This window comes from Bacillus sp. PPSBB_2 (genome assembly GCF_045291115.1).
Classification (GTDB): Bacteria; Bacillota; Bacilli; order Bacillales; family Bacillaceae_G; genus Bacillus_A; species Bacillus_A cereus.
Window position 1 is genome coordinate 4,904,756 of record NZ_CP147983.1, and the last position, 115,343, is coordinate 5,020,098.

Genomic DNA, 115,343 nt, shown 5'->3' on the forward strand with positions numbered 1-115,343 from the left:
GTCTAGTGGTAATAAGTCAAGAGTAAAACAAGACTGATTTTTTCTAGGTGCGATTTTTTCAGCATACGGAAATAGACCCGACCAAAAATGAAATTTTTTCGGGCCGTTTCCAAGATTGCGTCAATAACAAAGTGTTATTTTTCTATCACGCTCCTTGGTGGCGTGTAGAGTTGATGGTTACGTAGTAGCGTATCCACCAGACGCACAAATTTTCTTGCGGTTAAGACGATGGCTCTTTTGTGTTGATGTTTGGGTGTTTCTTTGTATTTCTTTTGATAAAATGCTTGATATTCAGGCAAATATCTTCTTACTGAATTGGCAGCCTCAACTAAGTAATAGCGAAGATAACGATTGCCTTGTTTGGTTAAGGGCGTATTTTCAGACTGATAATTTCCAGATTGCTTGATTTTCCAGCTTAATCCGGCATATTTAGCTAGTTTCGTTTGGTCTTCAAATCGTTGGATTTGTCCGATCTCAGCTAGTAATCCAGCAGCATACACTTTTCCAACACCAGGAATACTCGTCAAGCATTGGTATTCTGGTAGGACCATTACGAGCTGTTCAATTGCCTTATCAAGGTCTTTGATACTGGCTTCGAGTGCACGAATTTCGCGAGCAAGAATACTCAGGATAATATTGATGGATTCTTGAGCGACTTCTCCTAAACGATAAGACATAGTAATGGCTCGTTGAATCGTTTTCGCTAATCCTTCTGGATTTTTAAACCGGCCGTTACCTTTTTCTTGAAGCAAAGAGGCGAAATCTGTTAAAGGCATTTGAGCTAATTCTTCTAACCCATAATCTTCTGTCATTAAAGCGATTAAGGTAGCTCCAAATACAGAAGAAGGAGTTTCGCTATTCTTTAACTCACGCGTGAGCGTGTTGCATTTGTAAGTTAAATTTTCGAGAAAATGTTGTTTCGTTTCTACAAGTTGTCCAATTAATTGGTAACGTGTGCGAGTTAAACGTTGAAGAGCCATATATTTCTCTTCTTTAATGGGAGACGTAGTGAATCTTTGGATTCTTAAAAAGTCAGCGATTCGCATCGCATCATTTTTATCTGTTTTATCTTCATCAAATATTCGACTGAATTGCTTGATGCGAAAAGGATTTTCGATGGTAACGACGGTATTTATACGCTTTAATTCTCGATCCTCATTAAAAAATGTAGCAGGATGAAAGCTGTACATAGAAGTTGACTCCATGCCTATGACGATTTGAGAAAACGAGTACACATTTTGAAATTCTAAAATTTTTTGTTTAATTTGATGAGCGCCTTTCACGTCATTTCCGAGACTCGCTTCAAGAAGAATTGTCAATTGGTTATCGTCTGATAAAAAGCACACATCTAGTTTCTCAGAGCTGACATCTAATCCGACAAATAAGTTCATTTGGAAGGACCTCCTTTCATTGGTTATTTGGAATATGCTTCGATACTATGGGATTTCCCAGAAGCTCATTGCGTAACCACAACCTCGCCTACGAGAATACAATGACAACTTTTGGGGGCTACCTTTTGAACTACTATCCAAAAGCCCAATCAGTTATCGAAACAGCTAGTGTGTTGGTAGTGATAGCAATGGCTCGGGTAACAGACTTTTTATCGTAGACAGAGCTACAGGGGAAATGAGCAAATTCCCGATGGATCCTTTCCATACATCCATTGTATCTGGGAAATTCAATAATATCGAAACAAATTCCGTAAGGAATCTTGTTATCTATTTTTTTTAAAATCAGGGTAATTAGAAAGCAGAAATACTGATCTAAACTATATTCTACGAGGGGAAAGATACTCTTGAACAAAAAACAAATGCTACTCGGATCCTTTCTATGCTTACTCGCCGTCACTGCCTGGGGATTTATGTTTCCTGTAATGGCAAGTGCTCTGCAATTTATCGATCCATTCTTCTTCACAACGCTTCGCTATGGATCAGCAGCTATTATTTTTCTTATTTTGCTATTAATTACTGAAGGAAAGACTTCACTCCGCTTAGAAAAAAGAACACTTTCTCTATTCTTTTACGGGACAGTCGGTTTCGCGGGGTATGGTTTTCTCGTTTTCTACGGACAGCAACTTGCCGGACCTTCCGGAGCAATCCATGCAGCTATGATTCAATCCCTTATGCCACTGATTGCCTTATCACTGCAATGGATAACCCAAAATCGCCGCCCACAAAACTATACATTCCTTTGTATGTTCGTTGCATTACTTGGTGTTATGCTTGTCATTTCAAAAGGAAATATTGAATTACTATTTGGAGCTGCAAGCCACTTATCAACAAATATATTGATGCTATGCGGCGTTACTTGCTGGGTCATTTATACAAACGGGGCTGCTCGTTTTCAATCTTGGTCACCACTTAGGTACACGACATTAACTTGTTTATTTGGCTCCATTTCACTCATCGTTATTGTTACTTTCTTAACGTACACAAATATAGTTACTATGCCGTCACTGCGTACAGTTGTGAGCGTTCGTTTTGAGCTCTTTTATATGTCGATTATCGCAGGCGTTATCGCTGTATTTTGCTGGAATATGGGAAATCGCTATATTTCATCTATTAACGGCATATTATTTATGAATTTAGTTCCTATCCTTGCACTCATTGGTTCTATCTTTCGAGGTTATACAGTCGATAAAATTGAAATCGCTGGAGCTGCATTAACAATTATCGCGCTATTATGTAACAATTTATGGCAAAGAAAAGTAAACATAAAAATCCCCACCTCAGTTCGTTAGGTGGGGATTCTTCACATATGAACAGCTCTTGGCCATTCATGGTACATATTCGCTTTACATAATGCTTGTTCCATCCATTGCTCAATCTCTTTCGTATACATTTCTATGAAAAATGTCTCAGACGGGAAAGAATGGAGTACTTCTGATATATATTGTGGATATAAAAACGGCATACTTATCATACCTTTTAATTGCGTCACAAACATTGTAAATGATACTTTCTGAAATTCTTGTTTCATTTGTCCTTGTCTAATCATTTGTTCTATATAATATCTTTCTTTAGAAAAATAAACGGTCATCACTTCACGAATTAATGTCGTATCAAGCGAAAGCTCTCGGTAGAAGAAACGTGTTAGTTCTCTATTTTCAAATTGATATCGTAAAATCCCGCGCACCATTTGCACCACTACATCTTTAGCCGACAAATACTCTCTCTGTTCAAACGACATTTCAATCACATGAATATATCCTTCTAAAAAATCAGTAATAAGCTGTTCTAATAAACCTTGCTTCCCAGCAAAATAATATGAAATATTCGCTACATTCACATCCGCTCGCTTTGCAATGTCTCGCACCGACGTTCCATCATAACCTTTCGTATTAAACAACGATATTGCCGCATCAATTACTTTTTGTTTCGTCTGCTTCATGCGCTCACTTCCCCTCACTGAACAGCTATAGTTTAAATTTCTTGACTTTTAAGACAAATTCCTTTAATTTTCTATCGACAAAGTCATGTGAAATACATCGTATTTTGCTAATATTTTACACATCTCGATAAAAAAGGAGCTGTTTCCATGTTTACTAAAGAAAGTTATGCAGGATCTCGTGTGCAGCAATATGAGACAGTAATTAAACAACTGGATGCGTTATTAACTGGCGAATCAAACGTAGTCGCAAACTTATCAAATGCTTCCGCATTATTAAACCAATTTTTAGATCGCGTTAATTGGGTTGGCTTTTACGTAACAGAAGGAAATCAGCTTGTCCTTGGACCGTTCCAAGGAATGCCTGCTTGCGTACGCATTCCATTTGGACGAGGCGTTTGCGGCGTAGCAGCTGAAACGAAAACAACACAGCTTGTAGCAGACGTTCACCAATTCCCAGGTCACATCGCTTGCGATAGTGCTTCTAATTCAGAAATCGTTGTACCAATTGTGAAAGAAGGAGCTGTCATTGGTGTACTTGACATTGATAGTCCCGAAAAGAATCGTTTCGATGAAGTAGATCAGCGCTATTTAGAAAAGTTTGTGGAAACACTCCTAAAACATATGTAAAAAGAAAAGAGCGAGTTATCGATTTAGTACGTCCTGTACAAAACCGATAGCTCACTCTTTTTTTATTGATTAACAGTAGATATTTTCTTTAATGCCTGCTCTAAATCAGAAACGATATCCTCCCACGATTCTAAACCGACTGATAAGCGTATTAAATTATCGAAAATGCCCATTTCTTTTCTTAGTTCAGCTGGAATCGCAGCGTGCGTCATCGTTGCTGGATGCTGAATTAACGTTTCTGTATCTCCTAAACTCACCGCAATTGTAATAAAGTGAAGATCATTAATAAACGCTTGCGTCTCTTCTTTTCCGCCTTTTACTGAAAAAGAAATAACACCGCCCCCGCGTTTCATTTGACGAGATGCTAACTCTCCTTCTGGATACCAAACATCTTCTACCGCATCATGTTTTCTTAAGAACGATACAATTTTTTCTGCATTATCACAATGACGATCCATTCTTACTGCTAACGTCTTTAACCCGCGTAATAATAACCATGCATCAAACGGTGCCATAATACCGCCGATATCCTTTCGCATCGGGCGAATCTTTTCAGCTAATGCTTTCGTTTTACAAATCGTTACACCCGCCACAACGTCGCCATGACCACCAATATATTTTGTCGCACTATGCACAACAGCATCACAGCCAAGCTCAAGCGGTCTTTGTAAATAAGGTGAACAAAATGTATTATCAACAATAACAAGTAAACCTTTTCGCTTCGCAACCCGAATCACTTGTTTTAAATCAATTAATTTCATTGTCGGATTAATTGGTGTTTCAACGAAAATAAGCTTTGTATTTGGGCGAATTTTATTTTCAATATCAACCTCTGTCTCCATATCACAAAACGAATGCGTAATCATAAATTTTTCTTCTAACACTTCTAAAAAACCGTACGTGCATCCGTATAATCCATTTGAACAAATAATATGATCTCCAGCCTTTAAAAAACCGATTAAAGTCGCTGAAATAGCTGCCATACCAGATCCGAAGGCAAGTGCCTCTTCTCCTCCTTCTAACACCGCCATACGTTCTTCAAATAATTTCACAGTTGGATTTCCAAGCCGTGAGTAAATATAAGATGGATCCACTCCCGCAAAACTCGCCTCTCCTTGCTGCGCAGTCTCAAATGTAAATGTAGAAGTTTGAAATAAAGGTGGTGTTAAACTTCCTTTATGTTCCTCAGGTGTATAACCGTGATGAATTAACGCTGTCTCCATATGCTTCTTTTTCATAAAAACATCCCCCTTATGTTTTTATTGCCGCATATTCATCCATAAAAATTTGATGAACGTTTTCCTTCATTTTATGTAAGCGTTTTATTTGCGTTTCTATCTCTTCTTCTATATTGTTTTAAATTCCTTCTTATATTAATTTCCAAAATTTTTATGCATAAAACAAAAACGTACTCGCTTGACGAAACTCTGGGTAAAAGATATAATAGCGTTTGTGTAAAATAAAAAGGCAGCCTTGTAATGTGAGTTTATCGTTTGTATTTTGTTCCTCTACGGAGGTGTATCTCGTAACTCCCTGCTGCTGGAGCGAAGGTACATGAAAACAAAATGCCCGTAAATATCGATTACGTCTGTTTTTATTTTACGTAAATAAAAACATTTTTAAAGGAGGAGTCAACTATGGCTCGTTATACAGGTCCAGCTTGGAAACTGTCTCGTCGTCTTGGAATCTCTCTAAGCGGCACAGGAAAAGAATTAGAAAAACGCCCTTACGCACCAGGTCCTCACGGTCCTAACCAACGTAAGAAACTTTCAGAATACGGTTTACAATTACAAGAGAAACAAAAACTTCGTCACATGTACGGCATGACTGAGCGTCAATTCCGTCGCACATTTGACCAAGCAGGTAAAATGCCTGGTAAGCACGGCGAAAACTTCATGATCCTTCTTGAAGCTCGTCTTGACAACTTAGTTTACCGTATGGGCTTAGCTCGCACTCGTCGTGCAGCTCGCCAATTAGTAAACCACGGTCACATCATGGTTGATGGCGCTCGCGTAGATATCCCATCTTACCGTGTAAAACCTGGTCAAACTATCAGCGTTCGCGAAAAATCTAACAGCCTTGTTGTTGTTAAAGAAGCGATCGAAGTTAACAACTTCGTACCAGAATACTTAACTTTCGATGCTGACAAATTAGAAGCTACTTACACTCGTCACGCTGAGCGTTCTGAGTTACCAGCTGAAATCAACGAAGCATTAATCGTAGAGTTCTACTCTCGTTAATCTCGGTACTCTGCAAAGAGTATTATTAAAAGCCTTAGGAACCTTGTTTATCAAGGGGCCTGGGCTTTTTTTATTGAATATAGCCGATTATATGTATAGAAACAGACTAATGTAATAAAATAAAAAAGAACTGCAAGTCTATAGTTAATAAAACTTAACCCTCTCTCTAGAATTTCATTTGTTTTTTATCCACATTAATAAAAACCTCTCCCTTCTTCTAACACTTAAAAACACTACATTCTATCCCATAACTCATTTTTCTTTGCTGTACTCTCCTTTTGTTAACATGATTTTTACAACGTATTTATTTGTACATAATCTATACCTTCCCTTTTTCTATTTACATTCAACTTAAAAACCTCTTCATCACCCGAGCATCTGAATAAGATTAAAAAAACTTAATGAACAATTATCTCTTTAACTGCCGAATTATTAGAATATTCCATTTACAACCCCTTCCTTAAATTGGTATTATTTTTTTTGTAAGGGGGAGGGAAAGTTCATGTCTTTAAATATGTATCTCGGTGAAGTACAAGCTCAAACAGAAAGTATGAACTCTTTCTGTACCACTACTATTCAAGGTATGGAACAAATTATTCATTCTATTGACGCTTTTGCATTGGATACTGTTCTACAAGGACAAACATATAGCAGTGCAAAAGCATATTTCTTACAAACCTTTCGTCCGTTAGCACAAGGAATCATTTACTTATGCGAAGAATTAATCCGTCAAAATGATGCTTTTCCAAGAGACTTTCAATCACAGGTAGCTTCAACAGATGTTATCGAACAGGAGATATTAGAACAAATTCGAGAAATTGACCGAATGATAGCAAGTACAGAAGCCCTCCATCAAACTATGCCAATTTCGGGCATGGACGCTATGGTAAATCTTTTCATTGCCATGAGGCGCAAACTTTAAGAAAAGTTAGATCATTTGTATCAGTTCAACCAAACATCTAGTAATAACTATAATACAGCAATTCAATTAGCCGCTAGCATTGCGACGGGGCTTGCTGAAGTTCAAAGTGGGAAAGGTTTTAGTCCAGCAAGTGGTACATTTAGTACACAAGGATTAAATATGGAGTGGGCGACTTCAATTCAAGCGATTGCAGAAGATAGGAATCGTCAGGCTGATAATTCAATCGAAGAAGGTGCAATGTGTGGCAAAATCCCACCACAATCAGAACAATCCTTTTGGGATAGAAATAAAAAGGATTTGAGCGATGCCTGGACTGGTATTTCCACTGGTGTAGTAGATGGCGTTGTAGACGCATGGGACGGATTTGTCGCTTTGGGAGATAAAGAGACCTGGTTAAACATGAAAGATGCAATCGTAAATTATAAAGAAACCCTACCTGCGGCATGGAATGCCCTGTCCGATTCATTCATGAACGAATTATGGAATGGGGATATGGAAAGTAGGGAACATTATGCAGCTTATGTAGTCACCTCGCTACTCACAGGGTTTATTGGTAGCAAAGGTCTAGATAAAATTGGACAAGTAGGTAAAGCATCTGCTATGACAAGTCTTATTAAAGGGAAATCCCTTATAACTAATTCCCCTGCATACAGAAATGCATTGCATATATTAAACAACTATGAATTAAAACCTGGAAATTCTTTCTCATATGCAGGAGTTGGAAGTATCCAACAGTATTTGCAGAAAGCAGCTCCATATACTTATGAAGGTCCAAATGGCCCTAAGACAACAAGATTAAGAAAAGGTGAGTTGGCAGGAGACAAACACCCTGTTACAGGGTATTCCGTATGATGCAGATGGGTTCCCTATTTTTAAATCTAAGGGTGAGGTAATCCTAAAAGAGGCAGACTTAAAAAAATCTAGAACAACACATTTTAGAAAATGTAGTAAAGCATTATACGAACAAATAATAAAAGACCCTGATTTAGCTTCAAGATTTACGAAAGAAGAAATTCAAATGTTTAAACAAGGTGAAACACCAAAGCATTACACATGGCATCACCATCAAGATACTGGTAGAATGCAACTTGTAGATTATCAGATACATCACGATACTGGCCATACAGGTGGCTATAGAATTTGGGGAAAAGATAGCGATAAATAAGGAGTGGCAAAAATGAACAATATTACATGGTCCTTTATGAGTAAAACACCAGTTACAGACGAAGAAATCCAAAAGGCAGAACAATATTTTAATATTAAATTACCCAACGATTTTGTTGCGTGCGTGAAGAAATATGACGGGGGATACCCTAACCCAAAAGTATTTGATGTACCAGGACAAGATGAAAATGTATTCAGTGACCTCTTAACTCTTCATATAGAAGATAAATATTCGATTGTCCAAAACTATGAAGGTATAAAAGATAGATTAGTTGATAAAGTATACCCTTTTGCTAGAGACCCGTTTGGTAACCTTCTATGCTTTGATTACCGAAATAACCCCGAAGCCCCAACCGTTGTATTTTGGGATCATGAGGAAGAAGAGATGGAAGAAGCAATTTACCCTGTTTGTTCATCTTTTACAGAATTGCTAGATAGCTTACGCGATTTTGAAGACGACGAATAAAACAAAAAAAGAAGAACGCCTTGTAGTGAGAATAAACGTTCTTCTTTTTATTGATTTATGTAATTATTCATCAAAAACGTAATATTTAAGCGCGAGGATTGATATTAATGGCAGTAGGATTTAAAGTAGATATATTTTTCTATGAAACAGGACACCCTGATTTTTTACATAGCTTTTTTTCAACCATGTCTTATCATACAGAGTCTGAAGGTTGGGGCACTAAGTACCCACTATTAATGAAGAATTTATATTTCGACAAGTTACGTTGGGAGGACACAGAAGAAGCACTTCAAAATGTAGAAGAGATAAGAAAAATTTTAAGTGAATTACCTCCTACAGAAGTTATCTGGGATATTGAGCACATGGAAAAACAGCCACCTTGGGGAAATAAAATTCCTAATAAAACAACTAGTTTAGCCAATTATCACGCTACTCCAACAGGTACAACTTTTTTAGATTTACTAAGCAACGCTTTAAACACTGCAAAAAGAAACAAAATTGATATAACAATTTCAAATCTAGGAAAATAAATCCTGCTAGATATCTTATGGTTTCATTTGAGTTTTCATCACTTTACGCTTCGAGGCTGAATAAAAACATTTAAGTCACACTCATATGATTTGTGGCTTTTATTATGTAATAATTTATAGATTTTCGTAGACATTTCACCCCCTTTATTTTTAAAAATGTTGTCTAACGATAGAAATGCCCCTACGCTACCTATCCTCCCCAGAGGACAAATTTCATTAAAAGTAATACATGAATAACAAAAAAGATATCTCCAAAGGGTCATTTTAAAGACCTTCTGGGATACCCTCTTTTTTCGTATATATAAAATAAAGTTATTTATTTTCCTCTTTTTGAACATATACATAAGCATCTTTCTGCTCTTTATGTATATCAACTTTCGAATTCTCTGCAAGTTGACCCGCGTTTAGCAAAGAAAAAATAATCAACGCTTCTAGTGACATTTCGTTTTACCACTCCTTTCTAATTGTTATACGTTTATCATACCGCTTACATGTGATTTCCGTATGAACTCGAAAAGGAGATTAAAACAAAAAAGCTTTGAGGAAATTCCTCAAAGCTTTTTATTTATTAGTAACGAATTAAGAAATATTTCTTCTTACCGCGGCGAATGATTGTGAATTTACCTTCGATGCGGTCGTTTTCTGTTACAACGTAGTCTAATGCTTGTGTACGCTCACCGTTCACGTAGATTGCGCCGTTCGTTACATCTTCACGTGCTTGACGTTTTGATGGAGAGATTTTGCTTTCTACAAGTAAGTCGATTAATACTGTATCTTCTGCAGTACGTTCTACAGATGGTACGTCTTTGAATCCTTGCTCGATTTCGCTTGCAGTCAGTTCTGCTACAGAACCGCTGAATAATGCAGCTGAAATTTTAATCGCTTGCTCTAATGCTTCTTCGCCGTGAACAAGTTTTGTCATTTCAGAACCTAATGCTTTTTGTGCTGCACGTTTTTCTGGCGCTTCAGCTACTTGCTTTTCAAGCTCAAGAATTTCTTCATGAGATAAGAATGTGAAGTATTTTAAGTATTTAACAACGTCGCGGTCATCTGTGTTAATCCAGAATTGGTAGAACTCGTAAGGAGTTGTTTTCTCTGGGTCTAACCAAATTGCGCCGCCTTCGGTTTTACCAAACTTCGTACCGTCAGATTTAGTAACTAGTGGAATTGTTAAACCGAATGCTTTCGCATCTTCTTCTGATTTACGGATTAATTCAAGACCAGCTGTAATGTTACCCCATTGGTCACTACCACCGATTTGTAGACGGCAATTATGTTGCTGATATAAGTTTAAGAAGTCGTATGATTGTAAAATCATGTAACTAAACTCAGTGAATGAAATACCAGTTTCTAAACGAGATGCTACTGTATCTTTTGCTAACATATAGTTTAAACCGAAGTTTTTACCGATATCGCGTAAGAATGAAATTACATCTAAGCTACCAAGCCAGTCGTAGTTGTTAGCCATCGTTGCTGGGTTGTCCACGTTTTCAAACTCTAAGAAGTTTGAAAGTTGGTTTTTAATGCTTTCTGTGTAGTAAGCAACTGTATCTTTCGTATTTAATGTACGTTCTGCTTTTTTACCACTCGGGTCACCGATCATACCAGTACCACCACCAACAAGTGCGATTGGTTGGTGACCAGCTAATTGGAAACGACGTAACATTAATACTGGTAACATATGACCAATGTGTAAGCTATCCGCTGTCGGGTCGAAACCACAGTATAATTTAACGCTTTCTTTTTCTAATAATTGCTCAAGGCCCTCAGCATCTGTTTGCTGATTAATTAGACCGCGAAATTCAAGATCTTGTAAAATACCCATATCCTACATACTCTCCTTTAAGTTCATTACTGGCGTGAAGGTTGAAAACATAAAAAAATCGCCCCTTCAAATAAGGGACGATTTTGATTATCGCGTTACCACCCTAGTTGCAGGCAAAAAAGCCTACCACCTTATTTACATAACGGCTTAGCACCGTCTTTTCCCTTTTGAATAAAATTCAATCGAAAAAAGATGCTCTAGGGGCGTAATTCGCGATCATCTATGTGCTGATTTTCACCGGCCATCAGCTCTCTAAAACAGGGAAATGATCACTACTTCTCCCTTTCCACGCTCAATTATTCATATACTTTTCTTTATACCATCATTTATATAGGCATGTCAAATAGAGGTCAGGTTTCCCTTCTTGTCAATCCTTTACAACACCATAAAGAGTATCGTAATAAGAGAAAGAATTGGAACCCCAACTAATAACGATACATGAAACACAATCGATAAATCATTCCCAATGGTCGCCTCCACAGGATCTTTCGCTGGGGAACCAAGAAACCCGATTAATCGATCGAATCGACTTACCGTTTTTGGAAAGTCTGGTATTTCTACATGATCACTATCTAAATGTTGCTTTAACTTATATTCACTCTTAAAGGGATTTTCGCTCAATTTCGTCCACCTCCAGCAATTGTTTCAATTTCTTTATCCCGTTATGAAGTCTCGATTTCACCGTTCCAATCGGAATGTTTAATATCTCTGCAATTTCTTTTTGCTGCATGTCATGATAATAAGAAAGGATTAGGACCGCTCTTTGCTCTTCTGGAACTTTCAAAATTGCTTCTCTTACTGTGAGCCGATCTTCGTGAGAAAATTCTTTTTCCGGAATCGGCACTAAAAATGGCAAAAGCGTACGCCACTTTTTTCTCCTATTTAATTTATTAATCATAAGACGATAACCAATTTGAAATAAATACGTTTTTATTTTACCTTTTTCAAGTTCATACATATGTTTCTTACGCTCTAGCGTCAAAAACGTATCTTGCACAAGATCGATACTTAATTGTTCATCTCGGTTAAATCGATATAAAAATGTGTATAGCGCTGGTTTGATTAAAACATATAGTCTTTCTCCCGCTTGTTTATCTCCACTTTGATACGCAAGCATGAGCTCCTCCTCAATCCCAATCTGCGCCATGATTTTTGATCTCCTTTATTCCTTTTAACGTTAATGAAATACGGGAAATTAAATATGCAATCGCAATAAAAATCCACAATTGTGATTGATTTGTAAAAAATTGCACATATGGGTTTTGAATCGTAAATCCCATTGTAACTAAAGTATTTAACGCTTGCACACATATGCATGCATACAACGCAAGGCAGATAGAAATAGTGTCAAATACATTCCAGCGAAAATACACTTTTGTTTTTGTAAAATCAATTTTATATCCATTTTTCCGTACTATATGTTTTCTATCAAATGGAATAATGATTGAAAACATAACACCCATTATAACTCCAGCTGTAAGCATTGATACTCTATATCCAATTGGTATCGGTAAGAAAAGACCACAAGAAAATACAACTATAATTCCAATTACAGCAAAAGTAAGAAGTAATTTATTAGACATATAAAAGCCTCCCTCATCTATTCTTTCATAAATGTATACAGACGAGGAAGGCACTTCGTTCAAATATTATTTTAGTTTTTTTATAATCTTTGCAGGATTCCCGCCAACTACTACATTATTAGGCACATCTTTCGTTACGACAGCACCAGATGCGATTACCGCATTGTCTCCAATTGTTACACCTGGATTAATAATTGCTCTTCCGCCAATCCATACGTTATCGCCAATTGTAACTGGTTTTCCGTATTCTGATCCGCTTATGCGCTCTACTGGATCAAGCGGATGTGTTGCTGTATAAATGTGAACACCTGGAGCTAACATACAGTTCACTCCGATTGTTACCGGGCATACGTCTAAAATCGTACAGTCAAAGTTCGCGTAAAAATTTTCACCGACATGAATGTTATAGCCGTAATCACACCTAAAAGAAGATTCAAGATGAATATTATCTCCTGTCGTTCCGAATAATTCTTTTACGATTTCGCTACGCTCTTTTAATTGCTCTTCTGGCGTATCATTTAATTTTCTCGTTAATATACGTGCTTGCTCTCTTTCTTGTACTAAAACTGGATCAGCCGGTATGTACATTTCTCCTAGTATCATCTTTTCCTTTTCTGTTTTCATCATACTATCCCCTTCAACTTATATATACAAGTTCATGATATCATAAAAAAGAAAGGCCTGAACATTTTTCGTTCAGACCTTTCCCTCTTAATCTTCCATCGTTGATAAGTCACCTGTTGGTAAATTCAGCTCCCACGCTTTTAATACGCGGCGCATAATTTTACCACTTCTCGTTTTCGGTAATTTATCTCTAAATTCAATTTGTCGTGGCGCTGCATGAGCTGCTAGGCCTTTCTTTACAAATTGACGAATTTCTTCTTTTAATTCATCAGATGGTTCGTATCCTGCTCGAAGTGCGATAAATGCTTTAATAATTTCGCCGCGCACCGGATCAGGAATACCAATTACACCAGCTTCTGCAACAGCAGCATGCTCGATTAATTTACTTTCTACTTCAAACGGACCAACGCGCTCACCTGACGTCATAATTACATCGTCGATACGTCCTTGGAACCAGAAGTATCCATCTTCATCCATATAGGCAGAGTCACCTGATACGTACCAATCTCCCGGCATGAAATAAGATTCATATTTTTGCTGGTTATTCCAGATCCCGCGCATCATAGATGGCCAACCTTTCGCAATTGCTAAGTTACCCATTGTGTAAGGAGGCACTTCATTTCCTTCATTATCAACAATCGCTGCTTTCACACCTGGAATTGGTTTACCCATTGAACCTGGACGGATTTCCATACAAGGGTAGTTACAAATTACTTGTCCACCTGTTTCTGTCATCCACCACGTATCATGAATACGAAGTCCAAATGCATTCATACCCCAGCAAATTACTTCTGGATTTAACGGCTCACCAACGCTTAATACGTGACGAACTTGTGATAAGTCATATTTTTTAATTGCGTCTTGTCCAGCTCCCATTAACATACGGAATGCTGTTGGTGCGCTGTACCAAACCGTCACACCGTAAGCTTGCAGTGCTTCATACCAAGCTTCTGGACTAAAGCGTCCACCTAAAATAACATTTGACGCTCCAACTAACCACGGTGCGAAAATACCGTAAGCTGTTCCAGTTACCCAGCCCGGGTCAGCAGTACACCAATATACATCGTCTTCTTTTAAATCTAATACCCACTTCGCCGTTTGATAGTGCTGAACCATTGCGTTTTGCGCATGAAGCACACCTTTTGGCTTACCAGTAGAACCAGACGTGTAATGTAGAATCAAACCGTCTTCACGGCCTAACCATTCAATATGTAATTCTTTTGAAGCTTGTTCAAATAACGGATTGAACGCTACCGTTTTACCGCCTTCTTCTACATTATCTCCAACAAGGAAAACTGTTTTTAAAGCCGGTAAATCATTTAATGGTACGCGCTCTAATAATTCAGGCGTTGTAATTAACACCTTTGCTTCGCTATCTTCTAAGCGATCGCGAACTGCGCCTTCCATAAATGCTTCAAATAGCGGTCCAACAATTGCTCCTAATTTCACTGCACCTAAAAGTGCGAAATATAACTCTGGAGAACGTGGCATAAAAATAAAAACGCGATCGCCTTTTTCTACATCGCCATAATTCTTAAGGACGTTTCCTGCTTTATTAGAAAAATCCTTCATTTCCTTAAATGTATATTTCTCTTTTCGCGATCCATCTTGATAATAAAGAGCTACTTTATTCTTTCGATCGGATTTCGCATGCTTATCAATTGCCTCATACGCCATATTTACTCGGCCTGTTTCATTCCAAGTAAAGTTTTTATTAACCTCTTCCCAGTTAAAATTCGCGTATGCCTCATCATAATTCGGCAAATTATTTTCTCCTTTAATGACAGGAAGCGTTTCTACTTTCATACTTTACATCCCCCTCCTATGTATTCTATTATCTATTATAATGACATTATTTAAAATTTTCAGTATATTTGTTGATTTTTAGACAAATTTTTAATGACAAATTTCGATTCACATCGCATATATTATAAAGTACGATATTAATAGATTCACAAACCCTCAAGGTGGTGAGCAATACATTGATTCATAAAAAAATATATAATGCTAGAAACTTAAAAACAGCGAAAGGCACTTTAATTATTGAAGGTCCTGTCTCTACACATAACTTAGAAATGTATGAGTTTCATCCAGACTTAATTGCGTTTCGTCCTGCCGAGCAACAATATAAAGCAATTGTCGAAATTTCTAAATTACCAGAAGCTCGTCTCATTATTGCTAGACATGACCAAACAATTGTTGGATATGTTACATACTTGTATCCTGATCCACTTGAACGATGGTCAGAAGGAAAAATGGAAAACTTAATTGAGCTTGGGGCAATTGAAGTAGTCCCAGCCTTCCGCGGGAGTTCTGTCGGAAAGAACTTACTAGAGGTTTCTATGATGGACGATTATATGGAAGATTACATTATATTGACGACTGAATATTATTGGCACTGGGATTTGAAACAAACAGGTTTGAATGTGTGGGAATACCGAAAAGTAATGGAGAAGATGATGAATGCCGGCGGGTTACAATGGATGGCTACAGACGATCCTGAAATTTGTTCACATCCTGCCAACTGTTTAATGGTCCGCATCGGTAAACGCGTTGATACGGATTCTATTCAAGCTTTTGATCGTCTACGTTTTCACAATCGTTTTATGTATTAATAAAGGGGGCAACTGGAATGATTGTAGAAGAAATTATGAATCAAAATGTAGTTACATTACATCCAAACGATACAATCGAAACAGCAATCCGAACGATACGCACGAAAGGCATTCGGCACATTCCAATTGTCGATCAAAATAATCACGTCGTAGGCATTATTTCTGATCGGGATGTAAGAGATGCAAGTCCGTCTATTCTAGATGAACAAGTTTCACTCGATATGCTACAGCAACCTCTCGAACTTATTATGAAACATCCTGTTATGACTTGCCATCCTCTCGATTTCGTTGAGGAAATTGCTACTTTATTTTTTGAAAATAAAATTGGCTGTCTTCCTGTTACAAAGGCCGGGAAGTTAGTTGGAATCATTTCTGAATCTACAGTATTACACACGTTAGTAAAATTAACAGGAGCACATCAACCAAGTTCGCAAATTGAAATTCAAGTAAAAAACGAACCTGGTATTCTTGGAAAAGTCGTTGCTATTTTTAGTGATTTACAAATAAATATCGTGAGTGTTCTCGTCTACCCAGCAAAAGACGAGAATGATAAAGTACTCGTTTTCCGCATTCAAACGATGAATCCTCTAAAAGTGATTGATGCACTTGAAGCAGAAGGCTACCGCGTATTATGGCCAAACATCATGGGGATGCAAGCATGAGTAGCGCGTTTATTTATTCGGATGACTTTCGGGGCTATTCATTTAGCCCTGATCATCCTTTTAACCAACTGCGCGTCACACTTACGTATGATTTATTACAAAAGGGCGGTTTCATCTCTCCCTCTCAAATCATCTCACCACGGATGGCTACAGATGAAGAGATCGCCTACGTTCATACAGAGGAGTACATAAATGCGGTAAAACGTGCTGGAGAAGGAAAGTTAGAAAAATCAATTGCGATGACATATGGACTCGGAACAGAAGATACACCGATGTTCCCAAATATGCACGAAGCAAGCGCATTGCTCGTTGGTGGTACGTTAACAGCTGTCGATGCTGTTCTTTCCGGAAAAGTAAAACACGCACTTAATTTGGGCGGCGGCTTACATCACGGCTTTCGCGGCAAAGCATCTGGCTTTTGTATTTATAACGACAGTTCTATCGCAATGAAATATATTCAAAAGAAATACGGTTTACGCGTCTTATATATTGATACAGATGCTCATCACGGTGATGGCGTACAGTGGTCGTTTTATGATGACCCTAACGTATGCACAATTTCATTACATGAAACTGGTCGCTATTTATTTCCTGGAACTGGCGCTGTAAATGAACGCGGACAAGGTAATGGCTATAGTTATTCTTTTAACGTTCCACTCGATGCTTTTACAGAAGATGAATCGTTCTTAAAATCATATCGAACTGTTGTAAAAGAAGTTGCAGCGTACTTTAAACCGGATATTATTTTAACGCAAAATGGTGCTGACGCACATTATTATGACCCACTTACACATCTTTGTGCGACAATGAATATTTACCGTGAAATACCGAAGCTCGCTCGTGAAATTGCAAATGAATATTGCGACGGTCGCTGGATCGCTGTCGGTGGCGGTGGCTATGATCACTGGCGCGTCGTTCCAAGAGCTTGGGCACTCATTTGGCTCGAAATGAACAACATCCAAAACATCTCAGGTTATCTCCCTCCAGAATGGATTGAAGCTTGGAAAGGACAAGCAGAAACAGAACTTCCCCTCACATGGGAAGATCCAGACAACATGTATAAACCTATCCCCCGTAAACCAGAAATTGAAGAAAAAAACGCATTAACTGTAGCGAAATCCCTTGAAATTATTCGGAATAATATGACAAAATCTTTGTACTAAACGAAAAGGAGGCTCGTTTTTGAATAGCCTCCTTTTATTTATTGTCGGTTTCTGTCGGTAAGTCGATATATTTTAATAATCGCTGATATATTTCGAAATGCGCCGATATATTCTAATAATCGCTGATATATTTTTATGTACTAATGGATTTTATGAGGAAAGGTCGTGATATTATGTGGATACAACAAATGATCCACACGAAACGTGGCACATTTGAGCTTTTTACTAAAGGCAGTGGCGAACCGCTTTGTATTACACATCACTATTCACAATTCAATGAAACTGGTGACTACTTTGCGGATGTTTTTACTGCTACGCATCGTGTATTTCTCATTAATTTACGAGACGCTGGTAACTCGTTAAAAGCCAATTCAGAAAAAGAATTAAGTATGATTGAAACGATTCACGATTTAGAAGCTATACGAGAAGCTTTACAACTTCCAACATGGCATTTCGCTGGCCATTCAACAGGTGGTATGCTTGGACTTTTATATGCAATTACATATCCACATTCCTTACAATCATTAGTCGTGGTCGGAACCGCAGCAAGTAACTACACCGAAACACCCTTTTGCATTTATCACCCAGCACATCCACAGTTTCATTATATGCAAAAACTCATCGAAAACTTAAAAAACCCTCACCTTACAGATGAAGAACGGAAAGAACTATCTACTAAGAGAACAAAATTATCATTGTATAAACCAGAAAACTACAACTCTTATTTTTGTAAACCAATTAATAAAACAATGTCCGTTAGCCGGATGAATGCTTTCGCCAATGAATATCCTTCATTTGATTTAAGAGAGAATTTACCTTCCATCCAAACAAAGACCCTCATTACATGTGGAAGCCATGATGTACAGTGCCCGATTCAGTATTCTATCGAGATACATGATGGAATACGTAATTCTATCTTCATTCCATTCGAAAATAGCAACCATTATCCTTTTTTAGAAGAAGCTGCTCAGTTTACTTCTACTACTCAAACATTTTATAAATCGTTAGTACCATTATTATTAAGAAAACCTAAACACTGATAAAAAGCTCATAGCCTCTATACGACTATGAGCTTTTTTCAAAAGAAATATTTCACACTAAAAACAACTAAAAAAACAAAAGAAATAACCACTAAACCCACATCAAGTAATACCGACTTTTTATCTCTATCTTTTAAACTTACCTTAGAGCTAGAAATGCTTTTAATTACCCAAAAGATTGCAAAAAAGAACCAACCGAAATGATCATTCGTAGAATCTTCATCATAAAACATTTGTATTGCACCAATAATCAATAAGATAAGTACGATATTAGTTCCAATCTTTAAAGTCTTATTTGATTTATTATCTTTTAATATATCCCCCAACATATAGCTCGCTCCCTATGCTCTCCTCTGTTTTGTTTCTCTTTACATTTTAACACAAATTACCTATTTCTTCCTTTCCATTCGAATAACATACAAAAAACCTGCCAATTACTCGGCAGGTATATTACACGTTAAAACGATAACCAGCTCCCCATACTGTTTCAATATATTGCGGGTGAGCAGGATCTCTTTCAATTTTTTCACGTAGCTTTCTAATGTGGACGACAACAGTGGCTAAATCACCAGCGGAATCTAATCCCCAAATGCGTTCAAATAACTGTTCTTTATTTAATACTTGGTTTGGATGTGTGACAAAGAATGTTAATAAATCAAATTCCTTCGTTGTAAATGCCACTTCTTCATTGTTTATAAAAACTTTCCTCGCTCGTTGATCGATAGAAATTCCGTGAATATATAACGTATCGCGTTGCTTACTTACATTTCCTAATAATCTTTCATAACGAGAAATATGTGCTTTTACTCTTGCGACTAATTCACTCGGGCTAAACGGCTTCGTTATATAATCATCCGCTCCTAATCCGAGTCCGCGAATTTTATCTATATCTTCTTTTTTTGCTGAAACAAGTAGAATCGGAATATCTTTTACAGCACGTATTTGTTTACAAATTTCGAATCCGTTCATTTTCGGAAGCATAATATCTAAAATAATTAAATCATAGTCTTCTTGCAAGGCTGTTTGTAAACCTATTTCTCCTGAATGCTCTACATCAACTTGGAAATCATTAATTTCTAAATAATCTCGCTGTAATTCTGCAATACTTACTTCATCTTCTATTAATAAAATTCTTTTCAATTTACTCACCACATTCCTCTACTTTTTCCAATGAGAAGAAAATGCTTGTGCCTTTACCAAGCTCGCTTTCCGCCCAAATTTCCCCGCCATGTTCTTCAACAATTTGCTTCGCTATTGCTAAACCAAGTCCACTTCCACCTGTGCTAGAATTCCGCGATTGTTCTGCACGATAAAAACGTTCAAAGATATAAGGTAGCGTATCAGATTCTATACCTGATCCATTGTCCATCACTTTCACAATAACTTTATTATTATCACTCGATACTATTACAGTAATTTTCTTCTCTTCTTTATCCATGTATTTCACACTATTATGAATTAAATTTGATATAACTCTATTGATTTTTTCGCAATCAGCCGTTACATATAGTGGTGATGCATGTAATTGTAAGTTAACTTCTATACCTTCTTTACTTAAATCCATTTGCATCTCTTCGATTAACTCTTGCATAAACGTATTCAATTCAACCGTTTCAAACTGAAAGGGAACTCGATTCAAATCGAGCTTTGAAAATAAAAATAATTCATCAATAAGTGTATCCATATGTCTTGCTTTCGTATGGATAGTTGTTAAATACTTATCCATTTTTTCTGGCGTATTTGCTACCCCGTCCTTTATTCCTTCTACATATCCGATAATTGATGTAATCGGTGTTTTTAAGTCATGAGAGATGTTTGAAATAAGCTCTTTTCTATTTTCTTCATACTGTGTTTGCATCTCTATCGATTCTTTTAATCTCTTCCTCATTTCCTCAAATCCTTGATTTAATTGCCCTATTTCATCGTGTGATGTAACTGGTATTTGAAAATCTAAATTTCCTTCTTTAATTTTCTCCGTTGCGCCTTTCAATACAAAAATTGGTTTTATTACACTTCTTGAAACGAGGTAACTTAATAATCCAATGAGTAAAATGGCTAGTAGTAAGAGAGATACAAATAAGATTGGAAATAATTTTTGTGTAAGATCTACAAATGAACTTTGCTTTTTTAATACAAATATACTTCCCTCTTCTTCCTGAGGAAAATAAAAATCAAACTTTACATATCGATAAAATGTATCGCCTAGTTCCGTTGTACCACGACTATTAATATTTGCTGATTCAAATTTCGGAAGGGCTTCTTTTAAAGATACACTTTCAAATACGTTTGAAGCATATGAAAGTGTTTCTCCTTTTCTTACTACTATTTTCACACCCTCTTTTTCTATTGCTGAGACAAACGACTCATCTAACAATTGAGATTGATGCTGTTTAGCTGCTGACTTCAACTCAAGATAGGCATTCTCTTCTTCTGGTGTAAGCGGCTTTTGAATGTAAGAACTTTTATAGAAATTTTTCACTGCTTCCAAGTCACCTGTTATCGAAAAAACGATTAAAAATCCCGCGACTAATATAAGCGTAATAGAAACGAGGATAACAGCAATATAAGAAAATAAAAACCTTGTTTTAATAGACATATCTTAAATCCTCACTTTATCAAACCTTATTATTTATAAGCATAAAAATATATGTTCAATTACTCAAGCGATTTTATAGTAATTTTAGCGCCAGTTTATAAAAATTTAATGTTCCTATTTTACAGTTGAAATTAGGAGGTTGAAATTCCATGTTCAAAAAAACATTCAGTATGATATGTTGCGTAATTTTTTTACAAGGATGCTCGCAAGAACAAGAAGTAAAAAAGGAGATGACAAACATGGAGACTGCACTACTAGCAGCTACTGAAAAAAATGAAACGAATACTGTTATATCTTTACTAAAAAAAGGCGCAAATATAAATGCGACGGATAGTCAAGGACGCACTCCGCTTATGATTGCTACATACAAAAATGATGTAAAAACCGCAAAAGCGCTTATCGAAGCTGGTGCTGACGTAAATATCCAAGATGACATGAAAAACAATCCCTTTCTATACGCCGGTGCGGAAGGTTACTTAGACATTTTAAAGCTAACAATTGATGCTGGTGCAGATCCTACGATTACAAATCGTTACGGCGGAACAGCTCTTATCCCAGCCTCAGAACATGGCTATATTGACGTTATAAAAGAACTCCTCACTCGAACAAATATTGATGTAAATCATGTAAATAACCTGGGATGGACAGCTTTAATGGAAGCCATCGTACTAAGTAACGGAAACGAAACACAGCAACAAGTCATTCGCCTTCTTATTGAGCACGGTGCAGATGTAAATATTCCAGACAATGATGGTGTTACCCCGTTAGAGCATGCTCGCGCTCATCACTTTGAAGAGATAGAGAAGATTTTGTTAGAAGGCCGTAAGTAAAAAGCTAATTTTTGCCTTCCTCCCCCACCCTATGCTACATTTAAGCCGTTACATTAATATTAATAGGGTGGGAATAAAATGAACAAACCTAAAATTGGGATGATTGGACTTGGAAGTATTGCGCAAAAGGCCTATCTTCCAACACTTACAAAAGAAACTGATTGGAATTTTGTAGGGGCGTTTACACCTAACGCAGAGAAAAGAAAACAAGTTTGCCAGCAATACCGAATTCAAGACTTTCATTCTATTGAAATGTTAGCTTCGGAATGCGATGCAATCTTCGTTCATAGTTCAACTGCATCGCATTATGAAATCGTTTCTGAACTTCTAAAAAAAGGGATCGACGTTTATGTTGATAAACCGCTAGCAGCTACAGTGGAACAAGCTGAGCAACTAGTCGAGTTAAGCGAGAAGTATAACCGAAAATTAATGGTCGGATTTAATCGCAGATTCGTTCCTATGTATGTTGCTGCCAAAGAACAGGCTAATGATATTTCATGGATTCGAATTGAAAAGCATCGCACAAATAAAGTCGGGCCATATACGTACGACTTTACTATGTTAGATGATTATTTACACATTGTAGATACTGCTCGCTGGTTAGCTAATGATGACCTTAACGTCGTTCACAATATGATGCAAATCAATGAAAAGAATGAACTTCTTTACGGACATCATACATATACAACTCCAAGTGGACTGTTACTTTCTACTGCAATGCATCGCCATGCCGGTACAAATTTAGAACAAATTGAACTTGTAATGCCAGGGAAAATCATTCGCGTAAGAAATATGAATACATTTGAAATTGAACAGGAAAACTCAGTTTCACAAAGTGGTTCCCCATCATGGGATACGACGTTAAAACAACGTGGTTTTGAAGATGCTGTTCATCATTTTATTGAGTGTGTACAAGGCGATACAAAGCCTGTTGTAGATGGATTAGAAGGATTAAAAACGCAGCAAATGCTACAATCTTTACTAGATGATGTAAACAAAAATTAAAACGGATACATTTTTCAGAATTTACTTTCATTCCCATTCCCTCTTTATTTCTCTCGTAAATTTCTATAGAATATGTTGATAGGAATTATAAATTTCATAATGAATCGTGGAAAGGATGGGATTAACACATGTGGAACGAGTTTAAAAAATTCGCTTTCAAAGGGAATGTCGTTGATTTAGCTGTCGGGGTTGTAATCGGTGCTGCATTCGGTAAAATCGTTAGTTCTTTAGTAAAAGATATCATCACACCATTACTTGGTATGGTATTAGGTGGCGTTGACTTTACAAGTTTACACTTTGGATACGGTAAATCTGCTGTTATGTATGGTAACTTCATCCAAACAATTTTTGACTTCTTAATTATCGCAGCTTCTATCTTTATGTTTGTTAAAGTTTTCAACAAACTAACATCTAAAAAAGAAGAAGAAAAAGAGGAAGAAATTCCAGAGCCAACAAAAGAAGAAGAACTTCTTGGCGAAATTCGTGATTTACTAAAACAGCAAAACTCTTCTAAAGATAGAGCATAATTGAACGGATAAAAAGGCATGTCCCCTTGGGACATGCCTTTTCTATATGCTATAACGTTTCCGAATTCATATGAATAAATAAAATAATACCAGCAACCATAAGTACCATAATGCTACCTGCAAATAGTGTAATACCAATAAACATTAAACTTGTGCTCATATCTACTGATACACTTTCAATAAAAATAGAAATTACATACGTGATAAGGGCAATTCCTGCAAGAATACTTCCTGGAACAAATCGCTTTAAACCATTTTGTTTTAACGTCATATATGCAAAAATAGCAGTCATACAAAGCGTAATTATCCAAAGAACGATCATCTCTTTTCCCCCCTCACAAGCCTTTTCTTTCTATTATACATGACATTGCCCTATAATAGTTAAATTTGCACTTATGTGACATATAACAAGGAATAGTCCCATCTATAGCGAAGGCATTATAACATACACTTATACAATAAGGAGGCTTTCATTTGGAATATACTACTACATGTAAATTAGAGCTATCCGAACGATTCGATTATGTTACGATTGACTTAGACAAACAGTTTTTTTACATCGAAGTTGTAAATTTACAAAGTAATATAACTGTATTAAAAATATCAATTAACTTGCAAAAAGACGAAACGATGGTAGAGGGAAATACAATTCATTATGATACTTTTCACGTAGATGCATTATTACAAGGATTGAAATATGTTGCTCGAACATGTATTGATCATAATTTAAAAAACCAAAAGGAACTGTTCGCATTTCTAGAAGAAAATTAGCTCCAATAAAAAAATGGTTATTTTTTCTTTTTATTGATATAATTGTTATATAGAAATATTCTTTGTAAGGGAGTGTTCATAATGATTTGGATTTCACTAATTGTATTAGCTTATTTCATCATTCTCGTCCCAATACAGTACAACTACATTAAAATGCTCAAAGAAAAACAGAAAAAAATGAGTGTCTCACAAAACGAACTATATGACAACATGTCTTATGAAGAATCCCAAGTACATTACCATTATCAAAGTAACGTATTTACAATACCTGCTTCGCTTGTCGCAAGTATTATTTATAAAGTGAAACATGCTGCATAATATGTACGCTGTAAAATTATTATTTGAGTCCGTTCATTCTGATGAGCCTGATTCTACGAAAATTGATGAGCATTATGAAGAGAATCACGATACACTTTTTGAAGAAAGTATTATTCTTGTTAAAGCAAACAGTTTGGAAGAAGCTCATGCACTAGGTGAACAAATCGCTATACAGTCTGAGCATACGTACGATAATAAGTACGGCCAGCAAATAACATGGACGTTTCGAAAACTATTGCATGTGTTTGAATTAGACGATACCCCATTTGAAACCGGAAAAGAATTGTATGCAAGATTTTTACACGTTAAGAAAGACGAAATGGTAAATGCAGTCGTACAAAAATACTATCCTGAATACGAATAAAAGCTCACAGCAATCGCTGTGAGCTTTTTTATACTTACTTCGTTGAATCTCTAAATTGGATACGGTGAGGTAAGATAACAGTGTGATCTTCCACTTTTTCTTTGTTCATATACTTTGTTAATAGACGCATTGCTACTGCACCGATATCATACATCGGTTGAACAACTGTTGAAAGCTGCGGACGAACCATTAATGCAAGGCGTGTATTATCGAAACCAAGTACTTCTACGTCAGTTGGTACGTTTAATCCAGCGTCTTGTGCTGCATGGATTACACCTAGTGCCATTTCATCAGAAGATACGAAGATTGCTGTTGGCTTTTCATCATTGCTCCAAAGCTTTTCGAATGCTTCGATACCTGAGTCATATGTGTAATCTCCATCGATTACAAGATTTTCATCATATGAAATACCTGCTTCTTCTAAAGCTTTTTTGTAACCTTGTAACTTCTTCGCGCTTCCCGCTTTATCAATGAAAGGACCAGAGACGAAACCGATACGTTTATGTCCTTGCTCGATAAAGTGCTTCATTGCATCATAAGCTGCTTGTGTATAATCAATATTTACTGATGGCGTTTCATTTTGCTCATCAAATGATGCTGCTAATACAATTGGTACTGGAGATTTTTTAAATTCTTCAATGTGAATGTCTGTAATATCTTCACCCATGAAAACAATTCCGTCCACTTGTTTTCCAAGCATCGTATTTAATAAATGGAACTCTTTCTCTTTATTTTGGTCAGAGTTACTTAAAATGATGTTATATTTGTACATTGTTGCGATATCTTCAATTCCACGAGCTAGTTCTGCATAAAACGTATTTGAGATATCAGGAATAATAACACCTACTGTAGTTGTCTTCTTACTTGCTAGTCCACGTGCTACCGCATTTGGGCGGTATCCTAAACGATCAATGGCTTCTAATACTTTCTTTCTTGTTGTAGGCTTTACATTTGGGTTACCGTTCACAACGCGTGATACGGTAGCCATTGAAACGTTCGCTTCACGCGCTACATCATATATTGTTACGTTCATCTCATTGCACACTCCTTCTATTTTTGTTATCTATTTTTATGTATCGGTTACTTGAATGAAAAAAAGACATCAACTCTATTTGCAGATGCCACCAATCGTCCCGAGTTCTTCCTTTTACTAATGATACGATAAAAACGCAGGCTCATACAATATTTTCCCGCAAAAGTTTCGAAAAAATTCGCTTCTTTTCTCGTATTTTCGTATTTTTTATGAAAAAAGGGCATTTTTTGTAAAAAAATAGATGTTTCCTTAGTAGAAATCTTATTTTAAGCAGTACGATAGTAAATGAAATTTATATCGGCGATTTTTCGAATATATCGACTGTAACTCGAAATATATCAGCGATTTTCCAAATATATCGACCGCAACTCTAATTATATCAGCGATTTTTTAAATATATCAACTTACCAACAAAAATCGACAATGACAGTCGCTATACAATAGGAGAAAGCTGTTCCAAAATGCCTTTTTGGAACAGCTCATTAAAAGTTTTTATAATTTACTTCCAAATGATTTTAATTCATTCATAAAATCATTGAACTGCGGTATATTCATTTGTTGCGCTGCATCAGATAAAGCTACAGCTGGATCTGGATGTACTTCAGCCATAATTGCGTCTGCACCAATTGCCATCGCTGCTTTTGCAGTTGGTAAGAGAAGGTCACGTCGCCCTGTAGAATGCGTTACATCGACAACGACAGGTAAATGTGTTTCTTTCTTTAAAATCGGCACAGCGGAAATATCAAGCGTATTACGCGTCGCTCTTTCATACGTGCGAATACCTCGTTCACATAAAATAATGTTCCCATTTCCCTTTGCCATAATATATTCTGCCGCATTAATGAATTCTTCAATCGTTGCTGATAGACCACGTTTTAATAATACTGGTTTATTTACAGCACCAGCTGCCCTTAGCAAATCAAAGTTTTGCATATTGCGAGCACCAATTTGAATAACATCAACGTAATCTAATGACATCTCAATATCATTCGGATTTAAAATTTCACTAATAACAGCCAAATCATATTCATCTGCTACCTGGCGCAAAATTTGTAATCCCTCTAATCCAAGACCTTGAAAATCATACGGTGAAGTACGTGGTTTGAACGCACCACCACGCATTAATTTCAGACCTTGCCCTTTCATTGCTTCAGCAACTTGACGTACTTGTTCATAACTTTCCACTGCACACGGTCCCATAATAAAATGCTGATTTCCGTCACCAATTTTTTCACCATTAATTTCAACAATCGTATCTTCTGTTTTTTTCTTACGAGAAACAAGTAATGCTTTACGATGATCGTCTTCTTGTAATTCTAAACCAGCTTGAAAAATTTGTTTGAAAATATGTTGTAAAGTCGAAGTTTCAAATGGACCATTATTATTCTCTGCAATTAAATCCAGCATATTTCTTTCACGTACAGGATCAAAACGTTTCACACCTTGCACTTCTTTTAAATTACCAACTTCTTGTACGAGACGACCTCTTTTGTTTAGTAACTCTAATATTTGTAAATTAAGTTGATCAATTTCAGAACGTAAACGACCTAATTGTTGTGATGCCATAAGAAAGCCACCTCTTTCAAATTCCTATATGTTACTTTTTTAAGATAATTTATTATAGCTGATACATATACGATTGTCACACGATATACAGCAAGGAATTACTATCAAAAAACATTATATATTTTCATTTAAAATAAAAAAAAGACAGTTTACATACTGTCTTTTTTTACAAGAAGGAAACAAACGGTTTATCGCTGTTTTTCTCTTTTATAATAACGGCCTCAATTTTACTCTCAGACTTGATCTGTAATTGTACTTTCGCATCTTTAGGCAATTTGTCTAACATGCCTTGAGCAGCCAATTGGGTAAGAGCCATTAATTCTGTTTTACCGTTATATTTAATAACAATATTCATATTTAATGTATCCATTTGATTTTTCTTATAAGAAACTTTAGCGTTGACTGGAATAAAATCTCCATTAGAAAAACCTTTTATTTCCTTAGCAAAGTTATTTATTTTTGTATTATCTTCTCCATGTGCTTGTGTAAATTCATCAGAAGGATATGAATACGACTTTTCATCAATTGTACTCCAATTTCCAAGGTTCGTATCATTCTTTTGAACAGTAGCACTAGCAATATACGTACCATTTTTTAAAGAACTAGTACTTTCTTGCTTAAAGATAGCAAACGTAATTGGAGATTTGTTATACTTATCATTTTTGTTAATAGCTTCAATAAGTTGTTTAGCAACTTCAGTCCCTTTAGACATAGCCTCTTCATTCGATACACTTGAAGACATAGCTAAGCCAATCATAACACCAGATAAACTTAATTCATTTGAATTCTGTTTTCCGAAATAGTCTTGTTCTATAATATTCGTCAAAACTGGCGCTTCTACTTTCGCAACTAGTTCATCAATTAGTTTCTCTGGAATATACTGGTTTAATTGCAGCACGTGACTCTCTGTATCAAATTGCTGCGTTGCAATATTTATTAAACCATTTTCATACTCTGCTAAATCTAATTTAGAATTTGTTTTTATATTAGCTGTATTAATAACCTTTTGTTCTTTTAAAGGAATAACAGTTCTATAATAATCTTTAGAAACAGCAGTTCTCGGAATCATACTTTTTTCTTTTGTATCTTTTTGTATAACTTCATCCTTCTTACTAATCGTATTACTATTGTTACTACAAGCTCCCAGTAATAAACTTACGACTGCGAAGGATAATGCCATTTTCTTCATTACTTAAAACCTACTTTCAACAATCTAGTTATTTAGTTTGAACTATTAATAGTGTACCACTAAATATATTTCAACAAAAACAAAAAAAAGAAGCAAGCACCTTTAGCTTGCTTCTTTTTACTTTATATTCTCTTCTAAAGCATCTTTTTTAATATTCCAATGAGATGTATTCCATACTACCATCCCATCTTTTATGTATAACACTTGCGGTGATTCATGTCTAATACTGTATTGTTCTGCAACACGATTTGACACATCTCTCGCATCTTGTACGTATAAGTAATACGCTGGTACTTCTCTTTCTTCGCTGCAATACGCTTGAAATTCTGTGTATGCACCGTGACTAATTGGGCATGTCGTACTGTGTTTAAAAAGAACATACGGCTCGTTCTTTTCTACTAAGACTTCAAGCTCTTCAATTGTTTCAAGTTTTGTCATATTCATCACGATTCACCTCTCATACGAAATCTAGAGCGTTTCTCTTTCTTTTCAGCTTTTTTCTCAATTCTTTCTAATTTACGCTCTTCTTTTTCAACCTTCTTCTCTTGTCTCGACGCACGGTAATGATTGTATACTTCAATCGCCGCACTGCTCCACTGTACAACTTGCGCTACTTTATCAGCGTTATTTTCAATTTCGTCCGTTACAGAGTCTGATACATTACGAAGCTTCGTATTTAAAGATTGGATTGTCGTTCCAATCCCATCTACACCCGCTACCACTTTATTTAATGACTGTGACTTCTGTTGAATATCATCAGCTAACGCATTCGTTTTATGTAATAATTGCTCTGTCTCTACGCTAATTCCTTGCATTTGTTTTTCTAAACCTTCTAACGTGCTTGCAACGTTTTCTAACGTCTTCTGAACCGATAACAACGTTCTGCATACATACACTACTAATACTGCGAAAGCAACCGCGATAATAGCCGCACTTACATATAAAAGAACTTGCATTTCATCACTTCCTTTATCTTTTTCATACTTTCCCCTATTATACAATCATTTTCCGTTTCATTCTAATCCCTATCTCATCATTAGAATTTTCATACTTATTCGTTAACTGTAACATAAATCATTCAACAAATTCCACTAAGTAGGTTACAATAGGAGAGGATACATAATTAGTAGGGAGGCTTTACATATGAAAGATCCACGTATTGAAAAGTTAGCATACAATTTAATTAACTACTCTATCCGCTTACAAAAAGGTGAAAAAGTATTAATTGAAAACTTTGGCTTACAAAAAGAACTTGTAACTGCACTTGTAAAAGAAGCATATGCAGCTGGTGGTTTCCCATTCGTCTCTTTAAAAGATCATCAAGTAGATCGCTCTTTATTAATGGGTGCTACTGAAGAACATTTCGAACAAATCGCTGCATATGAAGCAAGCGTAATGAAAGACATGGACGCTTATATCGGCCTTCGCTCTGGCGATAATATTAATGAACAAGCTGACGTTCCAAGTGAGCGTATGAAAGTTCATGGCCAAACAGTTGGTAAAAAAGTTCATAGAGACATTCGCGTTCCAAAAACACGCTGGGTTGTTCTTCGCTACCCAAATGCTTCTATGGCACAGCTTGCTAAAATGAGTACAGAAGCTTTCGAAGACTTCTACTTTGAAGTATGTAACTTAGACTACGGTAAAATGGATAAGGCGATGGACAGCCTTGTTACATTAATGAATAAAACAGATAAAGTTCGTTTAACTGGTCCTGGAACTGACTTAACATTCTCTATTAAAGACATTCCAGCAATTAAATGCTCAGGTCATTTAAACATTCCAGACGGTGAAGTATACTCTGCACCAGTTCGTGATTCTGTTAACGGTACAGTTTCTTACAACACACCATCTCCTTACAACGGTTATACATTTGAAAATGTACAACTTAAGTTCGAGAACGGCCAAATCGTTGAAGCAACTGCAAACGATTCAGAACGCATTAACAAAATCTTCGATACAGACGAAGGCGCACGCTACGTTGGTGAGTTCGCAATCGGCGTAAACCCATACATCTTACATCCAATGGGAGACATCCTATTCGATGAAAAAATCGATGGCAGCTTCCACTTCACTCCTGGACAAGCTTACGACGATGCATGGAACGGTAACAACTCGAACATCCATTGGGACTTAGTATGTATCCAACGCCCTGAATACGGCGGCGGCGAAATTTACTTTGACGACGTACTAATCCGTAAAGACGGGCGCTTCGTTGTACCTGAATTAGAAGCTTTAAACCCAGAGAACTTAAAATAATGAAAAACGCTCGGAATTTTCGCCGAGCGTTTTTTTATTATCCTCACTCTATATCGAGCTACTGTTCTTACTTTTTGTTTGCTGAAAATGAAAATAATATAAAAGTGCCACTGCGATAGTACCTATTAATATGGGTACATATAAAGGCAGGTTCCATTTCATATTTACCCTAGTGCAGATAGCAAACACCAGCATAATTTCCAAGCAAAAAAAGGTTTTATATATTTCATTTCTTACCTGCCATTTCTATTTTCACATGTGGATTTTCTTTCTCTATAAGCGCCAAGAATTCATCCATATTTTGCGGCATCGCAACCATATGTACTTTATATGCATTCGTCGTAATTTCAAGAGACTTTCCGACCTGACGTATAATTCTCACATCTTTTAATACAATATCATCATTTAAAATACCGTACTTTAATACGCCATTTTCTACTTTATGTTTTTTAATAAATACTTCCCAAACGAGTGGTACATTTACAATGAAGCATAAACCCATCCCGATCAACGCTGACATCCAATGCGCTTTATTAGTGAAAAGCATGACAATTGGATATATAAACATAAAAACTAACGTAAGACAAAAGAAAATGACTACTGACTTACTTCTTTGAATTGGAAAGTTCATACCTACACCCCCTAATCCAAATTATACCACTATTTCCATTTTGGTTCATAGAAAAAGGCCATTTCTAAATGACCTTTTACACAATGTACCTATAAAATTTCTTATCTACCTGTAGCACCGGAAAGTTTTTCGGCAACTCGTCTATACTCACACTTTGAAAACCATTCTTTTCATAAAAACGATGTGCCGCTAAAAATTTTAATGTTGTTCCTAAGTAAATATCTTTCAATTTTTTATCCTCAGCCCATGAAATTGCTGTTTGAAGCAACATATGTGATGCGCCCCATTCTTTTCCGCGAAACTCTTTTTGTACGAACATTTTTCTTAGCGCTACTTGATGATTCTCAATATCTAATAAAGCTACTGTTCCAACTACTTTACCATCATAAATTGCTACCCAAAAGTTTCCGTGACCCTTTTGATAGAATGTTTCTATTTCAAGTAAATCAGGTTGCTCTTCTTTCGTAATTGAAACATTATACTCTTTTTGCTGAATATGAACGATAAGATCTACTACTTCCTCTTGAAACGTACCTTCATATGGAACAATACGAATCTTCTCGTTCATCGAATCTCTTTCCATTCTGAAGCTAGTAAACTATATACAGCGATATCATGAAAATGATCATATAGCCATTCTTCATCTCGTAAAATACCATCTAACTTAAATCCTAAACGTTCTGGAATTGCTCGGCTTTTCGCATTTCCAACACCGCACCGAATTTCAATTTTATTCAGCTTTAAATTTTCAAATGCATAGTGAAGTACAGCCTTTACGCTACGCGTCATAATACCTTTCCCGCCAGCATCTTCTGCAAGATAATACCCAAGACTCGTCGCTTTCTTCCCCCAACTCACTGGATGAATGCCTACCATCCCAACGAGCTTTCCTTTGTAACGTATACCACTTTCAAAACCGTCTCCCTCTGCAAACTTCTTTAACCACATCGGAAAAATTTCATCATAAGCATCAGCAGATTTTGTCCCATCTACCCAAGGGAGCCATTTTCGTAAATGATTACGGTTTTGATCTAATAATTGATATAATTCCTCTTTATGATGTTTTTCTAGTAATTGTAGTTCGATTTCGTCATCTACTCGGAGTGTGAACATGTTTTTTAGTCCCCTTTTTAGTTTTCTTATTATTCTAACATTTATATTTCAAAACACGTACCAATATATCAACGATTTTTGAAATATATCGAACACAACTCCATATATATCGACGTTTCAACATTAATGCACAACCACGACAACATAAAAAAGACGCACAGCCAAGCTATGCGTCTTTTCTATTATTTCTCTGCAACTTGAACTTCTTTTACGTAAGCCGCTTCGAATTTTTGGATGTCACCTGCGCCCATGAAAATTAGAACGCCGTTTTTATGTTTCTTTAATACATCCGTTGTTGTATCTGTAATTAATTCTGCACCGTCAATACGCTTTTGCAGATCTTCGATTGTTAATTCACCTTTGTTTTCACGTGCTGATCCGAAAATATCACATAAGTATACTTGGTCAGCCTTGCTTAGGCTTTCTGCGAACTCATCTAAGAACTTTTCTGTACGTGAGAATGTATGTGGCTGGAATACAGCGACAATTTCACGCTCTGGATGTTTTTGACGAGCAGCTTCAATCGTTGCATTAATCTCTGTCGGATGGTGTGCGTAGTCATCGATGATTACTTGCTCTCCCATCGGCTTTTCATTAAAGCGACGTTTTACGCCTTCAAAAGTTGTTAATTGATGTTTTACTGCTTCTACATCAACATTTTCATAATGGCAAAGCGCGATTACTGCTAACGCATTTAATACGCTGTGATTGCCGTATCCTGTAATTTTGAACGTATCATAGTACGTGTTACGAACGAATACATCAAATATTGTACCATCTGTTCTCTTTTGAATGTTGCGTGCTTGGAAATCATTATCTTCTCCAAATCCATAGAAAATAACAGGTACTTTCGCTTGAATTTTTTGAAGTTCTTCATCATCTCCACATGCAATAATGCCTTTTTTCACTTGCAATGCCATCTCTTGGAATGCACTGAATACATCATTGATGTCTGCAAAATAATCTGGATGATCAAAATCAATATTCGTCATAATTGCATAGTCTGGATTATAAGACAAGAAATGACGACGATACTCACAAGCTTCAAATACAAAATACTTACTATTTTCTACCCCATGCCCTGTTCCATCTCCAATAAGGTAAGATGTTGGGTGTGCACCTTGCATTACATGGGCTAACAAACCTGTTGTTGATGTTTTTCCGTGTGCACCAGTTACAGCAACACTTGTGTATTGGCTCATCAGGTCACCTAAGAAATGATGGTAACGATGGACTGGGATGTTTAATTCTTTTGCTGCTACGATTTCTTCATGCGTATCAGGAAATGCATTTCCTGCAATAATCACTTGTCCTTCTTCTACATTATTCTTATCAAAAGGAAGGATCGAGATACTACGCTTTTCCAACGCTGTTTGTGTAAAGAAACGCTTTTCATAATCAGACCCTTGAACAGTATGCTTCATATCATGAAGAATTTGCGCTAATGAACTCATTCCTGTTCCTTTAATTCCTACAAAATGGTAAACTGTCATCTTAAAGAACCTCCAACATTTCGAACTAATACAACGGCCTATCTATAAGACAGTATATGAATCTTTTCTTATTTTGGTAATCATCATACATTTTTGATGTAGTGAAGTTATTCTTTCCCTTCACTTATCAGGATAAACTCGTACGTACTTCTTTATATGTCCATAATAAGTCCATTATAGCAAAAAAGAAGCCGCTATACTATGATAACAGAAAAACTGATAGGGTCAATCACCTATCAGTTTTTCTCTCTTTTACATCTCTTCTCTTTTTTCTAATTGAACACGCTCTAAACGTGGGTTTGGACGATATTTACGACCAGCTTTTGCTTCTGGTTTCCCATTTAGTTCTACATTATCACCAGTAAAGCCAATATTCATTTTTAATAAGCTACTTCCTACCCCGTATATGTCAACAGGTACGTTTTGAGCTTCAAATTCACGAATACGCTTCTCATCAAATCCACCAGTTACAACGATGTCTACATGCTGGAATCCTTCTTCATCAAGTGCTTTACGAAGTGCGAATACAAGCGATGGGTTTACACCACGTGGATCGAATGTTCCAAGTACTTCTGGGTGGCGAATAAAGTATTGATCAATCATCGTGCGGGACGTATCTACACGTACACCCTTTAATGTTGATCCAAATTCACGCGCTACGCGAAGTGCATCTGTAATGACATCATTGTTGTAATCAATTAATACAACTAATTCATCTTCTGGGAATTTCTTATGATATGCTTTTGCCGCTTCCACAACATCACCATTAAACATTTGAATTAATGCGTGAGGCATCGTCCCCATACCACTTTTGCCCCACCATTCATTCATCGCATGCGTCGCTTGTGCGCTCATACCTCCGATGTATGCTGCATAACCGTCACCAGCTTGTTGTGTATAATGATCATCACGGTCTCCCATGAAAATAACTGGTTTTTCTTTATCTACGCTACGCGCAGCTTGGACAACGTTATATACGTTTGTCGCAACCGATGTACGACGAGCTAAAATCCCATCAATGACACCTTCTAAAAATCCGAAATTTTCATAAGGACCATGAATTGTTAACACTGTTTCAAATGGACTAATTTTATCGCCATCTTTTAAAGAGTTAATCTCAAGTTCCTCAGGATTTTTAGCGAATGTTTGTAGCAATGCAATTACTTCATCCGTTCCGCAAAGAACTGCATTTTCCTTTTGGAAAAATTGCATCGTTACAACACTTTTCGGGCGAAATTCTTCGATGATTTCTCTAGTCTTTAAAAAGTAAACGGCAGAGAACCAACCTTCTCCAACACGTTCGTCAAATTTAAATGTTTTATTTGTTAGTCTATTTATTTCACCTTTTAATTTTAATTCAATTTCTTTCATGTCGCTTTACTCCCTACTTTACTATCCAACATTTTCTCTTAGTATACAGCAAAACCGTTTACTATACATTTGTTTCCTGCATAGCGGCAAATTCATCCTCAGAAATAAGGACATCTCTCGGTTTCGTTCCTCTACCTTCAGAAATAATTCCTTGCGATTCCATCTCTTCAATGAGACGTGCCGCGCGATTATAACCGATGCGGAATTTTCGCTGTACAGAAGATGTGGACGCTCCCCCTTGTTCTACAACAAATTGACATGCATCAAGGAACAATTCGTCTTCCGACTCAGCTTGTTCTGTTTTCGCTAATAAATCCTCTTGCTTAAATAAGTAATTCGGCTTCATTTGCTTTTTCACATGATCAACTGTTTTTTCAATCTCATCATCCGATACATATACACCTTGTACACGAACTGGTTTAGATGTACCGTTCCCTAAGAATAACATATCACCACGGCCAAGTAATTTCTCCGCGCCCCCAATATCAATAATCGTACGCGAATCAACTTGAGATGATACAGTAAACGCAATACGCGTTGGAATGTTTGACTTAATTAAACCTGTAATAACATCTACAGATGGACGCTGCGTCGCTACTAATAAATGAATACCACAAGCACGTGCTTTTTGCGCAATACGACAAATCGCTTCCTCAACATCACCAGGTGCTACCATCATTAAATCGGCTAACTCGTCAATGACAATAACGATATAAGGTAATGTCTCTCCTGGAATTTCTCGCTCACTTACAATCGTATTGTAGCGAGTTAAATCACGAGCACCAGCATGCGCAAACAATTCATAACGGCGTTCCATTTCCTCAACTGCCCATTTTAATGCAGCTGTCGCTGCTTTTACATCCGTAATAACAGGTGCTACAAGATGCGGAACAGAATTGTATGGTGCAAGCTCAACCATCTTCGGATCAATTAACATTAACTTCACTTCATGTGGTTTCGCTTTATATAAAATACTCGTTAAAATGGCGTTAATACACACACTTTTACCTGAACCCGTTGCACCCGCAATAAGTCCGTGCGGCATTTTTCGAATATCCGTTACAATTGGATCCCCTGAAATATCAAGTCCAAGCGCAACAGTAAGCGGTGATTCACTCTTTGTGAATACAGGACTTCTTAAAATTTCGCGAAGAAATACTGGCTTACTTTCTTTATTTGGAACTTCAATTCCAATTGCACTCTTCCCTGGAATCGGCGCTTCAATACGAATATCTTTCGCAGCTAAACTTAACTTAATATCATCACTTAAATTTGTAATTTTATTTACTTTCACACCTGGGTCTGGCTGTACTTCAAAACGAGTTACTGCTGGACCTTGTGATACATTAATAACATGTGCTCCAACATGAAAATTATTAAACGTTGTATCTAATAATTCTTTCTGCTCCTCTAACCATTCTGTATTATCTAACGCTGATTGCTGTGGAATCGACAACAGCGCTAATGGTGGAACAGTATATGTCGGTGGTGTATGCAATACATTTCGCATATCGTTCTCTCTTTGATTTACAACATATGCTTTCTCTTGTACTTCCGTACTTGAAATTGGCTTTTGTACTTGCTCTACCACTACTTGCTGCATTGGTTGCTCTTCCACTTGTGGTTCTGCTACTACTTGCTGCACTGGGCGTTCTTCCACTTGTGGTTCTGCTACTTGCTGCACTGGGCGCTCTTCCACTTGTGGTTCTACTACCACCTGCTGCACTGGGCGCTCTTCCACTTGTGGTTCTACTACCACCTGCTGCACTGGACGTTCTTCCACTTGTGGTTCTACTACCACCTGCTGCATTGGGTTTTCTTCCACTTGTGGTTCTGCTACCTCTTGTTGTACTGGCTTATTCTCTACTCGTACATTAGCAGAAGGCTGCATTGCATTTGCTCTAGCTGCATGTCTTTCCATTAATCGTGTTCTATCTTGTTTCAACATAACAACATTAAATGGTACATGGCGCTTTTTCTCACGTTTTGGTTCTTCTTTTTGTACAACTGGTTGCTCTTCTGCGATTGGTGTTTCTTCTACAACTCGTTGCTCTTCTGCGACCTGTGCTTCTTCTACAACTCGTCTATTTTCCTCTGTTTCTGCAATTAAAACATTCGCAAAGCTTTGAACATCTTTCTTCGTTTGTTCATCAGCCTCAGCAACATGTATGAATTCACTCTTTTGTTCAATTGCTTCATCTTCTTGCTGAATTTCCTCAAGTGCTACAAATGTCTCTACTACAGGCGCTTTTGTTTCTGCAATCACTTCTGTTTCTTCTGCTTCCGCAATTACTTCCACTTCTTCTAGCTCTTTCGCTTCCGCAATTACTTCCACCTCTTCTGACTCTTTCGCTTCCGCAATTACTTCCACTTCTTCTGTTTCCATAACTACTTCTTCTGGCTCTTTCGTTTCTGCAATTACTTCCACTTCTTCTGACCCTTCTGCTTCCACTTCTTCAGGTGCCTCTGTTTCCATAACTACTTCTTCAAGCTCTTCCGTTTCTGCAATTACTTCTACTTCTTCCGTTTCCGCAATTACTTCCACTTCTTCTGACCCTTCTGCTTCCACTTCTTCAGGTGCCTCTGTTTCCATAACTACTTCTTCAAGCTCTTCCGTTTCTGCAATTACTTCTACTTTTGACACTTCTTCTGGTATTTCCACAATGATTGTTTCTTCAAGTTTTTCTTCTGCTTTGACAATCACTGATTCTTCTGGAGCTTGCTTTTCTACTTCAATAGTAGGTTGTTTTATTTCTGTGTTACGTTTAATTTCTTCTGATAATATTGTATCCTCGTGCTCTACTTTAGAAGCTACTAATTCTTCTTGTAGATTGTTTTCGTTTAACACCACTACATCTTTTTCTAGCTTAGCACTTTCCATCTGCTCAGCTACTGTTTTATGAAGTAATTCATCCGCTGAAACTTCCTGCGGTGTACTCATTTCTTGAATCACTTCTTTTTCTTCTACTAAAGGCACTTGGCGTTCGATTTCATAACCGTTTTTCTCTAGCCATTGATCAACTACTGACTTTTCTTCCTTTTTATTCTCTTCATATTGTTGCTCTCCTTGCTGGTTAGCAGCTCTATGACTAGAAGAAGTTGGTGCTTGTCCTTCTGAGAAATCAGATAATTTATATCCTTTTTTCTCTAACCATGCATCAACGACTGATTTACCCTCTACAGATATTTCAAGGTCTTCTCTTTCCTTTACTTCCTCCTGCTTTTCTTCCTTTTTCTCTACTGAAGGACGATTATATCCATAAATTGGCGAAATCATTTCTGTTGGACGAAATGGTCTACGGTTACTCTCTTGCGAAGGTGCAGATGCCTTTTTAACGACAGACTCCCGCACCGGTTCATATTGCACTTCCGGCTCTTCATATGTAGAAACTACCTTTTCCACATACGATCGTCTGCTTCTTTCCACCTTTATTCCTCTTTGGGCAGTAGGTTCTTCATATGTTACTCCTTGAACAGGTTGTTCTTCGAAGCGATTTACTTCGCTTTCATCCTCTTCATCGAACCCATTATCCGGTACTAAAGGAAAACGGCATTTACCTGCATTCCTACTTGCCATTTGTGCTTCTCTTGCTTCAGTGTAGTGGTTTACACGAGGAATTTTCGGCTGACTTTCAATTTGCTTTGGTACTTCTTTATTCATCGCTGTTTGTTCTTCCTCTTTGTTAAACAGCTTTTTCATCCAATCTAACATGCTTACCACTCTTTCTACTAAATAGTAACATCCTTTATTGTATCAGCATTCGGCAAAAAGTGCAGGTAAAATTAAGCATGTCATATTTATCCACAATATTCTAATTTACGAGTGTTTCATATGAAAAAACGCAGCCTTTCATATAAGACTGCGCTTAAGCTTTACTCTTCTGATATGCATCTATGCTATCCGTTACACTTTGCAATAAAGAATTTACATATTGCGGGTCAGATAATTTTTTATCTTCTTCATGGTTTGACATAAACCCAAGTTCTAATAACACACCAGGAACCTTTGCCCAATTAAATCCAGAAAGATCATCCCGAAATTTAATTCCATTTACTTTTACTTGTTGATTCTCCCTCATTTTATTTACAATCATTTGAGAGATTTGAAGACTTTCCGCATAAATCTCTTTCGTATACGGACTTCCTTCTGCCGGCGTCAATACAGCAAATCCATTTTCGTTTGGATTTTCAGAACCATCTGCATGAAGACGTAAAAATAAATTCGCCTTATGATTATTTGCGAATGTTGCCCGTTCTTTATTACTTATATCAACGTCTTGTGATGTTCTCGTCATTAATACTTGTATCCCTTTTGCTTCAAGCTTTTCTTTTAATAAAAAAGCCATTTCTAATACAAGTACAGCCTCTCTCTTTTTCGTCACAACACCTGTTGTACCGTCTGTCACTTTATATTTTTGCGTTGTTGCCCCTGGTCCAATTGGCTCTAAATTTAAATTCGCTTTTTGTTGATGCCCTGGATCAATAACGACGAGAAACTTCTCTTGTTTTTCATTACTCTCTACTTTTTGTTCATTATTTTGCACTGGTTGCTCAATTGGCTGCACTGGCGTAGTTTCTTCTTTCTTTTCCTCAGATGATACTTCCTCTTGCTTATGTTCTACTTGCTCATTCGTTTGAATTGCTTGCAATTCTTCGTTTTTTTCTTGTTCTTGCTGTTTTTCTACCGGTGCGTCTTCTTTGGTATCTTTGTTTTTCTCTTGTATAGAAGATGTAGTTTCTTTTTTCGGCTGCTCTTGTGAACAACCGGCCATATATATTCCAATGAATGCAATCATGCTCATTATTTTTATATACTTCATACTTCTCTCCCATCACTTTGCACCAGATTCAAAGTTTTTCTTATAATTGCCCTATAATCTCATCCATATTTCCAATATAAACTGGCTGCCATTTTTCTGTACCACGTTCTGCAGTATAAACCGGATAAGCGTCATCATCTATATTTACGAAAACTGGATCGCCCATATCCGTTTCATATCCAATTGTAATCCATCCTTCTTGCCACTTTCCGTTTCCTTCACTTATTAATGAATTTTTATGTTTATCGTATCGGTAACCGATTTGTCCTTTTTCTAATTCACTTTCACTAAACACATATATTTCATAAGTACCTAGCTCAATATCTTGCTGTTTTGAAGTTTCAATTCGTTTTAGAAGTTCTGCGATTTTTATTTGTTGTTTCATACGTCTATCCCCTTCTATTTTTCTAAATTTTAACTAGTTTGTTTATAAAATACAATATAGATTTTAAGAAAAAAGGTGACATCCTTATAATATGAATGATTTTTTGAATATATCTGTCAAAACTCTCAATATATCAACAATTTTTCAAATATATCTATCGTAACTCTACATATATCAACGATTTTTCAAATATATCTATCGTAACTCTACATATATCAACGATTTTTCAAATATATCTATCGTAACTCTACATATATCAACGATTTTTCAAATATATCTATCGTAACTCTACATATATCAACGATTTTTCAAATATATCTATCGTAACTCTACATATATCAACGATTTTTCAAATATATCTATCGTAACTCTACACATATCAACGATTCGACACGGAATATCGACTTACCAACAAAAAATGACAAAACAAAAAGAGAGACTGTCCAAAAGGACAACCTCTCTCTTCTTATATCAATTAAAATTTAAACTCTTGTCCAACTTCAAAGCTATCTTCTAATACAAGAATACCTTTTTCTTGTGGAGCATCTGGAAGCTCTAATTCACGTGCAGAGCAGATCATTCCAGAAGAAGGAACACCGCGAAGTTCTGCTGGTTTAATTAACATACCACTTGGCATTACAGCACCAATTTTTGCAACGACAACTTTTTGTCCTGCATCAACGTTTGGTGCACCACATACGATTTGTAATGTTTCTGTACCGATTTCTACTTTACAGATGTTTAGCTTGTCAGCATTTGGATGCTTTTCTTTTTCAGCTACATAGCCTACAACAAATTTCGGAGAAAGATCTGCTTCTACTGTTTCTTCAAAGCCATTCTTCGCTAAAATTCCGTTGATTTTCTCTACAAGCTCTTTCGTTAATGTAAGGTTGCCTGTTTCTTTTACTTCTAAGTAAGAAGATGCATTAAAGATGTTGAATCCTGCTGTTACATTGCTTTCACGATCGTATACGCGTGCAACATCTCCTTTGCGATCAAAAGTACGGTTCTCTAAAGTAATATCTTGTAAGGCAACAATTAAAGTGTCACCAATTCCTTCAAGGTTGTAAAAAACGTTCACTTCGTTCATCCTTTCTCTTTTCCATCTGTCTTCTTCCGATTTTTCGCTAAAATAAAGATTGGTTCAAATTCTCCATCTTCATATACGAATGAAAGTGATGTAATCGGAACATGCCCTTCGGCAAAAAATTTCATTGTCATTTGTGCAATAATATCATAACCGATTTCGTTGACGATATCAGCAATAATTAATACATCTTGGTGAGGAACAGCAACAACCATGTCACCAGAAATCTTTTCACGCATCGATTGTAGTAACGATTCGTTTAAAATACGAGTCGCGTCATACCCATCATTTGTGTTTAAAAAGTAGAATGTATTACCCGCTACTGTGTCTTGTTTAAATTCATAACCTAATGAGCGTGCGTTGAATAATGCCATTTCACGCACTTGCTGTTCTGTAAGTTCTAATTTTTGTAATAGACGCTCATCAATTAGTCGATACGTTTTATTCGAATCTAGCGCGTAGTAAATACGTGTTTCCGCCGTATGATCCGTCATAATAAACGGATTTCCTTCTTCTGCTTGTTTCGGGAAAGAAGTAGAGCGAATAACAGGTAAAATTTTCGCTCCGCTATTTTCTTCTTTATGCATCGCAATTAGCGCTTCTTGTACGTAATAAGCAACTTCTTCAATTGCCTTTTCCTTGTTCACTTCCCATTTTGCCACAACTCCTGGAAGCGATACGTTAATACCTTTTTTGGAGTCTTTTTGTTCAATACGTAAAACTTCTTTCTCACTATCATACTGAAAGTCCCATTCTGGGCGAGATAATTTCTTTATTAACTCATCTTTCATCTTTTTACTTGTCATCTTCATCTCTTTTTTCCTCCCTTCCAAAAAAATAACCTCCCCCGCGAAGGTAGAGGTTGTTTTACAATTCAATTGGCAAATTGCCTTATTTTAAACCTTCAATGAACTCTTCGATTTGTTCTTGTGTTTTACGATCTTTGTTTACATAGCGACCAGTTTCTTCACCTTTATTGTACGCTACAAAGCTCGGAATGCCAAATACGTCTAATTTTACACATAGATCAATAAACTCATCACGATCTACATAGTAAAATGAGAAATCACTATATTTCTCTTCTACTTCTGGCATAAATGGATCTACAAAGCGGCAGTCTGGGCACCATTCTGCTGAGAACATAAAGACTACATTCTCTTCATTTTTTAACTGTTGGAATTGCTCCATGCTTTCTAATGACTTCATCTATATTTCCTCCTCTAACGGGTGCATTTTTCATGTTATAATCTTTCTTTTATACTACCATACATCGCGCACGGTGCAAGGTTTATGCTTGCTTTTTGTCATACTTATATTGCCCAACTAACAACTTAACAACGTGTACAAATAATTCCGTGCGGTCGACATAATCATCTGTAAAAATACCGATAGCACCTTCGTGACTACGAATATCTTTTCGCTGCACAAACTCTTCCATCACTTCGCTTAATTCCTTACCATCTTCAAGAGGTGCTAAAAAATCGTCTGGTAACGTAATACGCGCTCCTCCGGCCACAAATACTTTCCCATCCATTGTTGCTAGCGCGCCCCAGTTACACATAAATAAACCGTGCTCCGTTTTCATTACGCCGCCTTCTAGCCCAATACCAATTGGAGCTTCTCCTTCCTCTAGCGCTCGCTTCGCTCTATTAATCGCTCCTTGCATCGTCTCTTCATCTGAGAAAGGCTGAGCTGATACTCCTGACGGAACAGAAAGAGATGTAATTTCAGCATCTTTCCAAACCTTCTCCACAGCGCCAACCTTCGTTTTATTCTTTGATCCTACTACTACTTTCATTTCGTTCACCTCTATAAAAATTCATCATTCTATTCTAATATCCCTATCAGATACGAATTAAGCATCAACCACTACCACATATCACCAAGTCATCTATTCAGCCTAAAAAAGAAGGTTTTTCTAGCAACATTACCGTCTTCAAAAACAAAAACAGCCTTCCTCTCACTTCCTACTTGGGGTCTTCATACATCATTCGAACACCAATTAAGCACTGACCACTCCCACTCATGGATGGGTCATCTATTCAATCTAAAAAAAGAAGGTTTTTTCTAACAACATTACCGTCTTCAAAAACAAAAACAGCCTTCCTCTCACTTCCTACTTGGAGTCTTCATACATCATTCGAACACCAATTAAGCACTGACCGCTCCCACTCATCGCTGGGTCATCTATTCAATCTAAAAAAGAAGGTTTTTTCTAACAACATTACCGTCTTCAAAAACAAAAACAGCCTTCCTCTCTTTTCCTATCCAGGGTCTTAATACACCATTCGAGCACCAATTAGGCACTGACCATTCCCACTCATGGATGGGTCATCTATTCAATCTAAAAAAGAAAGGCTCTTCAGCCCTTCTTCCTCTCTACGCGTTATTCTTAATTGTCTCTAACGTCGTTTTATCTGTTATTCTTACAAGCTTCGTAATTAATTCTTTCGCCGCTGCATAATCATCAACATGTAAAATTGAAGCATGTGTATGAACGTAGCGCGCACAAACACCAATTACTGCTGATGGGATACCAGAGTTACTTGTATGTACACGGCCCGCATCTGTACCACCTTGTGAAATAAAGTATTGGTACGGAATGTTGTTTGTTTCTGCTGTATCTAAAATGAATTCGCGTATTCCTCTATGTGTTACCATCGTGCGATCGTAAATACGAAGAAGAGCACCTTTTCCTAATTGACCGAACTGTGTTTTGTCACCAGATGCATCGTTTGCTGGACTTGCATCAAGCGCATAGAAAATATCTGGTTGAATCATATTTGCAGCTGTTTGCGCTCCGCGGAGCCCTACTTCTTCTTGTACAGTAGCACCAGAATATAATGTATTTGGTAATGTTTCATCTTTTAATTCTTTTAATAATTCGATTGCAAGACCACATCCGTAACGGTTGTCCCAAGCTTTCGCCATAATTTTCTTCTCATTTGCCATCGGTGTAAACGGGCAGATTGGCACGATTTGTTGTCCTGGTTTTACACCAATCTCAATCGCATCTTCATAGCTATCTGCACCTATATCAATTAACATATTTTTTATATCCATCGGTTTTGCACGTTGCGCGTCACTTAATAAATGAGGAGGAATAGAACCAACAACCCCAATAACAGGACCATTCTTCGTCATAACTTGTACACGCTGTGCTAATAAAACTTGGCTCCACCAGCCGCCTAACGTTTGAAAACGAAGCATTCCGTTTTTCGTAATTTGCGTAACCATGAAACCTACTTCATCCATATGACCTGCTACAAGAACACGCGGGCCAGTTTCGTCCCCTTTTTTCAGACCAAATACGCTACCTAAACCGTCTTGTACAATTTCATCCGCATATTTGCTTAATTCTTGTTTCATAAAACGGCGTACATCATGTTCAAAACCTGATGCACCTTGTAATTCTGTTAACGTACGAAATAATTGTAATGTCTCTTTATTCACGAAGTCCCCTTCTTTCAAACCTTAGTAGAATACCTCTTTTATTGTAACGAAATTTTCGAAATGTTTCTAGTTTCTTCTTTTTTAGCTGTATTTGCTTTATAATTATTATCGGTACACTATTTTTATTTTATAGAATTGAGGTGAATATATGAGCTGGAAAGGTTTAGTAGCAGGTCTTGGCGTTGGGTTCGCAGCTGGTTATCTCGTTGCAAACAAAGTACAAGAACAATCCCATATTTCTTCAGAAAAAGCATTAAAAATGGTGAAACAAGCATTAAGTCATAAAGGTGAAATTACTGGCTCTTGGGTACATATGGTTCCAGAGACATTTGAAAAATATGATGTCGCATATGAAGTTTATCGCGGCGGTCTTACAACAATGTTAAATGATATACAAGAACGATTTGAATTTTTAGTTGATGCTAAAACAGGTACTGTTTTAGAGGTTATAGCAGCATAAAAAGGAGGGTTCCCATTAGGTGAACCTCTTATTTTTTAATTGTGGGTATTGATTAAAATTATATCAGCGATTTCCCAATTATATCGATTTATCAACAAAACCCGACAATAAAAAAGAGGCTGCTCCAATAAATATGATGGAACAACCTCCTATTTTTATGCTTCTATACTCGTTTTCCGTTCTATTTTTTCTACGATATGCCCTTCCTCATTCCACTTCACAGCGCGATAATATGCATCATGGTAAAACGTAAACCATGCCTCTTTTTCAGCACCATACTTCATCCACTTTTGCTTATTTTCAATCGAGGTCATCGGATAATCATCGTATGCCATTACCCATAATACATTTTGATGCGCATGCGTCGGTAAGAGATCCGCTAAGTGTAGCATCGTTTCCCCTTGACTCTCCAAAGCGATAACTGCATGTCCATCACTATGACCACCCGTACGCGCCATCTTGATTTCATCTGTAATTTCTATTTCTTGCTGGAACGTAACAACTTGATCTACAATTGGCTCCCAATTTTCCTTCCAATATGTATTACGTGATCTAATGTTTGGATTCCTCATTTCATTCCATTCTGTTTCACTTACGTAAACTTTCGCATTTGGAAATGACGGTACAAGGTGATCATCTTCCCATTTTGTTAGACCAGATGCATGATCAAAATGAAGATGTGTCATCAAGACGTAGTCGATATCTTCAGGCTTTAATCCTAATTTTTCTAATGATTCATAAACCGATGATTCTTCTGTTACACCTTGATTTCGTTTCATCTTCTCATTCAACTTACCGTTTCCTATCCCGGAATCAATGAGCATATTTCCATCTTTTGTTTGCAAAAGTAACGGATCTGTTCGTAAATAAATATGATTTGTATCATTATGTTTATATTTACGTGACCAAAGTACTTTCGGCACGACTCCAAACATTGCTCCTCCATCTAAATGTGTATTCCCGCCTTTTAACCACGTTACTTTTATATCTCCAATTTGTAACTGTTCCATTACACATCCCCCTTTTCAATTAATCTTAACATAAAATTCTGATTATTTTAGATGTAAAAAAACCTACGCATTACTGCATAGGCTCTGTACGATATTTTGCTTCAACTCGGTAAATACGATGACCTTTACTAGAGAATTTCTCTTCGTATTCAGTCATGATGTTACCTTCAAAGTCGCTGTTATGAAGATCTAAGCTTAAGTACGTTAGTAACATACCGTACTCAGCCATACTCATAAGAGAATATTCAAATAAACCTTGGTTATCTGTTTTGAAATGAATTTCTCCGCCTTCTACTAACACTTCTTCGTAATTACGTAAAAATGTTTTATACGTTAAACGACGCTTCGTATGACGTTTCTTTGGCCATGGATCTGAGAAGTTTAAATAAACGCGATCAATTTCACCTTTCGCAAAGAAAACTGTTAAATCTTCAGCATCTTTATTAATTAACTTTAAGTTTGGTAATTCTTCTTCAATTAATTTATCAAGTGCATCTACAACAACACTTGTGAATTTTTCAATTCCAATATAATTAATATGTGGATTCGCTTTCGCCATATCATACATGAAGCGGCCACGACCTGTACCTACTTCAATGTGAATTGGTTGTTCGTTTCCAAATACTTCTTTCCAGCTACCAGCGCGCTCCTCTGGTTTTCCGATTACGATATGTGAATATTCATTAATTCGATCCATTGCATACGGTTTATGTCTTAAACGCATAGATGTTTCCCTCTCTTTACATAGCTATTTTAAAGGAATAATTCCTTCTTTCTTTTTTAATCAATCTACCAAACAAAAAACCAAGTACGTACGAGCACTCGGTCCGTTTCTTTCAAGTATAAGATGTACCATTTTGATAAAAACTACATACAGCATTAAACATTCCATGACGAAACAGCTTTTTCTCTTACATTTGAAGAGAAAAACAATCGAAAGGATGATCCGTTCATGCCAATTAATCAACAACATCAATTAGAAGTGCTGAAAGATATTTTAGTCAACCACCAAAGTGATTGCTGCGGGACAGTTTCAGAATGCGAGCAATTAGAGCGCCTCATTCAATCGTTACTCGCAAACGATAATATAAGTAGTGACGCTAAAACAATGCTAAACGATGTATATTCTTATAGTCAATCGGGTAAATCTTCCTCTAATTTGGACAACCATATTTCCAATAATCAAGAACAACTTACTCAGTGGATTGCTGGAATGGACAATTTTTCTTAAGTATCATTCTGAAGCAAGTAGTTGCTGTAAATATTGATGCCAATATTCAGCTTCTGCTTGCTGTTTTTTTGTTGTATGCCATTGAATAGACAAAATCGTTTGTGCTATCACATACCATCTCATACGCCTAAGCAGCGATTCATCCATTTCAATATCATAGTAACCGAGCCACTCACTCCATTCCTGGCGCGGAATGTACCAATATAATAACATACCGAGGTCTAGAGCTGGGTCAGCAATTACAGCTCCATCCCAATCAATTAAAAACAATTCATCTTCATCCGACAATAGCCAGTTGTTATGGTTTACATCACAATGGCATACAACGAATTCATTGTATTCAATAGCTTTTAATGAATCCATTAAATATTGAAGGCCTTGCTGAATTGTTTCATCATCCCTTATATCTCCTCTTAAAACGAGTTGCAGTTGTTGTAATAACTCTTGTGCGTGAAGCGGCTGCTTCCCAAGTCTTTGAATCATCTGTACAAGCGCTTTAGAGGAGTGTATTTTCTTCAAAAGTTTCGCAACACGTTCTAGTTTCATATCCTCTGGCTCTAGCTTCTGTCCCGGAAGCCATTTTTGAGCAGAAATTACATCACCATTCGTTACCCTTCTTGTCCAAAGTAATTTTGGAACAATTCCTTCTGCTGACAATACCGCTAAAAAGGGCGATGTATTCCGCTTTAAAAATAACTTCTGTTGTCCGTTTTGCGCAATATATGCATCGCCCGTTACTCCACCAGCCGGTACAAGACTCCACTCTTTTCCTAATAATTGTTCCAACCATTCCATATTCATTACCCGTTAACAAATCCTTATCTTTTATAGTTATGAAAAGAAAAACCGCAACATTTCTACACATGTTGTGGATTCATATATTTTACTGTAAATGAAAAGAAAAATTAGCCTAAGCCAAAAATCCTCTATTTTATTTTACAAAACCTGTCATAGAATGACAACTTATCAAAATCGTCACCTTTGTCAATTCTACATTTATTACATTCTCATCGTCAAGTAGCGATTTGTCACATTATCGTCAATATATACGTGCTAATTGGAGCGAGCTTAAGTTCCTTTCCTCTAAATGAAGAAATTGGCTCTATTTTCGCTTCGTTTTCGTTTACTAACACATGCCACGTTGCTTCTTTCGGAAGTTGCACAGTTTTAGCTTCTAAACCGCTATTAAATAAGACGATAATCTCTTTCCACGGCCCAAACGTTTCTACATGCTCTAGGTGATATGCAAGTACTTCTGTAGATGTTTGTAAAAAAGTCATATGTTTTTTTATAAGGTCTGCGCTTTGTAATCGGAATGCCCCATGCTCTTTACGAATCGCAATTAAACCTTTTATATAGTTAACGGTCTCTATCTCTTTCTCTTTTTGATCCCAATCTAATTGATTGATCTCATCATTTGCATTATAACTATTTTCATTTCCTTTCTTCGTACGATAAAACTCTTGCCCTGCGTGTAAGAAAGGAATGCCTTGTGAAAGAATAACCATTGCGCTCGCTAACAGGTGACGTTTTTTCAAAATCGTTTCTGATTCTTCATTACTGCGCACTAGTTTATCCCACATCGTCATATTATCATGACATTCTACATAGTTAATGCTTTGCGCTGGCTCTAGAAACAGCCCTGTTTCTTTCATACTTAAAAGACTTCCTGCTGCAATATACTGCAAATGATTACAGTCTACATGCCCACCAAATGCAAAACCACGCTTATTTATATGAAATGTACTCCCTTTTATCCCATCACGAAATTGATCATTAAACTGCGCGATATGTGGCATTTTCTTCGCATTATTTAACGTTGCTTTTTCCTCACGAGGAAGCGGTGTTTGTAAATCCCATCCTTCTCCTAATAACAAAGCATCTCTTTTTATGTTTCGCACTTCTTTTTCTATCATATTCATTGTATCAACATCTAAAATTCCCATTAAGTCGAATCGGAATCCATCGACATTGTATTCAGTAAGCCAATATAAAATAGACTCTACAATGAATTTCCTCATCATTTTCCGTTCAGACGCTATATCATTTCCGACTCCCGTCCCATTAGAAGGCATACCATCTTCACCATGACGAAAATAATATCCTGGAACAAGCTTTTCAAATGATGATAGCTCTCTTTCATAAACATGATTATATACAACATCTATAATCACCCTAATACCTTGTTTATGAAATGTTTCAATTAGTTGTTTGCACTCAACTATCCTGTTATACGGATCAGAGGGGTTTGTAGCATAATATCCTGTTGGTGCATTGTAATATAATGGATTATATCCCCAATTATAGGCGGACGAAGGATTCGCCTCATCTACACCACCGAAACAATATAAAGGTAATAGTTCAACATGTGTAACACCTAAATCTTTTATATGAGACAACCCTGTTAATGTCCCATTCCGTCCTGTTGTTCCCTCTTCCATCAATCCTTTATATGTTCCCTTTTGAATTACTCCACTATTTGGATGTATAGTCGCATCACGAATATGCAGTTCATACAATATGGCATCTGTCATTGATTGTAATGTTGGTAATCCCTCTCGTCTTGTTACATTCGTTTTTTCTAAATTGATAACAACACCATGTTTTCCATTTACCGTCACCGACTTTGCATAAGGATCCACAGCTTCGTTCCATATTAAATTAATACAAACAAGAAATGTATAGCGTGCTCCGTCTAAATCACCTTGTAATGTTTGAATCCAAACTCCGTTTTCTCCCCTGTACATTTCATGATCGGCATATTCTTTATCGCTCTTATAAATTCTTACTTTCGCAAGCCTTGCAGTTGGGGCCCATACTTTAAATGTCGTTTCTTCTTTTTGATAAACAGCACCTAAATCTGTACCTTCGTAATAATACTTTTCATCGAAAATTTTTGTTCGAATAACAGCACCTATTTGTAAATCAGTTTCTTCATTCCGTTCATCTCGTACTGTATAATACTTCCCCACATCTAGCGGCTCTTCTATAAAGCACTCATACTTCGTTGCATCTGGAAGCGCAATCGTATGAGCAATCGGTAAATCTTTCACATTACTTCCTTCTTGCAAACGAAATGTCCGACTTGTTCCATACGCATGTGGGAGCAAAATTGTAATTTTATTCATTTCATCTAAATAGGCATCAAATGGACGTTTTACTTTCAACATAAAAAAATCACCATCATTCTCAAAGTTAAAATAAAGTGAAACTTTAATGAGCGAGAAAATTTCTCCATCCTCACTTATTATTAGCCTTCACCAATTAGGCGAGATAAAATGAGCTGCAAATGATAAGGCTTTTCTTATCAACAAGACTCTATACAGTAACTCCATTCTTCTCTATAGTATATTCACCTGCATAAAAAACGTTTTCAACATTCTATTTTTGTAATTTTATTTCAGCAATCGATTTATACTTCGGGGTTTCTTTCACGTGGGATTCGTATAAAGTAATTGTATCTGCTTGAAATGATATTTCAGGCACTTCTTTTATACTTTCTAAACGAAACTTTTCTTCTCCTATCCATTTACGAGCAACGGTAATATGCGGGTGATATGGGCGTGTTTCTAGAGAAAATCCATTTTCTTCACAAATGGCATGTATTTGCTTTTGCAACTGAAACAAATCGTGATTCTCACTTACCTTCGCCCAAAAAATACGAGGCTGATCTTCCCTACCAAACGTTGAAAAACCTTGTAATGTGAACGATAGTTCTTTTGTTTCTGCAATTGTTTGTAATCCATTCTTTATTCCCTCTAGCTGTTCCTCCGTTGCACTCCCTAAAAATGAAAGGGTAATATGATAGTCTTCTTTATGTACCCATGAACGAAATTGTAATTCCTCTTGCATGTCCTCTTTATAGTTAGACAGCATTTCTTTTATATGATTCGGTAACGTAATTGCGACAAAATAATGCAGTTCCATGTACATCTTCTCCTTCTTTCTATTGTTGCTTTTCTTTCTTATCTCATTCAGGTAAAAAGAAGCCGCTCTCCAAAATAGAGAGCGGACATTATTTATATATCCATTACTTCGCTAATTCATGAATTGCTTGCGCGTAAATTGCTGTTGCTTTTAATAAGTCTTCAATTTCGATATACTCATCTTTTTGATGCGCAAGTTCTTCTTTTCCAGGGAATAGCGGGCCAAATGCCACACCAGCTTTTAATGAACGAGCATAAGTACCGCCGCCGATTGCTAATAGTTCTGCTTTTTCACCTGTTTGTTCTTCATACACACGTTGTAACGTACGGATTAATACGTGATCTTTATCGACGTGATGCGGGCGAGAATTAGAATAGTCAGCCACTTCAAAACCATGCGTACCAACATATGCTTTCAACTTCACAATTGTTTCTTCAAAGTTAGTTGTAACTGGGTAACGTACGTTTAGCCCTAAGTTACCACCGTTTTCTTTCGTATAAGAAATGCGACCGACATTCACTGTTAACGGACCGCTAATTTCATCTTTATAAGCAATAGTAGCTTTTTCACCAAAAATATCACCAGTAAATGTTTCTGTTGCAAATGTCGCAAATGCAGTTGCTTTTCCATCAAGTGAAACTGTAGTTAAGAAGTTTGCTAATAATAAACCTGCATTTTCTCCTTTTTCAGGAGTAGATCCATGCGCTGAAATTCCTTCTATTTGCAACGTCACTGTATTTCCTTCTATAGTCGATTTCCCTATTTTTTTAGCAGTTTGTAAATACTCTTCATATGCTACTGTAAGTGCATTTACATCTTCTCCTGTAATAACCGCTTCTGCAAAATCAGGAACCATATTTAAACGGCGCCCTGAATCAAATGAAACAAGTTCATATGTACCTTTTTTCTCTTCACTACCATTTTGCACAACTTGTATATCAGAAATTCCTTTTTCTGCATTAATAATTGGAAAATCCGCGTCTGGCGCAAAACCGATTGTTGGCATTTCTTCGTTTTTAAAGTAGTGATCTACACATTTCCAATTGCTTTCCTCATCTGTTCCTATAATCATACGAACACGTTTGGAAAGAGGTAAGCCTAATTCTTTCACAATTTTCATCGCATAATATGCTGCCATCGTTGGGCCTTTATCGTCAATTGCACCACGTGCAAAAATCTTTCCGTCGCGAATATCTGCACTATATGCAGGAGTCGTCCAGCCATCTCCTTCTGGTACAACGTCAACGTGACAGAGAATACCTACTAATTCTTCTCCTTGCCCCATTTCAAGATGACCTGCATATCCTTCTAAATTTTTAGAAGTAAAACCTTCAGTTTCTCCTTTATGTAACATGAAAGATAAAGCTTTTTCTACACCTTCACCGAATGGTGCGCCCTCTTTCGCAGATTCTTCTTCCCATACACTTTTAATTTGTAAAAATTGTTGTGTATCACGAATTAAATCATCTTTTCGTTTCGCAACTTCTTCTGTCCAATTAATTGCTGACATCACGCATCCATCCTTCACTATATTGTTTCTTTCATCATAACAAACCGAAATCTCTTATGCCATACACGAAAACTAAATACCGAACAATTGTAATATTTCAGATATTTCTTATTAGTTTTTCTTTTGTTTTTTCAAAAAAATTTGCAGGAATTTGGCGTTTTACGTAGAATTTTATGTGTTAGTTGACTGACCATATATACAATGTCAACTACCAATATTTTTCTATATGAATATTTGTTAAATTTCTGTAAAATTTAAGTAGATTAAAGCATGAATTTTATCATGTAGAGTACAATGGTAGTAACGACCTTCTTTCCTGAATGGGGTCAAAAAAACTAGTAGAGGAGTGGTTTTCTCTTGAAACCTACAACTACTCGTATGCTAACACGCATTAAATCAATTTATATGTACATCAATGAAAACGGAACGGTAACGACGAAAGACCTTGTAGATGAGTTCGGGATCACACCGCGAACGATACAACGTGATCTAAATGTGTTGCAGTTTAATGAACTCGTGTATAGCCCTTGCCGCGGCAAGTGGACAACAACAGGAAAGAAAGTGAGAATGACCTCATAACGAAAAATAATTGTATGGTAAATAAATACATACCCCTTTCTAATAATTAGAAAGGGGTCTTTTCTGCGCCTATAAAGGTAGGTACTACTTTTCAGTATCTACTTGATATGTTTTTAACATTTCTACTTCTTCATCTGTTAGCTCTCGGTATTGTCCAAGTTCTAGTTCTTCATCTAATACTAACGGACCCATCTCTGTTCTCTTTAGGTAGACTACTTTTTTTCCTACCGCTTCAAACATACGCTTCACTTGATGGAATTTCCCTTCCGTAATCACAAGCTCAATTTCAGAAATATCATCGCTTTTCAATATTGTAAGTGCACCTGGCTTTGTTTCATAGCCATCGTCTAAAATAACACCTTTAGCAAATTCTTTTACATCCTCTTCTGTTACTACTCCTGCAACGTGTGCATAATATTTTTTCGGCACATGCTTTTTCGGAGATAATAATTGATGTGATAACTTCCCATCATTTGTTATCAATAGGAAGCCTTCCGTATCGATATCAAGTCGTCCAACTGGGAACGGATCAAAGATTGCATCTTCTAATTCTAATAAATCTATTACTGTTTCATGATTATCATCTTCCGTCGCTGAAATAACACCTTGTGGTTTATGCATCATTAAGTAAACAAATTCTTTGTATTCCACAACTTCACCGTGAATCATAACTTCTTGCTCTTCTACATTTACATGAACTTTCGCATCTTTTACTGGCGTTCCATCAATTTTCACAACGCCATCTTTCAATAATTTCTTTACTTCTTTTCTACTTCCATATCCCATATTTGCTAATAATTTATCTAATCTCACGTTTTTCACCTTCTTTATTTATCATAGAAAAGGGGACGTAATTACGCCCCTCTTGATTTCAACTTTATTTTAAATCTACTACCAAGTTTACGTTGAATTTTATCTAATGCTTCTCCACCAAATACTCTTTCAAGTACTCCTGTGCGAATTGCTAACAATCCGTAAACAAGACCGCCAATACCTGCACAAATCGCAACTGTTATAAGAGCACCAATACGGCCATCAGGCGAAATCATGAAGGATAGAATCCATTGTGATAGTTTTACAGCAACGACCATTATAAGTGTCAGTACTGCAATTTGGAATGTTCTTTTATATACAACACCGAATGAATAGTGTGCGTATTTTTTAATTTGTTGATTTGTGTACCAAACAGAAGCTAAGAAACCAACTGCTGTCGCTAGAATTGCTCCTACTGTACCGAAATAACGAATAAAGATTACGTTACATACAAATTTCAAAATAACGCCCATTATAAGCGCAATAATCGCATGCTTCTGCTGGTTAATACCTTGCAGGATTGCCGCTGTTACTGTAAATAAAGCGAATAACAACGCAACTGGTGCATACCACATTAATACTTGTCCACCTAGTGGATCTGAATCGTAAAACGCAGTATAAATTGGATATGCAAGTGAAGAAATACCGACAACTGCTGGCAATGTTAAAAACATATTTGCCTGGAATGTTTGTGTAATTTGTAATTTCAAATAGCGGTATTGTTTTTCAGTAAATGATTTTGTAATTGCTGGTACAAGCGTTAAACTAAACGCTGTTGCAAGTGATACAGGAATCATAATTAACTTATGCGTCCACATTGTGAAAATACCGAGAGCTCGCTCTGCGATATCACCTTGACCAATCGCCTGCATAATTGAGTTAAATGTCAATGTATCAATTTGTTGATATAAAGGAATTGTTAACCCAATTACAACGTAAGGAATCGCATATGCAAATAACTCTTTAAACAATTGAACGGTGCTTACTGTTGATTCTGGTACAGTTTGTTCAATTAAATATTGATCCAAATATTTTTTACGTTTTAGCCAGTACCAAATTAACACACCGAGTGCTCCAACCGCTGAAACGAACGCAGCAAATGTCGCTACTCCAACTGCTGTTGCAACTGTACCGCCAAGTACTTTAATAACGATAAAACTACCTGCTAATAAAAAGACGATACGAATAATTTGTTCAATAATTTGTGAAACGGTAGTTGGTCCCATAGACTGGTGACCTTGGAAATAACCACGAATTAAACTCGCTGCTGGTACAACAATAAGCGCGAAACTTACAAGACGAATGATCGTCGTAACTTCTCCTACATTATTGTGTATACTTTGTTTACCAAGCATCGCTTCTGCAAACAATGGCGCCGTCATGTACAGTACTAGGAACGAAAGAACTCCTGTTACTATCATCATAACCATTCCCGAGCGGAACATTCTCCGGCTCGTTTTATAATCGCCAAGCGCATTATATTTGGAAACAAATTTTGAAACAGCAAGTGGCACACCTGCCGTTGCGATACTTAAAAAGATCGTATATGGAATGTATCCATATGTATAGAGCGTTCCGCCTTCTGTTCCTACTAATGCATGAAACGGAAAGACGTAAATCATGCCTAAGAACTTTACTAAAAATGTCCCTAGCGTAACAATAAGCGTTCCGCGCAGAAATTTCGAATCGGACATACAAAAATCCTCCTACATCTACATAAAGTGAAACTATAATTAGTTGGAGACTTCTCTCCTACTCCTTATTAGTTGAACCATTCGAGCATTTACAGGCTAACAGACTCCCTATTTACTTCTCCTAAATCTTGAGGTTTTAGTCTTATCGCCTACAAATGGCAGGATAGTGCTGAACTCTAACTTTTGTATTGTACCACAATTCTCTCATTAAGCAGTACTTCACTCTATTTTTCTTTTAAGGGAAAACATGCTATTCTTTTAGGCAGGAAATGTAGAAAATGAGGTCGATATATTATGCATTATGATGTTATTGTCATCGGCGGCGGTCCTTCTGGGCTAATGGCTGCAATTGGTGCTGCAGAAGAAGGCGCAAATGTCTTACTTCTTGATAAAGGAAATAAACTTGGGCGTAAACTTGCAATTTCTGGTGGCGGACGCTGTAACGTAACGAACCGTCTACCACTTGATGAAATTGTTAAACATATACCAGGAAACGGTCGCTTCTTATACAGCGCTTTTTCTATTTTTAATAATGAAGATATTATTACATTCTTCGAAAATCTCGGTGTTAAATTGAAAGAAGAAGACCACGGTCGCATGTTCCCTGTGTCAAACAAAGCACAATCTGTTGTAGACGCACTTTTAACACGATTAAAAGACTTAGGTGTAAAAATTCGTACAAATACGCCTGTTGAAACGATTGAATATGAAAATGGTCAAACAAAAGCAGTTATACTGCAAACAGGCGAAGTGTTAGAAACAAATCACGTCGTTATCGCTGTTGGCGGAAAATCAGTTCCTCAAACTGGATCTACTGGAGACGGATATGCTTGGGCTGAAAAAGCGGGTCATACAATCACAGAATTATTCCCAACAGAAGTACCTATCCTTTCAAACGAGCCGTTTATACGTGACCGCTCATTACAAGGTCTTGCTTTACGTGATATAAACTTAAGTGTATTAAACCCGAAAGGAAAAGCTATCATTTCTCACAAAATGGACATGCTCTTCACTCATTTCGGCCTATCTGGACCTGCTGCTCTTCGCTGTAGCCAATTCGTCGTGAAAGCACTGAAAAAGTTTAAAACGAATACAATACAAATGAGTATTGATGCATTGCCAGAGGAAAATAGTGAGCAACTGTTTCAGCGCATGCTGAAACAAATGAAAGAAGATCCAAAAAAAGGAATTAAAAACGTTTTAAAAGGTTATGTTCCTGAACGTTACTTCCTATTCTTATTAGAAAAAAATGAAATTGACGGCAGCGAACAAGCTGGACAAGTTTCTCACGAAAAGATTCGTGCACTTGTGAAAGACTTTAAAGAGTTTACTGTGAATGTAAATGGTACGCAGTCAATTGAAAAAGCATTCGTTACTGGCGGCGGTGTATCCGTGAAAGAAATTAATCCGAAAGAAATGTCTTCTAAATTTACGAACGGCTTATATTTCTGCGGAGAAGTTCTTGATATTCATGGTTATACTGGTGGCTATAATATTACATCAGCCCTTGTTACTGGTAGAATTGCCGGAACGACAGCTGGAGAAAACGCGAAAATGCAGTATTAAAAAAAAGAAACAGGGATTCCTGTTTCTTTTTTTATAGGTACATGAAATTATATGAGCGATTCTGCAACTTATATCGGCGATTTCCCAAATATATCGACTTACCGACAAGAAACGACAAATATAGGCTCCACTTAACTTCCCATTGCTTTTTTGTTGCTTTATATACCTTAGTACCTTTATATTTTATATTGTTGAATATTTAAAAAAGGGTAAGGGGAAAAACAAATGAGAAAAAAAGTCATGATGTCTTTAATGTTAATGACGTTTCTTTCTGCGGTAGAAGGAACGATTGTTAGTACAGCAATCCCTCGTATAACGAGTGATTTGTCAGGCGTCGAACTTGTTAGTTGGGTATATGCAATTTATATGCTTGCAACAGCTGTTTCGACTCCAATATACGGAAAGCTCGCTGATTTATTTGGCCGTAAAAAAGTTTTACTGATCGGAGCTACAATCTTTTTAGTCGGTTCTGCACTTTGCGGAGTCGTTACATCGATGGAACAATTAATCTTCTTCCGCGCGCTTCAAGGTATCGGTGCTGGTGCTGTTATGCCAATCACAATGACGATTATTGGAGACTTATATAGCGAAGCGAAAGACCGCGCGAAAGCACAAGGTTGGATGAGTGCCGTTTGGGGTGTATCCGGTGTTATCGGACCGTTAGTAGGTGGATTTTTAGTTGATTCCCTTTCTTGGCGCTATATTTTCTTCCTAAACGTTCCATTCGGAATTATCGCTTGCTTAATGATTGCAATTTACTACAAAGAATCTATTAAACCTGCTAAGCATCATATCGATTATCTTGGTGCAACAGTCTTCTCATTAAGTACAATCGCTCTACTATATGCATTATTAACAGGTAGCAGTAAGCAAAACTGGGGAGACATGACAATTATCGGCCTATTAATCTTTGCCGCTATTTCATTTATTATTTTCTTATTCATCGAGAAGAAATCTCCGGAACCATTAATTCCGCTATCACTTTTCTCTAACCGTACATTATCTACGATAAATATATTAACTCTTATTGCTGGCGCAATGATTATTAGTATTACAATGTACCTTCCAATTTGGAGCCAAGGTGTATTAGGGAAAAACGCTACAGAAGCTGGACTTATTTTAATGCCAATTCCTGTTATGTGGACATTTGGCGCTATTTTCTCTGGTAACTTAGTAGGCAAATTAAAAACGAAACAAATCATTTTACTTGGAGCTAGCATTTTATCAGTCGCTACGTTCTTATTATTTACACTATCAACAAATTCACCATCGTTCCTTATTTATGTAGCAGTCGGATTATTCGGCTTAGGCATGGGGCTTGTGACACCGATTTACATGGTAACAATTCAAGCAGCCGTACCAGCTCATACACGCGGAACAGCTGTTGGTTTAAACACATTTATTAATACATTTAGTCAAACGTTAGGTGCTGCAATATTCGGTACAATCTTCAATACGATGATTCACGCACGTGGTATTAAAAATCTTGATCTTGTATCTGGTGGACATGGCGGTACTACAGCAAACGTAGTAACCGAATCGCAATCTGCATTAGCATCAAGCGTACACGTCATTTATATGAGCACTTTCGTATTAGCAGTATTTACATTAATTATCGCTTGGCTCTTATTAAAGCCAGCTACACAAACAAGTGAGCAACAATAAAAAGGATGACCATTTTGGTCATCCTTTTTTATTTTTCATTCTCCACAATATGTTTCAGCATGGATAATTTATTATCCCAAAAACGTTCATAATACGAGAGCCATTGTTGTAATTCTTCTAATGGTTCTGGATGCAAACGATATATCTTCTCTCTTCCGCTTTTTCTTCCACTTACTAAATTCGCTTCTGAAAGAATATGAAGGTGCTTTACAACCGCAGTACGACTCATCGGAAAATGATCCGTTATTTTGGAAATCGGTAACTCTTTGTCACTTAATAACCGTATTACTTCTCGGCGGGTTGGATCAGCAATTGCTTGAAATACATCATATTTCGCTGCTGACGAGGACACTTAGCCTTCGACAACCTTTTTCAGTTTTTCATTTACAATCGCTACCCAACCACCGCTCATTCTATCGCGAATAATAGAGCTCTTCGCATTTGCTTTCGGAAGAATTTCATCAGGATGTTTCCAGCCGCCGTGAATTAACGTAAATTCTGTTTTGTTATCTCCTAAGTCTTTCAAATCAAATGAAACAACCCAGCCATCTGTATCCCATGAGAAAGATAAATGGTTTGGTTCATCAATTTCTAATACTTTACATGGTGATGGCCCAAATGGTGATTGCACATGAAATTCATGTCCTACCTCTAATACAAAATCATTTGGCATAAACCATGACGCAATCCCTTCTGCAGTTGATACTACACTCCATACCTTTTGAATAGACGCGTTAAAAACGATTGTTTGTTTAATATCATTTAATGTATTTTGTTGTTCCATTTTCATTCTCCTTTACTCGGCGTTATAACATAACACCTTTTGGTTATACTTTGATAATATAACACCTTTTAGTTTCATGTCAACGCTAATCCTTTTACTGTTGAGAAATTCTCAACATTTTTTCAACAGGACAAACACCCTCTTAGCATTTCCTCATAATATACTCACAAAGGCAATACAAAATAAAAACTTCTCTCAACATGAAACTCCATCATTCATATTGAAAGAAGCGCCTTACTTATATCATGCGTACTTCGTCTCTCCTCCTTCCCTCAAGGGACAATACGCGAGATATGACAAAGTCAGAAGGAATATGCCCACCATTTGAGTAGGTAGTTATTTCTCTTCTCCTCAACATTTCCTCAGGAGCGAAATGACTACCGACTCACTTTTTTCAAACAAAAATAAAAAGGGGATGAAAGCGATGTTCTATTGCATTAACTGCTCTGATATTCATCATGAAAAACATCCAAATGATAAAGTATTCAAAAACGGTTTTTATATTGATCCATTTTTAGGTGATCGTTATCACCTTGGTATGTGTAAAGATGCCCAAAACCATGAAACAGGGGAGCCTCTTTTAACGACAAAGAAATTAGGCACAACCCAATCTATTATGAACGTATTACCGACACATGTTGTCCCAACATAAAACATAAAAAAGAGCTGGGTGAGCCAGCTCTTTTTTATGCTTTATAAACGATCATTGCTGAAAAACAATAAATTTGGTTTTCATCGTCGTTAATAGAAACACCAACTTGATACTTAATATCTACAAAGTTGCTATCATCAATCTTTTTCAAAAACACATTCACAGCGTCTTCTAAGTCTTTTTCGTGACTTTCATCAAAAACTTTCACACGAATCATGTTAACACCATCCTAGATCGCAGCCCTCCGCCGCTTGATTATTGCCACGGTGCGTATCTATGATGCGATAAAACTTTCCATTCTCATATATATATCCGTCTTCTAACACATATTTTTTATCTTCAGTATAGACATAAAACTTACCTATCATAAATTTACTCGTATATAATTCCAAATAATTTGGTCTAAATTTAGCTACAACTTTATTTGTAATATCAATTTTTATTGTGCGCCCCACCTTCTCTCCCTCCTTTGCAAAGAACGGATTTAGGTATATTGTATTAGCGCTTTTACATTTTATGCTTAAAAATAAGTGGATATGCCTTCTTTCTTCACCTGTACTATTTTTCTAAAAAAATCACTATAAATAAAACCCGAAAAAATACAAAAAAAGCACTTTATCTTATTGACTCGAATATAAATATTATGTTATTATATAAAGTTTGACATTTTTACATACGTATGTTATCATTAAAAGTGGTTACCACATATGGAGGTGGATGATTTGTTTCAAATTGGTGATAAAATCGTTTATCCAATGCACGGTGCAGGAATCATCGAAGCAATTGAAGAGAAAGAAATATTAGGTACTTCACGTCAATATTGTGTGATACGCATCATTAGTAAAGATATGCAAGTAATGCTTCCGATGGATCAATTAAAAAAATCAGGTATTCGTTATATCGTTGATCGAGGTACGTTAGATGATATACTTCTTGAATTTCAAAACGGGGAGTCAGACACATCACTCTCATGGAAACAAAGATATACAATGAATATGGAAAAAATGAAAAACGGCAATTTACAAGATAGCGCAGAAGTTGTTCGGGATTTACTTCGCCGCAATAAAGAGAGAACTTTAAATGCGAGTGAAAAACAAATGCTAGATAACGCCCGAAAAATGATGATCAGTGAAGTTGCACTCGTACAAAATGTTTCTGAACATCAAGCAACAGAATTTCTTCAAGATACAATTAATCACTAAATTTAAAATAGCTGGCCGCTATTTTTTTTGTAAAAAAAGGACGAAGAGTTTTATCTCTTCGTCCTTTTATATTACCCACGCCCAGCTTGAAACGATGGATATAACGTCATTCCACCATCTGCAAATAGCGTAATTCCGGTTACGTAACTCGCCTCTGATGAAGCAAGCCAAGTTGCTACTGCTGCGATTTCTTCAGGTTTTCCAATGTAGCCCATAGGTATCATACTTTCTACGTCAGCACGTTTTTTAGGATCAGCAAACTTTTCTGCATTGATTGGCGTATTAATTGCACCTGGTCCTATATTATTTACTCGAATACCTTTTGGCGCATACTCTAGCGCTAACGTTTCTGTCATCAGTTTAATGCCACCCTTACTTGCTGCATAGTGCACAAATAGTGGCCACGGAATTTTCTCATGAACACTAGACATATTAATGACTGACCCTTTAATATCATGTTCTACAAAATATTTAATCGCTTCACGACTTCCTAAAAAAGCACCTGTTAAATTTGTATTAATTACCCTATTCCAATCTTCAAGCGGCATTTCATGCGACGGTACCGCGTTTTCTATCCCTGCATTATTAATCATAACGTCAAGCGTACCAAACTCTTTCACAGCAGATTGAATGAGATTCACAATATCCGATTCGACGGTTACATCACCTTTTACAGCAATCGCTTCGCCGCCTACCTTTTTAATTTCTTCTAACACATCATTCGCTTCTGATTCTCGTGAGCGATAATTAATAACCACTTTCGCTTTTTCCTTAGCAAACCTCACTCCCATCGCTCTTCCAAGACCAGTTGCTGATCCTGTAATAACGACAACTTTCCCTGCTAAATCACTATACATTTCCATACCTCCTTTAACTTTTGGCTATACCTAACATAATTCCGGCTGCGATAATAAAAACAATACCGACAACGATACCCGTTAATTGACGTTTCGTTTTCTTTTCACCTAATATAAGGATCCCACCAAGCGTGGAAATAATAATTCCCATTTGCGATAGCGAGAAACTTGTTGCTACTCCAACACGCGGCTGCGAAATGAATAAAAACATATTTCCAGCTGCCCAAATTAATCCTGGAATAATATTTCGAATTGCATATTTATTAAATGGATGATGTTTAAAGGTACGCAAAATCCCACCTAACACCATACCAACTGCTTGTGGCAACAAAGCTGACCAACCATCTACGTTAAATAGTCTAATCACTACTACGTAAACTAAATAGCCGACTGTTGAAATTAATAAAATTACGATACCTCTTTTAAAGTTTGCTGCTTGCTCTGCATTCTTTTCTTCTTCACTTTGAAGCGATGTTAAAATAACACCGATAATAATACAAACGAGCGCTAAAATCCCAAGGACGACCGATATTGTCGTGGACCATTCATGAAATACGATAACGCCAAATAAAGTCGTCGCGACTAATTGAAGTCCTGTTGAAATTGGCATCGTCCTCGAAACACCCATTAAATCAATACTTTTCAATTGATTTGCCTGACCAAGCGCCCAAAATAAACCTGACACAACTCCAACTCCGATAACGGTAGGTGTTAATACTGGCTTCATAAAAATATAAACAACAATTGAGAAAATAAGTGCTCCAAACGTTGTTCCGAGCGTTTGACTATACGGTCCCCCGCCCAGTTTTACATTAAATAGCACAATACTTCCCCAAAATATAGCTGGTAAAATCGCTAAAAATATATCCATCACTCATTACCTTTCTTTACTAAATGCATAGGTTATCACTCTAAGTCATTAGAGTGAGCTTTTATTTTTTCTTTTTCCCGTTCACAAACTTTTTCTGCAATAGCGTCAGAAACATTCTTTTCTCGCTCCACTTTCTTTATCTTTACGTGATCTAAATGGTCTTCCAAAGTAAGCGTAACTTTATCGTTCGGGGGATTATGCGCTCCTTGAAATGTAAGAAATTGTAGCTTCACTTCATACCTAGGAACAAATTCATCTTTCTTGCCGAGACGCTTTATATTTATGACTGAAGCACATTCATATTGATCTTCTGTCACTTGTCTAATAACTGAATAGTACCTATTTGATAATGCACTCTCTAAAAGCTGTTCTCTTGATTCTTTCGCGAAAGAATCACTTGGAGAAGAGAAAAAAGACGCACATAGCATTGTCATAACTACACATATTTTTTTCATAATTCCCTCCTTGTTCTATAGATTAGTGTTCTCAAAACTGCCATAAAAAAACGACTTTCCCTATATAGGAAAGTCGTTTTAATGAATCCAATATTAACCACCGCTCACTGGTGGGATTAGTGCAACAACATCACCAGATTGGACCTTGTCATCTTCATTTGCATATTCTTCATTAATCGCAACCATAATTGGCTCTGAAACTGGTACATTATATTCGTTCGCAACAACATCTTTTAACTGTGCAACCGTAATATTTTCTTTCTCTATTTGTAATTCACTTGTCCCTGCTTCTTCTTGCAAGTGCGCAAATAACAATACTCGAATCATACTTATAGCTCCTTCCCAGGCTCTCCCGCCGGATATGGTGTTTTTTCTAATTGATCACCAATCCATGAGTCACCATCTTCCCAAAACTCCTTTTTCCAAATCGGAACAATTTGTTTTATGCGTTCCATAATATATTCGTTCGCTTCATAAGCCGCTTTACGGTGTGGTGTTGAAACAGCAACAACAACCGCTATATCAGAAATTTGCAACGTACCGATGCGATGTGTAATCGCAACATATGTACCCGGCCATTTCTCTTTCACTTCCAGGCCGATTTTCTCTAGCATCTTTTCTGCCATCGTTTTATAAGCGACATATTCTAAGTATAATGTACGACGCCCTTTCGTAAACTCTCTAACCGTTCCAATAAATGTTGTAACAGCACCGCATTCACGTCGAATTACTTTCTTCGTTACCTCTTCAATCGAGATTTCTGTATCAATTACTTCATAATATGTATTTGTCATTTCGCACTCCTAACCGTTTGTAAAAACCAGTCTATGTACAACTCTTCTTCTGTTATATGAAATACTTTATATTCTTCTCGTATATTTACTGGGACATCATACCACGTAATAACCGCCACTATATTTTCTACTTTATGTAAAAGCTCAGCATCTTCCGCAGAACGAAGTAACACTACTTTCGGGTAGTTCTCTTTTTTATAGCCCTCTATTAAAATTGTATCCACTTTAAAAAACTCATATAAGCGAATAATTTCTTGCAAGGACCATTTCTTTCTTAGTGAAGAAAGTGAAAGTAATCCAGCACCTTCTACACTACTTACGACAGCACCAGCTTTACGGTGTCTTTCGCTATCTTTTTGCGCTACTTCTGGAAAACCTCCGTGCCCGTGATGTTTAATTGTAGCAACTTTCATTTCGCTTTCGGCTAATGCATGCACAATTTTCTCTACAAGTGTCGTTTTTCCGCTATTTTGATACCCTACTATTTGTAAGATTGAAGGGGCTTCGCCCATGGCCATTCACATCCCTCAGAGTGCTCTAACAATAATACGGATACTTTCATTCCGGTCTCAAATCCTCTCGTTCCTCCGGGTAACACGATAAAAGCATTCGCATCTGCAAGTGAAGATACCGCACTCGATTTATCTAAACCAACCGGCATCGCTTGTAACGCCCCATCCACAATTGTTACGTTCGCTCTTACGAAACGAGTAAATGGATTTGGCTTCGGAAAATCTTTTTGTAAAATAGCATCCGCTCTATATACGTGAGGTTCCTTCGCATACAAATACGTTTTTATAATTGGATGCACAAATAATTCAAAGCCTACATAACAAGCAGACGGATTTCCTGATAAACCAAAGAGTAACTTTCCATCAACTTCAGCTACTGTCGTTACACTTCCGGGCCTCATGGCTATCTTATTAAAGAGTACATTTGCCTGTAATCTTTCATAAATAGCTGGTAAGTAGTCATAATCTCCTACTGATACACCGCCTGTTGTAATTAAAATGTCGACCTCATCGATCGCTGATTGAACAGCTGTAAAACATGCATCTAACTCATCCGCGAGTTGACCATAATAACGAACTTTCCCGCCAGCTTTCATAATTTGAGCTGCGATCATATACGAGTTACTATTTCTAATTTTCCCCGGTTCTAACGGCTCATGTACTTCTAATAATTCACTTCCTGTCGTTACAATACCGACAACAGGCTGTTTTACAACTTTCACCGTGCTATATCCAAACGTTGCTAGTAAGGCCGCAACACCTGGATTAATTGCAACACCTTTCTTAACGAGAACTTGATTTTGTTTTATATCTTCTCCTTTAAACGACACATTGTCACCGTTATTAAAAGGGCGTTTTAACTTCATATATGTTTTCCCGTTCTTCTCAAACCCTTCTGTCAGCTCTAGCATTACGACTGCATTGCAATCTTCTGGAATAGCTGCTCCTGTCATAATGCGAATTGCTTCAAAAGCTCCTACTTCCTCTAAAAAAACGGAACCCGCCCCGATTTCTCCTATTACTTCAAATTCAACTGGATTCTCTTGAGTTGCTTCTTTCGTATCTTCTGCTCGAATGGCGAAACCATCGTAAGGGGAACGATCAAAATGAGGAACATCATGATCTGAGACAACATCTTCCCCGAGAATTCTCCCGTAACTTTCCGTAATAGAAATTTCTTCTACTTCACCATGCTTCGCATATTTCATTACCCGTTCTACTGCCTTAGCAACTTGAATTGGAATTCGTTTTTCTACCATCGTTTCTCACCTCATATTTGCAATTTTTTTTATCTCGATTAAACTTTATATATTCAATAGAAATTACTTCAAGGAGGAATTCCATGTCTTCATTTACACATTTCAATGACCAAGGACGCGCAAAAATGGTTGATATAAGCGACAAAAAAGCAACCGTTCGAACAGCAATTGCGTGCTCTAGCATTGTCGTTACGAAAGAAATTTACGATAAAATCTCTCACAATGAAATTGGGAAAGGTGACGTATTAGCAGTTGCGCAAATCGCAGGCATTATGGCCGCGAAACGTACTTCTGATATTATCCCAATGTGCCATCCTTTATTATTAAAAGGTGTTGACGTTTCTTTCGATTGGAAACAATCAGAAGAACAATATCGTTTACTCATTGAAGTAAAAGTTAAAACAGAAGGTAGCACCGGTGTTGAAATGGAAGCTTTAACAGCTGCTTCCGCTACCGCTCTTACTGTGTATGATATGTGTAAAGCTGTCGATAAAGGTATGATTATCGGCGAAACGTACTTACTTGAAAAAACAGGTGGAAAAAGTGGAGATTATACGAGAAATTCATAATCCTCTCTCCGTTGAGCCTAAAGGGTTTCCTTTAGGTTCAACCTATATATCTTGCATATAAACTTTTCGCTACATTCATATCATTCGTCCCATGAATGAACGCCCTGCCATCTGTAAATAAAACAAAACGATATTCTTCTACCGGAAATGATAATAAATAAGGTGTCGCCTTTATCTCTACGCTTCTTTGTAAGCGTTTTTTAATTTCTTCTAAATTAAAATTCTTCCGCACACCCGGGCGAATTTGTACTGTATTCCGCCCACATAACACTTCTGTTTTCGTTTGTCCTTCAAATGTTAAACTCGGATATGTACGTAACCTTCCGCAAGATAAACAAGTATCTTTTTTCTGCCTATTCACTTTAAATGCCATCTGTTGATTATTCCAAAGATCAAACGATAACATCGTTTCACGAAGCGCACCAAAGTCTTCTACTAATATTTTCAGCGCTTCCGTAATTTGATGCGCAACTACTAATTGTACTGCCGGTTGTATAATACCAGCTGTGTCACATGTTGCACCGCTCGCTGGATGCTCCATTAAACAGCGAAAACACGGTGTTTTCCCTGGTAAAATTGTATACGTTACTCCGTAGCTTCCGACACACCCACCATATATCCACGGAATATTATACTTTTGTGAAATATCATTAATAAGAAGACGCGTTTCAAAATTATCTGTCGCATCTAATATTAAATCTACATCATTCACTAATTCTTCCATTTCTTGCACCGTTACATCCGTCACAACAGGAGTTATTTCCACCTCAGAATTAATCGCTCTTAAATGCTCTGCTGCCGCTACCGCCTTCGGTTTATACTGCTTTGCATCTTCTTCTGTATATAGTTGTTGTCTTTGTAAATTACTCCATTCTACATAATCACGGTCAGCAATCGTTACTTTTCCAACACCTGCTCTAACAATCGCTTCTGCATTTGCCGCACCGAGAGCACCAGCACCAATAATAAGCACATGCTTCTCTCTTATTTTTCTCTGTCCTTCTTCTCCAACACCAGAAAATAATATTTGTCTTGAATATCGCTCCTGCATGCGATAGCCCCCTTTCTTATCCTCCTATATAAGACATTTCGATTTTCGGACGATTTTTTGCACTTTCTTCTGTTCGTTCATCCGAATACCTATCTTTTCTATTCATCCATACATCTTGTATAACACTTAATAACTCCTCATCCGAAAGATTTCCTCTAAGAAGTTCTCTTACATCCAAACCCTCTGTCGCAAATAAGCACGTATAAAACTTTCCATCTGCCGAAATTCTCGCCCTCGTACAAGAGACACAAAATGACTCAGAAACAGATGTAATAAAACCAACTTCAACATTTGTTCCAACGTACCGATATCGCTTCGCAACTTCACCAAAGTAATGCGCTTCGGCTGGCTCAAGTGGATACATCTTATGAATCATCTCAATCAATTCTCGTTTTGTAACGACTTGATCAAAATTCCACCCATTTGTACTACCAACATCCATAAACTCAATAAACCGAAGCGTGATTCCTTGCTCTTTAAAATACGCAGCCATCGGAAGTACTTGATGATCGTTCATCCCTTTTTTTACAACCATATTTACCTTTACTTCCAGCCCCGCCTCTTTAGCTGCTATAATTCCCTTAATTACCGGTTTTGTATTAATATTTCGACCATTAATATTCTTAAATATGTCGTCATCTATTGCATCTAAACTAACATTCACTCTATGTAATCCAGCTTCTTTTAATGCCTTCGCTTGTTTCGTTAAATGTACAGCATTTGTCGTTAACCCTATATCTATTAGCCCATCAATTTTCACAAGACGTGCAATAAGTTTTGTTAAATCTTTACGAAGTAGTGGCTCACCGCCAGTAATTCTAATTTTTCGTACACCAATGTTAACAAATAATTTTGCCAAACGCTCAATTTCATCAAAGGTTAGTAAAAACTCATCTTTCAAAAAAGCATAATCTGGCCCAAATATTTCCGCTGGCATACAATATGTACATCTAAAATTGCAACGATCAATGACAGATATACGTAAATCTTGAAGTGGGCGTCCAAAAAAATCTTTAACCATCTCCTGCATCGCCACCCTCCCTTTCTGCCAAATTTCTTTCTTTTCATTCTATTATAATATATTTTCGAACTGCGATGTTTTTGCTCAAGAGAATAAAGTGAAACTTTAAATAATTAGAGGGGAGCCACTCCCCTGGTTAACGAGGTTTACTTACAAATACAAAGATAAAAAAACCTTGAAACATAAAAGTTTCAAGGTTTTCTGCTTATTAACTTAATCTAATAATAGTTAGGGTAGCCCCTGGCGTTGCTGTAGATAATGTAGCTACTGCAACTACTCCAAATAACTGTAAGCTAACAGCAGCTCCAGCAGGCAAGTTAGCGATTATTGTTGCACTAAATGAACCAGTAGCCACTGTCGGGGCATTTATCGTTCCCGCAAGCGGACTGCCATTTACAGTTATACGAGAGCTTACAAGTAAACCTGCCGTTAAATTAATTGTATAGGCTATATAATAGTTTCCTGCATTCGCAACTGTAAATACAGTATTTCCACCACTAACGGTTATTCCTGGGCCAATATTTTGATTGTTCGGTAACGGTACGTTCGTACCCCCTAATAAAACGGAAATAGCGGTTCCTGATGTATTATTCGCAAACGCATACGTTGCAGTTGTACTAACTCCAGTCGCCCCGGTCGCTCCAGTGGCTCCAGCTCCGGTTGGACCTGTATCTCCAGTTGGACCTTGTGAACCGGTTGCTCCTGTAGCTCCCGTTGGACCTTGAATTCCTTGCGAGCCTTGAATTCCTTGTGGACCTGTCGCTCCGGTTGCTCCTGTAGCTCCCGTTGGACCTTGAATTCCTTGCGGGCCTTGAATTCCTTGTGGACCTTGAATTCCTTGTGGACCTGTCGCTCCGGTTGCTCCTGTAACTCCCGTTGGACCTTGAATTCCTTGCGGGCCTTGAATTCCTTGTGGACCTTGAATCCCTTGTGGACCTGTCGCTCCGGTTGCTCCTGTAGCTCCCGTTGGACCTTGTATTCCTTGCGGGCCTTGAATTCCTTGTGGGCCTTGTGGGCCGGTCGGACCTATGTCACCTTGCGGACCTTGGATTCCCTGTGGGCCTTGTGCTCCGGTTGCCCCCGTCGTTCCTTGGATTCCTTGAGGACCTTGTGGACCTTGAATTCCTTGTGGGCCGGTTGGACCTATGTCGCCTTGTGGGCCTTGAATTCCTTGGGGACCTTGTGCTCCAGTTGCCCCCGTTACTCCTTGTATTCCTTGTGGACCTTGAATACCCTGTGGACCGGTTGGACCTATCTCTCCTTGAACACCTTGGATTCCTTGTGGACCCTGTAAACCCGTCACTCCGGTTGCTCCCGTTGCTCCTGTTGCTCCTGTCACTCCAGTTGAGCCTGTCGCCCCGGTATCTCCTGTTACTCCTGTCGCACCTGTTGCTCCTGTCGGGCCAGGTGGTCCACCTGATGGACCTGTCACTCCTGCCGGACTGATGGCCCCGTTGGGCCGGTCGGTCCTGCTGGGCCTCCTGACGGGCCTGTCACCCCTGTTGGACCGGTTACTCCTGTTGGACCGGTTGATCCTTCTCCCGTCGCTCCGGTTGATCCCGTTTCTCCTGTTGCTCCCGTCGGACCTTGTACTCCTTGAATTCCTTGTGGTCCCTGCACTCCTTGTGCTCCTGTTGCTCCTTGAATCCCTTGTATACCTTGCACTCCTTGTGCGCCCATCGGACCTGTTGGACCAATCGCCCCTTGTATACCTTGCACTCCTTGGGGCCCCTCTGGACCTGTTGCTCCTATTTCCCCTTGTATCCCTTGAATTCCAGTTGCTCCTTGTGCTCCTGTTGCTCCCGTTATCCCTTGCACACCTTGTATTCCCTGTATTCCTTGTGGACCTTGTGGGCCGGTTGCTCCTTGCACTCCTTGAATGCCTTGTATCCCTTGAGGACCCTCAGGACCCGTTGCTCCAACTGGCCCTGGCACACCTTGTATTCCTTGCGGGCCCTGAAGTCCCTCTGGGCCTTCTGGACCTGTTGGACCTATCTCTCCTTGTATCCCTTGGATTCCAGTTGGACCTTGTGGCCCAGTCGGACCTATGTCACCTTGCGGACCTTGGATTCCCTGTGGGCCTTGTGCTCCTGTTCCCCCTGTCGCTCCTTGGATTCCTTGAGAACCTTGTGGGCCTTGAATTCCTTGTGGGCCTTGAATCCCTTGCGGACCTTGATCTCCAGTGGCCCCCGTTACTCCTTGAATTCCTTGGGGACCTTGAACACCTTGGGGACCCGTCGGACCTATCTCTCCCTGCACACCTTGGATTCCTTGCGGACCTTGTAAACCCGTCACTCCGGTTGCTCCCGTTTCTCCTGTCGCTCCTGTCACTCCAGTTGAGCCCGTCGCCCCGGTATCCCCTGTTACTCCTGTCGCCCCAGTTGCTCCTGTCGGGCCAGGTGGTCCACCTGATGGACCAGTCACTCCCGCCGGACCTGATGGCCCCGTTGGGCCGGTCGGTCCTGCTGGTCCTCCAGATGGTCCTGTTGGGCCTGTAGTGCCTTCTCCTGTCTCCCCAGTTGCTCCCGTATCTCCTGTTGCACCCGTCGGACCTTGAATTCCTTGTATTCCTTGAGCACCTTGCACTCCTTGTGCACCTGTTGGGCCTTGAATCCCTTGTATTCCTTGCACTCCTTGTGCGCCCATTGGACCTGTTGGACCAATCGCCCCTTGAGCACCTTGCACTCCTTGGGGACCCTCTGGACCCGTTGCTCCTATTTCTCCTTGTATACCTTGAATTCCAGTTGCTCCTTGTACTCCTGTTGCTCCCGTTATCCCTTGCACACCTTGAATTCCCTGAATTCCTTGGGGACCTTGTGAGCCTGTTGCTCCTACCGGTCCTTGAATTCCTTGTATCCCCTGTGGCCCCTCTGGACCCGTTGCTCCAGCTGGCCCCGGTACTCCTTGTATTCCTTGCGGGCCCTGAAGTCCCTCTGGGCCTTCTGGACCTGTTGGTCCTATATCGCCCATTGGACCTTGTATCCCTTGAACTCCTTGTGGTCCTGTTGCTCCTGATGGCCCTGGTACTCCTTGTATTCCTTGTGGACCTTGATCTCCTGTTGCTCCTGTGGCCCCTTGAGGACCTATAGCCCCCTGTATCCCTTGCGGACCTTGATCTCCTGTTGCTCCCGTTATCCCTTGAATACCTTGAACTCCTTGAATTCCTTGTTCACCAGTTACTCCCGTCGGACCAGGAATACCTTGAATCCCCTGCGGTCCTTCTGAACCTGTTGGGCCAATTGGCCCTTGAATTCCTTGTATTCCTTGCAAGCCCTGTGCTCCCGTACTTCCAGTCGGACCTGTAGTTCCCGTTGCTCCTGTTACCCCTGTACTTCCTGTAGCCCCAGTACTCCCCGTTGCTCCCGTCGCACCTGTACTTCCACTCGGTCCGCCACCCGGACCTGTCGGACCAGGAGGTCCTCCAGATGGTCCAGTTATTCCAGTTGGACCTGTTATTCCAGTCGGTCCTGTTATTCCTTGACCAGTTGCTCCAGTCGCTCCGGTTGCACCTGTATTTCCACTCGGTCCTTGTGTTCCTTGTGTTCCTTGTATCCCTTGTGCTCCTTGTATTCCTTGTGGACCAGTTGCACCCGGTAACCCTTGGACGCCTTGAATTCCTTGAGGTCCCTCAGGTCCCGTCGCTCCAATTGGCCCCTGTAATCCCTGTATCCCCTGTATACCTTGTGCCCCAGTCGCTCCCGTTGGAACAATCGGACCTTGTAACCCTTGCACACCTTGAGGTCCTGTCGCTCCAGTTTCTCCTTGTGGTCCTCTCAATCCTTGTGGCCCCTGCTGTCCTTCTGGTCCAGTTGCACCTATTGGCCCAACTGATCCTTGTATCCCTTGCACACCTTGAGGTCCTGTCGGGCCCATCTCCCCCATCGGACCTTGTAATCCTCTTGGTCCTTGAGGTCCTGTTGGGCCTTGTGGACCAGTTGGACCAGTAATCCCTATACCTGTAAATCCAGTTGGAACAGGGGGGAAAGTAGGCCCAATAAGTTCGGGTGGAATTCTAAAATTAGAGCTTAACGAATTTTGCTTCCGATTATTATCACGATTCTTCACACTTTCACCACCTACAAACCGTCTTTTTCATAATAAATAAGCCTCTTCTTAATCTATTTACAAAAATAATTTCCAAGACTATTTTTATTTTAAATAATAAAAACTCCCTTAATGCCTTAAGGGAGTCCTGCAATTGAATCCATATTATCTGTATTAGGGACAGCTTGTGCTATACCCGATGCATTTACACTTTGCCCCATATTTGTTCCTGTTACAGTACCAGCAGGAGTGCCTCTTGTATATGTTGTTGTGACAGAATCTCCTGGTTGTAAACAAAGCTTTGTCTCCGTCCCTATTACTGTAACAACATCAATCCAAGTGCATCCCATCGAACCACTATATGATTTCGAAGCAGTAAATGAAGTATCACTCAAATTATCACCGGTAAATATATTTCCAGTATTATTAACAATAACAAATTCTTTTATATGCGCAGGCATAATTACACTCTACCTTTCCTTTATGAACCTAACGTACGTGTACTTGTTGCCAAAGGCGGAAGAAATACCGATGTTCTAATCACCGCTTCTGGCTGCCTTTTTCCATTTAAAAAAATAGCCGCACTCGATCCTCCAGCACCTGCATATACTTTTGCCACAGCTAAAGGCGAGATATCATAACAGTCACCGACATTAACAGCGCCTGTATTATTAATAATTTTCACTTTACGCAAATTAATTCCCATTTCCCCCTCCTCCTTTTTTATACTGTATGCAAAAGAAAAAAACTTGAAACAGACTCGTTTCAAGTTTTTAACTATTAACTATTTCGTTTCACCTTCATATTGAAGCATACCGCCAACCATGTTCACTGTTTTAAACCCTTGCTCATTTAAATAATGACATACATTTTCACTGCGCATTCCTGAACGACAAATAAAGATATATTCATTCTCTTTATTAAAGAAATCTACTTTATGTGGGATATCGCCCATTTTAATATGTACAGCTTCTGGAATCTTTCCTGCCGCTACTTCTTCATCTTCTCTTACGTCTACTAGAAATAACGTTTCTCCATTTTCTAAACGCTCTTGTACCTCTTCTGTAGTAATTGTTTTAACTTCTGTCATATGTAGTTCCTCCTTATATACAATAAAACCTTTAGTTTCTTTTTCACAAACATTCTCTACCAATTTTAGCACGCAAAAGAAAGAACGCAAAGAATCGAAAAACTATTTCTCAATTTTCTCGCAAAACTTATTCTTTACAAACATAACTCTTGCATTGTATCCTCAATATACTTGTCTTATGAAAGGAGCCAATGAAAATGACACTTTCCCTTTTCATAATGGGCATCATTTTCTTAATCGCTGCAATTATTACTCTTAGTATGAAAAATACTAAAAAAATAAAATCACCCCAAGAAATGTCATTCTTATTTCTATTGCTTAGTATCGCATTCTTCGGTATAGCAATTGCCACATATATTTTCCGTCTACAAATCATGTGAAAAAAGGTGCCTACTACAAACATTGCACCTTTTCCCCATCATTTGTCTTCTAAACAAAACTAGATACTTTCCGATTTAAAAATTCATAAACTTTCTTTTCAAATAAATGAATATCAAATGCTCCCGCCATATGCCCATTTATACTTTCTATCTCATACACTTCCGCATACTTCCCTTGTTTTTGCAAAATATCTACCATTTTATAGTTGTAACGAGACGGCTGAAGCAAATCTTGTTTACATGGAATCATAAGTACATTCGCTTCTATGTTAGAAAGAGATTCTTCTAGTGAAGAAAACCCATGTGCAATATCATGCAATAAAACTGCCTTTGCAGTATACATCCATGAATTTGCATCTACTAACTCTATACTTGTATATGTCGCTTTATTTATTTCTTTTTCAAATGATGTTAGTGTAGAAAACTTTTCATAAGGTTCTACCTCTATACTGTTACGAGGAAATGCCATTTCATAAAAATACTCATCAAACGCGTTCATAAACATCATTCTATTTGCTAAATGAAGCCCCTTTATCGGCTGCTCTTCTCCATATTTTCCATCTTTCCAACTTGGATCCAGTTGAATTGCTTCGATCGCATTTTGCGCTACATTTACTGACGTAATAATTGGATTTTGTGGGTTCGTAATAACGCCAATCATCCGCTCTACCATATGTGGATAGTGAACCGCCCATTGTTGTGCAATCATTCCCCCTGCCGACGGTCCAATTACAGCGTGTAACCTTGAAATTCCCATACCTTTTATTAACTCATATTGCATACGAGCTACATCAAGAAATGTAAAAACCGGAAAATCCATAGCATATTCTTCTCCAGTTTCTGGATTAATCGATTTCGGTCCTGTTGTAATCACATATGGATTTCTCACCTGCACATTACAAAGATTATCTGTACATATAACAAAATACTTATTTGTATCAATTGCTTTTCCAGCTCCAATGAGCCCATCCCACCAACCAGACTCCTCATCATGCACTGTATATTTTCCTGCCGCATGACTTGTTGCACTAAAATAATGACAAACCAAAATCACATTTGACCTTTCTCTATTTAAAGTGCCATATGTCTCGTATCCCATTTGAACAGGAATTTCCCTGCCATTTTCAAACGTAAACTCTTTTAAAACAAACTTCTCCTTTTTTACAATTTGCACAGACTCTTCCTCTCCCCGTTGTAGTATGAACTGCTTACTAAAGATTTTTTTCTATGCAAACTAATCTCCTTCTTCTTTTCATAAATAAATGAATAATATACAAAATTAGCCACAAAATAGCACTATATTACAAGATTAAAGAGGGCATACACATGATTTGGAATTGGCTACGTAAGAAAAAAAAATCAAATAAACTAGAAGCAAACGAAACAGATAATCAGGAGCAGCATTCTAACAATGCAGAGGATGATAACAAAGAACAGACTAGAAGTATGAAACATAATAAAGGTAAAAATAACGAGCAAAAAGATTCTTCTCAGGATAAGCAACAAAGTCCTAAACAAGAGGATTCCTCTCAGGATAAGCAACAAAGCGCTAAACAGGAGGATTCCTCTCAAGATAAGCAACAAAGTCCTAAACAAGAGGATTCCTCTCAGGATAAGCAACAAAGTCCTAAACAAGATGACTCTTCTCAGGATAAGCAACAAAGTCCTAAACAAGAGGATTCCTCTCAGGATAAGCAGCAAAGTGCTAAACAAGAGGACTCTTCTCAGGATAAGCAACAAAACTCTAAACAGGAGGATTCCTCTCAAGATAAACAACAAAGTGCTAAACAAGAGGATTCCTCTCAGGATAAGCAGCAAAGTGCTAAACAAGAGGACTCTTCTCAGGATAAGCAGCAAAGTGCTAAACGAGAGGATTCCTCTCAAGATAAACAACAAGGTGCTAAACAAGAGGACTCTTCTCAGGATAAGCAACAAAACTCTAAACAGGAGGATTCCTCTCAAGATAAGCAACAAAGTCCTAAACAAGAGGATTCCTCTCAAGATAAACAACAAGGTGCTAAACAAGGTGATTCGTCTCAAGATAAACAACAAAACGCTAAGCAAGATGAACCTTCTCAAAGTAAGCAACAAAACTCTAAAGGTAATAGTATTTATGATTTTACGAAACCAGAAAAAGACCGTATCCATTCTTTACAAAATTTAATAGAGAAGCTGAAAAAATCTAGTGATTTTGTGAATTATCATACATCCGACGATGAAACGATGCCTTATTGGATTTCTTACTATCGTCCTTCGCTTGATGGAGAGAAATTACAAAAATATTTAATGCCTACTCTTTTGGAACGACCTAATGCTTCACTAGAAGAGCTGAAAGAACATATTCCAATGAGCGGCATTACAATTACGAACGACTTACAAAAAATTGAGGATATGGTTTTAAAGGGGCATGCGATTATTCAATTGAATCAGCAAGATCAAAAATGTATGCTTGCAAACATTGCAATTGATAATTATCGTGCACCAACCCCTCCTTTAAACGAATCAACTGTTATCGGACCACAAGAAGGTTTCGTAGAGGATATTGATACAAACATTAATTTAGTTCGAAAACGTCTTCCTGTTTTAGATTTACAAACAAAAGAAATGATTATTGGCGAGTTTTCCAAAACAAAAGTTGTCATGATGTATTTAGACAACCTCGCTGAAAAAGATAATGTAGATTTTCTCGAGGAATCATTACGCGCTCTTGAATATGATCAAATTAATGATAGTGCTTATTTACAAGAATTAATGGGTGAAAAATCGATTTTCCCTCTCTATATCAATACAGAACGCACTGATAGAGTTACAAAAGCACTAATCGATGGTAAAATCGCTATTTTTGTGGACGGTTCTCCAAGTGTTTTACTAACACCTGTATCCTATTTTGATTTTTTCATTTCACCAGAAGACTACAATGTCTCCTGGATGTACGCTACATTTTCAAGGATTTTAAGATTAATTGCCGTTCTATTTTCAATTTGCGCTACACCGTTATACGTTGCAGTTTTAAATTATCATTATGAACTCATTCCAAGTGATTTACTTGAAACTTTAATTTTATCAAGAGCACAAGTACCATTCCCGCCTTTAATTGAAGCACTCTTTTTAGAACTTGCAATCGACTTACTGAGGGAAGCTGGCGCGAGGTTACCGATGAAAGTTGGTCAAACGCTCGGTATTGTAGGCGGTATCGTAATCGGGCAAGCATCTGTACAAGCTGGTTTAACGAGTAATATTTTATTAATTATCGTTGCCTTATCAGCACTCGCTTCCTTTATTACACCTATTTACAAAATGGGTAATGCGGTTCGATTACTACGCTTCCCATTTCTCATATTTGCAGAAATAGGAGGACTTTTCGGGATTTCTCTTGGATTTATCTTCTTATTTACGCATCTATTTAGACTTACTTCTTTACGCAAGCCATACGCTTTGTTCTACCCAACAAGACAACAATCTGTTAAAGATTCTTGGATTCGTTTCCCTTTAACAATGATTGATACAAGAGATGTACAAGCAAGACCACAACATGTAAAAAAAGCAGCGAAAGGAATTTCAACAAAACATAGATCGGACTTTGATGATTAAGAAATGAGGTGCATTCGATGAGTAAAGTTCAAGAAAAATATCAAATATCTCCTATCTTCGTTTTCTTCTTAATTCACGGTGCACAGTTCGGTGCTGGCGTTCTCGGCTTCGCTCGAATCATCGCAAAGGCCGCTGGATACGATGGATGGATGGGCGTTATAATCACAGGAATTTTCATCCATATTATTATATGGATGATGTATGTCTTATTAAAAGAAACAAATGGGAATTTAGTTGATTTACATCGGCAAACATTTGGAAAATGGCTAGGAAATGGCATTAGCATCATCTTTATGGCTTATTTTTTAATCGTTAGTATTTCAGTCATCCGAACATATGTTGAAATTATTCAAGTATGGATGTTTCCTACCGCTTCCACCTTTATGTTAACACTCTTTTTATGCTTAGTTAGCTATTACATTATCTCTTCTGGATTTCGTGTCATTACCGGTATTTGCGTCATCTCTGTTGGTGGTACATTAGGATATTTATTTCTAAGCTTATTCGTTTTGAAATATTCACATTGGGATAATTTACTACCTATATTCACACATTCTTTTTCAGACATTTTAAAATCCGCTCAACTGTCAATCTACAGTATGACCGGTTTTGAGATTTACCTCATGGTGTATCCATTTGTGAAAAAGCCTATGCAATCTCATAAATACGCTCAGCTTGGAGCACTATTTTCAAATCTTCTATATCTATTTAGTACCCTTTTAGCCTTTGCATTTTTTAGTGAGAAGCAATTGTTAAAAACAATATGGGCACAACTTTCTATGACCCAAGTCATTCAATTACCATTTATAGAAAGACTCGAATATATTGCAATTTCAGGCTATGCACTCGTTATTATTTCAAGTTTTATCCTCCCTTTATGGGCGTCAATGAGAGGAACTCATGAAATATTTCGTGTAAAACAAAGGGGTGTTTTAATTGCTTTTATCTTTATCACTCTCATTGTTTCGCAACTTTTAACAAACAGACACGATATTAATAACTTTATTAGTAATGTATCAAAAGTTAGTTTTTGGCTCATTTATGTATACATCCCAATCCTATTTATTATTGTGTGGGTGAAAAGAAAATGGAAAAAATCAAAAGCACAAGCAAATTAATACTTATTTCTTGTATAACATTCTTCAGTCTAATTGGATGTTTACAAAAAAATATTATCGATGATGTACAACTTATTCAAGGAACAGTTTTTGATGTCGCAAAAGATAATAAAGTAAAAGTGACATTCGTTTGTCCCATTCAGAAAAAAGGAAATAAAGTTCAAGTTTTTGAAGGCAGTGCAAATGCGGTAAAACAAGTAAAAGCAGACACATCTTTAGAGTCTTCTCAACCATTTGCTAGCGGACAAATGCGTGTCGCTCTATATACAATAAGGCTTGCCAAAAAAGGAATGTCTACTTCATTCGATACATTACTTCGAGATGTGAATATAGGGAACGCTCTATATGCTGCTTTATTAGATGGGAATGGTACTGAACTTTTAAAAGGCAAATATTCGACTTCATACAACGTTGCCATTTATATAAAAAAATTGCTAGAACATAACATGGAGACCGGACCTTTACCAGCGGATAATCTACATATAGGAGCATTTCGCTATTACCAAGAAGGAAAAGACTACTATATTCCCATTCTAAAGAAGCATGGTGATAAAATAAAAATTACCGGAATTGGCCTTTTTAAAAAAGATAAATATATCGGTAAAATTGCGGAAAAAGATATGTTCATATTTAAAGGACTATTAGAGAAACATAAATTAGATTCACATGAATTTAAAACAGATTCTGCGTACGTCATGATTAATAATATTCGTTCTGTTCCAACTTACGATATAAAAATTAAAAACGGAAAGCCTTCTTTTTTCATTCATATTCATCTTGATGCACGTATTCAAGAACTATCGAAAGCAATTAACTTGGAAAATAACAAGAACACAAAAAACATTGAAAAAAACGTCCAAAAACAATTGGACATACAGGCTTCCAAATTAATTAAGCAGTTTAAATCTTTAGGCGTCGATCCTCTCGGGCTAGGTGCAAAGTATAAGCAACATTATCGCCCATTCAAATTAGAAGAATGGAGACAAATGTATAAAGATGTTCCGGTTCATATAAAATACACCGTAAATATTACAAATTCTGGTGTAATTGAATGAGAAATGATTGAACTCCTCTCTCCAGCATGATACAACGGAGAGAGGAGTTTTTATTTTAGAGAGAGAAGATATTTATGGGGGAGCTTATGTCTAAAAAATTAGTAAAGCCTATTTTAAATGGTATTTTATTTCTCGGTGTCTTTTTATTTGCTCATACATACTTAAAAAATGTTTCCTTCACACGTTACTTACTTGTCGTTATACCAATGTTACTGGTCGGTATTTTTGGCATCGATCTTATTTCATCCCTTTTAATAAAAAAAGAAGAATAACGAGCGAACATCTTATTTCGATAAGATGTTCTTTTCATTTCACAATCACCTTATGTTACAATAAACTTCGGCATAACGTAAGAAAGGATGAAACAACATGACAAACGAAAAAGGTTTAGATAAAGGATACGAACTTGTTGCGAAAATGCATGAAGTATTCGGACATCCTGTGACAAATACTCCAACAAAATTAACAGAAGAGCGTGCAAAAATCCGTGCAAGTTTTATGCAGGAAGAACTGGAAGAATTTCTAGAGGCGACGACTGTTGAAGATCAATACGATGCACTAATTGACCTTATTTACTTTGCATTCGGAACATTTGCCGAAATGGGCGTACGTCCTGATAAAGGATTCGAAATTGTAAATAACGCAAACATGGCAAAACTATTCCCTGACGGGAAACCTCGATTCCGCGAAGGTGACGGTAAAATTCTAAAACCTGAAGGCTGGCAAGCACCAGAACCACAACTTCGTGCTGAAATCGAACGTCAACGCCAAGAAGCTGAAAAAAACTGCTAGGATTTCCTAGCAGTTTTTTATTATGTCTTTTTTTCTGGCAATCATTAATGACCCACGTGTCCCGCATGTCCTGCAGCTCCACTAATACTAGCCGCTCCCGCTGCTGCCCCCGCTCCTCCTGCTCCAATTCCACCTGTCCAAGGAGAAGATTGTTGTTGTTGATACTGTTGGTATTGTTGGTGTTGTTGGTGTTGTTGGTGTTGTTGGTGTTGTTGGTGTTGTTGGCCTTGGTAACCTTGATGACCATGTTGACCTTGGTGACCGTGGTGGCCTTGATGACCATGTTGACCTTGGTGACCGTGGTGGCCTTGATGGCCGTGGTGATGTACTTGTTGTTGATGATGTCCATGATGTCCATGTTGACCTTGGTGGCCGTGGTGGCCATGGTGACCATGTTGATCTTGATGAATTTGATAAAGAACAGCCTGCGGATGTATATGATGGTGGCCGTGGTGATGTACTTGTTGTTGATGATGTCCATGATGACCGTGGTGACCTTGGTGGTGATGGTGTCCATGATGGCCATGGTGTCCTTGGTGGTGATGGTGTCCATGATGGCCATGGTGACCTTGGTGGTGATGATGTCCATGATGGCCATGATGACCGTCGTGGTGGCCATGGTGACCGTAAAAACCTTGTGGATAACCACCTACTCCGCCTGCCACAACACCTACTCCCGGTACCGGAAATCCTGTTTGTACTCCTCCAACGAAAGATGGGAATGTAGTTGGTACGCCTACTGGTACTCCTCCCGCTGCTCCGCCTACAAATGTTGGGATTCCTGTTTGCACTCCAGCTACTGATGATGGAAATCCTCCTGTTAATGTTGGAATTCCAGTTTGTGCTCCAGCTACTGATGTGGAAAATCCTCCAGGTGTTCCACCCATCCAGCTCGGAATTCCGCCATATCCTTGTTGTCCGCCTCCCATTAACATCATTTGTTCATAACTATCCGATCCACCTCCGAAAAAGCCATGTGGTGCATTATTGTCCATCCCTTTCATTCCTTTCACCTCTTCTACTCAATTTAGCCTACCTTTTTTATCATATTTCCTATAGAAAAATAGGTGTTTGTCTGTATTGGAATTCCGCTCTTTTATTTGTACGTATTGGAATAATTGAAAACTTAGACTAGGGTGATCCAGAGATTATTTTCTACACAAAAAAGCTCAGAGTATACATACTCTGAGCTTTTATTTAGAATAAATTAATTTGCAACAACATTAACAAGTTTTCCAGGAACAACAATTACTTTACGAACTGTTTTCCCTTCAATTTGGTCTTGAATTGCTTCAAGTGCAAGTTGTTCCATTTCTTCTTTTGATGCGTCTTTACTCATTGTTAGTTTTGCGCGAACTTTACCCATAACTTGAACAACAATTTCAACTTCATCTTCTACAAGTTTAGACTCATCAAATGTTGGCCAGCTTGCATATGTGATTGTTTCATTGTATCCAAGTTTGCTCCATAGCTCTTCCCCGATATGAGGTGCAACTGGTGCAATCATTTTTACGAAACCTTCTACATATTCTCTTGGAAGTGTTTCAGCTTTGTATGCATCGTTGATGAATACCATCATTTGAGAAATTGCTGTGTTGAAGCGAAGCTCTGCATAGTCTTCTGTTACTTTCTTCACTGTTTGATGGTAAGCTTTTTCAAGCTCTTTATTTGGTGCGTCAGTAATTTTCTCACTTAATTCACCGTTATCTTGAACGAATAGACGCCATACGCGGTCTAGGAAACGACGAGCTCCGTCAAGACCATTTTCAGACCAAGCAATTGAAGCATCTAATGGTCCCATGAACATTTCGTATAGACGAAGTGTATCTGCACCGTGGCTTGCTACGATATCATCAGGATTTACAACGTTACCTTTTGATTTACTCATTTTCTCGTTGTTTTCACCTAGAATCATACCTTGGTTGAATAATTGTTGGAATGGCTCTTTCGTTGGAACTACACCGATATCGTATAATACTTTATGCCAGAAACGAGCATATAGTAAGTGAAGTACGGCATGTTCTGCACCACCGATATAAATATCAACTGGAAGCCATTGTTTTACTTTTTCAGGATCTACAAGTGCTTCGCTATTGTTTGGATCGATGTAACGTAGGTAGTACCAGCAGCTACCAGCCCATTGCGGCATTGTGTTCGTTTCACGACGACCTTTTTTACCAGTCTCAGGATCAACAACATTTACCCACTCGTCAATGTTAGCAAGTGGTGATTCACCTGTACCTGAAGGACGGATGTTTTCTGTTTTCGGAAGAACTAATGGTAATTCCTCTTCTTTCACAGCTGTCATTGTACCATCTTCCCAGTGAATTACTGGAATTGGTTCACCCCAGTAACGTTGACGGCTGAATAACCAGTCACGTAGACGGTACGTTACTTTTTGATTTCCTGCGCTCGTTGCTTCAAGCCATTCAATCATTTTTGCGATTGCTTCTTCTTTATTTAATCCATCAAGGAATGCTGAGTTTACGTGTGCACCATCACCTGTGTACACTTCTTTCGTAATATCTCCGCCTTTTACAACTTCCTTCATTGGAAGATTAAATACTGATGCGAATTCATAGTCACGCTCATCGTGAGCTGGAACTGCCATTACAGCACCTGTTCCGTAAGTTGCAAGAACATAGTCAGCGATCCAGATTGGTAATTTCTCACCGTTTACTGGGTTAACTGCGTAAGCACCAGTGAATACACCAGTTTTCTCTTTCGCAAGTTCTGTACGCTCTAGGTCACTCTTCATTTTTACAGCGTTAATGTAAGCTTCTACCGCTTCTTTTTGTTCTGCTGTTGTAATTTCTGCAACAAGTGCATGTTCTGGAGCTAGTACACAGTATGTTGCACCAAATAATGTATCAGGGCGCGTTGTGAAAACTGTGAATTTCTCGTCTGTACCATCGATGTTGAAGTGTACTTCTGCACCTTCAGAACGACCGATCCAGTTACGTTGCATATCTTTTAAGCTTTCAGGCCAATCAAGCTCATCTAGATCTTCTAATAGACGATCTCCGTAAGCTGTAATTTTTAACATCCACTGTCTCATCGGACGACGCTCAACTGGATGTCCACCACGCTCACTCTTACCGTCAATGATTTCTTCGTTTGCAAGTACTGTACCAAGTGCTGGGCACCAGTTTACAGGTACTTCATCAACGTAAGCTAAGCCTTTTTCAAATAGTTTTAGGAAGATCCATTGCGTCCACTTATAGTAGTTTGGATCTGTTGTATTTACTTCACGGTCCCAATCGTAAGAGAAACCTAATGATTTAATTTGGTTACGGAACGTATTAATATTATGCTCTGTAAATTCAGCTGGGCTGTTTCCAGTATCAAGTGCATATTGCTCTGCTGGAAGACCAAATGCATCCCATCCCATTGGATGAAGAACGTTATATCCTTGCATACGCTTCATACGAGATAAAATATCTGTCGCTGTATAACCTTCTGGATGTCCTACGTGTAAGCCTGCACCTGATGGATATGGGAACATATCTAGTGCATAAAATTTTGGTTTTTCTGTCTCATCTGGCGTACGGAATGTTTTATTCTCTTCCCAGTACCCTTGCCACTTCTTCTCAATTTCTTGATGATTAAAGCTCATGAGATACCCTCCTTGAAATTCTATTTATTTTCACCGCCCAAAATACAAAAAACCTCTCATCCCTAGAAAGGGACGAGAGGTTATAGATTCCCGCGGTACCACCCTAAATTAATGTACAAATATACATTCGCTTAGATCCGTAACGTGGATTAACGGCAATTGCTACTATTAGTTTCACAACTGCAACTCAAAGGCGAGTTCATAACGAAACGTGGATTGACTTGCACCGACCGTCAACTCTCTAAACCAGCTTCTATTACTACTACTCCTTCTCACTGTTATTACACATATAAGTTAAGTGAACTATCCTTCACTTAGTATCTCTTAAGAGCTTACTTAAAGCGAGGACTTCTCGGTTAATCGTTACTCTTAATAACTAACGAATTCATCTTAAGACAGCCGAGCTATCTCCCTTGTTCTAAAGGTTGTTTTATTTAAATATATTCTAAAACATGTTACATGTTCCGTCAAACTAAACTGCAATTTTTTCTTCAACTGTTTCTTCTACTTTTACTCGTTTATCATAAATGCTCGTTGCTATAAGCGCTACTACAAGCATTACCATGATTGCTATAAACAATACTTCCATATTGTATAAATCCACAATTGCTCCGCCAACGACCGGCCCGAACATTTTCCCTACAGTCGCCGCACTATTTACAACCCCTTGATAAAACCCTAATTTATCTTTTGGTGCAAGTATATTTGCAATCGTTGGAACCGCAGGCCATACAAATAACTCACCTATTGTTAATGTTACCATCGCAACGAGGAACATCGTAAATTGCTGCGCTTGGCTTAACACAATGAATGACGCCGCAAAAATGAAAATCCCAATCATAATTTGCTGTTTTAAAGAACGCTTCATCCAACGAATTAGCATACTAACAAGTGGCTGCGCACAAACAATCATCGCTCCGTTTATCGTCCATAATAAACTATAGTGACGAAGGCTAATATTCAATTCTTGCATATGTGTTGCAATCGCTCCTTGCCACTGTACGTATGTAACCCAGCATAAAGCATATGCTACACACACGATAAGAAGTGCTTTAAATCCAGGTGTAAGTGACCACCCTTTTTTCGTTTCAACTTCTTTTTGCACTCCTGGCTCTTTCTTGTCTTCCATACCGCGGAATCCAATAAAAGCAATTAAGAAGAAAACAAAGTATAAAATAAAGTTCGCTAAGAAAATATAATCAAAACGATACGATGCAACTAATCCACCACATGCTGTTCCGATCGCAATACCAACATTTTGTCCAACGTACATCGCATTAAATGCCCGTCTTCCGCCTTCTGGCCAAACCGTACCAACCATCGCATACATCGATGGGAAGACCATTCCAGAACCGAAGCCGATTAACGCTAGCCACACAACATATAACGGCCAACCGTGGAAGAACACAAGACCTAAAATCGATACAAGTGTAATCACAATCCCTACTAAAGTTGATTTATAACCGCCCCATTTATCAAATAAAACACCGCCGAGCAAGTTTCCGATTACACCAGTAAGCGAATTGATCATTAATACCATTCCGGCCACAGATAAAGATTTTCCTAGGTGATCATGCAAATAAATTGTATTAAAAGGCCATAAAAAAGAAGCACCCGTGACATTAATAATCATCCCAGCTACTAATAGCCATACTTTCCTTGGCATAGTTTCCCCTCCTATTCTATTTTTTTCGTTCATATATATAACAGTAAAATTGTAGTCGTTTTTAAATAGGAAGGCAACTGATTAATAGTTGATGAAATTCAGATAATGGTTTTGCGATCAATGAAATTATACTGATTGCTTCTTGGATTATATCAGCGATTATTAAAATATATCGAATTACCGACAAAAAATGACAACAGTAACAATGTATAAAGAGGCTGCATGAACTTCATGCAGCCTCTTTATACTATCCAACTTCCTTTTCTCGCTTCGCACGTTCTTTAGCACTCCATTTAAACACCTTATCTAGTAGCGAGTATATTCTCCCAGACTCTTTCGTTAATAATGGTCCTAACGATGCCAATATTAAAACATATAAAGCGGAGAACGGTTTAATCGCTGCCATTAAGCCGCCCGCGATTCCAATATTCGCGACGATAATGGAAAATTCTCCGCGTGATACAAGTGTTAAACCGATATTCGTAGAAGCCTTATGCGATAACCCAGCTTTACGCCCCGCAACCATTCCAGCAGTAAAATTACCGATCAGAGTAATGAAAACTGCTCCTAATGCCAACCACACTGCTCCTCCAAGTGAAAATGGGTCTATACTTAAACCGAAGCTGAAAAAGAATATAGCTCCAAAGAAATCACGAAACGGAACAACGAGCTGTTCAATTCGATCACTATGCTCTGTTTCAGAAAAGACGAGCCCCAATAATAATGCTCCAATCGCCTCCGCGACATGAATCGTTTCTGAAAATCCTGCTACAAAGAACAAAATAGCGAATATTACGATAATAAAAATTTCATTGGACGAAATATCTAACATTTTATTTAAAAATCGTGTAGCTTTTCTAGCAACTACAAAGAATAGTAGCATATACCCTACTGCGATTAAAATAGATGTAAGAGCCCCTACAAGTGACGTTGCCCCTCCGAGTACTAATCCTGAAACGACTGATAAATATACGGCTAAAAAGATATCATCAAACATAATGATTCCTAAAATTAGCTCCGTCTCTTTATTACCAGATCTTCTTAAATCAACAATTACTTTCGCAACAATTGCACTCGATGAAATTGTTATAATCCCAGCAATAATTAATGTTTCTAATAAGGGGAAACCCATTATATATCCGTAAATTAAACCTAATATAAAATTAAGCGATATATGAACAGTTCCCCCAAAGGCAATTGATTTTCCTGATTTAATTAATTTTTTAATTGAGAATTCTAAGCCTAAATAGAATAAGAGGAATATAACGCCAACACGGCCGAGGAAGGAAATAACTTCTCCGCTTTCAATAAATCTTAAATCGATAAGCCCTAAATCTGGCGCATGTGGCCCCACTAGCATACCGAGTATAATGAGAAACGGAATAATCGAGAACTTTAACTTTGCAGCGAGAATAGCTGCAAAAGCGACTAATACTAACGCAGTCCCAACTTCAAAGATTAAAGTATCCATCGATTATGAATCCCCTCCTACTGAAAGCAACTCATTAATAATTCTTTTTACTTCATGTCTTTCGCCTGATAGTACGAGCATATCGCCAGCTTCAATGATAGAATCTGGGCCTGGATTAAAGAACTTCTTCATATTCTTTTTCAAAATGGCAATAATCGTTACGTTATATGTGTTTCGGACATGTAAACTACCAATTGTTTTTTGTACGACTGGTGCATTATTTTCCACCTTAAACCACTCAATTGATAATCCTTCAAAGGCCATTTCAATCGTATCTAAAGCTTGTGGTCTATATACCATTCCGCCCAATATAGCTGCAATTTGTCTCGCTTCGGAATCACGAAGCGAGACGCTTGAAATACTCTCCTCATGATCAGCATCAAAATGGTACATTTCTCTTCGGCCATCATCATGAATAACGATAACCATCTTTTCATTACCTTTTGTAATCACTTCAAACTTACATCCAATACCCGGCAGTTCACTCTCTCTAATATTCATATTTTCCGCCTCCTAATTTTTTTAGTTACGGCTTTTATAAATCGACATCAATCTCCGTTTTAAAGGTCTCATCCTTTGAAATACCTAAATACTTTAGCGTCTCTGATGGAGTCGCGTGATGAAAATGTTTTTGCAACAGCGCAATCGCTATCCCTCTTTTGTACGCATGAAATCCGAACGTTTTTCGCATTGAATTCGTTCCGATCTTACCAACAACTCCAACTGCTTCTGCAGCATTATGAATTACACGATACGCTTGTTGGCGCGTAATTGAATTTGGCGTTTTATTAGATTGAAATACGTAATTTTCTCTTTTAACGCCAATAGATTGTACGTAATCTAAAAGCGCTTCTTTTACTTTTGTATTTAAATAAATATCTTGTTTAAATTTTTCATCTTTCACAGGAAGAGTATAAAACTCTTTAACAGTCCCATCTTCATTTAATACATCTTCAAATTTCATGCTAAGTAGTTCTGTAATTTTTAATCCTGTGTTAATTCCAATAACAAATAAAAGATAATCTCGCTGGGAGTGCTCTTTTAAATATTTTTTCATAGCCTCAATTTGGCTTATATCTTTTAATGCCTCTACAACTTCCATACATGTATTCTCCTCATCTTATGAACGGTAATTTTCTCATTATGTTGTCCATTTTACCTTATCATGCTATGAGATTTCCATGTGTTATCCATTATTTTCACAATATACTCAGGTGGTTCTGAAAACTTTCAATGTGGAAACTTACGATTGTATAAATACGTTGCGGTAAAAAATGTGGGGATAAAAGTTCAGCTTCTTTCTACAGATTGGATTCCTCCTTTCCTTATACAGCTACTTCTACTTTTATATTACGTTACTTACTCGCATTATATTATATATTTCAGTAACATTAAAGTGTTTTTTCTGAAAATAATAAAAACCGAGCGTTTTTGCTCGGTTTTTATTATTAATCTTCTTTCGGAAGAACAATTCCTTTATACAATTGAACTGTAATGAAGTAATAAATCGCATAAATAACTACGAAAATTACGATTGGTACCCAAATACGGAAGTACGGATCGATTAAAATAAATCCGAAAATATTCATACCAACTAATACGTGAGCGATACCCACAATTGCTGGGAATAAGAATACTAAGAATAACTCTTTATAAATTGATTTTGTTAATAACTCACGGCGCACACCGATTTTACGGAGCATTTGATAACGCGTAATATCTTTTGATGCACCAGAAAGAATTTTAAACATAAGACAGCTTGCCATCATTGCTAAGAACGCAATTCCAAGGAAGAATCCCATAAATACTGTTCCACTCGCAACGCCGTATAACATGTCGTAAGTTTGATATTTACTATTTAATCTTTCAGCTTTTACATTTTTATATTTATCTAGCTGCAACTCGTCAAGTTTTTTCCATTCTTTTGTATATGCTAAGAAATCATCTGCTTTTCCGATAAATGCTATACCTTCTTTACCATTTATCCCATCGTACATTTTTTGATCTACAATTTTAATTGCATGATCTTCATATATATAATACGGATGAATTGTGCTAAAAGCATCAACCCATTCTTCTGGAAGTTCTTTAGCGTTCGCATCTTTTTCATTCATTTCTCTAGAAACTGCACCTACTGGTAGCTCCTGTGAAACCTTCTTTGTATTCACTAAATCCTTCATCGACTTCATATTTGTCATATCTTTTACGAAAGGACGATTTTTTTCTAAATCTTCTTTTACATAATAAACGTATTTATCATCAACTTTGTAGCGATATTCATTTTTTTCTTTAAATGTAATACCGTCTAAAATTTTCTTTTCTTCAGCTGTAGGATTATGAACAACTGAGTCATAGATTACTAAACCCTCAGACAGTTTGATAGCGTTATTTTTAAACGCCATACCACCTGAAATTGCACCTGCTCCAAGAGCAACTAACATCGCTACTGTCGCAAGTACTTTCGTTAAGCTATTAATACGGAAGTTTAATTGTGCAAATGTAAAAGCGTTAAGTCCTTTTTCACTACGCTTTTTATTACTCTTTAACTTTTTAATAAAGACCGGGAGAAGTGATCCAAACAGCATGTAAGTACCAGCTGTCGTTGTAATTAATGCAATAATGATTCCCATTTCTCTTAGTTTTTCCATGTAAATCATTGATGCATAGCCCATTCCTAATAAAATAACCGCAAGGAATGCAACTACACCTGTCATTTTTCCTTTTACTGCAACACGTTCTGTTTGTGCGTCTGCATGTACAAGTTGCAGGACAGAAATACGTGATAATTTAATACTGTTCATAATTGCCGATAATACAAATAGTGCAAAGAAGAAGATGCACGTAACAGTCATAGATGGCAGGTAAAATGCTTTATAGCCTTCACCAGCAAATTCTAATTGTTTCATTAATAATTGACCGATACCTTCTGCAAGTCCTACACCAACTGCAATTCCAATTGCAAGAGACGCGGCGCCTAATACAATTGTCTCAATAAACATAAGTAATGTAACTTTATGCTTTTTTGCTCCTAACATCATATACATACCAAACTCTTTTTGACGAAGAGATAGTAAGAAAGAGTTCGCATACAAAATATAGAAGAACGTTATAATAGCTAGTAAAAATGAACCTGCTTGGAATACAAATCCAATTTGACCAATAGTAGAATTTTCCTTAAGGAAGGCCTCGTTTAACGCTAATGTTTGGAACATATAAAAAATTGAAATGGACATGACAAGACCAACAAGTAAGACGATATAATCTTTTAGCTTACTCTTTAGTCCTGACATGGAAAGTTTGAATAACATGCTCTAGAACCTCCTTTCTTACGCTTTTTGTGTGCCTAAGTCCGCAAGCACATCTAAAATTTCTTTATAAAACTCTTCACGTGTACCGCCGCGGTGAATTTCTTTATATAGCTCACCATCTTGAATGAATAAAATACGCTGACAGTAACTTGCACTGTATGGATCATGTGTAACCATCATAATAGATACGCCTTGATCTTTATTTAAGTTTGTCATCGCATCAAGTAAACTCGTTGCATTTTTAGAATCAAGCGCTCCTGTTGGCTCGTCCCCTAAAATAATTGCCGGCTCATGCACTAAAGCACGCGCTGCTGCCGAACGTTGCTTTTGCCCACCAGATACTTCAGATGGGTACTTTTGAAGTATTTCTGTAATTCCTAACATATCCGCTACTTTCTCGACTTTTGGTCCAATGTTACGTGATGGAACACCTTGAAGAGAGAGTGGAAGTGCAATGTTTTCATAAATAGATAAGTTCTCTAATAAGTTAAAGTCTTGGAAGATGAATCCTAGCTTTTGTGAACGGAAATCAGAAAGCTCACCTTGTTTCATTTTTGTAATATCCGTTCCTGCAATTTCAACAACGCCGCCCGTTGCTTTATCTAACGTTGAAATTACATTTAATAATGTCGTTTTACCAGAACCAGATGGTCCCATAATTCCAACAAACTCACCCTCTTGAATTGAGAATGACACACCTTTTAACGCGTGTGATTGGTTCTCACCTTTTTTACCGTACACTTTTTGAACGTTTTTCACGTCTACAACTGGTTTCGTCATATATATCCTCCTACGCTTGTTTTTCCATTACCTATTTTGCGCCTTTTGGAAGTGAACTGCTATTTGTTAACATTACATTTACCTTACACTTTTGTAATATAAAAAAGATGTACTTGTAAGCTTGGCTGTTAATACTAGTTCACATTTCGGCATAGTAAATCGGTAAATGAAATTATATCGGCGATTTTCAAAATATATCGGCGCAACTACAAAAGCTGAAAATAAAAATAGGCTGTTCCACAAAAAGAACAGCCCACTTCTCTCTTTATTTCTTTAAAGGTGTTACCGTCCAGTACGTAATAACACGCCAAATCCATTCTAATGGACCCATTTTAAAGATTTTCATCCAAATTACACTAAACACAATTTGAATTGCATAAATTGCGATACATACATATAGCGTCTGCATGTATGTTAAGTTACCTGCAAAGTTAAATACACTACCGGCAATTAAAATCATTGCCGTTTGTCCGATATAATTTGTTAAAGCCATACGACCGTAGTATTTCAATGGTGCTAATAATGTTTGAACTGGTTTTAACTGAAGTAATAAAATTAATGCTCCTACATAGAAAGCTGAAATAATTGGTCCAACAGTAATACCAATTTTCAGAAAATGGCTTGCAGCATCCATTGTTCCGTCTTCATTCATCAATATCATATTTACAAATGGGTCAGCAGGCACGTGTCCATATTGATACCATACAGCTGCCACACTTAAAACAAACATAATGCCTGTAAAAATAGCGACTTGCTTTATGTTTTTTGAAAGATTTTCAAATACACGATATTGTCCTGCAGCAAGACCTAATAAAATTAAACCAAGTGGTAATAGTTCTTTAACACCCATTACACTAAAGGCTATTGTCAAAATAAGACCAATTACTAAGTTCACTTGTTTTTTCGCTTTATAAAACGGTAAAACGATTAATCCGCAAATTGCGTATAACGCTAGTGCTTCTCCAGGCTGAAACATGTAATGAATCAAACCAAAAATAAATAATGCAACTACGCGGCGGAAAAATAGAACATATCCATTTTTCCCTTTCGCAATCGCTCTTGTAATGAAGATATAGAATCCCACTCCAAATAAGAATGAGAAAATCGAGAAGAAACGACCTTCTACAAATAAGTATAGAAACCTTTGATAGCTAGCATCTACTGTATTAGGATCTGGAGTTTTAATATGAAGTAGTGCTAAAATATTTACTAAAATAATCCCCAGTAATGCGAAGCCACGAATGTAATCTAACTCATCAATTCGTTTGTTTGTAATATTGTTCCCCATAAAGCAGCTCCTTGTCCAAAATTTAATCCTCCCTTACTCTACTGGAAAAGTAAGCTTACGACTATCGGCAAACCTTACAGGAATCTTACATTATTGTCATATAACAAAACAAAACCAGGTCATATTGCGACCTGGTTTACTCTGATTGCTTTGATCTTTGAGGTTGTCCTTTTTTACTGTTACGCTGTTTCACTTGAACAATCGGATCAAGTTCATTCGAAAATTCAGCGTTATGTCCATTTTGTGTTTTTTGTTCTGGGTTATTTTGATCTGAACGTTTCGCCATTACATTCACTCCTTATTAGTGCGGTGTAATAATCATTTGATGTTGCAATTGGCGAATTGCCATACGCGCTCTATTTAACTGCTCACGTTGCTCATCATTCGCATGTTGTTGCATCGTTTGTAAATCGTTATATGCTTGTTCTAATTGCAACTGCGCATCCGAATACTCCATCGTATTATAATGCTCTTGTCTCATGCCTTGTTCTAATTGTTCTTTCGCATATTCCACCGCTTGTTCCGCTTGTGTAATATACGATTCAAGTGATTGACGCTCTGCCATAATTGTCCCTCCTTGCTTCAATTCCCCTTTAGTTTGTCCCTTCCTTATGAACCTTATGAGTATGTTATAATGGATTTTGTGTTATTTTGACTCGGCTTAGGAGGGAAAGTAATGAAGGTTCAAAACCCTTTTCCATATACAAACGACAATAAACGTTATCATACATGGAATTACCATTTACGAAATGAATTTGGTGAAAAAATCTTTAAAGTTTCATTAGATGCTGGCTTCGATTGTCCGAACCGTGACGGTACAGTTGCTTATGGCGGTTGTACATTTTGCAGTGCTGCTGGATCTGGTGACTTCGCTGGCGATCGCCGCGATGATGTTATAACGCAATATCATGAAATGAAAGAAAAAATGCGCTCAAAGTGGAAAGACGGAAAATGTATCGCTTATTTCCAAGCGTACACAAATACACATGCACCACTTGAAGTGTTAAAAGAAAAATTCGAACCGCTTCTAGCAGAAAAAGACGTTGTCGGTCTTTCTATCGCAACTCGTCCAGATTGTTTACCGGACGATGTTGTTGAATATTTAGCGGACTTAAATAAACGCACGTACCTTTGGGTTGAACTCGGACTACAGACCGTTCATGAACGTACTGCAAACCTTATTAATCGCGCTCATGATTATCCTTCTTACGTTGAAGGTGTAAATAAATTACGTAAGCATGGCATTCGAGTTTGCTCTCATATTATTAACGGTCTTCCTCTTGAAGATTACGACATGATGATGGAAACAGCTCGTGAAGTAGCGAAACTTGACGTACAAGGAATTAAAATCCACTTACTTCATTTATTAAAAGGAACGCCAATGGTGAAGCAATATGAAAAAGGACAACTCGAATTCCTTTCTCTTGAGGATTACGTAAGCCTCGTTGTTGACCAACTTGAAATTATTCCAGAAGACGTAATTGTGCACCGCATCACAGGTGACGGTCCGCCTGATTTAATGATTGGCCCAATGTGGAGCTTAAATAAATGGGAAGTTTTAAATTCCATCGATGCAGAATTTGTACGCCGCGGAAGCTGGCAAGGAAAATATGCAAATGAGGAGAAACAAAAATGAAATTAGAACGGGTATTACCGTTTGCTCGCACGCTGCTGCAAACGGCAGTAAAAGAAGGCGATTACGCTGTAGATGCAACTTTAGGAAACGGGCATGACACTTGCTTCCTAGCTGAAATCGTTGGAAATAACGGAAAAGTATTTGGATTTGATATTCAAAAAGAGGCGATTGAAAGCTCAACAACTCGTCTAAAAGAAAAAAAACTTTTCGAACGTACTGTTTTAGTTCACGATAGTCACGATACACTTCTATCCATATTACCAGAAGATGCAAAAGGAAAAGTAACAGGTGCAATTTTTAACTTAGGTTACCTTCCTGGCGGAGACAAACATATCGTCACAAAACCGAACTCAACAATCTCGGCGATCGAGCAATTATTAGAAGTAATGGCGCCTGAAGGTATCATCGTCCTTGTCATTTACCACGGACATCCAGAAGGACGAGTAGAACGCGACGCTGTACTTAAATTTGCCGAAGAACTAGACCAAAAACAAGCACACGTACTGCGATATAGCTTTATTAACCAGCAAAATAATCCGCCATTTATTGTGGCGATTGAGAAGCGGTAATATATCAACGATTTTTCAATTATATCTATCGTAACTCGGGATATATCAACGATTTTTTCGATATATCTATCATAACTTACAATATATCAACGATTTCTCGGATATATCGATTGTTCGACAAAACATAACAAAAAAAGACGTGCACTCATTGCACGTCTTTTTTGTTATTCTCCTATATAATGGATATATACACTATTTAAAGAAAGAAGGATAGAACTTTGCTAGTAGAACTAAGGGGAATTCAAAAGAAGTATAGCAAATCACTTATACTAGACAACATTGATTTATCCATTCCAGAAGGAGAAGCGCTCGCTATTATTGGCGGGAACGGGACTGGAAAAAGTACTCTACTCAAAATAATTGCAGGTTTTATTTCACCTACGGCAGGGACAATTCAAAGGAAAGAACATATACAAATTGGCTATGTACCTGAACATTTTCCTGAAGGAATTCGTTTTACATTAGAGGATTATCTATATCATCTCGGCTGCATTCACGGTTTATCAACAAAATATGTAAAAGATAAAATTCCGATGCTCCTTGAATCTTTTCATTTACTTCATGCAAGGCATTCCGTTGTACGAAACTTTTCAAAAGGTATGAAACAAAAAACAGGCATTATGCAAGCATTACTTACAGACGTCCATTTATTAATTTTAGACGAACCGCTTTCTGGGCTCGATCCGAACTCTCAACAAGAACTAGAACATATTTTACTCTCATTAAAACAACAAGGTATATCTATACTCTTCACATGTCATGAAAAACAACTATTAGAAAACTTCGCCGATAGAATTGTGACGTTAGCAAATCATACAATTGCAGAAAATATCTCTGCACAAAAAGGAGCAGAACAAGTCTATATTGAGGCAATCGTTCACGAAACATTCTCAGCGATAGAACTACAAAAGCAATCCGGTTTTATACACGTTACACACAAATCAAATCAAAACCTTATTCAATTACAAATCGAAAAAGAATATACAAACGAAATGCTTCAGTTTTTATTACATAAAAAAGCATCTATCACACTGCTACAACCTAACTTTTAAATTGAAAGAAGGTTTATTATGTTCGCGCTTATTCGGTACCATTTTCTCGACTATACAAAATCGTATAAGTACATCCCTCCTATTGCGATGTACTTTGTGAGCTTGCTTTTTGTATATACATATAAACCGACTCCTATTGTAACGACATATTTAGAAACAGCACTCGCACTTTATTTATTATCTGCCTGGATTACGGTCACAATTTTTCATACTGAAGACCCTATACAAGAGCAAATTACTATTTCTCATACAAATAACATTTCCGCATTATACGTTGGTAAATATATTACGGCTCTTCTCATTTGTACTGTGTTATCTTTTATATCCGTAATCTATCCCATTATTTTGCAAATGTTTAATGAAAAAATGACAGTTTCTTTATTTCTAGTCGGATTTCTCTCTCACATGTCTTTCTCTATACTAGGAATTTCAATCGCAACATTATTTACAAGAAACATGATTCAAAAAGCAGGCACTGCTTGGCTTAGCCTTACATTTATATTGCTTATAACGATTGCATCTATCCATTTTAAAAAAGAGTTACTATGGTTTTTACCACCTGTCGAAAGCTTTCTAATGCTTGGACAATACAAATATAATATACTGACTCACACGCTATGGCTCACAGCTTGGGCTATCGTATATTCATTTTTATTATTTACCTTATTCCTTTTTATCGTTCGCAAAAAACGTTTTTAATTACATATTAAAGGAGACGAAACAATGATTGGAATACTAGCAGGAATGGGACCAAAATCAACTGGACCATTTGTCGATACAGTTGTAGCAATGTGCCAAACAATATACGGAGCAAAGCATGATATGGACTTTCCTCATATGATGATTTATTCGTGCCCAACACCGTTTTACATGGATCGGCCTATTGATCACGAAACGATGAAAAAAGCGATTATTGAAGGAGCACAAAAACTTGAAAGTACTGGCGTAAGCTTTATCGCTATGCCGTGCAATACGGCGCATCTTTATTTCGAGGAATTACAGCATTCTCTGTCCATTCCGATTTTAAATATAGTCAATGAGACGTTACAAGCAATTCCTAAAAATACAAAAAGAGTCGCTCTTCTCGCAACAGAAGCGACAGTTCAAGCTGGTATTTATCAAGACGGGATTGCAAAACGGAATATAGAATACATTCATTATGAAAAATGGCAAACGATGATTAATCAAATTATTACGTATATTAAAAGCGGAGAAGTTGAAAAAGCTCGCAAATTATGGAGCGCGCTCGTTGTGCAGTTGAAGGATGAAGTAGATACCGCAATTATCGCATGTACTGATTTGAATGTTGTGGCTAGTGAGAATTTTGTTGATTCTTCTCAATGTCTTGCGAAAGCGGTTGTTAGGATGTACTTATCAAATATAAAGAGATCTTCATAAACATAGAAAACACTCCTTCTAAAATGTGTTTTATGTTTAATAAAAATCCCACAAACTTTTAACTTTCTTCACAATTCTTTCAAAGTAATCACACTTAATCTCGCTATATTAAATAAGTAGTTATTCATATAGGGAAGGTTAGGGGAACTGAAAGTATGAAAGTAAATCGTTCGCTTCATTACATTTTTTGGCGTTGGCATTTTTATGCTGGGCTTTTTATTACGCCGCTTCTTATTACGTTGTCACTGAGCGGAATTGGGTATTTATTTCGGGAGGAAGTTGAAGATTTCATCTATAAAGATTTATATTTTGGGAAGAGTGCTCAAACAGAATCTATTTCGATGTCTGATTCTATTTCCTTAACAGAGAAAAAATATCCACATTATAGCGTGGCGAAAATTAGTGAGTTTAATGGGGATTATAATACGAGACTTACCATTGCAAATGAGTATACTGGGCAACAAAAATATGTGTATTTAGACAGCAATAATCAAATTGTTGGGGATCAAAATGCAAGTGAAACGTTTGCCAATATAATGAGGGAATTACATAGTTCTCTTTTAGTTGGCGGCACTATCGTAAACTATACTGTGGAGCTTGCGGCATGCTGGACAATCTTTTTAATCATAACCGGATTGTACATGAGTATACGCCAATTCAAAAACACACCATCATCCAATAAGCGAGAAAAAGCAAAAAGACGTCATTCTATTATCGGTATTATATTTACAATTCCTCTCTTTCTGCTAGTCGCATCTGGATTGCCATGGTCAGGATTTATGGGGAACCAAATTTATAAAATTGCATCGTCAAATGAATCACTCGGATATCCAAAATTGTACATGGCACCGCCTGAATCAAAGGTAAAAGAATTGCCGTGGGCAACAAGAAAAGAAGCTCCTCCTGAATCGAATTCAAATGAACCGAAAGCAATTTCTGTCCATGAATTACAAAAAGGAATTGAAATAAAGAAGCCATATGTTATTTCACTACCAGCTGATCCAAAAGGTGTATTCACTGTTTCGAAATCGAGCGGTTCTGGTATTACAGGTATGCATGTTGCACCAAATGAAGAGATAACAGCTTACTTTGACCAATATAGCGGGGAACTCATTTCCAAAACGGACTATCGTGATTATGGATTACTTGCACAATGGTTCACTTACGGTATCCCACTTCATGAAGGACATTTATTCGGATGGCCAAATAAAATATTATGCTTACTAACGACATTATCTCTACTACTTCTCATTTATTACGGAATAAAAATGTGGTTAGCAAGGAAGCCGAAAGGAAAATTAGCAGCACCACCAAAGCAAAGAGATAAGAAAAGCATAATCGTTTTCTTTATCATGATGGTTATACTAGGCGCTGTCATGCCTTTATTCGGGCTATCTGTTTTAGTGATTTTTGCGATTGAACTTCTTATATATGTATTTTCAAAAATACGATCATAATGAAAAGAAAACCACTCTACATGAGTGGTTTTCTTCATCACTGCGCTGTTTTTTTTCGGTACATCTTCCCGTTCCAATAGAAGAAGCGTGAAGTGAGGCCTCCGTACTTTACAATGCGCCATGCCATTTTGTGCATATTCTTTTGTGCTGATACTTTTTGATCTGATAAATAAATACCAAGTAACCCTCGGCTTATGAGACGATGAAACTTCGCATGAGGCAAATCACCAATGCTCTTCTCCGCTTCTTCTACAAAGTGTTTCATCCGATCTAATATCGCTTGCTCGTTTTCGTAATAACTACAGAAATTCAAATCTCCGCCTATACGGTCTTCTTCTTGATCAATGAAATAATCAAGTAAGATATGAAGTCCTTGTACGTAAGGGAAGTACCCTTGTCTAATTTTCGCAATATCTTCATCATGTAACTCATCATGAAATGCATATGCGACAAGACAGAAAATTCCAAGTGTAGAACCGGCACATGCTGAAAATTCAAACCAACTCATCTCAGGTAAGTTTTCTTTATGTGCTTCAAACCAATTTTTCAGGCGCGGCTCTCTTTCTTCTAATTTCACGTGTTTATGAATTTGCAAATCACAATAATAACAAGCAAGTTCATGAAGAACAGGAGCAATTTTGTCATAGTGCTTCGTTTTCTTTAAAACATCTTGGCATGTTTCAACAAGTTCATCTAAATAACCACCATCATCTTGATCATCACGATAACGATAATAATTACCGCCACCTTCTACTTCAGGTGATAATGCCATTAACATCGATTCATGCAGTGCGGCAAAATCATTTGGATCAAGTGATGTACTGCGATCACATAAATTATCTAAATAGTCGCTGATCGTTTGATACGCTACGATAAAACGAATACATTCTTCTCGGTGCTCATTTGCTAGCAGAGCTAAAATGCCACCGCCCTCACAATGAAACGTTTTATGCTCAATACTTGCGATTGCCTGACTATGAAGCTCATCATTCGGAATATGGTAGGCACGCTCTTTCCACATCGCTAGCTCATGGTGTACAACCGGAAACACATCACGGTATACTTTCGCCATGAGCGTTATGGGATTACTCGGTACGTTCACTTCTTCCTTCATCTCCTCTATTAAATGTACAAATAATGATTTATTTGTTTGTTTTTACTATATTATTGACATGCATTTCAGTAAATGACTGAATATAACTCAAAATTTCATCTCGCTCATACTCATTTAATAACTCGTGATAACAATTCGGCCATTCTTTAAAAGCCTTATCACTTATTTTAACATTATCAAACCAAGTGCGGACACGTGTTTTATCTACAAGTTTATCCTCACAAGCTTGCATTAGCAAGAGCGGAACATCTGGAAAATCATCTATTTTTTTATGAGCAATTTCGATAGACTTAATCAATTCACTATACCAACGTACTGATACTTTGCGCAAGAACAAAGAATCATTCTCCATTGCATCTCTCACTTCGTGGTTACGTGTTGACATTTCCACCGTAAGATTCGTTGCAAATTGCAATTTTGGAGCCACAACATTTAATATTTTTGAAGCAAGTTGAAGCGGAGCAGAGGGTCCAGTCACTACCCCTAAACAAGGCGAACTCAAAATAATACCCTCTACATCTTCTCTCTTCGTTTCTTGCATCATACGAATGACAATAAGACCACCCATACTATGACCGAATAGAAAAATAGGTAACCTATACTTTCTTGCTTCTTTCACCCATAGTTTAACTTCCTCTATGTATTCATCAAATGAATCAATATGTCCTCTATTTCTTGAAGTCGTTCCATGTGACGGAAGATCCCCCATCACGACGTGGTAGCCGATATGATTCCACATTTCCGCAACGGCTTCGTAACGTCCGTGATATTCCATTGCGCCGTGCACAATAACAATGACAGCCTTTGCTTCCTCCGCTTCATAATTCCACATACGGCTCTCCTCCATTTCACTCTTTCTCATAATTTGATACACTAAAACTAGTCTCTAGGAAAGGAAGACTTTACATGATATATCCTTACAAAGAAAAAAAACCGAAAATTGCGAGTAGTGCTTTTATCGCTGACTATGTTACGATTACAGGCGATGTTTACGTTGGCGAGGAATCAAGTATTTGGTTTAATACGGTCATCCGTGGTGATGTGTCACCAACGATCATTGGAGACCGAGTAAATGTACAAGACCAATGTACACTCCACCAAAGCCCTCAGTATCCTCTTATCTTAGAAGATGATGTTACAGTTGGGCATCAAGTTATTTTACATAGTTGTCATATTAAAAAAGATGCTTTAATTGGAATGGGATCCATTATATTAGATGGTGCTGAAATTGGCGAAGGAGCTTTTATCGGCGCTGGAAGCCTCGTTTCACAAGGAAAGAAAATTCCACCAAACACGTTAGCTTTCGGTCGTCCCGCGAAAGTCATTCGTGAATTAACAGCAGAAGACCGTAAAGATATGGAGCGTATTCGCACGCAATACGTTGAAAAAGGTCAATATTATAAATCATTACAGAAGTGAATTTCCGCTGCCATACGATTGGCAGCTTTTTTTATATAAAATCTAACTTTTTCTTTACAAAACATTATTACTCCCTCAACAAAATCTTATTAAAATAAAAGCTAATATCTCCATATATATGTAAACGAGGGAGGAGAATTTTCATGAAGGTCAGTGGATTATATAAAATAGAATGTTACATTTTCAAAGGAATTAATCGCTACTTTGATCAAAAAACATTAAATATCTTTTTCAGCAATATTACTCATATCGGTGGCGCGACTTTCTCCATCGCACTCACACTTTTCTTTTTGATTTTCGCAAAGGGAACTTTGCATCAAGCTGCAATTGCAACTGCTATTTCTTTAGCAATTAGCCATATTCCTGTACAAATATTAAAAAGATGGTATCCACGAAAACGTCCTTATTTAACAATTCAGGATGCAAAATATCCAGTCCATCCATTAAAAGACCACTCTTTCCCGTCTGGTCATACAACAGCCGTTTTCTCTGTCTTCATTCCATTTATTTGCTATAATCCAAGCTTACTTGCTTTCCTATTACCGTTAGCATTATGCGTTGGTATTTCACGTATTTATTTAGGACTTCACTATCCGTCAGATGTATTCGTCGGTATGTGCCTTGGCACTTGCTCTGGCATCATCTCTTTTTATCAATTCATCCCACTTTTCACATAAAGGAGTGATATGATGAGAGTCGCCATTTTTACCGATACTTTTACGCCACAAGTTAACGGGGTTGCGAAAACGTTAGAGCGATTAACACGATATTTTCAGAAAGAACAGATCGCCTATTCTGTTTTCGCCCCTCAGCATACAGCTGAAGATAATTTTGTAGCGAATGTGAATAAGATGAGAAGTATCCCGTTAACAATATTATATCCAGAATGTCGTTTTTCTTTTCCTACTCCGCGCATTAAACGGGAACTACTTTCCTTTAAACCTGACATTATTCACATTGCCACACCTTTCAACATGGGACTTTGTGGATTGTATTATGCAAAAAAGTTAAACATCCCAGTTGTCGGTTCTTATCATACTGATTTCGATGCCTATTTACGTTATTACAAAATCGAATTCCTCTCCAATATGCTGTGGAACTATTTAAAATGGTTTCATAGTCATATGCAAAAAAATTTTGTACCCTCTCCTGAAACATTACATCAATTAAAACATAAAGGCTTTCAGGCCCTCTCTATTTGGGGACGTGGTGTAGATTGCAATCTCTTTCATCCATCTTACAATACAGACCTATTCCGAAAAAAATATAATATTACAGCGAAGTACGTCCTTTCCTATGTTGGACGGATTGCTCCTGAGAAAGATATTGATACGTTGCAAAATCTTATCGTTAAATCAGCACATACTCGAAGCGACATTCATTGGCTTATAGCAGGAGACGGTCCTCTAGCAACAAGTTTACGTGAAGCTGTTCCGAAAACAAATATCACTTTTACTGGCTATTTACAAAGTGCAGATTTAGCTGAAGCATATGCTTGTTCTAACATAATGGTATTTCCATCAGCTACTGAAACATTCGGAAATGTCGTACTTGAATCACTCGCATGCGGTACACCTGTTATTGGTGCAAATAGTGGCGGGGTTAAAAATATTATTACAGATGGAAAAACGGGAGTTCTTTGTCCGCCTAAAAATGAAGATGCATTTCTATCATCCATTTATTTTTTATTACAAAATGAAGAAAAACTTGAGCAGATGGGAATAGCAGCTTCATCTTTTGCGAAATCAAAGAGCTGGGATGAGATCTTTCGTGGCTTGCTTAACCAATATGAAGAAGTCCTTCAGCATAACGCATCAGAGTTGCTTGCTTAAATAGAAAAACTCCCTTCAAAAAAACGAAGGGAGTTTATTACATGGTCATAAATTTTAGTTTAATAAATGATACATAAGGTTAAGCATTGTTTTATTTCTATATTAATTATATCAAAAATAAACATAACTAAACAGACTTGTAATAAAAACCCATAAAAATCAATATATGGTTATACAGTATTTTAACTGTATAATGATTTTAAGAATTCCCCTTAAAATCAACTTACTCACATACCTTTATACAGCAATTGTTCCCCAATTCTGTATATCAAAAAAACCTTTCATTCATTTGAAAGGTCTTTTTGAGCCTGCCCATATTCTTCTTTCGTATTTACATTTATAAACCAATCCGCATTCGCTTGTACATCTTCTCCAGAAACATACTTCACATTACATTGTGATAAAAGCTGCCCCATACTTCTTTTTTCTTCCTGAAGTAAAGCATAAATCTTTTCTTTCACGCGGTTATGATACGCCGCAAGTAGCGGTTGTTTTCTTCCATTAATAATAGGTACAACCGCATCATATTCATTGTTCGTTTGCTCCAGTAAAATGGTAAACCATTCATGCGAAACATTTGGCGCATCGCAAGGCATAATAGCATACCAATCTGCTTCTATGTATTCCATACCTGATACAATGCCGGCAAGCGGTCCATTTCCTTTATAGTGCGGAATGTCTTCTATAACAGGTACTTGTACGAATTGCTCTACTCGCTCTTTTATATCAGTATGGCTAATTACTACAATGTCTTGCAAAGTATTTCCCATCACTTTCACAATATGCTCAACAAAAGTAGTTCCCTTCCAAATTGCTAACGCTTTCGGCTCACCGAATCTACTCGACATACCACCTGCTAATACAATTCCAGCATACTTACTCATTGGCGATGCAGCTCAAATGTAATATGACCTAATTCCGGTAAAATTAATTTATTCATCGCAAGGCGAACCGCTCCGCTAGACCCTGGCATCGAGAAGACTACTTTGCGCCCAATTGTACCACCAATCGCTCTACTTAACATTGCGCTGCTTCCGATATCTTCTAAATAACTAATCATACGGAACAGCTCACCAAATCCAACAATTTCTTTATCTAATAACGCTGATACTGCTTCAATTGTGACATCGCGTTTCGTAATACCAGTACCGCCATTTGTTAATATAACATCTACATCTTCCTTATGATAACCAGCTAACACTGCTTGCTGGATACTTTCTTTATCATCTTTTACAATTTCATAAGAAGTTACTTTATGTCCCGCTTCTTTTAACAATTCATGTAATAGTTGGCCGCTCTTATCTGTTTCTTCCGTACGTGTATCGGAAATCGTCACGATCTTGCAACGCACTTCTTTTGGAGCTTGTTTTTTATGTTCAGTTACACTCATTTTTTATCTTTCCTTTCTTAAAGACTTTTCTTCATTTTATCATACATACCTTTACACAATTATGTATGAAGCCAATCATGCGCCATGATACAATATAAGTATACTAACCCACAAAAAGGAAAGTGCACTTTCTTATACTCCTAGACTACACATCTTTAGCTACTCTTTATATTTTCTACATAATAGAATTCAATTTTAAAACTTGTACTAAAAAATAAATTGGAGGTCTACATAGTATGGAACTTTATAAAAAATTAACAACAACATTTATCCTCTTATTCATCGCTTCAATCACTGTCGGCTTTTCCTTAAAAGGCGCAATTCCATACGCTACATTAGTAAGCATTATATTCGCGACACTATTTTTACTAAGCAGTGCATTTTGCGCAGGTAAAGCACGTCAAATGAAAGGTTGATTACATATGTTCCAGAAGAAACCAATCCTTTGTAAATCATGTGAAAAGGAAATACAAAAGGAGGACTTACATTGTTTAAATCAAACCGTATCCAGTTACGAAAGTTTTCCGAAGATGATATTCTAACATATTATAAATGGCATAATGATATAGACGTTATGAGTTCAACTACTCTCACTCTTGATAAATATTCCCTTCAAGACACAGAAAAACTTTGCCAGCAATTTATTCATTCTGCGGACTCTAAGAGCTATATCATTGAAGAAAAATCTACGCATCTTTCAATTGGTATTACTTCTTTAATTCATATTGATTCGTATAACCGAAACGCTGAATGTATTATTGATATTGGTAACAAGGATTACTGGGGGCAAGGTTATGGGAAGGAAGCTTTCACCTTATTATTGGATTATGCATTTTTAGAATTAAATTTACATCGCCTTTCTTTACGAGTATTTTCTTTTAACGATAGAGCAATTAAATTATATAAATCACTCGGTTTTCAACATGAAGGAACTTGTAAAGAAGCTATATTCCGCAATGGCAATTGGCATGACATTGAACTCTTCGCTTTATTCCAACGTAATTATAAATAAAAAAAGCTTTGCGCTCACCGCGCAAAGCTTTTTTTCATATATTATAGACCAGCTTGCTCTTTTAAAGCTGCTGCTTTGTCTGTACGTTCCCATGATAGATCTACATCAGTACGTCCGAAGTGGCCGTAAGCTGCTGTTTGTTTGTAAATTGGGCGACGTAAATCTAGCATTTTAATAATACCAGCTGGGCGAAGATCGAAGTTGTTACGAACTAGTTCTACTAATACGTCTTCAGATACTTTACCAGTGCCGAATGTATCAACTGAAATTGATACTGGTTGTGCTACACCGATTGCGTATGCAAGTTGTACTTCTGCTTTTTCAGCAAGACCAGCTGCTACGATGTTTTTCGCAACATAACGAGCTGCATATGCTGCAGAACGGTCAACTTTCGTTGCATCTTTACCAGAGAATGCACCGCCACCGTGGCGAGCGTATCCACCGTAAGTATCAACGATGATTTTACGTCCTGTTAAACCAGCATCACCTTGTGGTCCACCAATTACGAAGCGGCCAGTTGGGTTAATGAAGAATTTCGTTTCTCCATCCATTAATTCTGCTGGTACTACAGCTTTAATTACGTGCTCTTTTAAGTCGCGATCGATTTCTTCCCATGTAACATCTGGGTGATGTTGTGTAGAAATTACGATAGTATCAACACGTACTGGTTTACCATTTTCATCATACTCAACTGTAACTTGCGTTTTTCCATCCGGACGTAGGTATGATAATGTATCATCTTTACGTACTTCAGTTAAACGGCGAGCTAATTTGTGAGCAAGCGAGATTGGAAGTGGCATTAACTCTTGTGTTTCATTACATGCGAAACCAAACATTAAACCTTGGTCTCCTGCACCAATTGCCTCAATCTCAGCGTCAGTCATTTGACCTTCGCGTGCTTCTAGCGCTTGGTCAACACCCATAGCGATGTCAGCAGATTGCTCATCGATAGATGTTAAAACTGCACAAGTTTCTGCATCGAATCCGTATTTTGCGCGTGTGTAACCAATGCCTTGAATTGTTTCACGAACGATTTTTGGAATATCTACGTAAGTAGAAGTCGTAATTTCCCCCGCTACCAATACTAAACCAGTTGTTACAGTTGTTTCACAAGCTACACGTGCATTTGCGTCTTTTGATAAGATCGCATCTAAAATTGAATCAGAAATTTGGTCACAAATTTTATCTGGATGTCCTTCAGTTACAGACTCAGATGTGAACAGATGACGTTTTTTTGTCATGTGGTAAACCTCCCTACAGTAATTGTATATATTGTACGGAACTCATCCTTAATTTGCCACAAACTGCGACATACATTTATTCTCCCACACAAGCATACAGAAAAACCTTTCCTACTTTACATAGAGGAAAGGTTTAATTTGCTACTTGCATACTGCTTTTTGCCCTTCGCTCTTATCGTTCGAGACCTGTAGCCTCGCACAGGTTTTAGCACCTATTCACCTGCATTTATCAATACAAGTGAGGTTGCTGGGCTTCATCGGGCCTGTCCCTCCGCCAGCTCGGGATAAGAGAGTATCCGTCCCAACCTATACTAAAGAAATGATATTCATTTGTCAATTAATATTCACATTTTCCTGAAAGTTTTTCTCAATACGCCTGAAATGAAATATTAATAGGGAAATAATGCATTCACACAAACAAAAAGAAATAAATAGTATACATTATTTATATAATTGTGTTATACTCTTGTTGGGGATTACGAGAAATATTTCATTAAATGAAAAGGATGGTATATAAATATGAGTACTGTGAATGTCCAAATTGGTTTACACGAATTATTGAACGGAAGCAATGCACAGATTCAACTAAGTGTTCCGCAATTAGTGGAAAAAGTATTAATGCGAAATGAAGGGAAATTAACTTCTACTGGTGCCGTTTCTGCTTCAACTGGAAAATATACAGGACGTTCTCCTAAAGATAAATTTATTGTGAAAGAAGCATCGGTTGCTGACAAAATTGCTTGGGGAGCTGTGAACCAACCGATTTCTGAAGAACATTTTAATAAATTATATACTAAAGTTTTAGAATACTTAAAAGAAAAAGAAGAGTTATTCGTCTTCAAAGGATTTGCAGGCGCTGACCGCAATTACCGCCTACCAATTCAAGTTATTAATGAATATGCATGGCACAATTTATTTGTACATCAATTATTCATTCGTCCAACTGAAGAAGAATTAACAACTCATGAGTCAGGGTTCACAATTGTTTCTGCACCGAACTTCAAAGCTGATCCAGCTGTTGACGGTACAAACTCTGAAGCATTCATTATGGTTTCATTCGAAAAACGTATTGTACTAATTGGTGGTACAGAATACGCTGGAGAAATGAAAAAATCAATCTTCTCTATTATGAACTTCTTACTACCTGAACAAGATATTCTTTCTATGCATTGCTCTGCAAACGTAGGTGAAGAAGGCGACGTAGCACTATTCTTCGGTTTATCTGGAACAGGTAAAACAACATTATCTGCTGATCCAAACCGTAAATTAATCGGTGATGATGAGCACGGTTGGTCTGATAACGGTGTATTCAATATTGAAGGCGGTTGCTACGCGAAATGTGTAAACCTTTCTCACGAGAAAGAACCACAAATTTTCGATGCAATCACATTTGGATCTGTTTTAGAAAACGTTATCATTAATGACCAAACGCGTATCGCGGACTACAACGATACTACTTTAACAGAAAATACTCGTGCTGCATACCCTATGCATGCGATCGACAATATCGTACTGCCAAGTGTTGCTGGACACCCAAATACAATTATTTTCTTAACTGCTGATGCATCTGGCGTATTGCCTCCAATCAGTAAGTTATCAAAAGAGCAAGCTATGTATCATTTCTTAAGTGGTTACACTAGTAAACTAGCAGGAACAGAGCGCGGCGTTACATCTCCGCAAGCTACATTCTCAACTTGCTTCGGTTCACCATTCTTACCACTTGATGCATCTCGCTACGCTGAAATGCTTGGTGAAAAAATCGAGAAACATGATGCGAAAGTATTCTTAGTAAACACTGGCTGGACTGGTGGCGAATACGGCGTTGGTAAACGTATGAACTTAGGTTACACTCGTGCAATGATTCAAGCTGCATTAAACGGTGAACTTGCGAAAACTGAAACAGCTAAACATGATATCTTCGGTCTTGAAGTTCCACTTCACGTACCAGGTGTACCTGACGAAGTGTTAATGCCTGAACAAACTTGGGCTGATAAAGCTGCTTACAAAGCAAAAGCAATCGAACTTGCAAATGAATTCAAAGCTAACTTCAAAAAATTCGACAGCGTATCTGAAGACATTATTAACTTAGGCGGTCCAATCGCTTAAATTAAAACTTTCTGTTGGAATAACCCTTTACTCATATGAATAAGTGTCGTGTAACCGTAAAGTTTCGCGTACTCACCGACAAAACCCAATGCGGCTTAACGGTTACACACACTTACATAAAAAAGAAGCTTACGTGAAAACGTAAGCTTCTTTCTATATCTTATATAAAGTGAAACGCTAATCTCTTCATCTGTGACCTAGATTATAAAATTACAGCTTCGAATATATACATTATATCCCTACTCACTACATCTCTCGGGTTTCACATCGTATGGGGCTAAAAAAGGCCCTGACCGCTTCTATTCGTGACTGGATCATCTATTCCATCTAAAAAGAAGTCTTTTATCTTTTTAGCTCTTTGTTAGTTCTTTCTCATCTTTCATGCTATAGTAACCTAAATTCACAACGATTAAGAAATACCCACCCATAATCCCTACTGCAAATGCCCACATAACCATGTGGTGCTCAATTTCGTACATAATAATAGCACCCAAAATGGCAGCTGCAAAACGGTTAAACATACCGAGTGTCGGTGCTTTTTTCGTCTTCTTTACAATACTATCTCCAAGCTTCTCAATTCTTCTGCCTAAAAGCCAAACGCAATACATACTTACAATAAGCCCAATTCCAGCGCCTAAAAAGTGTGCTGAAAACGGTGTTAACATCCAACCTAGTAACAAAATACCTAGTATATAATACGATTGGATTTTAAATGATCTTAGTGACATACTAATCATGCTGTACCTCTCTTCATTCGTTCTTATCTATCCAACAAAAAATTTCTTTCAAATTCATATTCCTTACATTCATTTCATTCAAATTAAAAACAACATAAACAGTATGTTTATGTTGTTTAAATGTTTTTAGAAAATAATATTATACAAGATTTCAAACATCATATTCTCATATTTTGTGACGGTTTTTCAAACTTTTTTCGTCCATTTATGAAAAAAATGATATCAATCTATGAACATACGGATATGATGTAATAAGCACACAAATAAAGGGGGCGTCTAATGATTTATTTTTTAATGGCTCTCATTCACCTCATTATCCCTGCACTTATTGGACTTTCATTGTATTGGTACACGAAAAATCATAGCATTTTTTACGCTGTCCTCGGTGTTCTTCTTCCAGGTATTATTCTTATTACACTCTTCCGTATTCCATTTTTAAACTTAATTCCACTTATTACTGCTATCTTGTTTCTCATCTTCTTACCAAAAATAAAAAAATAGGAAAGCAGATCATAGGTGATCTGTTTTCCTATTTTGATATAGGTTCCCCTGCAATAGAATGAACTTTTACTTTCTCCGATTTCACAAACCATAGACCGACAAAAATGATAATTCCACCGATGATCTGTTGAAACGATACATATTCATTTGCCCAGACAGCTGCAAATAAAACAGCTACAAGCGGCGTTATATACATATATACCATCGTATGTGACGCCCCAATTTTTTGAACACCAACATACCACATTACTAAACCGAATACTGTTACAAAGAAAATAGAATATAGTAAAGCAAATAGTGTCATTCCGTGAGTAATGTGAAATGGCATGACAAATACATGTGGACCACTTAACAATAATAGCGGAATCGCACCCACTAATGCAGACCATGCAGTAACACGTAATGCTGAATATTTTTTAATTAATGGTCCTGCTAAAACAGGATAAAGCCCCCAGCATATTGATGTAATAAGTCCAATTCCATTGCCATAAAAAGAACTAGTAAGTGAATGTCCTGCTACTAAAACTAAGGCTGCACCAACAAAGGCAGTCATAGAACCGATTAACTTTCGAGAAGAAAACTTTTCTTGTTTCAGAAAAATCGCAAATGCAGTTGTAAAAATAGGTGAAATAGAAATGAGTAAAGAAGCATTTGTAGCGGATGTATATTTGACAGTTTCCATAAATAACGTTTGATACAGTACAATACCTACAACGCTAACGATAATTAATCTAGGTATATCCGTTCGCTCCATATAAACCGACTTTTCAATACAAAAGGTAAGGAGTAACAAAAGCGGTGCCGCCGCCATCATACGAAGTGCAGTAAACTCAATTGCTGTAAATTCTAAAAGTCCATACTTCGCAATTGTATAGTTAATCCCCCAAATAATAACAACACTTAAAATTAATAACTCAATTCCCCATCTTCTCATGCGTATCCCCTCCGCAAAGAAGATTATACAGAAAATTCAATCACATGTACATTTCATTATGTGAAAAAATCTTTTTATTATATAAAACGTTTTGGTAAATGAAATTATATCGGCGATTTCCCAAATATATCAGCGCAACTCCATTTATATCAGCGATTTTTTCAATATATCGACTTATCGACAATAATAGCGACTTATAAAATAAAAAAAGTGAGTCCAAAATACATTTTGGACTCACCTTTACTATACTCGAACGTGTAATTTCATATTTGGATTATAAAACTGGCTTGGGCTCTTCAACTGAAAAGTTCCTCCACCTTCATGCCAATCAACCGTTAACTTATCGTCCATAAATACAAGCTTTGTACGATCAGCGATAAAGTTCATTGTGCTTGATTCAATATCCACATCGCGCTCATCTTTCTCTGCTACAGCTACTAAATCGATGATTCCGCTCATAACACAACCGCAACCTTCATTATCATAAAATAACTTTATATATTTCGCTTCACTTGGAATCGTATCCATAATCTTTTTATATGCTGCTTCTGTTACAGTAACGTACATATGTTAATCTTCATCCTCTCTTCTCTTATCATTCATATATTGTATCACCATTTTTCTTAAAAGTTATATACAGAAAATTAAGACTAATATACAATGTATGTGATAAAGTTTCAGCAATCGAGCTTTTATGAGTAGTTCATGCAGGAGAAAGGATGTTTACTATCTGTGTTCAAACTACAACGATATCCCATGTTATTAGGTGTATTTAGTAGTTTCTTCATTTCTAGCGGAATGCTATTACAGCATGTACTTCCCTATTCTCCTTCTATTAGCTGGATTCTAGGTTTTATTTGTTTCCTATCCGCTTCTTATTTTGCTACGAAGAATACAAACAACTCATAAAGCAAGAATCATCTTAAGGAGGATTATCAAACATGCCAGCCTTAAAAAAAATAGAGCAATCACTCGATCACTTATTCCAAATTGAAAAATACGGAAAAGATAGTGCCTTTAGTCGATTTATCCCAGCCGTATATGATCCTATCAAATTTCCTTGGCAACAATTTTTCGAAGCAAATTTTGTAGATTTATTTAACGGCCTTATGATGCACGGATCTGAAAATGTAAACAAAGTATTTTTAGCTGTATTCCCTACAGATGACGTTCTTGAAACATTCATTTCACAATCCACACCCGGTGATTTACTCTTTATGCACCATCCCCTTGTAATGGAGTGCGGTGATCCGCTTGGAAGATCAGGCCGCGGTTTCTTACCAATTCCTGAAAAATATTTGCAAGGAATAAAAGAAAAACAACTTTCTATATATACATGTCACGTACCAATGGATTTTCATCAAACACATGGAACGAGTATTTCAATTGCAAAAGCATTAAACGCTACTGTAGTGGACGACTTTGCATATGGAGGTCCAGAACAAGAACCAGTTGGCCTTATTTGTGAAATAGATGAAACATCAACAGAAGCACTCCAAAAACATCTAAAACAACTCTTCCAGATTCCTTACACAGACTTCGAAGGTAAACGACATGATTCCATCAAAAAAATCGCAATTATCGCTGGATGTGGCGATGTTGTATCTTTAATGAAGGAAGCAGAAGAAAAAGGTGCTGAAGCATATATTACAGGAGAAATCCATTGCCATATCGATAATAATTACGGCAGACATAAATACTCGCTCATTATGGATTATGTAAAAGAAACGAATATGTCTCTAATTGGTGTGTCACACTCTGCCTCTGAATATTTAGTGAAAGAGACATTGATGTATGATTGGTTTAAAGAGAATTTTGATGTGGATGTTATTTTGCTTCCTCAGGAAAAATGGTGGCTCTAACACTATCATTTTTTAAATTTATATACACAATACAATCGACCACAGAAAAATAGATAAATGAGAAAGCACATGTACCTACGTAAATACTTTCGTTGTGCCGAAAAACGAACCTACTGATAGCACCGACTTTACTGGTGCTACCAGTATTACAGCTGGAAACCTATTTTTTGGGGAGGATACAACCGCTCTTTATATTCATGCTGCAAGTGCTGTATATTCTATTTTTCTAATTACTGATATATAGCAATTCATTTCATAAAAAAAGACCCGAAATTCGGGTCAACAAATAGAAATATAAATGAACTACAACAAATAACAGACAAAGCCATTATATATTTTTCATAGTAAAACATCCATTATTTTCTTTTTACACTATCAATATATTATTTTTCGTTATCGTCCTCTTTTTTAGAACGTCTACCTAAGAAGAACACAAGAACTAATAATATAATTAACAGTAGTACTCCGCCGATAATGTAATATAGTGTGTAGTCTTTTTTCGCTTCTACCGCTGTATCATTTAACTTATCAGCTGTCTTGCCTTCAATTGTAAATTTTTTCGTCCATTCCCATTTTTGATCGCCATCAGTAGCTTTCACTTCTACTCGGTACGTTCCTGGATCAAATGCTTTGTTTTCCCAGCTAATAGCGTAATCAAAGTTTGAGTTTGGCGCCATTCTTAAATTTTCTTTTTTCGCTTCAAATAAAACGTCCGTACCTTTTTCTTTATATATCTTTGC

Annotated in this window: 121 protein-coding genes, 3 pseudogenes, 1 riboswitch and 2 other annotated features (1 of these 127 cut by a window edge); of the genes and pseudogenes, 45 read left to right on the forward strand and 79 right to left on the reverse strand. The window is 37.3% G+C overall.

Features of this window, described 5'->3' with window-relative positions:
• Positions 1 to 134: 134 nt before the first annotated feature.
• Positions 135 to 1,391 (reverse strand): IS110 family transposase, encoded by a 1,257-nt coding sequence (locus tag V6946_RS24815; RefSeq protein ID WP_256426878.1) that lies wholly within the window; start codon positions 1,389 to 1,391, stop codon positions 135 to 137.
• Positions 1,392 to 1,795: 404 nt separating this feature from the next.
• Between V6946_RS24815 and V6946_RS24820 the strand changes: the two genes are divergently transcribed.
• On the forward strand, positions 1,796 to 2,740 hold the full coding sequence (locus V6946_RS24820; RefSeq protein ID WP_016123448.1) for a DMT family transporter: 945 nt from the start codon (positions 1,796 to 1,798) through the stop codon (positions 2,738 to 2,740).
• 11 nt (positions 2,741 to 2,751) lie between these two features.
• On the opposite strand, the gene refZ is transcribed toward V6946_RS24820, so the two are convergent.
• Positions 2,752 to 3,390: a forespore capture DNA-binding protein RefZ gene (gene refZ, locus V6946_RS24825; RefSeq protein WP_366981503.1), complete on the reverse strand. Its 639-nt coding sequence runs from the start codon at positions 3,388 to 3,390 to the stop codon at positions 2,752 to 2,754.
• Positions 3,391 to 3,537: 147 nt separating this feature from the next.
• Between refZ and V6946_RS24830 the strand changes: the two genes are divergently transcribed.
• On the forward strand, positions 3,538 to 4,017 hold the full coding sequence (locus V6946_RS24830) for a GAF domain-containing protein (protein WP_000494340.1): 480 nt from the start codon (positions 3,538 to 3,540) through the stop codon (positions 4,015 to 4,017).
• Positions 4,018 to 4,079: 62 nt separating this feature from the next.
• Here V6946_RS24830 and megL read toward each other — a convergent pair whose 3' ends face one another.
• Positions 4,080 to 5,255: a methionine gamma-lyase gene (gene megL, locus V6946_RS24835; RefSeq protein ID WP_000726570.1), complete on the reverse strand. Its 1,176-nt coding sequence runs from the start codon at positions 5,253 to 5,255 to the stop codon at positions 4,080 to 4,082.
• A gap of 399 nt (positions 5,256 to 5,654) precedes the next feature.
• Between megL and rpsD the strand changes: the two genes are divergently transcribed.
• The 4 genes and pseudogenes from rpsD to V6946_RS24855 all read left to right on the forward strand — a co-directional run bounded on the left by rpsD (position 5,655) and on the right by V6946_RS24855 (position 9,339).
• Positions 5,655 to 6,257, forward strand: a complete 603-nt coding sequence (rpsD, locus tag V6946_RS24840) for a 30S ribosomal protein S4 (protein ID WP_000135317.1) — start codon at positions 5,655 to 5,657, stop codon at positions 6,255 to 6,257.
• 502 nt (positions 6,258 to 6,759) lie between these two features.
• Positions 6,760 to 8,344, forward strand: a pseudogene (locus tag V6946_RS24845) (HNH endonuclease).
• A gap of 12 nt (positions 8,345 to 8,356) precedes the next feature.
• Positions 8,357 to 8,809 carry an SMI1/KNR4 family protein gene (locus V6946_RS24850; RefSeq protein WP_001060036.1) on the forward strand — a complete coding sequence of 151 codons (453 nt, stop codon included), beginning with the start codon at positions 8,357 to 8,359 and terminating at the stop codon, positions 8,807 to 8,809.
• A 107-nt stretch (positions 8,810 to 8,916) separates the two neighbouring features.
• Positions 8,917 to 9,339: an immunity 70 family protein gene (locus tag V6946_RS24855; protein WP_000268163.1), complete on the forward strand. Its 423-nt coding sequence runs from the start codon at positions 8,917 to 8,919 to the stop codon at positions 9,337 to 9,339.
• Between the two features lie 312 nt (positions 9,340 to 9,651).
• Here V6946_RS24855 and V6946_RS24860 read toward each other — a convergent pair whose 3' ends face one another.
• The 7 genes from V6946_RS24860 to acsA form a co-directional block, all read right to left on the reverse strand.
• Entirely contained in the window at positions 9,652 to 9,780 is a 129-nt protein-coding gene (locus V6946_RS24860; RefSeq protein WP_000050940.1) for a hypothetical protein, read from the reverse strand.
• 127 nt (positions 9,781 to 9,907) lie between these two features.
• On the reverse strand, positions 9,908 to 11,164 hold the full coding sequence (tyrS, locus tag V6946_RS24865) for a tyrosine--tRNA ligase (protein WP_000512092.1): 1,257 nt from the start codon (positions 11,162 to 11,164) through the stop codon (positions 9,908 to 9,910).
• 70 nt (positions 11,165 to 11,234) lie between these two features.
• Positions 11,235 to 11,462: a binding site (T-box leader), on the reverse strand.
• A 77-nt stretch (positions 11,463 to 11,539) separates the two neighbouring features.
• Complete coding sequence (locus V6946_RS24870) at positions 11,540 to 11,785, reverse strand: hypothetical protein (protein ID WP_001293778.1); 246 nt, start codon at positions 11,783 to 11,785, stop codon at positions 11,540 to 11,542.
• A complete protein-coding gene (locus V6946_RS24875) occupies positions 11,766 to 12,311 on the reverse strand; it encodes an RNA polymerase sigma factor (protein ID WP_000057201.1) in 546 nt (181 codons plus the stop codon). Before V6946_RS24875 ends, V6946_RS24870 begins: the two co-directional genes overlap by 20 nt.
• Positions 12,292 to 12,747: a hypothetical protein gene (locus tag V6946_RS24880; protein ID WP_000066457.1), complete on the reverse strand. Its 456-nt coding sequence runs from the start codon at positions 12,745 to 12,747 to the stop codon at positions 12,292 to 12,294. Before V6946_RS24880 ends, V6946_RS24875 begins: the two co-directional genes overlap by 20 nt.
• A gap of 66 nt (positions 12,748 to 12,813) precedes the next feature.
• Positions 12,814 to 13,374, reverse strand: coding sequence for a maltose acetyltransferase domain-containing protein (locus tag V6946_RS24885; RefSeq protein ID WP_002026426.1), 561 nt, complete (start codon positions 13,372 to 13,374; stop codon positions 12,814 to 12,816).
• Positions 13,375 to 13,458: 84 nt separating this feature from the next.
• Complete coding sequence (gene acsA, locus V6946_RS24890; protein WP_366981502.1) at positions 13,459 to 15,177, reverse strand: acetate--CoA ligase; 1,719 nt, start codon at positions 15,175 to 15,177, stop codon at positions 13,459 to 13,461.
• Between the two features lie 176 nt (positions 15,178 to 15,353).
• Between acsA and acuA the strand changes: the two genes are divergently transcribed.
• The 4 genes from acuA (at position 15,354) to V6946_RS24910 (ending at position 18,851) form a co-directional block, all read left to right on the forward strand.
• On the forward strand, positions 15,354 to 15,986 hold the full coding sequence (gene acuA, locus V6946_RS24895) for an acetoin utilization protein acetyltransferase AcuA (RefSeq protein WP_000581388.1): 633 nt from the start codon (positions 15,354 to 15,356) through the stop codon (positions 15,984 to 15,986).
• Between the two features lie 17 nt (positions 15,987 to 16,003).
• Entirely contained in the window at positions 16,004 to 16,648 is a 645-nt protein-coding gene (locus tag V6946_RS24900; protein WP_000634583.1) for an acetoin utilization AcuB family protein, read from the forward strand.
• Positions 16,645 to 17,811: an acetoin utilization protein AcuC gene (acuC, locus tag V6946_RS24905; RefSeq protein ID WP_000092826.1), complete on the forward strand. Its 1,167-nt coding sequence runs from the start codon at positions 16,645 to 16,647 to the stop codon at positions 17,809 to 17,811. Before V6946_RS24900 ends, acuC begins: the two co-directional genes overlap by 4 nt.
• A 152-nt stretch (positions 17,812 to 17,963) precedes the next feature.
• Positions 17,964 to 18,851 (forward strand): alpha/beta fold hydrolase, encoded by an 888-nt coding sequence (locus V6946_RS24910; protein WP_140159298.1) that lies wholly within the window; start codon positions 17,964 to 17,966, stop codon positions 18,849 to 18,851.
• 38 nt (positions 18,852 to 18,889) lie between these two features.
• Here V6946_RS24910 and V6946_RS24915 read toward each other — a convergent pair whose 3' ends face one another.
• The 3 genes from V6946_RS24915 to V6946_RS24925 all read right to left on the reverse strand — a co-directional run bounded on the left by V6946_RS24915 (position 18,890) and on the right by V6946_RS24925 (position 21,447).
• Positions 18,890 to 19,180: a hypothetical protein gene (locus V6946_RS24915; protein WP_000900161.1), complete on the reverse strand. Its 291-nt coding sequence runs from the start codon at positions 19,178 to 19,180 to the stop codon at positions 18,890 to 18,892.
• 121 nt (positions 19,181 to 19,301) lie between these two features.
• Positions 19,302 to 19,991, reverse strand: a complete 690-nt coding sequence (locus tag V6946_RS24920; protein ID WP_002024886.1) for a response regulator transcription factor — start codon at positions 19,989 to 19,991, stop codon at positions 19,302 to 19,304.
• A gap of 1 nt (position 19,992) precedes the next feature.
• Positions 19,993 to 21,447: a HAMP domain-containing sensor histidine kinase gene (locus tag V6946_RS24925; RefSeq protein ID WP_000023874.1), complete on the reverse strand. Its 1,455-nt coding sequence runs from the start codon at positions 21,445 to 21,447 to the stop codon at positions 19,993 to 19,995.
• Positions 21,448 to 21,596: 149 nt separating this feature from the next.
• Here V6946_RS24925 and V6946_RS24930 point away from each other — a divergent pair, with 149 nt between their 5' ends.
• The 3 genes from V6946_RS24930 (at position 21,597) to mscL (ending at position 23,809) form a co-directional block, all read left to right on the forward strand.
• Positions 21,597 to 22,277 (forward strand): ankyrin repeat domain-containing protein, encoded by a 681-nt coding sequence (locus tag V6946_RS24930; RefSeq protein WP_000475114.1) that lies wholly within the window; start codon positions 21,597 to 21,599, stop codon positions 22,275 to 22,277.
• 78 nt (positions 22,278 to 22,355) lie between these two features.
• On the forward strand, positions 22,356 to 23,282 hold the full coding sequence (locus V6946_RS24935) for a Gfo/Idh/MocA family protein (RefSeq protein ID WP_006926854.1): 927 nt from the start codon (positions 22,356 to 22,358) through the stop codon (positions 23,280 to 23,282).
• Positions 23,283 to 23,410: 128 nt separating this feature from the next.
• Positions 23,411 to 23,809, forward strand: a complete 399-nt coding sequence (mscL, locus tag V6946_RS24940) for a large conductance mechanosensitive channel protein MscL (RefSeq protein ID WP_000267011.1) — start codon at positions 23,411 to 23,413, stop codon at positions 23,807 to 23,809.
• Positions 23,810 to 23,858: 49 nt separating this feature from the next.
• Here the strand turns inward: mscL and V6946_RS24945 are convergent, their stop codons facing one another.
• A complete protein-coding gene (locus V6946_RS24945) occupies positions 23,859 to 24,131 on the reverse strand; it encodes a DUF3917 domain-containing protein (protein WP_000636589.1) in 273 nt (90 codons plus the stop codon).
• A gap of 152 nt (positions 24,132 to 24,283) precedes the next feature.
• Here V6946_RS24945 and V6946_RS24950 point away from each other — a divergent pair, with 152 nt between their 5' ends.
• From V6946_RS24950 to V6946_RS24960, 3 genes are all read left to right on the forward strand, one after another.
• Positions 24,284 to 24,580: a hypothetical protein gene (locus V6946_RS24950; RefSeq protein WP_000456863.1), complete on the forward strand. Its 297-nt coding sequence runs from the start codon at positions 24,284 to 24,286 to the stop codon at positions 24,578 to 24,580.
• Positions 24,581 to 24,661: 81 nt separating this feature from the next.
• Entirely contained in the window at positions 24,662 to 24,898 is a 237-nt protein-coding gene (locus V6946_RS24955; RefSeq protein ID WP_000637902.1) for a DUF3949 domain-containing protein, read from the forward strand.
• A gap of 1 nt (position 24,899) precedes the next feature.
• Positions 24,900 to 25,262, forward strand: coding sequence for a DUF4288 domain-containing protein (locus tag V6946_RS24960; RefSeq protein WP_002024884.1), 363 nt, complete (start codon positions 24,900 to 24,902; stop codon positions 25,260 to 25,262).
• A gap of 34 nt (positions 25,263 to 25,296) precedes the next feature.
• On the opposite strand, the gene ccpA is transcribed toward V6946_RS24960, so the two are convergent.
• From ccpA to V6946_RS24985, 5 genes are all read right to left on the reverse strand, one after another.
• Positions 25,297 to 26,295, reverse strand: coding sequence for a catabolite control protein A (gene ccpA, locus V6946_RS24965; protein WP_001103297.1), 999 nt, complete (start codon positions 26,293 to 26,295; stop codon positions 25,297 to 25,299).
• A gap of 492 nt (positions 26,296 to 26,787) precedes the next feature.
• Positions 26,788 to 27,861 (reverse strand): bifunctional 3-deoxy-7-phosphoheptulonate synthase/chorismate mutase, encoded by a 1,074-nt coding sequence (locus V6946_RS24970; RefSeq protein ID WP_000168214.1) that lies wholly within the window; start codon positions 27,859 to 27,861, stop codon positions 26,788 to 26,790.
• A 166-nt stretch (positions 27,862 to 28,027) separates the two neighbouring features.
• Positions 28,028 to 29,050, reverse strand: a complete 1,023-nt coding sequence (locus tag V6946_RS24975) for a CamS family sex pheromone protein (RefSeq protein ID WP_006926860.1) — start codon at positions 29,048 to 29,050, stop codon at positions 28,028 to 28,030.
• 117 nt (positions 29,051 to 29,167) lie between these two features.
• Complete coding sequence (gene ytxJ / locus V6946_RS24980) at positions 29,168 to 29,494, reverse strand: bacillithiol system redox-active protein YtxJ (RefSeq protein ID WP_001057469.1); 327 nt, start codon at positions 29,492 to 29,494, stop codon at positions 29,168 to 29,170.
• The gene (locus V6946_RS24985; protein WP_001197720.1) at positions 29,494 to 30,006 is read right to left on the reverse strand and encodes a DUF948 domain-containing protein; all 513 of its coding nucleotides are present in this window, start codon (positions 30,004 to 30,006) and stop codon (positions 29,494 to 29,496) included. The genes ytxJ and V6946_RS24985 overlap by 1 nt, the downstream gene beginning before the upstream one ends.
• 187 nt (positions 30,007 to 30,193) lie before the next feature.
• Between V6946_RS24985 and V6946_RS24990 the strand changes: the two genes are divergently transcribed.
• Complete coding sequence (locus V6946_RS24990) at positions 30,194 to 31,309, forward strand: aminopeptidase (protein ID WP_000654729.1); 1,116 nt, start codon at positions 30,194 to 30,196, stop codon at positions 31,307 to 31,309.
• Between the two features lie 48 nt (positions 31,310 to 31,357).
• On the opposite strand, the pseudogene V6946_RS24995 reads toward V6946_RS24990, so the two are convergent.
• The 14 genes and pseudogenes from V6946_RS24995 to V6946_RS25060 all read right to left on the reverse strand — a co-directional run bounded on the left by V6946_RS24995 (position 31,358) and on the right by V6946_RS25060 (position 45,662).
• Positions 31,358 to 31,539, reverse strand: a pseudogene (locus V6946_RS24995) (hypothetical protein).
• On the reverse strand, positions 31,536 to 31,940 hold the full coding sequence (locus tag V6946_RS25000) for a PH domain-containing protein (protein WP_006926864.1): 405 nt from the start codon (positions 31,938 to 31,940) through the stop codon (positions 31,536 to 31,538). Before V6946_RS25000 ends, V6946_RS24995 begins: the two are co-directional and overlap by 4 nt.
• A 76-nt stretch (positions 31,941 to 32,016) precedes the next feature.
• The gene (locus V6946_RS25005) at positions 32,017 to 32,508 is read right to left on the reverse strand and encodes a GNAT family N-acetyltransferase (RefSeq protein WP_006926866.1); all 492 of its coding nucleotides are present in this window, start codon (positions 32,506 to 32,508) and stop codon (positions 32,017 to 32,019) included.
• The gene (locus V6946_RS25010) at positions 32,505 to 33,053 is read right to left on the reverse strand and encodes a GNAT family N-acetyltransferase (protein WP_000494681.1); all 549 of its coding nucleotides are present in this window, start codon (positions 33,051 to 33,053) and stop codon (positions 32,505 to 32,507) included. The genes V6946_RS25005 and V6946_RS25010 overlap by 4 nt, the downstream gene beginning before the upstream one ends.
• 182 nt (positions 33,054 to 33,235) lie before the next feature.
• Positions 33,236 to 34,546 (reverse strand): UDP-N-acetylmuramate--L-alanine ligase, encoded by a 1,311-nt coding sequence (gene murC, locus V6946_RS25015; RefSeq protein ID WP_000219468.1) that lies wholly within the window; start codon positions 34,544 to 34,546, stop codon positions 33,236 to 33,238.
• Positions 34,547 to 34,798: 252 nt separating this feature from the next.
• The gene (locus V6946_RS25020) at positions 34,799 to 35,917 is read right to left on the reverse strand and encodes a nicotinate phosphoribosyltransferase (protein WP_000658370.1); all 1,119 of its coding nucleotides are present in this window, start codon (positions 35,915 to 35,917) and stop codon (positions 34,799 to 34,801) included.
• A 61-nt stretch (positions 35,918 to 35,978) separates the two neighbouring features.
• Positions 35,979 to 39,629, reverse strand: coding sequence for a DNA translocase FtsK (locus V6946_RS25025; protein ID WP_006926871.1), 3,651 nt, complete (start codon positions 39,627 to 39,629; stop codon positions 35,979 to 35,981).
• Between the two features lie 154 nt (positions 39,630 to 39,783).
• Positions 39,784 to 40,737, reverse strand: coding sequence for an N-acetylmuramoyl-L-alanine amidase (locus V6946_RS25030; protein ID WP_006926873.1), 954 nt, complete (start codon positions 40,735 to 40,737; stop codon positions 39,784 to 39,786).
• A gap of 40 nt (positions 40,738 to 40,777) precedes the next feature.
• Complete coding sequence (locus V6946_RS25035) at positions 40,778 to 41,122, reverse strand: thiamine transporter (protein ID WP_366981500.1); 345 nt, start codon at positions 41,120 to 41,122, stop codon at positions 40,778 to 40,780.
• A gap of 475 nt (positions 41,123 to 41,597) precedes the next feature.
• On the reverse strand, positions 41,598 to 42,212 hold the full coding sequence (ytpR, locus tag V6946_RS25040; RefSeq protein ID WP_001006771.1) for a YtpR family tRNA-binding protein: 615 nt from the start codon (positions 42,210 to 42,212) through the stop codon (positions 41,598 to 41,600).
• The gene (locus V6946_RS25045; RefSeq protein WP_000784588.1) at positions 42,209 to 43,021 is read right to left on the reverse strand and encodes a DUF1444 domain-containing protein; all 813 of its coding nucleotides are present in this window, start codon (positions 43,019 to 43,021) and stop codon (positions 42,209 to 42,211) included. Before V6946_RS25045 ends, ytpR begins: the two co-directional genes overlap by 4 nt.
• Before the next feature lie 79 nt (positions 43,022 to 43,100).
• Positions 43,101 to 43,415 carry a thioredoxin family protein gene (locus tag V6946_RS25050; RefSeq protein WP_000838193.1) on the reverse strand — a complete coding sequence of 105 codons (315 nt, stop codon included), beginning with the start codon at positions 43,413 to 43,415 and terminating at the stop codon, positions 43,101 to 43,103.
• An 82-nt stretch (positions 43,416 to 43,497) separates the two neighbouring features.
• Positions 43,498 to 44,007, reverse strand: coding sequence for a DUF84 family protein (locus V6946_RS25055; RefSeq protein WP_000869940.1), 510 nt, complete (start codon positions 44,005 to 44,007; stop codon positions 43,498 to 43,500).
• Between the two features lie 581 nt (positions 44,008 to 44,588).
• A complete protein-coding gene (locus tag V6946_RS25060) occupies positions 44,589 to 45,662 on the reverse strand; it encodes a M42 family metallopeptidase (protein WP_006924910.1) in 1,074 nt (357 codons plus the stop codon).
• 148 nt (positions 45,663 to 45,810) lie between these two features.
• Between V6946_RS25060 and V6946_RS25065 the strand changes: the two genes are divergently transcribed.
• Positions 45,811 to 46,122 (forward strand): PepSY domain-containing protein, encoded by a 312-nt coding sequence (locus tag V6946_RS25065; protein WP_000118543.1) that lies wholly within the window; start codon positions 45,811 to 45,813, stop codon positions 46,120 to 46,122.
• A gap of 155 nt (positions 46,123 to 46,277) precedes the next feature.
• Here V6946_RS25065 and V6946_RS25070 read toward each other — a convergent pair whose 3' ends face one another.
• Both V6946_RS25070 and trmB read right to left on the reverse strand, forming a co-directional pair.
• Positions 46,278 to 47,132, reverse strand: coding sequence for an MBL fold metallo-hydrolase (locus V6946_RS25070; protein ID WP_000436855.1), 855 nt, complete (start codon positions 47,130 to 47,132; stop codon positions 46,278 to 46,280).
• Between the two features lie 70 nt (positions 47,133 to 47,202).
• Complete coding sequence (gene trmB / locus V6946_RS25075; RefSeq protein ID WP_006924908.1) at positions 47,203 to 47,856, reverse strand: tRNA (guanosine(46)-N7)-methyltransferase TrmB; 654 nt, start codon at positions 47,854 to 47,856, stop codon at positions 47,203 to 47,205.
• Positions 47,857 to 48,084: 228 nt separating this feature from the next.
• Here trmB and V6946_RS25080 point away from each other — a divergent pair, with 228 nt between their 5' ends.
• Complete coding sequence (locus tag V6946_RS25080) at positions 48,085 to 48,363, forward strand: YtzH-like family protein (protein ID WP_001122235.1); 279 nt, start codon at positions 48,085 to 48,087, stop codon at positions 48,361 to 48,363.
• Between the two features lie 3 nt (positions 48,364 to 48,366).
• On the opposite strand, the gene V6946_RS25085 is transcribed toward V6946_RS25080, so the two are convergent.
• From V6946_RS25085 to pepV, 4 genes are all read right to left on the reverse strand, one after another.
• Positions 48,367 to 49,164 carry a phosphotransferase family protein gene (locus tag V6946_RS25085; protein WP_001986674.1) on the reverse strand — a complete coding sequence of 266 codons (798 nt, stop codon included), beginning with the start codon at positions 49,162 to 49,164 and terminating at the stop codon, positions 48,367 to 48,369.
• A gap of 227 nt (positions 49,165 to 49,391) precedes the next feature.
• Complete coding sequence (gene pulA, locus V6946_RS25090; protein WP_000921740.1) at positions 49,392 to 51,533, reverse strand: type I pullulanase; 2,142 nt, start codon at positions 51,531 to 51,533, stop codon at positions 49,392 to 49,394.
• 211 nt (positions 51,534 to 51,744) lie between these two features.
• Positions 51,745 to 52,290 carry an RNA 2',3'-cyclic phosphodiesterase gene (gene thpR / locus V6946_RS25095; protein WP_000418984.1) on the reverse strand — a complete coding sequence of 182 codons (546 nt, stop codon included), beginning with the start codon at positions 52,288 to 52,290 and terminating at the stop codon, positions 51,745 to 51,747.
• A gap of 103 nt (positions 52,291 to 52,393) precedes the next feature.
• Complete coding sequence (pepV, locus tag V6946_RS25100) at positions 52,394 to 53,800, reverse strand: dipeptidase PepV (RefSeq protein ID WP_001274259.1); 1,407 nt, start codon at positions 53,798 to 53,800, stop codon at positions 52,394 to 52,396.
• A 357-nt stretch (positions 53,801 to 54,157) separates the two neighbouring features.
• On the opposite strand from pepV, the gene V6946_RS25105 reads away from it, so the two are divergent.
• Entirely contained in the window at positions 54,158 to 54,379 is a 222-nt protein-coding gene (locus V6946_RS25105) for a DeoR family transcriptional regulator (protein ID WP_000805512.1), read from the forward strand.
• Between the two features lie 84 nt (positions 54,380 to 54,463).
• Here the strand turns inward: V6946_RS25105 and V6946_RS25110 are convergent, their stop codons facing one another.
• Entirely contained in the window at positions 54,464 to 55,192 is a 729-nt protein-coding gene (locus V6946_RS25110) for a pseudouridine synthase (protein ID WP_001234947.1), read from the reverse strand.
• Between the two features lie 41 nt (positions 55,193 to 55,233).
• Positions 55,234 to 56,886, reverse strand: coding sequence for a polysaccharide biosynthesis protein (locus V6946_RS25115; protein ID WP_001284028.1), 1,653 nt, complete (start codon positions 56,884 to 56,886; stop codon positions 55,234 to 55,236).
• Positions 56,887 to 57,180: 294 nt separating this feature from the next.
• Between V6946_RS25115 and V6946_RS25120 the strand changes: the two genes are divergently transcribed.
• Both V6946_RS25120 and V6946_RS25125 read left to right on the forward strand, forming a co-directional pair.
• On the forward strand, positions 57,181 to 58,452 hold the full coding sequence (locus tag V6946_RS25120; protein ID WP_000558859.1) for an NAD(P)/FAD-dependent oxidoreductase: 1,272 nt from the start codon (positions 57,181 to 57,183) through the stop codon (positions 58,450 to 58,452).
• A gap of 225 nt (positions 58,453 to 58,677) precedes the next feature.
• A complete protein-coding gene (locus V6946_RS25125) occupies positions 58,678 to 60,117 on the forward strand; it encodes an MDR family MFS transporter (protein WP_006924902.1) in 1,440 nt (479 codons plus the stop codon).
• A 28-nt stretch (positions 60,118 to 60,145) separates the two neighbouring features.
• Here the strand turns inward: V6946_RS25125 and V6946_RS25130 are convergent, their stop codons facing one another.
• Positions 60,146 to 60,469, reverse strand: coding sequence for a helix-turn-helix transcriptional regulator (locus V6946_RS25130; RefSeq protein ID WP_006924901.1), 324 nt, complete (start codon positions 60,467 to 60,469; stop codon positions 60,146 to 60,148).
• Complete coding sequence (locus V6946_RS25135) at positions 60,470 to 60,901, reverse strand: SRPBCC domain-containing protein (protein ID WP_000437765.1); 432 nt, start codon at positions 60,899 to 60,901, stop codon at positions 60,470 to 60,472.
• 424 nt (positions 60,902 to 61,325) lie between these two features.
• Between V6946_RS25135 and V6946_RS25140 the strand changes: the two genes are divergently transcribed.
• Positions 61,326 to 61,553: a DUF3973 domain-containing protein gene (locus V6946_RS25140; protein ID WP_000498989.1), complete on the forward strand. Its 228-nt coding sequence runs from the start codon at positions 61,326 to 61,328 to the stop codon at positions 61,551 to 61,553.
• Positions 61,554 to 61,587: 34 nt separating this feature from the next.
• Here V6946_RS25140 and V6946_RS25145 read toward each other — a convergent pair whose 3' ends face one another.
• Complete coding sequence (locus tag V6946_RS25145) at positions 61,588 to 61,770, reverse strand: sporulation protein Cse60 (protein WP_000621751.1); 183 nt, start codon at positions 61,768 to 61,770, stop codon at positions 61,588 to 61,590.
• Position 61,771: 1 nt separating this feature from the next.
• Positions 61,772 to 62,008 (reverse strand): DUF2553 family protein, encoded by a 237-nt coding sequence (locus tag V6946_RS25150; RefSeq protein WP_000533804.1) that lies wholly within the window; start codon positions 62,006 to 62,008, stop codon positions 61,772 to 61,774.
• 252 nt (positions 62,009 to 62,260) lie between these two features.
• Between V6946_RS25150 and V6946_RS25155 the strand changes: the two genes are divergently transcribed.
• Positions 62,261 to 62,755, forward strand: a complete 495-nt coding sequence (locus V6946_RS25155) for a CarD family transcriptional regulator (protein WP_000451445.1) — start codon at positions 62,261 to 62,263, stop codon at positions 62,753 to 62,755.
• 71 nt (positions 62,756 to 62,826) lie between these two features.
• Here the strand turns inward: V6946_RS25155 and V6946_RS25160 are convergent, their stop codons facing one another.
• The 7 genes from V6946_RS25160 to moeA all read right to left on the reverse strand — a co-directional run bounded on the left by V6946_RS25160 (position 62,827) and on the right by moeA (position 67,503).
• A complete protein-coding gene (locus tag V6946_RS25160) occupies positions 62,827 to 63,612 on the reverse strand; it encodes a glucose 1-dehydrogenase (protein ID WP_006924883.1) in 786 nt (261 codons plus the stop codon).
• Between the two features lie 13 nt (positions 63,613 to 63,625).
• On the reverse strand, positions 63,626 to 64,483 hold the full coding sequence (gene glcU / locus V6946_RS25165) for a glucose uptake protein GlcU (protein WP_006924882.1): 858 nt from the start codon (positions 64,481 to 64,483) through the stop codon (positions 63,626 to 63,628).
• Between the two features lie 35 nt (positions 64,484 to 64,518).
• Positions 64,519 to 64,938, reverse strand: a complete 420-nt coding sequence (locus V6946_RS25170; RefSeq protein ID WP_000717684.1) for a DUF3888 domain-containing protein — start codon at positions 64,936 to 64,938, stop codon at positions 64,519 to 64,521.
• Between the two features lie 93 nt (positions 64,939 to 65,031).
• Positions 65,032 to 65,265, reverse strand: coding sequence for a molybdopterin converting factor subunit 1 (gene moaD, locus V6946_RS25175; protein ID WP_000621777.1), 234 nt, complete (start codon positions 65,263 to 65,265; stop codon positions 65,032 to 65,034).
• A 2-nt stretch (positions 65,266 to 65,267) separates the two neighbouring features.
• Entirely contained in the window at positions 65,268 to 65,732 is a 465-nt protein-coding gene (gene moaE / locus V6946_RS25180) for a molybdopterin synthase catalytic subunit MoaE (protein ID WP_000185943.1), read from the reverse strand.
• Positions 65,729 to 66,250: a molybdopterin-guanine dinucleotide biosynthesis protein B gene (gene mobB / locus V6946_RS25185; RefSeq protein WP_002164413.1), complete on the reverse strand. Its 522-nt coding sequence runs from the start codon at positions 66,248 to 66,250 to the stop codon at positions 65,729 to 65,731. The genes moaE and mobB overlap by 4 nt, the downstream gene beginning before the upstream one ends.
• Positions 66,214 to 67,503, reverse strand: a complete 1,290-nt coding sequence (gene moeA, locus V6946_RS25190; protein WP_000229713.1) for a molybdopterin molybdotransferase MoeA — start codon at positions 67,501 to 67,503, stop codon at positions 66,214 to 66,216. The genes mobB and moeA overlap by 37 nt, the downstream gene beginning before the upstream one ends.
• 83 nt (positions 67,504 to 67,586) lie before the next feature.
• Here moeA and moaC point away from each other — a divergent pair, with 83 nt between their 5' ends.
• On the forward strand, positions 67,587 to 68,072 hold the full coding sequence (gene moaC, locus V6946_RS25195; protein WP_000094146.1) for a cyclic pyranopterin monophosphate synthase MoaC: 486 nt from the start codon (positions 67,587 to 67,589) through the stop codon (positions 68,070 to 68,072).
• 37 nt (positions 68,073 to 68,109) lie between these two features.
• On the opposite strand, the gene V6946_RS25200 is transcribed toward moaC, so the two are convergent.
• From V6946_RS25200 to V6946_RS25225, 6 genes and pseudogenes are all read right to left on the reverse strand, one after another.
• On the reverse strand, positions 68,110 to 69,123 hold the full coding sequence (locus V6946_RS25200) for a molybdopterin-synthase adenylyltransferase MoeB (protein WP_001158105.1): 1,014 nt from the start codon (positions 69,121 to 69,123) through the stop codon (positions 68,110 to 68,112).
• 16 nt (positions 69,124 to 69,139) lie between these two features.
• Positions 69,140 to 70,153, reverse strand: coding sequence for a GTP 3',8-cyclase MoaA (gene moaA, locus V6946_RS25205; protein ID WP_001157114.1), 1,014 nt, complete (start codon positions 70,151 to 70,153; stop codon positions 69,140 to 69,142).
• A 199-nt stretch (positions 70,154 to 70,352) separates the two neighbouring features.
• Positions 70,353 to 74,209: pseudogene (locus tag V6946_RS25210) on the reverse strand (BclA-related collagen-like exosporium protein).
• A 116-nt stretch (positions 74,210 to 74,325) separates the two neighbouring features.
• A complete protein-coding gene (locus V6946_RS25215) occupies positions 74,326 to 74,649 on the reverse strand; it encodes a hypothetical protein (RefSeq protein WP_001110852.1) in 324 nt (107 codons plus the stop codon).
• Positions 74,650 to 74,669: 20 nt separating this feature from the next.
• Entirely contained in the window at positions 74,670 to 74,894 is a 225-nt protein-coding gene (locus tag V6946_RS25220; protein ID WP_000512463.1) for a spore germination protein, read from the reverse strand.
• Between the two features lie 78 nt (positions 74,895 to 74,972).
• The gene (locus V6946_RS25225) at positions 74,973 to 75,278 is read right to left on the reverse strand and encodes a rhodanese-like domain-containing protein (protein WP_000141207.1); all 306 of its coding nucleotides are present in this window, start codon (positions 75,276 to 75,278) and stop codon (positions 74,973 to 74,975) included.
• 197 nt (positions 75,279 to 75,475) lie between these two features.
• Between V6946_RS25225 and V6946_RS25230 the strand changes: the two genes are divergently transcribed.
• Positions 75,476 to 75,658 (forward strand): hypothetical protein, encoded by a 183-nt coding sequence (locus V6946_RS25230; protein ID WP_000175905.1) that lies wholly within the window; start codon positions 75,476 to 75,478, stop codon positions 75,656 to 75,658.
• A 49-nt stretch (positions 75,659 to 75,707) separates the two neighbouring features.
• On the opposite strand, the gene V6946_RS25235 is transcribed toward V6946_RS25230, so the two are convergent.
• The gene (locus tag V6946_RS25235) at positions 75,708 to 76,859 is read right to left on the reverse strand and encodes a homoserine O-acetyltransferase (protein WP_081631397.1); all 1,152 of its coding nucleotides are present in this window, start codon (positions 76,857 to 76,859) and stop codon (positions 75,708 to 75,710) included.
• 125 nt (positions 76,860 to 76,984) lie between these two features.
• Here V6946_RS25235 and V6946_RS25240 point away from each other — a divergent pair, with 125 nt between their 5' ends.
• The 5 genes from V6946_RS25240 to V6946_RS25260 all read left to right on the forward strand — a co-directional run bounded on the left by V6946_RS25240 (position 76,985) and on the right by V6946_RS25260 (position 82,214).
• Positions 76,985 to 79,249, forward strand: a complete 2,265-nt coding sequence (locus V6946_RS25240) for a spore germination protein (RefSeq protein ID WP_366981498.1) — start codon at positions 76,985 to 76,987, stop codon at positions 79,247 to 79,249.
• A gap of 17 nt (positions 79,250 to 79,266) precedes the next feature.
• The gene (locus V6946_RS25245) at positions 79,267 to 80,367 is read left to right on the forward strand and encodes a spore germination protein (protein ID WP_006924871.1); all 1,101 of its coding nucleotides are present in this window, start codon (positions 79,267 to 79,269) and stop codon (positions 80,365 to 80,367) included.
• Positions 80,337 to 81,422, forward strand: coding sequence for a spore germination protein GerHC (gene gerHC / locus V6946_RS25250; RefSeq protein ID WP_366981497.1), 1,086 nt, complete (start codon positions 80,337 to 80,339; stop codon positions 81,420 to 81,422). Before V6946_RS25245 ends, gerHC begins: the two co-directional genes overlap by 31 nt.
• An 86-nt stretch (positions 81,423 to 81,508) precedes the next feature.
• Complete coding sequence (locus V6946_RS25255; protein ID WP_000038781.1) at positions 81,509 to 81,694, forward strand: hypothetical protein; 186 nt, start codon at positions 81,509 to 81,511, stop codon at positions 81,692 to 81,694.
• A gap of 97 nt (positions 81,695 to 81,791) precedes the next feature.
• The gene (locus V6946_RS25260) at positions 81,792 to 82,214 is read left to right on the forward strand and encodes a hypothetical protein (protein WP_000180554.1); all 423 of its coding nucleotides are present in this window, start codon (positions 81,792 to 81,794) and stop codon (positions 82,212 to 82,214) included.
• A gap of 44 nt (positions 82,215 to 82,258) precedes the next feature.
• On the opposite strand, the gene V6946_RS25265 is transcribed toward V6946_RS25260, so the two are convergent.
• The 11 genes from V6946_RS25265 to V6946_RS25315 form a co-directional block, all read right to left on the reverse strand.
• Entirely contained in the window at positions 82,259 to 83,218 is a 960-nt protein-coding gene (locus V6946_RS25265) for a hypothetical protein (RefSeq protein ID WP_366981495.1), read from the reverse strand.
• Positions 83,219 to 83,421: 203 nt separating this feature from the next.
• Positions 83,422 to 85,830, reverse strand: a complete 2,409-nt coding sequence (gene leuS / locus V6946_RS25270; protein ID WP_000009461.1) for a leucine--tRNA ligase — start codon at positions 85,828 to 85,830, stop codon at positions 83,422 to 83,424.
• A gap of 65 nt (positions 85,831 to 85,895) precedes the next feature.
• Positions 85,896 to 86,115 (reverse strand) — a binding site (T-box leader).
• Between the two features lie 187 nt (positions 86,116 to 86,302).
• On the reverse strand, positions 86,303 to 87,496 hold the full coding sequence (locus V6946_RS25275; protein ID WP_001137561.1) for an MFS transporter: 1,194 nt from the start codon (positions 87,494 to 87,496) through the stop codon (positions 86,303 to 86,305).
• Between the two features lie 247 nt (positions 87,497 to 87,743).
• Complete coding sequence (locus V6946_RS25280) at positions 87,744 to 88,967, reverse strand: cation:proton antiporter (RefSeq protein WP_000380167.1); 1,224 nt, start codon at positions 88,965 to 88,967, stop codon at positions 87,744 to 87,746.
• A gap of 3 nt (positions 88,968 to 88,970) precedes the next feature.
• Entirely contained in the window at positions 88,971 to 89,468 is a 498-nt protein-coding gene (locus V6946_RS25285; RefSeq protein ID WP_001026053.1) for a cation:proton antiporter regulatory subunit, read from the reverse strand.
• 34 nt (positions 89,469 to 89,502) lie between these two features.
• A complete protein-coding gene (locus tag V6946_RS25290; protein ID WP_000454210.1) occupies positions 89,503 to 90,069 on the reverse strand; it encodes a tyrosine-type recombinase/integrase in 567 nt (188 codons plus the stop codon).
• Between the two features lie 346 nt (positions 90,070 to 90,415).
• Complete coding sequence (locus V6946_RS25295; protein ID WP_006924867.1) at positions 90,416 to 92,275, reverse strand: FtsX-like permease family protein; 1,860 nt, start codon at positions 92,273 to 92,275, stop codon at positions 90,416 to 90,418.
• Positions 92,276 to 92,293: 18 nt separating this feature from the next.
• Positions 92,294 to 93,055 (reverse strand): ABC transporter ATP-binding protein, encoded by a 762-nt coding sequence (locus V6946_RS25300; protein ID WP_000165844.1) that lies wholly within the window; start codon positions 93,053 to 93,055, stop codon positions 92,294 to 92,296.
• A gap of 265 nt (positions 93,056 to 93,320) precedes the next feature.
• Positions 93,321 to 94,343: a DUF418 domain-containing protein gene (locus V6946_RS25305; RefSeq protein ID WP_000527702.1), complete on the reverse strand. Its 1,023-nt coding sequence runs from the start codon at positions 94,341 to 94,343 to the stop codon at positions 93,321 to 93,323.
• Positions 94,344 to 94,479: 136 nt separating this feature from the next.
• Complete coding sequence (locus V6946_RS25310) at positions 94,480 to 94,629, reverse strand: hypothetical protein (protein ID WP_001129341.1); 150 nt, start codon at positions 94,627 to 94,629, stop codon at positions 94,480 to 94,482.
• Positions 94,630 to 94,644: 15 nt separating this feature from the next.
• Positions 94,645 to 94,908: a YtzC family protein gene (locus V6946_RS25315; protein WP_000840871.1), complete on the reverse strand. Its 264-nt coding sequence runs from the start codon at positions 94,906 to 94,908 to the stop codon at positions 94,645 to 94,647.
• A gap of 111 nt (positions 94,909 to 95,019) precedes the next feature.
• Here V6946_RS25315 and V6946_RS25320 point away from each other — a divergent pair, with 111 nt between their 5' ends.
• The 6 genes from V6946_RS25320 (at position 95,020) to V6946_RS25345 (ending at position 100,455) form a co-directional block, all read left to right on the forward strand.
• Positions 95,020 to 95,979 (forward strand): TIGR01212 family radical SAM protein, encoded by a 960-nt coding sequence (locus tag V6946_RS25320; RefSeq protein ID WP_000868033.1) that lies wholly within the window; start codon positions 95,020 to 95,022, stop codon positions 95,977 to 95,979.
• Positions 95,976 to 96,548: a class I SAM-dependent methyltransferase gene (locus V6946_RS25325; RefSeq protein WP_006924865.1), complete on the forward strand. Its 573-nt coding sequence runs from the start codon at positions 95,976 to 95,978 to the stop codon at positions 96,546 to 96,548. Before V6946_RS25320 ends, V6946_RS25325 begins: the two co-directional genes overlap by 4 nt.
• Positions 96,549 to 96,766: 218 nt before the next feature.
• On the forward strand, positions 96,767 to 97,600 hold the full coding sequence (locus V6946_RS25330; RefSeq protein ID WP_006924863.1) for an ABC transporter ATP-binding protein: 834 nt from the start codon (positions 96,767 to 96,769) through the stop codon (positions 97,598 to 97,600).
• 18 nt (positions 97,601 to 97,618) lie between these two features.
• Entirely contained in the window at positions 97,619 to 98,299 is a 681-nt protein-coding gene (locus V6946_RS25335; protein ID WP_006924861.1) for a hypothetical protein, read from the forward strand.
• Between the two features lie 24 nt (positions 98,300 to 98,323).
• Positions 98,324 to 98,998, forward strand: a complete 675-nt coding sequence (locus V6946_RS25340) for an aspartate/glutamate racemase family protein (RefSeq protein ID WP_006924860.1) — start codon at positions 98,324 to 98,326, stop codon at positions 98,996 to 98,998.
• A gap of 155 nt (positions 98,999 to 99,153) precedes the next feature.
• Complete coding sequence (locus tag V6946_RS25345; RefSeq protein WP_000867823.1) at positions 99,154 to 100,455, forward strand: PepSY domain-containing protein; 1,302 nt, start codon at positions 99,154 to 99,156, stop codon at positions 100,453 to 100,455.
• A 37-nt stretch (positions 100,456 to 100,492) separates the two neighbouring features.
• On the opposite strand, the gene V6946_RS25350 is transcribed toward V6946_RS25345, so the two are convergent.
• Both V6946_RS25350 and V6946_RS25355 read right to left on the reverse strand, forming a co-directional pair.
• Complete coding sequence (locus V6946_RS25350; RefSeq protein WP_366981493.1) at positions 100,493 to 101,557, reverse strand: tetraprenyl-beta-curcumene synthase family protein; 1,065 nt, start codon at positions 101,555 to 101,557, stop codon at positions 100,493 to 100,495.
• 40 nt (positions 101,558 to 101,597) lie between these two features.
• Positions 101,598 to 102,401, reverse strand: a complete 804-nt coding sequence (locus V6946_RS25355; RefSeq protein WP_044307041.1) for an alpha/beta hydrolase — start codon at positions 102,399 to 102,401, stop codon at positions 101,598 to 101,600.
• A 74-nt stretch (positions 102,402 to 102,475) separates the two neighbouring features.
• On the opposite strand from V6946_RS25355, the gene V6946_RS25360 reads away from it, so the two are divergent.
• The 3 genes from V6946_RS25360 (at position 102,476) to V6946_RS25370 (ending at position 104,820) form a co-directional block, all read left to right on the forward strand.
• The gene (locus V6946_RS25360) at positions 102,476 to 102,988 is read left to right on the forward strand and encodes a gamma carbonic anhydrase family protein (protein ID WP_000640188.1); all 513 of its coding nucleotides are present in this window, start codon (positions 102,476 to 102,478) and stop codon (positions 102,986 to 102,988) included.
• A 143-nt stretch (positions 102,989 to 103,131) separates the two neighbouring features.
• Positions 103,132 to 103,665: a phosphatase PAP2 family protein gene (locus V6946_RS25365; protein WP_000868582.1), complete on the forward strand. Its 534-nt coding sequence runs from the start codon at positions 103,132 to 103,134 to the stop codon at positions 103,663 to 103,665.
• A gap of 12 nt (positions 103,666 to 103,677) precedes the next feature.
• A complete protein-coding gene (locus V6946_RS25370; protein WP_001261646.1) occupies positions 103,678 to 104,820 on the forward strand; it encodes a glycosyltransferase family 1 protein in 1,143 nt (380 codons plus the stop codon).
• A 281-nt stretch (positions 104,821 to 105,101) separates the two neighbouring features.
• Here the strand turns inward: V6946_RS25370 and V6946_RS25375 are convergent, their stop codons facing one another.
• Both V6946_RS25375 and V6946_RS25380 read right to left on the reverse strand, forming a co-directional pair.
• Complete coding sequence (locus V6946_RS25375; RefSeq protein WP_000049595.1) at positions 105,102 to 105,704, reverse strand: molybdenum cofactor guanylyltransferase; 603 nt, start codon at positions 105,702 to 105,704, stop codon at positions 105,102 to 105,104.
• Entirely contained in the window at positions 105,701 to 106,210 is a 510-nt protein-coding gene (locus tag V6946_RS25380; RefSeq protein WP_000117123.1) for a molybdenum cofactor biosynthesis protein B, read from the reverse strand. The genes V6946_RS25375 and V6946_RS25380 overlap by 4 nt, the downstream gene beginning before the upstream one ends.
• Before the next feature lie 236 nt (positions 106,211 to 106,446).
• Between V6946_RS25380 and V6946_RS25385 the strand changes: the two genes are divergently transcribed.
• Together V6946_RS25385 and V6946_RS25390 are read left to right on the forward strand one after the other, a co-directional pair.
• Positions 106,447 to 106,626: a hypothetical protein gene (locus V6946_RS25385; RefSeq protein WP_000424797.1), complete on the forward strand. Its 180-nt coding sequence runs from the start codon at positions 106,447 to 106,449 to the stop codon at positions 106,624 to 106,626.
• 71 nt (positions 106,627 to 106,697) lie between these two features.
• The gene (locus V6946_RS25390) at positions 106,698 to 107,222 is read left to right on the forward strand and encodes a GNAT family N-acetyltransferase (RefSeq protein ID WP_000477130.1); all 525 of its coding nucleotides are present in this window, start codon (positions 106,698 to 106,700) and stop codon (positions 107,220 to 107,222) included.
• 41 nt (positions 107,223 to 107,263) lie between these two features.
• On the opposite strand, the gene metK is transcribed toward V6946_RS25390, so the two are convergent.
• Positions 107,264 to 108,463 (reverse strand): methionine adenosyltransferase, encoded by a 1,200-nt coding sequence (gene metK, locus V6946_RS25395; protein WP_000163123.1) that lies wholly within the window; start codon positions 108,461 to 108,463, stop codon positions 107,264 to 107,266.
• A 169-nt stretch (positions 108,464 to 108,632) separates the two neighbouring features.
• Positions 108,633 to 108,754, reverse strand: a riboswitch (SAM riboswitch).
• 228 nt (positions 108,755 to 108,982) lie between these two features.
• Here metK and pckA point away from each other — a divergent pair.
• Positions 108,983 to 110,569, forward strand: coding sequence for a phosphoenolpyruvate carboxykinase (ATP) (gene pckA, locus V6946_RS25400; protein WP_000108815.1), 1,587 nt, complete (start codon positions 108,983 to 108,985; stop codon positions 110,567 to 110,569).
• Between the two features lie 350 nt (positions 110,570 to 110,919).
• On the opposite strand, the gene V6946_RS25405 is transcribed toward pckA, so the two are convergent.
• Positions 110,920 to 111,306, reverse strand: a complete 387-nt coding sequence (locus tag V6946_RS25405; RefSeq protein WP_406622137.1) for an ATP synthase subunit I — start codon at positions 111,304 to 111,306, stop codon at positions 110,920 to 110,922.
• A 279-nt stretch (positions 111,307 to 111,585) separates the two neighbouring features.
• Here V6946_RS25405 and V6946_RS25410 point away from each other — a divergent pair, with 279 nt between their 5' ends.
• Complete coding sequence (locus V6946_RS25410) at positions 111,586 to 111,807, forward strand: hypothetical protein (protein ID WP_000639042.1); 222 nt, start codon at positions 111,586 to 111,588, stop codon at positions 111,805 to 111,807.
• Positions 111,808 to 111,835: 28 nt separating this feature from the next.
• Here V6946_RS25410 and V6946_RS25415 read toward each other — a convergent pair whose 3' ends face one another.
• The gene (locus V6946_RS25415) at positions 111,836 to 112,741 is read right to left on the reverse strand and encodes a DMT family transporter (protein WP_001255411.1); all 906 of its coding nucleotides are present in this window, start codon (positions 112,739 to 112,741) and stop codon (positions 111,836 to 111,838) included.
• 243 nt (positions 112,742 to 112,984) lie between these two features.
• Complete coding sequence (locus V6946_RS25420) at positions 112,985 to 113,308, reverse strand: iron-sulfur cluster biosynthesis family protein (protein ID WP_000289570.1); 324 nt, start codon at positions 113,306 to 113,308, stop codon at positions 112,985 to 112,987.
• A 374-nt stretch (positions 113,309 to 113,682) separates the two neighbouring features.
• Between V6946_RS25420 and V6946_RS25425 the strand changes: the two genes are divergently transcribed.
• Positions 113,683 to 114,603, forward strand: a complete 921-nt coding sequence (locus V6946_RS25425; protein ID WP_001111126.1) for a Nif3-like dinuclear metal center hexameric protein — start codon at positions 113,683 to 113,685, stop codon at positions 114,601 to 114,603.
• 383 nt (positions 114,604 to 114,986) lie between these two features.
• Here V6946_RS25425 and V6946_RS25430 read toward each other — a convergent pair whose 3' ends face one another.
• Positions 114,987 to 115,343, reverse strand: the 3' portion of a protein-coding gene (locus V6946_RS25430; protein ID WP_366981491.1) for a DUF916 and DUF3324 domain-containing protein. The gene runs 615 nt beyond the window's last position; the window shows 357 of its 972 coding nt (coding positions 616-972); its start codon lies off the right edge, out of view; it ends in the stop codon at positions 114,987 to 114,989.

Coding starts and splice junctions, on each gene's coding strand:
- V6946_RS25310 (WP_001129341.1), bottom strand. CDS start 94,629: ATGGCGAAACGTTCAGATCAAAATAACCCAGAACAAAAAACACAAAAT.
- refZ (WP_366981503.1), bottom strand. CDS start 3,390: ATGAAGCAGACGAAACAAAAAGTAATTGATGCGGCAATATCGTTGTTT.
- acsA (WP_366981502.1), bottom strand. CDS start 15,177: ATGAAAGTAGAAACGCTTCCTGTCATTAAAGGAGAAAATAATTTGCCG.
- V6946_RS25215 (WP_001110852.1), bottom strand. CDS start 74,649: ATGCCTGCGCATATAAAAGAATTTGTTATTGTTAATAATACTGGAAAT.
- V6946_RS25035 (WP_366981500.1), bottom strand. CDS start 41,122: ATGAAACAACAAATAAAAATCGCAGAACTTCTAAAACGAATTGAAACT.
- gerHC (WP_366981497.1), top strand. CDS start 80,337: ATGGAAAAAATCAAAAGCACAAGCAAATTAATACTTATTTCTTGTATA.
- V6946_RS24900 (WP_000634583.1), top strand. CDS start 16,004: ATGATTGTAGAAGAAATTATGAATCAAAATGTAGTTACATTACATCCA.
- V6946_RS25025 (WP_006926871.1), bottom strand. CDS start 39,629: ATGTTAGATTGGATGAAAAAGCTGTTTAACAAAGAGGAAGAACAAACA.
- V6946_RS25245 (WP_006924871.1), top strand. CDS start 79,267: ATGAGTAAAGTTCAAGAAAAATATCAAATATCTCCTATCTTCGTTTTC.
- V6946_RS25335 (WP_006924861.1), top strand. CDS start 97,619: ATGTTCGCGCTTATTCGGTACCATTTTCTCGACTATACAAAATCGTAT.
- V6946_RS24970 (WP_000168214.1), bottom strand. CDS start 27,861: ATGGCATCACAACAATTAGGTCGTTTACGTTCTGAAATTGATCAACTT.
- V6946_RS25120 (WP_000558859.1), top strand. CDS start 57,181: ATGCATTATGATGTTATTGTCATCGGCGGCGGTCCTTCTGGGCTAATG.
- V6946_RS25225 (WP_000141207.1), bottom strand. CDS start 75,278: ATGACAGAAGTTAAAACAATTACTACAGAAGAGGTACAAGAGCGTTTA.
- V6946_RS25295 (WP_006924867.1), bottom strand. CDS start 92,275: ATGTTATTCAAACTTTCCATGTCAGGACTAAAGAGTAAGCTAAAAGAT.
- V6946_RS25320 (WP_000868033.1), top strand. CDS start 95,020: ATGAAGGTTCAAAACCCTTTTCCATATACAAACGACAATAAACGTTAT.
- murC (WP_000219468.1), bottom strand. CDS start 34,546: ATGACAGTTTACCATTTTGTAGGAATTAAAGGAACAGGAATGAGTTCA.
- mscL (WP_000267011.1), top strand. CDS start 23,411: ATGTGGAACGAGTTTAAAAAATTCGCTTTCAAAGGGAATGTCGTTGAT.
- V6946_RS24960 (WP_002024884.1), top strand. CDS start 24,900: ATGTACGCTGTAAAATTATTATTTGAGTCCGTTCATTCTGATGAGCCT.
- thpR (WP_000418984.1), bottom strand. CDS start 52,290: ATGGAACTGCATTATTTTGTCGCAATTACGTTACCGAATCATATAAAA.
- V6946_RS25085 (WP_001986674.1), bottom strand. CDS start 49,164: ATGAATATGGAATGGTTGGAACAATTATTAGGAAAAGAGTGGAGTCTT.
- V6946_RS25070 (WP_000436855.1), bottom strand. CDS start 47,132: ATGGAACAGTTACAAATTGGAGATATAAAAGTAACGTGGTTAAAAGGC.
- V6946_RS25300 (WP_000165844.1), bottom strand. CDS start 93,055: ATGACGAAACCAGTTGTAGACGTGAAAAACGTTCAAAAAGTGTACGGT.
- V6946_RS25055 (WP_000869940.1), bottom strand. CDS start 44,007: ATGAAAGTAGTAGTAGGATCAAAGAATAAAACGAAGGTTGGCGCTGTG.
- V6946_RS25415 (WP_001255411.1), bottom strand. CDS start 112,741: ATGAGAAGATGGGGAATTGAGTTATTAATTTTAAGTGTTGTTATTATT.
- V6946_RS25155 (WP_000451445.1), top strand. CDS start 62,261: ATGGAGGTGGATGATTTGTTTCAAATTGGTGATAAAATCGTTTATCCA.
- glcU (WP_006924882.1), bottom strand. CDS start 64,483: ATGGATATATTTTTAGCGATTTTACCAGCTATATTTTGGGGAAGTATT.
- V6946_RS25200 (WP_001158105.1), bottom strand. CDS start 69,123: ATGCAGGAGCGATATTCAAGACAAATATTATTTTCTGGTGTTGGAGAA.
- V6946_RS25145 (WP_000621751.1), bottom strand. CDS start 61,770: ATGATTCGTGTGAAAGTTTTTGATGAAAGTCACGAAAAAGACTTAGAA.
- V6946_RS25275 (WP_001137561.1), bottom strand. CDS start 87,496: ATGCCAAGGAAAGTATGGCTATTAGTAGCTGGGATGATTATTAATGTC.
- V6946_RS24875 (WP_000057201.1), bottom strand. CDS start 12,311: ATGGCGCAGATTGGGATTGAGGAGGAGCTCATGCTTGCGTATCAAAGT.
- V6946_RS25425 (WP_001111126.1), top strand. CDS start 113,683: ATGCCAGCCTTAAAAAAAATAGAGCAATCACTCGATCACTTATTCCAA.
- V6946_RS25360 (WP_000640188.1), top strand. CDS start 102,476: ATGATATATCCTTACAAAGAAAAAAAACCGAAAATTGCGAGTAGTGCT.
- V6946_RS24910 (WP_140159298.1), top strand. CDS start 17,964: ATGAGGAAAGGTCGTGATATTATGTGGATACAACAAATGATCCACACG.
- moeA (WP_000229713.1), bottom strand. CDS start 67,503: ATGGTAGAAAAACGAATTCCAATTCAAGTTGCTAAGGCAGTAGAACGG.
- V6946_RS25365 (WP_000868582.1), top strand. CDS start 103,132: ATGAAGGTCAGTGGATTATATAAAATAGAATGTTACATTTTCAAAGGA.
- V6946_RS25265 (WP_366981495.1), bottom strand. CDS start 83,218: ATGAAAGGGATGGACAATAATGCACCACATGGCTTTTTCGGAGGTGGA.
- V6946_RS25080 (WP_001122235.1), top strand. CDS start 48,085: ATGCCAATTAATCAACAACATCAATTAGAAGTGCTGAAAGATATTTTA.
- V6946_RS24975 (WP_006926860.1), bottom strand. CDS start 29,050: ATGAAGAAAATGGCATTATCCTTCGCAGTCGTAAGTTTATTACTGGGA.
- V6946_RS24860 (WP_000050940.1), bottom strand. CDS start 9,780: ATGTCACTAGAAGCGTTGATTATTTTTTCTTTGCTAAACGCGGGTCAA.
- V6946_RS24985 (WP_001197720.1), bottom strand. CDS start 30,006: ATGCAAGTTCTTTTATATGTAAGTGCGGCTATTATCGCGGTTGCTTTC.
- V6946_RS25000 (WP_006926864.1), bottom strand. CDS start 31,940: ATGAACTTTCCAATTCAAAGAAGTAAGTCAGTAGTCATTTTCTTTTGT.
- V6946_RS25420 (WP_000289570.1), bottom strand. CDS start 113,308: ATGTACGTTACTGTAACAGAAGCAGCATATAAAAAGATTATGGATACG.
- tyrS (WP_000512092.1), bottom strand. CDS start 11,164: ATGGGTATTTTACAAGATCTTGAATTTCGCGGTCTAATTAATCAGCAA.
- pckA (WP_000108815.1), top strand. CDS start 108,983: ATGAGTACTGTGAATGTCCAAATTGGTTTACACGAATTATTGAACGGA.
- V6946_RS25370 (WP_001261646.1), top strand. CDS start 103,678: ATGAGAGTCGCCATTTTTACCGATACTTTTACGCCACAAGTTAACGGG.
- V6946_RS25375 (WP_000049595.1), bottom strand. CDS start 105,704: ATGAGTAAGTATGCTGGAATTGTATTAGCAGGTGGTATGTCGAGTAGA.
- V6946_RS25135 (WP_000437765.1), bottom strand. CDS start 60,901: ATGGAACAACAAAATACATTAAATGATATTAAACAAACAATCGTTTTT.
- mobB (WP_002164413.1), bottom strand. CDS start 66,250: ATGGCCATGGGCGAAGCCCCTTCAATCTTACAAATAGTAGGGTATCAA.
- V6946_RS24930 (WP_000475114.1), top strand. CDS start 21,597: ATGTTCAAAAAAACATTCAGTATGATATGTTGCGTAATTTTTTTACAA.
- V6946_RS25020 (WP_000658370.1), bottom strand. CDS start 35,917: ATGAAAGAAATTGAATTAAAATTAAAAGGTGAAATAAATAGACTAACA.
- V6946_RS24885 (WP_002026426.1), bottom strand. CDS start 13,374: ATGATGAAAACAGAAAAGGAAAAGATGATACTAGGAGAAATGTACATA.
- V6946_RS25355 (WP_044307041.1), bottom strand. CDS start 102,401: ATGTGGAATTATGAAGCGGAGGAAGCAAAGGCTGTCATTGTTATTGTG.
- V6946_RS25410 (WP_000639042.1), top strand. CDS start 111,586: ATGATTTATTTTTTAATGGCTCTCATTCACCTCATTATCCCTGCACTT.
- moaC (WP_000094146.1), top strand. CDS start 67,587: ATGTCTTCATTTACACATTTCAATGACCAAGGACGCGCAAAAATGGTT.
- V6946_RS25290 (WP_000454210.1), bottom strand. CDS start 90,069: ATGGAAGTTGTAGAGGCATTAAAAGATATAAGCCAAATTGAGGCTATG.
- V6946_RS25255 (WP_000038781.1), top strand. CDS start 81,509: ATGTCTAAAAAATTAGTAAAGCCTATTTTAAATGGTATTTTATTTCTC.
- V6946_RS24935 (WP_006926854.1), top strand. CDS start 22,356: ATGAACAAACCTAAAATTGGGATGATTGGACTTGGAAGTATTGCGCAA.
- V6946_RS25305 (WP_000527702.1), bottom strand. CDS start 94,343: ATGGGGAACAATATTACAAACAAACGAATTGATGAGTTAGATTACATT.
- V6946_RS25010 (WP_000494681.1), bottom strand. CDS start 33,053: ATGTTCACACTCCGAGTAGATGACGAAATCGAACTACAATTACTAGAA.
- V6946_RS25405 (WP_406622137.1), bottom strand. CDS start 111,306: ATGATTAGTATGTCACTAAGATCATTTAAAATCCAATCGTATTATATA.
- V6946_RS25220 (WP_000512463.1), bottom strand. CDS start 74,894: ATGGGAATTAATTTGCGTAAAGTGAAAATTATTAATAATACAGGCGCT.
- V6946_RS24880 (WP_000066457.1), bottom strand. CDS start 12,747: ATGTCTAATAAATTACTTCTTACTTTTGCTGTAATTGGAATTATAGTT.
- V6946_RS25045 (WP_000784588.1), bottom strand. CDS start 43,021: ATGAAGATGACAAGTAAAAAGATGAAAGATGAGTTAATAAAGAAATTA.
- leuS (WP_000009461.1), bottom strand. CDS start 85,830: ATGAGCTTTAATCATCAAGAAATTGAGAAGAAGTGGCAAGGGTACTGG.
- V6946_RS25325 (WP_006924865.1), top strand. CDS start 95,976: ATGAAATTAGAACGGGTATTACCGTTTGCTCGCACGCTGCTGCAAACG.
- acuC (WP_000092826.1), top strand. CDS start 16,645: ATGAGTAGCGCGTTTATTTATTCGGATGACTTTCGGGGCTATTCATTT.
- V6946_RS25230 (WP_000175905.1), top strand. CDS start 75,476: ATGACACTTTCCCTTTTCATAATGGGCATCATTTTCTTAATCGCTGCA.
- V6946_RS24830 (WP_000494340.1), top strand. CDS start 3,538: ATGTTTACTAAAGAAAGTTATGCAGGATCTCGTGTGCAGCAATATGAG.
- V6946_RS24850 (WP_001060036.1), top strand. CDS start 8,357: ATGAACAATATTACATGGTCCTTTATGAGTAAAACACCAGTTACAGAC.
- V6946_RS24990 (WP_000654729.1), top strand. CDS start 30,194: ATGAAAGATCCACGTATTGAAAAGTTAGCATACAATTTAATTAACTAC.
- V6946_RS25115 (WP_001284028.1), bottom strand. CDS start 56,886: ATGTCCGATTCGAAATTTCTGCGCGGAACGCTTATTGTTACGCTAGGG.
- V6946_RS25380 (WP_000117123.1), bottom strand. CDS start 106,210: ATGAGTGTAACTGAACATAAAAAACAAGCTCCAAAAGAAGTGCGTTGC.
- moaD (WP_000621777.1), bottom strand. CDS start 65,265: ATGATTCGAGTATTGTTATTTGCGCACTTGCAAGAAGAAGCAGGGACA.
- V6946_RS25280 (WP_000380167.1), bottom strand. CDS start 88,967: ATGGATACTTTAATCTTTGAAGTTGGGACTGCGTTAGTATTAGTCGCT.
- V6946_RS25260 (WP_000180554.1), top strand. CDS start 81,792: ATGACAAACGAAAAAGGTTTAGATAAAGGATACGAACTTGTTGCGAAA.
- pepV (WP_001274259.1), bottom strand. CDS start 53,800: ATGTCAGCAATTAATTGGACAGAAGAAGTTGCGAAACGAAAAGATGAT.
- rpsD (WP_000135317.1), top strand. CDS start 5,655: ATGGCTCGTTATACAGGTCCAGCTTGGAAACTGTCTCGTCGTCTTGGA.
- ytpR (WP_001006771.1), bottom strand. CDS start 42,212: ATGAACGAAGTGAACGTTTTTTACAACCTTGAAGGAATTGGTGACACT.
- V6946_RS24955 (WP_000637902.1), top strand. CDS start 24,662: ATGATTTGGATTTCACTAATTGTATTAGCTTATTTCATCATTCTCGTC.
- V6946_RS25125 (WP_006924902.1), top strand. CDS start 58,678: ATGAGAAAAAAAGTCATGATGTCTTTAATGTTAATGACGTTTCTTTCT.
- V6946_RS25030 (WP_006926873.1), bottom strand. CDS start 40,737: ATGAAGTATATAAAAATAATGAGCATGATTGCATTCATTGGAATATAT.
- V6946_RS25340 (WP_006924860.1), top strand. CDS start 98,324: ATGATTGGAATACTAGCAGGAATGGGACCAAAATCAACTGGACCATTT.
- metK (WP_000163123.1), bottom strand. CDS start 108,463: ATGACAAAAAAACGTCATCTGTTCACATCTGAGTCTGTAACTGAAGGA.
- ccpA (WP_001103297.1), bottom strand. CDS start 26,295: ATGAACGTAACAATATATGATGTAGCGCGTGAAGCGAACGTTTCAATG.
- V6946_RS25065 (WP_000118543.1), top strand. CDS start 45,811: ATGAGCTGGAAAGGTTTAGTAGCAGGTCTTGGCGTTGGGTTCGCAGCT.
- V6946_RS25315 (WP_000840871.1), bottom strand. CDS start 94,908: ATGGCAGAGCGTCAATCACTTGAATCGTATATTACACAAGCGGAACAA.
- ytxJ (WP_001057469.1), bottom strand. CDS start 29,494: ATGAATATGACAAAACTTGAAACAATTGAAGAGCTTGAAGTCTTAGTA.
- trmB (WP_006924908.1), bottom strand. CDS start 47,856: ATGCGTTTAAGACATAAACCGTATGCAATGGATCGAATTAATGAATAT.
- V6946_RS24855 (WP_000268163.1), top strand. CDS start 8,917: ATGGCAGTAGGATTTAAAGTAGATATATTTTTCTATGAAACAGGACAC.
- V6946_RS25005 (WP_006926866.1), bottom strand. CDS start 32,508: ATGAACGAGAAGATTCGTATTGTTCCATATGAAGGTACGTTTCAAGAG.
- V6946_RS25140 (WP_000498989.1), top strand. CDS start 61,326: ATGTTCTATTGCATTAACTGCTCTGATATTCATCATGAAAAACATCCA.
- V6946_RS24945 (WP_000636589.1), bottom strand. CDS start 24,131: ATGATCGTTCTTTGGATAATTACGCTTTGTATGACTGCTATTTTTGCA.
- moaA (WP_001157114.1), bottom strand. CDS start 70,153: ATGCAGGAGATGGTTAAAGATTTTTTTGGACGCCCACTTCAAGATTTA.
- V6946_RS25160 (WP_006924883.1), bottom strand. CDS start 63,612: ATGTATAGTGATTTAGCAGGGAAAGTTGTCGTTATTACAGGATCAGCA.
- V6946_RS25345 (WP_000867823.1), top strand. CDS start 99,154: ATGAAAGTAAATCGTTCGCTTCATTACATTTTTTGGCGTTGGCATTTT.
- V6946_RS25285 (WP_001026053.1), bottom strand. CDS start 89,468: ATGAATATTAGAGAGAGTGAACTGCCGGGTATTGGATGTAAGTTTGAA.
- moaE (WP_000185943.1), bottom strand. CDS start 65,732: ATGACAAATACATATTATGAAGTAATTGATACAGAAATCTCGATTGAA.
- V6946_RS24915 (WP_000900161.1), bottom strand. CDS start 19,180: ATGTTGGGGGATATATTAAAAGATAATAAATCAAATAAGACTTTAAAG.
- V6946_RS25240 (WP_366981498.1), top strand. CDS start 76,985: ATGATTTGGAATTGGCTACGTAAGAAAAAAAAATCAAATAAACTAGAA.
- V6946_RS24925 (WP_000023874.1), bottom strand. CDS start 21,447: ATGTCTATTAAAACAAGGTTTTTATTTTCTTATATTGCTGTTATCCTC.
- V6946_RS25385 (WP_000424797.1), top strand. CDS start 106,447: ATGGAACTTTATAAAAAATTAACAACAACATTTATCCTCTTATTCATC.
- megL (WP_000726570.1), bottom strand. CDS start 5,255: ATGAAAAAGAAGCATATGGAGACAGCGTTAATTCATCACGGTTATACA.
- V6946_RS24815 (WP_256426878.1), bottom strand. CDS start 1,391: ATGAACTTATTTGTCGGATTAGATGTCAGCTCTGAGAAACTAGATGTG.
- V6946_RS25050 (WP_000838193.1), bottom strand. CDS start 43,415: ATGAAGTCATTAGAAAGCATGGAGCAATTCCAACAGTTAAAAAATGAA.
- pulA (WP_000921740.1), bottom strand. CDS start 51,533: ATGTTGAAAGTAAAACGTCCATTTGATGCCTATTTAGATGAAATGAAT.
- V6946_RS25170 (WP_000717684.1), bottom strand. CDS start 64,938: ATGAAAAAAATATGTGTAGTTATGACAATGCTATGTGCGTCTTTTTTC.